Here is an 81,184-nt window from a genome sequence, read left to right as displayed (position 1 = left end):
AGCAACGATTTCCAAGTTGTCTGATACTTCAGCAATGCGACGGAATGCTAAACGGCCGATACGACCAAAACCATTAATACCTACTTTTGTAGTCATATTAATATTCCTCCTAAAAGGTAAATTTATACTAAAGGACATTAATAAGATTAATTATCCTTAACACTTTTGAATTATAGCAGTAAAAATATGTAGTTGCAAGCATATTCAACTTATAAACACTTAAATTGAAATTATTGATTAAAATCGTTTCCAAATTACGCTTTCATTTCACTCAAAAACCGAGTACAATAATTACAATGCTGCAACTATTTATAAAATTTTAATAGAATTAAAAAAAGGTTGCAACCGCAGTTACAACCTCAACTATAAATGCGCCAACTGGGAGTCGAACCCAGATTACAAGAACCGGAATCTTGTGTGCGATCCATTACACTATCGGCGCATTACTTATATTATATTATCTTATTAATACTAAAATTGCAACTGTAATTTTCATATGAGAGGAATCTATCATGAAATTTTCTCAAAATTTAAATCAAAATCAAGTTCAAAAACTTGCAATGACTCAACAAATGCAACAATCAATTCGGCTTTTGAAGGCTACTACTGATGAATTACACTCATATTTAAAACAAAAAGAATTAGAAAATCCATTTATTGAAGTTTCAACATTTGCTCCTTCAAGCGATACTCAAGTGGATTTTACTCAATTTGCTGCAAATATGCATCAACAATCTTTAGACGATTATTTGCTTGATCAGGTTCACTTAACAATGCGCGATACTCCAATTCGGACAATGGTAATTTATTTAATTGAAAATTTAGATGATAATGGATACTTAAATCTTAATTTTAATGATTTATATGAAAAACAAAAATTTGACAAAGTATTGGTTGAAGATGCTTTAACGCTACTCCAACAACTTGATCCCCCTGGAATTGGTGCACGCAATTTACAGGAATGCTTACTATTACAAACAGAATCAGACGATTTTGCTCCAGTATTGGCATATCCGATTTTAAAAAATGATTTCGCTGATTTTACTGAGAAAAAATGGGATAAAATTGCTAAAAAATATCATACTACAACTGCAGAAATCGAAAAGATTCTTATTTATGTACGGACTCTTTCACCTGCTCCAGGAGCGATGTATCAAAATAATGAAACTGAATATCTTTATCCTGACTTGATTGTTAAAGTAACTGAAGGAACTATTGAACTTAAATCGACTAAATATGCCCAACCACAAGTTACTTTCAAACAAAATTATTTTAATAGTTTTGCTAATAATCAAAGTGGTGAGTTACAAAAATTTTTAAAAGATAAAAAAGCTGAGTATACTCAAATTACAACTCAAGTTCATCAACGTACTAACACAATTTTTAAGGTTGGAAAAGCAATTGTTGAGCAACAACTTGAGTTTTTCACCAATGAAAATCATCCACTTAAACCATTACTTTTGCGCGATATTGCTCAAAAACTTCAACTGCATGAATCTACAGTTAGTCGTGCAGTTAATGGTAAATATTTAAAAACAGATTTTGGTATTTATGAATTAAAATCATTCTTTACAAGTGCTGTGCATTATGCAGAAGATCAAAATTTAAGTGCCAATGATGTGCAAACTCAAATTCAAACATTGATTAATAATGAAAATAAAAAACAACCTTTATCTGATCAAAAAATTGTTGATTTATTGAAAGCAAAAGAAATTAAACTATCTCGGCGAACCGTTGCGAAATATCGTACTAAACTTGGAATCCCCTCATCTTCTAAGCGCAAAATATTATAAAAAAGAATGCAATCAACTGACTGCATTCTTTTTCATTTTATTCTTTTGAATTTTTCTTAGCTTTTTTAGACATTTCCCGTAATCCAGGAATCATTAACATTACTACAAAACTTAGTAAATACATAACTGATAAAAAGCCCATTACAATTCCAATTGAAAATTTCGTCATTAAAAATCCAATTACAAGTGTTGAAAAACTTCCGATTGCCTTTCCCACATTCATAATAAAGTTATTGGCTGTTGCTGAAATATCAGTTGGATATAGGTAATTCATAATGGCACCATAGCCACCATACATTCCATTGGCAAAAAATCCCACAATGGCACCTAAAATAACAAGTTCAACCATGTTTCTTGCTTGGATTAAAGCATAAATTACAAATGCAGCTCCAATCAAGAAAATTCCAAATGATTTACGTGGTCCTAAATGATCTAAAATATTTCCAAAAACAAACATTCCAATACACATACCAACAATGGTTGAAATCATCCATAGTGACGATCCTTGGACTGTAATTCCTAGTTGTTTTTGCACAATTGTTGGTAACCAGTTCATTAAACCATAGTAGCCACCAGTTTGAACAATTAACATGAAAATCAATCCTAAAGTTTGAGCTGCCATCCGGCCATTTTCAAATAAGCGACTAAATGAAACTTTAGGTTTATCTTCTTTAGCTTGATTTTTTAAGAAAGCATCACTTTCTTTTAGTCCTTTTCGAATGAAGAACGCTAAAATAACAGGGAAAACTCCAATTAAGAAAAGCACATGCCATCCAAATCGTGGTAAGATAATTGCTGATAAAATTGCAGCTAAAATCCCACCTAACTGACCACCAATACTTGCAATTGCAGTCATCCGACCATATTGTTTTTCAGAGAAGTGTTCAGCGATTAACGCCATTCCAACTCCATATTCGCCTCCTTCACCAAATCCAACAATGAATCGTAAAATGTAGATCCAATAAATATTATTGGCAAAGTACATTAAAGCGGTCGCACCGGCAAAAATAAAAATCGTATATGAGAAAATTTTGACCCGACCATACTTATCACTTAAAATCCCAAAAACTAATCCACCAAGTAACATTCCTAGATTAGTAATGGTATTAATAAAGCCAGCTTCAGTAGTTGAAATTCCTAAGCTGACAATAATTGATGATAAAGCAAAAGACATGAAATTAAAATCCATGTTTTCAAAAGAAAAACCAGTCGCAGTAGAAGCAATTACCCGTTTTTGCTTTTTACTTAGACTGGTTTGGTTTGAATTTTCCATAACTATAATTCCTCCAAAATTAATGCTCACGGGCATCGTTTATTTTGACCTATGTCTTTAACTATTTTACTCGAATACTAAATTAAATCAAATTAAAATTTTCTAATTAAGCATCAAAAAAGGTTGTGATAAATACCACAACCTTTTTTGATCAACTTTATATTCCCTGAAATAAATTTAAACTTCCCCAATGTGATTACTCTTCACATACTTCTTCTTTCTCAGCAGCTTCTTCTTGTTTTTCTTCAATTTTTTCTTCAGCAGTTTCATTTTTCATAATCCAGTTGTATTTCCGTTTCAAAACTAATAGCAAAATACATGCTACAGTATAAAAACCACCGGCAATATAATATGCAGTTGCGTAACCTGATGGACTCTTTAATAGCACTGTTGAAGTGAAAATTCCAACAATAATTCCCATAGCAGCATTAACAATTGTAATTAATGAACTAAATGCAGGTCGTAAGTTTTTAGGCACTAATGCCATTTGCAATGACTGTTGAATTGGCATTGAAGCATTTGCTAGTCCTGAACGTAAGAACAAAATAATTCCAATTGCAAGTGCTACTCCTGAACCAAACATATTTCCCCGTGCCATTAAAAACATTAATGGAACACATGATAATGTCATTACTGAAATAGATACAATTGAACCCAGTTTTCTTTCAAGCCATGGGGCAAAAGTATATCCAATTAACATCGCAAATGTTTGTAATGTAATAATCGTTGAAACTGTTCCCCGTTGAATATGTAAATAATTATTCAAGTAAATTGAAAAGTATGGTGTAATCAAATAAGCACCAAACCGAATTAATGCAAGAAAAACTACAAATAATACAATGTCTTTTTTAGCAAGTAACTTAAAGTTAACTGCTTTTTTAGCTTGTCTTTCTTCTAATTCTGCTTCCGTTTCAATATAATCACTTGGACGTTCTTTTAAAAACAATGAACATACAAACGCAAGTGCAGTAAAAGCAACGGCAATGTAAATTACTAACTTATATGATGTAATGTAGGCACTTAAAGTGTCACCTGTCATTTTCGCTTGATCTCCTGATAAAACAGAAGCTTTACTATAACTAACATGCATTAAATTACTGAAAACCCAAACAACCACTTTACCCCCAAAGAAGGTTACAATTGCTTGCGTTACTAAGTTAGTAACCATTACTGCTGACATCATAAACGTTCTAATTTTACGTGGAACATAAACAGAATACATCAACGGATACATAAAATCATAAATCCCTATTCCAGCCATTAAAATCGCATATGAAATCGCAATTAATTCTGTGTTGTTGCTATAAATCATGGCAAAAAGCGTTGCAATTGTTAAAATTGGTGCAACAATTAAAACTTTTTTATAACCTGTTTTATGAATATAAATCAACATAATTGCCATTAATACTGAACCAATCGCAGTATAAATATTTAATCTTGTAACAACATTTGGTGCAACCAAATCTAAATATGATGTCAAAGTATCATTAGTAATCCCCGTTACAGCCCCTAAAAGGCCATAAATTATAATATATACAAAACAATTTCGCTTATATCTTTTCTCCCAGTGTAACGATGGATCGTTCAAAGCAGGCATACCAGACATAGCAACATCTCCTTAATTTTTATTTAACTAAAACGTTAAAATTATTATACCACCCTTTTTAATTAATTTCTAATATTTTTTAAATGAATTTGTAATTTTATTATCACATTATTAATCAACACCTCACAATCATAAAGATTAACAACAACCGTATCTTCATTTGACCTTTTTTGACCAACGCGTTAGAATATAATCAACTTAAGTTATGTGATAAACTTAATTCAGTAATTTTAATATTAAGGAGGACGAATTCAATGAATTTAGTTCCAACAGTTATTGAACAATCTGCACAAGGCGAGCGTGCATATGACATTTACTCACGTTTATTAAAAGATCGCATTATTATGGTATCAGGTGAAATTAATGATGATATGGCAAATGCCATTATCGCTCAATTACTTTTCCTTGATGCTCAAGATTCAGAAAAAGATATTTACATGTACATTAACTCTCCTGGTGGCTCAGTTTCTGCTGGGTTAGCTATTTATGACACTATGAACTTTGTTAATGCTGACGTGCAAACAATTGTTATGGGAATGGCTGCATCAATGGCTTCAATTTTGGCAACTGCCGGTACAAAAGGTAAACGTTTTGCATTACCTCACTCTGAAATTATGATTCACCAACCTCTTGGTGGTGCTCAAGGTCAATCAACTGAAATTCAAATTGCTGCTGAACACATCTTAAAGACACGTGAATTGATTAATGAAATTTTAGCTGATCACACTGGTCAGTCAATTGAAAAAATTAACCAAGACACTGATCGTGATAACTTTATGACTGCTCAACAAGCACTTGATTATGGTTTAATTGACAAGATCATGGTTAATAAGAAAAAAGAAAAATAAAATTTATTAAATAAATAGGGCTGTGACTAATGTCACAGCCCTATTTATATTATTTAGCAGTTAGCTTTTCTGCCATTTCGTTAATCTTTCTTAATCGGTGATTGATTCCTGATTTAGAAATTGGTCCACCTGGAACTAACTCACCTAATTCTTTTAAACTTAACTCTGGATGAGCAACTCGAACCCGCGCAACTTCCTGTAATTTTTCAGGTAGTTTATCTAATCCAATTTGTTCATCTAGAAATTTAATATTTTCAATTTGCTTATTAGCAGCATCAGCAACTTTATTCAAATTTGCTGTTTCGCAATTTACAATTCGATTTACAGAATTGCGCATATCTCTAACAATCCGGATATCTTCGAATTTTAGCATGGAATTAGTTGCTCCAATTAATGAAAGAAAATCAGCAATTTTTTCTGCTTCTTTTAGATACGTAATGTACCCACTTCTACGTTCAGTTTTCCTTGCATTCAAGCGATAGCGATTCATCATTTCACAAATTGTATCATTGTGTTCTTCATATAAAGAATAAATTTCTAAATGATAACGTCCCGTTTCAGGATTGTTAACTGATCCAGTCGCTAAAAATGCTCCACGTAAATATGAACGTACTTTTAAATCATTATCTAAAAATTGCAACGGAACAGTCTGTTCAATTTGAAGTCCATTTAAAATATCTAAGTCATTTAAAACATGTTCGCTATCGTGTCGCAATTTTACAATGTACAAATTATTTTTCTTTAACTTCATCTTCCGGCGTACAATCAATTCACTTTCCACGTGATAAAATTGCTTAAGCAACTTATAAATTCGCCGTGCAGTTGCCGGATTTTCCGTTTGAACCGAGAGCACAAAATGATGATTTTCAATACTCAATGAGCCATTCATGCGAATGAGTGCCATTAACTCCGCTTTACCATTCCCTTCTTCATGAACTTCTAGCATTGTTAATTCTTTTTTTACATCACTTGCATAGGACAACTCAACTCATCCTTTCTTTAGTTAATCCATGATTGAGGTCGTCCTAATAATTGCATTAATTCTAAAACAACTTGATTACCATCATGAAATACACCGTGATTTTTTAATTCTAAAAAGTTATCTGAAATTACCCGGCATCCTTCTTCACGTAATCCCTTAAAATCATGCTTAACTTGTTCTAGGTATTCATCATACTTTTGACGATCCATATAATCATCTGGTACCGATTCAGTATTAACAAGTACAGTATTAATGAATTTTTGGTGTAAATGTTCATGTAATACCCGTACGTGTTGCGCATCTGTGAAGTGTTCAGTTTCACCTTTTTGCGTCATAATATTACAAATATAGACAACTTCAGCATTACTTTTTAAAACTGCTTCACCTACATTGCTAATCATTAAGTTAGGTAAAATACTAGTAAATAAACTTCCTGGTCCCAATACAATTTGATCAGCATTTAAAATTGCATCAATTACCTCTGGAACTGCCTTTGGTTTAGTATCATCAATTGCTGTTACCCAAACGTTTTTGATTGTCTTACCTGCTGCTGAAATTTCTGATTCACCTGCAAGGGTAGTCCCATCGTCAAAACGCGCATTTAACGTTAATGGTGTATTAGATGCCGGATACACATGACCGTCAACTTTCATCATTTCTGAAAGCTGTTGAACGGCTTCAAAAATATCATCATGATCCATTTCTGAAAGTGCCGCAATAATTAAATTTCCAATTGCATGTCCTGAAAAAAATTGGTCATTACTTTTAAATCGATACTGAAAAATTTCTTTATAAATTGAAGGCAATTCGGACAATGCAACCATGGCATTTCGAATATCTCCTGGAGGAACTACGTTAATATAATCACGAATTACCCCAGAAGAGCCTCCATCGTCAGCTACTGTTACTACAGCTGTAATATCTACATTTTGCTTTTTTAGCCCCTTTAAAATTACGGGAAGACCCGTTCCGCCACCAATCATTACAATCTTTGGTCGTATTCTACTCATGAGCGGTTTACAGTCTCCTTTCTGCGATTAATATCACGATGAGAGATTGAAACTTGATATCTTTCCTTTAAATAATTTCCGATGCGCTGAGTAAGTGCAACAGAACGATGTTGCCCACCAGTACAGCCAATTGCAATTACTACGCTCGTTTTTCCCTCTTTGATATAACCAGGAATTACTGTTTTTAAAAGCGCCTTAAAGTTAGTAAAAAATTCTTCTGTTTTATCCGAATCCATTACATAATCATACACGGGCTTATCAAGCCCCGTTTTACTCCTTAATTCAGGCACATAATATGGATTTGGTAAAAAACGTACATCCATAACAATATCAGCATCAATTGGTAAACCATACTTAAATCCAAATGACATTACATCGATATGAAATGGATAATCACTGTCAGTTTCAAATATGTGAAAAATTTCTTCTCGTAATTGTCGTGGAGACAACTTGCTTGTATCCACAACCATTTGTGCTTGCGTTTTAATTCCTGCTAACAATTCGCGCTCACGTCGAATACCATCTAAAGGACGACTCTCACGTGATAACGGATGAGCACGCCGGGTTTCTTTATACCGTGCAACTAATTCTTCATCTGAAGCATCTAAAAATAAAATGCGAGTATTGATTTCATGATGTGCTTGTAATTCAGGCAAAATCTCATTAATTTCATCGTAAAAATTACGTGCACGTAAATCTACTACCAAAGCAACTTTATGAATTTTACCAGCTTCAGTTACTAATTCCCATAGTTTTGGAAGCAATTTAGGAGGCATGTTATCTACACAAAAGTAGCCTAAATCTTCAAAACTTTGCATTGCCACGGTTTTCCCCGCACCACTCATTCCAGTAACAATTACTAATTCATTTGGTTCACTCATTGTGATTTCCTCCCTCAATGTACATTACAATCCAAAAATTTTCATCACTTACAGTCTATTATCGCATTTTTTTAACGTTTATTTAAGATTTGTTTTAAATATTTTCCAGTATAACTGTGATCATTTTGAGCCACTTCTTCTGGAGTTCCAGTCACTACAATTGTTCCGCCCCCTTCGCCACCTTCTGGACCTAAATCAATTAAATGATCTGCATTTTTAATTACATCTAGATTATGTTCAATCACTAAAACAGTATTTCCTTTATCCACAAGCCGTTGTAAAACTTTCAACAACCGGTTGATATCATCTGAATGCAAGCCCGTAGTAGGTTCATCTAAGATATACAATGTCTTTCCTGTAGCCTTTTTATGCAATTCAGATGCCAATTTCATCCGCTGAGCTTCACCACCAGAAAGGGTCGTAGCTGATTGCCCTAAATGAACGTAACCTAAGCCAACATCTGAGATAGTTTGCAATTTTCGTTTGATTTTAGGAATAGCATCAAAGAAATCTAAGGCTTCATCCACAGTCATATTCAATACTTCAGCAATATTTTTACCTTTATACTCTACTTCCAAAGTTTCAGAATTAAATCTTGAACCATGACACACTTCACAATCAACGTAAATATCTGGTAAAAAATTCATTTCAATTTTTATGATCCCGTCACCTTTACAAGTTTCACAACGACCACCTTTAACATTGAAACTGAATCTTCCCTTATTGTATCCCCGCATTTTCGCTTGATTGGTTTGGGCAAATAACCCTCGAATATCATCAAATACACCTGTATAAGTGGCAGGATTACTTCGTGGAGTTCTTCCAATTGGAGATTGATCAATATTAATCACCTTGTCTAAATGATCTACTCCAGTAATTTTACGATATTTTCCTGGTTTATCAGTTGTATTATGATTAATTTTTTGTGCCAAAACACGTTCTAAAATTTGGTTAACTAAAGTTGATTTTCCTGAACCAGAAACACCCGTAACAGCAATAAATTCACCAAGCGGAAACTCTACGTCAATATCTTTTAAATTATTTTCACAAGCGCCATATAACTTAAGCATTTGTCCATTACCTTGACGGCGTTTATCTGGAACTGGAATGAATTTCTTTCCTGATAAATATTGGCCAGTTAATGATAATTTTTTCCGCATTACTTGTTTAGGCGTACCTGCTGCCATGACTTTTCCACCATTTGCACCTGCACCTGGTCCAATGTCAATTAAATAATCAGCAGCTTTCATCGTATCCTCATCATGTTCTACCACAATTAAAGTATTTCCTAAATCACGCATGGCTTTTAATGATGCAATTAAGCGATCATTATCACGTTGGTGTAATCCAATTGAAGGTTCATCTAAAACGTAAATTACCCCTGACAAGTTAGAGCCAATTTGGGTGGCTAACCTAATTCGTTGAGCCTCACCCCCAGATAAGGTGCGGGCCGAACGACTTAAAGTCAAATAGTCTAAACCTACATTTTTCAAAAAGGTTAAGCGATCATGTAATTCTTTTAAAATTGGACGCGCAATTTGTTCTTTTTGTTCACTAAACTGTTGTTTATCAAAAAATGTCAGTGCTTTTTCAACTGGTAAGTCAGAAACTTCACCAATGTGCAAGCCATCAATTTTAACTGCCAATGCTTGAGGATTTAACCGGTACCCATGACATGCCTTACACTGTTGACTAGTCATATATTGACGTAAAATATTTTGATTAAACATACTATTTGAATCATGATAGCGCCGATCAATGTTTGCAATGATTCCCTCGTATTCCATATCCACATCACGCACTTTGCCAAAATCATTTTTAAAGTGAAAATGAAATGTCCGTGAATCACCATTTAACAACGCTTTTTGTTGTTCTTGAGGTAATTTTTCAAAAGAAGTATCCATGTCAATTCCTGCAAACTTGCAGTATTGTTCTAACAATGAATAATAGTATTTTGAACTACTTGGTCCCCAGGGCACAATTGCACCTTGAGCAAGGGTTTTACTTTTATCAGGGACAACTAAATCAGCATCAACTTCAATTTTTTCACCTAAACCATCACACTCTGGACATGCTCCAAATGGGGCGTTGAATGAAAATAACCGTGGTTCAAGTTCTTTAATTGAAAAACCACAGTAGGGACATGCCAAATGTTCTGAAAATTGCAACACTTGATCGCCAATTACATCAATTGCAACATATCCATTAGTTAATTTTAAAGCCGCTTCCACAGAATCGAATAACCGGGAGCGAATGCCTTCCTTAATAATAATTCGATCAATCACAACCGAAATAGTATGTTTTTTATTTTTATCTAACTCAAATTCTTCATCAATTTCATGAATTTGACCATCAACCATCACCCGCACAAAACCTTCACTTTGAATTTTCTTAAAGACATTTTTATGTTGTCCTTTTTTCTCTTGAATAACTGGTGCTAAAACTTGAATCTTAGATCTTTCTGGCAAATTCATAATTTGATCAACAATTTGTTCAGATGATTGGCTGGTAATTTGGTGACCATCATTAGGACAAATCGGAGTTCCTACACGTGCCCACAAAAGGCGTAAATAATCCGTAATTTCAGTTACAGTTCCAACTGTTGAACGCGGATTTTTGGAAGTTGTTTTTTGATTAATTGAAATTGCCGGAGATAATCCATCAATTGAATCTACATCTGGCTTTTCCATTTGTCCTAAAAATTGGCGTGCATATGAAGATAAGCTTTCAACATATCTTCTTTGACCTTCTGCATACAATGTGTCAAATGCCAATGAGCTTTTTCCCGAACCTGACAATCCCGTAATTACTACAAGTTTATTTTTGGGAATAGTAACATCAATATCTTTCAAATTATGCGCTCTTGCGCCTCGAATGATAATTTTATCTTGTGCCAAACTATTACTCCTTATCTAGCTTATTTGAGCTTCTAATTCTAAAATCGTATCACGCAATGAGGCTGCCTCTTCAAAGTTTAAGTCTTTTGCAGCTTGTTGCATTTGTTGTTTCAATCTTTCAATCATTTCTTGTTGCTCTGCCTTATTCATCTTACTGAACTCTACATCAGTATCAACAGAATCATCATCTTTTTCATTATTCATTACTGAAATTTGTGCCCGCACATCTTTTTTGACAGTCTTTGGTACAATATGATGCTTTTTATTATATGCTTCTTGAATTGAACGCCGCCGTTTAGTTTCATCAATTGCGGCTTGCATTGAATCAGTGATCTCATCAGCATACATAATTACATGTCCATTGACATTACGTGCAGCACGACCAATCGTTTGAATTAACGACCGTTCGTTACGTAAAAAGCCTTCTTTATCAGCATCTAAAATTGCAACTAACGATACTTCCGGAACATCAATTCCTTCACGTAATAAATTAATTCCAATCAACACATCAAATTTACCTAAACGTAAATCACGGATGATCTTGGTTCTTTCCAAGGTTTTAATGTCTGAGTGAAGATACTTAACCCGAATTCCTAATTCTTTAAAATAATCAGTTAAATCTTCTGCCATTTTTTTAGTCAGGGTGGTTACAAAAACGCGTTCATCATTTTCTACGCGTTGATTGATTTCGCCAACTAAATCATCCATTTGTCCCATTACCGGACGAACTTCAATTTGAGGATCAAGTAATCCAGTTGGACGAATGATTTGTTCAACTACATGATTAGTTTGTTCCTTTTCATATGGTCCTGGGGTAGCCGACATATAAATAATTTGATGAACATGGTTTTCAAATTCTGCTAATTTTAATGGTCGGTTATCTAATGCACTTGGTAATCTAAAACCATAGTCAACTAACATTTGTTTACGTGAAATGTCCGCATTATACATTCCGCGCACTTGAGGCATTGTAACGTGAGATTCATCCACAACAATTAAAAAATCTTTAGGGAAGAAATCTAACAATGTGTATGGCGGTTCACCTGGCTTACGTCCATCCATGTGTCTTGAATAATTTTCAATTCCTGAAGTGTAACCCATCTCTTTTAACATTTCAATGTCATAAGTTGTCCGTTGCTTTAAGCGTTGTTCTTCTAGCAATTTGCCTTCATCATGCAATTCTTTTGCGCGTGCATCTAATTCGGCTTCAATTCCATTAATCGCATGTTCTAATTGATCTTCATTTGTCATAAAGTGAGTTGCAGGGAAAATTGCAACGTGATTGCGATCACCAAAAACTTCACCTGTAAGGGGATCAATTTCGCGAATGCGATCAATTTCATCACCAAAAAATTCAACTCTTAAAGCCCGATCATCGTGAGAAGCAGGGAAAATTTCAACCACATCTCCACGAACCCGAAAACGTCCCCGTTGAAAATCAATATCATTGCGTTCATATTGAATATCAACAAGATCTTTTAACAATTGGTCCCGATCTATTTCTTGCCCTACTCGTAACGAAATCGTATGTTTTTGATACTCAAACGGACTCCCTAAACCAAAAATAGATGAAACAGATGCAACCACGATTACGTCATTTCGTTCTAATAATGCACTTGTTGCTGAGTGGCGTAATTTATCAATTTCATCATTAATACTTGAGTCTTTTTCAATGTACGTATCACTTGAAGGAACATAAGCTTCAGGCTGATAAAAATCATAATAACTGACAAAATATTCAACTGCATTATGAGGAAAGAATTCCTTTAACTCACCATACAATTGGCCTGCAAGAGTTTTATTATGCGCCAATACAAGCGTTGGTTTATTGTTATTTTTAATCACATTTGCAATTGTGAATGTTTTTCCGGTTCCTGTAGCTCCAAGTAAAATTTGAGATTTTTCTCCCTTTTTTAATCCCGCTGTTAACTCCTTAATTGCTTTAGGTTGATCACCAGTAGGTTCATATGGAGCAACTAAATCAAATTTTTGATCCGCTTGTCTTTCAATCACAGTTTCAAACTCCCTTCTTCAAAATCTCAGTACTAGATATTTTATCACATCGAACGTATTTTCGCATAATCAGTTGTTTACTTTTGTAAATAAATTTTCAACAATTTATTTTAAAACAAGCCCATCAACTAAGATTCAAAATTTCAAATTAATTATTTGTCATTTTATTCTTAGTTGATGGGCTTTAATTTAACTATTATTAGCCTTTAACAAAGGCCATTACAGTATCTTCAAATTGTTGCCGTTTTGCAAAAGCTTCATCTTGAGTATTTGCTTGAGTCCCAATATAAAACTTAATTTTTGGTTCTGTTCCTGAAGGGCGAACTGCAATCCAAGTACCATCTTCTAAAATATATTTTAATACATTAGATTGTGGTAAGTTAATTTGTTCTACTGAACCATCTGCATGTGTTTTAGTTGATTTTTCAAAGTCTTCAAGTGCCACAACTTTGTAACCAGCAAATTCTGTAGGTGATTCTTCTCTAAATTTAGTCATTAAATTTTTGATTTCTTGGGCACCCTCAACTCCATCAAAAGTTAATGATAATGTTTTTTCAGCAAAGTAACCATATTTTTCAAATAATTCTTGTAAGCCGTCATATAAATTCATGCCTTGTTTCTTATAAAAGGCTGCTACTTCGGCTAACATTACAAGTGATTGAATGGCATCTTTATCACGGACAAATGGACGAATTAAGTAGCCATAACTTTCTTCAAACCCAAACATAAATGTATGATCACCAGTATCTTCAAAGTTTTTGATTTGTTCAGCAATAAACTTGAAACCAGTTAATACATTAATCATTTCAACATTGAAGTCTGCTGCGACTTTAGTTGCAAATTCACTTGAAACAATTGATTTTACCGCAGCTGCATTTTGAGGTAAAGTGCCAGCATTTTGATGTGCAGTTAAAATGTAATTTAACATAATTGCTGCAATTTGGTTACCCGTCAATAGTTTGTATTCGCCATCTGGTTGTCGGACAGCTGCTCCTAAACGGTCAGCATCTGGATCAACCCCAATCAATAAATCAGCGCCTTCTTTTTTACCTAATTCAATTGCCAAATCAAAGGCTGCTGGATCTTCTGGATTAGGTTTATCAATAGTTGAAAAGTCTGGATCTGGCATTGTTTGTTGTGGAACCATTGTAAAGTTTTCAAAACCAACTTGTTTCAATGCTTTTTCTCCAAGCATTGCACCAGTCCCATGAAGCGGAGTAAAGATCAATTTCATGGTCTTACCTTCTTGTGCGACTAGTTCGCGGTTAATTGTTACTTGGTTGACTTCAGCTAAATATGCTTGATCAATTTCGTCACCAATAATAGTCATAATGCCATCTCCAATCAAGGCATCTTGATTGGCAACTTCGATAGCAAAAATATCTTTTACTTGCCGAATATATTTTGTAATCATATCTGATTCTTTTGGTGGCATTTGAGCTCCATCTTCGCCATAAATTTTGTAACCATTATATTGTTTAGGATTATGACTAGCAGTAATCATAATGCCAGCATATGTATGTAAGTGGCGCACTGTAAATGATAGTTCTGGTGTAGGACGTAAACTTTCAAAAACAAAAGTTGGAATTCCATGAGCACCTAAAACGCGGGCAGCATCAAATGCAAATTCTTGTGAATAATGTCTAGAATCATAGCTAATTGCTACTCCGCGTTTTCTAGTTTCTTCATCAAGAGTTTCCATAAAAAGTGCTAATCCTTCAGTTGCTTGGCGCACTGTATAAATATTCATGCGATTAATTCCTGCACCTAAAACGCCCCGCATTCCTGCAGTTCCAAATTCTAGTGGTGTATAAAATGCATCTTCTAATTCTTCTTTATTATCTTTTAATTGTTCAAGATTTGCTTTTAAATCTGGTACTAAGTCTGAGTAGTTAACCCAAGTTTGATAATTTTCTTCCCAACTCATATTATCACCTTCCAAAACTAAATTTTATTTATTCGATAACTGATATTTTTAGAGTTCATTTTTAATTTTACTATAAAAGCGTTTTTATCGAAACAATATTAACGTTTTCTTATGGATTAATCGCCTTTTCATCTAAATAATAAGGTTGTTGTGTTTTTTTTCGACGAACAACCCACAAAATTAATGCAGTAAAAAAGAAAATAAATGATAGCCATTGCGAAATTCGTAATGGTCCAAGCATTAAACTATCTGTTCGCATGCCCTCAATAAAGAATCTTCCAAATGAATACCACATTATATAAGTGAGAAAAATTTCTCCACGCTTAAATAAATGTTTACGGTGTCGTAATGCTAATAATAATATAAAACCTAAAATGTCCCAAACCGACTCATATAAAAAGGTAGGTTGATAATAGGTTCCATTAATGCACATTTGCTGCACGATAAAATTAGGCAAATGCAAAGTATCTTGTAAAAATGACAAAGTTGTAAGTGCACCATGAGCCTCTTGATTAATAAAATTACCCCATCGTCCAATTCCTTGGGCCATAATTACAGTAGGTGCAATAATATCTAAAAACTCCCAAGCAGAAATTTGCCGTTTTTTACAAAAAATCACTAAAACAATTGCTGCTCCAATTAATCCACCATAAATTGCAATTCCTCCATCCCAAATTCGATAAATCATATCAGGATGAACTGAATAATATGGCCATTGAAAAACAACATAGTAAATTCGTGCACAAATAATTGCAATGGGCAATCCCCAAAGAAGATAATCATAGATGTTTTCTTCATCTAATCCACGTCGATTTCCTTCACGAATCGACAACACTACCGCTAAAAATACACCAGTAGCAATAATTATTCCATACCAATGAACCATAATTGGTCCGAAATTAAATGCAATCGGATCGATTGCTCCTTTTAAAGTTAACACATTGGTCCTTCTTCCGCTTATTGATCTTCTGATGAATGTTCTTGAATCAAGTTATTCAAATTCTCATCAAATTTTTTAGTGGCATCATACCCCATTGTCTTAGCACGATAGTTCATTGCTGCAGCCTCTACAATAATCGCCATATTCCTACCAACTTTAACTGGAATTGTAATCTTAGGAATCGTTACTCCTAAAATTTCTTGGCGTTCTTCACCGCTACCTAACCGATCAAACTGCTTATCTTTACTCCAGTTTTCCAAATGCACAATTAGTGAAATATGGGCACGTGAACGGACTGCTCCGGCGCCATATAAATTCATTACATCAATAATCCCAACACCACGAATCTCAAGTAAGTGCGTTAAAATTTGTGGAGGTTCACCGTAAATTGTCATTTCATCTTGTTTATAAACTTCAACCCGATCATCAGCAATTAACCGGTGTCCACGCTTGATTAAATCAAGTGCGGTTTCAGATTTACCAACTCCTGAATCACCAGTAATCAGTACACCTAAGCCATAAATATCAACTAAAACGCCGTGCAATGATTGCCGTGTTGCTAATCTTCCTTGTAAATAATAGGTAATTTTAGATGCAATTCGTGAAGTTGGCGATTTAGTCCTTAAAATTGGAATATTTTTTTCACTAGCTGCTTTCGCCATCCCTTCTGGAATTGGCAAATCACGTGCCACCACTAAACAAGGAGTTTGGGGAGTACATAGTCGTGCCATTACCTTTTCTTGATTTTCTTTTGATAATCGTTTTGAAAAGGAAATTTCTGTCATCCCAAAAATTTGCACCCGTTCGTTGGGATAATAATCAAAATATCCTGTCAACTCTAAACCGGGACGCGAAATATCATCTGTTTTAATTCGATGTTTTTCTAAAAATTCTTCTCCTGAATATACAGTTAGATCACAAGCATCAACTAACTGCTTAACAGTTACACTTCTCACTTCTATTCCTCATTTCTGAAAGCCCTTTTATAAATCTATTGTACCATTTATTATCTTCAAAATTAGCTATTTTGAAAAATAATCTGAAACAATCATGTTAACAATACTAATAATTACCGCTACAATAACAGCACTGCCAAAGTTACTAAAGTAAAAATTAGGTGAAAGTGCCCATGAAGCAAGTTGTAACATGAATGCATTAATACAAATATAAAACAAGCCGAAGGTTAAAATAGTGATCGGCAGTGAAAACAAGACAATAATTGGCTTAACAAACCGATTCAACAGACCTGTAACTACCGCTGCCACAAATGCCATTAAAATACTTGAAACATGAAACATTTGCGGAAAAAAACCAGCGATTGCAATAAAAATTAATGCATCCAGAATCGCTCTTTTCCAAAAACCCATTTAAATTCCCTTCTTATTTTTTTATATCTTTTTCTTTAACGTCTCGAATTACCTTACGTCCATTTGAATTTGACGAATGTGTTCTAGTTTGATTTTCAAAAAGTGAGCTAAAACTATCTTTTTTTTCATTTGGATTAACTGGCAATGCAAGTGCCAAAATTAAATAAATTCCAAAAGGTAAAAGAAGTGCCCGGGCGAAAAATGAACAAATTAAAGTAAAAACTAAATAACCAATGCGCACATATTTAGGATTAATTCCAAAATAATCAGCAAAACCACCACAAACGCCAAATAAAATTCGATGTGTATTTGAACGATAAAGCTTCTTTTTCAATTAGTTTCCTCCAAATCAATATTTACTTCTAAATAACACAATCCCTAACTCATGTGGAGAATCATTATAAATTGCTCCTTCAGTAATTTTCAAGTCACCTGTAAAAGTTTGCACTTTCAAATGAACATATGCTGAATTTAATTGAAGTGCAGCATAAAATTGATTTTCATCTGAAACTAAACGTCCATTACAATTTAAAATGATGTCTCCTGGTTCTAAATTCATTTTAGCAGCTGGAGTATCAGGACGAATTGCAACGACGCGAATTCCAGTATTAACTTCGCTATACCATTGTTTTGCTTGCTCATCAATGATTTTTCGCCGCACAGCTAACCAAATAGCACAAATTAATGGAAATAACCAAAAAACAATTCCTAATTTTGGTAAAAGTAAATTTAATCCTGCACTAACTGCTGTTACAATTACTAGCATTATATTTTGTTTCCGGTAAATTTTCAAAACATCTGCTGATTTTTGTTTTAAAAATTGACCAACACTTGCTACTAAAAATGGCAAGATAAAAAAACTAAAGTGAGCATCTCCGAGATGCAAAACAGGTAAAAAGTTAAGGTAATGAGTTAATTCGCCTGGAATTAAAATTACAAGTGGCAAAACAGTCATTTCCCGCCAATAATATTGGGCAATGCGATTACCTCTTTTGCCTTCTTTAACTTGAGGCGTAAACCAAATTTGGTCATTTTTGCTAACTAAGCGTTGTTTTACAAAGTAATTAATCGCAGTCAGCAATAAAATTCCTGACAAGATTCGTGGTGAATGCAAATTTAATATTCCTAAAACATAAAGGGGAATCGTACTTAAGTCGACATACTTTATAAAACAAAGCGCTATAATCGCTAGCAGTTCATAAATGCCAATCATCTGACGTGGTAAAAATAGTCCTAGAACAATTGAAATAATTGACATCAAAATCCCGTATCCTAAGGCTTTTTTTACAAAATGACGTGGTTCATACCAGTCTTTATTAATTGCAATGCGAAAGTTTTTCCGCTCACTTTTAATCCGCATTGTATGCAATAAAACACTGGTAAGCACTCCAACCCATAAAAGTGGTTGAATCAAAAATAGTCCAACCAATTTTAAAATTTCCATCATATGGTCCTTTCTATTTTATTGTGGATTTTCTTGTTGTAATTTCCATTGTAAATAAGCATTGATAAAACCATCCAAATCGCCGTCCATCACACTTTGAACATTTCCAGTTTCATAGTTTGTGCGGTGATCTTTAACCATTGAATATGGATGAAAGACATAAGATCTAATTTGAGATCCCCATCCAATATCCATTTGTTCACCTTGAATAGCTTTCTTTTGTCGTTCCTTTTCTTCTAATTCAAGTTGGTATAATTTAGCTTTTAACATGCTTTCAGCAGTTGCTTTATTTTGAAATTGTGACCGTTGTGCTTGACTTGAAACCACAATTCCAGTTGGAATATGAATTAATCGAACCGCTGATGAGGTCTTATTAATATGTTGTCCACCGGCACCACTAGCACGAAAAACTTCCATTTTAACATCTTCTGGGCGAAGTTCAACCTCAACAGTGTCATCTAATTCGGGCATGACATTAACAGAAGCAAATGAAGTATGTCGTCTCCCCGCAGCATCAAATGGTGAAATGCGCACTAACCGATGAACACCTTTTTCACTTCTTAAATAACCATATGCGTTGGTTCCTTCAATCATCAAGGTCACACTCTTAATTCCGGCTTCTTCACCTACTTGAAAATCAGCAACTTCAACCTTAAACCCATGCTGTTGTGCCCAGCGAGTATACATTCTCATCAACATTGAACCCCAGTCTTGTGATTCTGTGCCACCTGCACCAGGATGAATTTCAACAATTGCATTATTACGATCATACTCACCATTTAATAACATCGAAAGTTGATAACTTTCCATTTGACGATTAGTTTTTGCTAATTTTTCTTCAAGTTCAGTCTGTAATTCTTGGTCCGTTTCATCTTCTTGAACAAGTTCAAACAAAACTTCTAATTCTTCACTTGCATTTACCAATTGATTAAAATTATCATATTTATTTTTTAAAGCATTATTTTCATTAATTAACTTTTGTGCTTTTTTGCCATCATCCCAAAATGAAGCTTGTGCCATAGTGGCTTCATTTTGAGCAATTTGTTCTTCAAGACTATCTAAGTCAAAGAGACCTCCTAAAATCTGAGATTTGAGTGTTAATTGTTTCTATTTGATTGCGATAATCAGCTAATTCCATTTAACATGCTCCTTTACTTTTAATATCTATATTATACATGAATACCGTTTATAAAAAACAAAAGGTCGCATTTTTTACGACCTTTTGTAATAAATTTAATTAACGCCGAATATTTTGCCGAATTTCTGCTTTCAAGAACAATTTTGTTACATCTGCTTCAATATCAGCAATCATTCGCTCAAACATTTGATAACCATCTGATTGATATTCAACCAATGGATTCAATTGACCATAGCCACGCAATCCAATTGATTGTCGTAATTGATCCATTTCATCAATGTGAGTTGTCCAGTGATCATCAACAACACGCAAAATAACAACTTTTTCAAATTCAAGCATTTGGGCTGGATCACTCAATTGACTTTGTTTTTCTTGATAATTTTCTTCAGCACGTTGCATCAAGTATTCATTGATTTCTTCAGGCTTTTTCCCTGCTAAATCATTAGCGGAAATTGTACCTTCTTTTACCATATTAGCTTCAGCAAATTCTGCTAATGCTTCAAGATCCCATTCAGAACGATCACCTTGAGTATGCACTTCAACAACGTGTTTAACTGTACGTTTAACCATTGCCATAATGATTGGTTTCAACGTTTTTTCTTCAAGAATTACTTGTTGACGTTGTTTATAAATAACTTCACGTTGAGCACGCATTACATCATCATATTGTAAAACTTGTTTCCGTGTATCATAGTTATTTCCTTCAACTCGTTTTTGAGCTGATTCAACTTGCTTAGTAATCATTTTTGATTGAATCACAGCATCATCGTCAGCAATCTTCATTCCTTGCAAAAGATCTTTAATCTTTTCAGAACCAAAACGCAACATCAAGTCATCTTCAAGTGACAAATAGAATTGGGATAAACCTGGATCACCTTGACGACCAGAACGTCCTCTTAATTGGTTATCGATTCGCCGTGATTCGTGTCGTTCAGTACCAATTACCGCAAGTCCACCTAAGTCCCGTACGCCAGGTCCTAATTTAATATCAGTTCCCCGTCCGGCCATGTTAGTAGCAATTGTCACTGCACCTTTTTGACCAGCATTAGCAACAATTTCAGCTTCTTTAGCGTGATTTTTAGCATTCAAAACAGCATGTGGAATGCCCCGTTGATCTAATAATTGAGAAAGATATTCAGAAGTTTCAACGGCAACGGTTCCGACTAAAACTGGTTGTCCAGCTTTGTGGCGACGTTCGATATCATCAGCAACGGCATTAAATTTACTCTTCAATGTTGGGTAAAGTAAATCAGCCCGATCATCACGAATTACTGGTTTATTAGTAGGAATTGCCGTAACTTGCATATTATAAATTTCCCGGAATTCCTCTTCTTCTGTTTTCGCTGTCCCAGTCATCCCCGCTAACTTCTTGTACATTCGAAAGAAGTTTTGATAAGTGATGTTAGCCAATGTCTTAGTTTCTTCTTCGATTTTAACTTTTTCTTTAGCTTCAATTGCTTGATGCAATCCATCAGAATAACGCCGACCATCCATGATCCGTCCAGTAAATTGATCAACGATTAAAACTTCGCCATCTTGAACTACATAATCTTTGTCACGAATCATAATATAATTAGCCCGTAAAGCATTATCTAAATGATGATTTAAAGCGGTATTATCTGGATCAAATAAGTTTGTTAAACCAAAGTATTTTTCAGCTTTTTGAATTCCTTCTTCAGTCAATGAAACTGTCTTTGATTCTAAATCAACGTTAAAGTCATCATCCTCTTTTAAGGTTTTAGCAAACCGATCTGTACGAACATATAATGAAGTTGAGCCGGTTGCTTGTCCTGAAATAATCAATGGGGTTCGAGCTTCATCAATTAAAATTGAGTCAACCTCATCAACAATTACATAATTTAATGGACGTTGAACCATATCTTCTTTATAAACAACCATGTTATCACGCAAATAATCGAATCCTAACTCACTATTAGTTGAGTAAGTAATATCTGCATTATAAGCTTCGCGTTTTTCTTCTGGTGACATTGTTGAAACATTTAAACCAACCGTTAAACCAAGCCATTTATAAAGTTCACCCATTTCAGTTGCGTCACGTTCTGATAAGTATTCGTTAACTGTAACTACGTGTACACCATCGCCTGAAAGTGCATTTAAATAAACTGGCATTGTGGCTGTTAAGGTTTTTCCTTCACCAGTTTTCATTTCAGCAATATTCCCTTGATGTAAAACAATTCCACCTAAAATTTGAACGTGGTATGGATATAATCCTAAAACTCGTTTTGCAGCTTCCCGTGCAACCGCAAAGGCTTCTGGAAGCATATCATCTAAACTTTCTCCATTTTGATAACGTTTTTGAAATTCTGGCGTTTTAGCCTTTAATTCTTCATCTGTTAAATTTTCCATTTCATCTGCATGTGCCTCTACTTGATTTGCTATTTTATCAAGGCGTTTAATTTCGCGTTTATCACTTTCAACCCATTTTTTAAGAATATTAACCATATCTGATTCCCTTCTAAAGTTCCATTTGGTTAATTGAAAAATATACCAAGTTTAATCATATCATTTTTCCTATAATTTTTAAACATAATCTCTCGTGTTTTTTTTAAGGTGTTACAAAAACATCAAAGATGCCAAAAAGAAAAGGTTGCAACAAAAGTTGCAACCTTTTTTGCCCACAATATTATACCAGTTTTATTTTAAATTATTCTTCATTAATATCAATTAAACCAAAGCGGCCATCACGCCGACGATATACAATGTTAATATCATTAGTTTCTGAATCTTTGTAAATAAAGAAATTATGACCTAACATTTCCATTTGCAAAATAGCTTCTTCACTATCCATTGGTTTAACTGCAATGTTCTTAGTTCTTACGATTTCAATTTTCTTTTCATCAAGATCATCTTCTGGATCAGCAACAAAGTCTGCATGTTCATAACCTTTTTCACGTGACTTCCGATTAATTTTAGTTTTATGTTTTCTGATTTGACGAATCAATTTATCAGTTACTAAATCAATGCTGCCATACATATCTGGTGAAGTTTCTTCTGCTCTTAAAACTAAGTATGGAAGAGGAATAGTAACTTCAACCTTTGCTGTTTTATCTGGATAAGTTTTTAAATTGGCATGTGCTGTTGCCACTACATTTTTATCCAAGTATTTATTTAATTTTGATAATTTCTTATTAATGTAATCCCGAATAGCCGAAGTTACTTCAATATTTTCTCCACGTACGTTAATCTTTAACATAGTAAAACTCTCCTTTCGCAACTGAGTATTGCTACTCAAAGGAGGCGCTTTCCTCCTCACTTATTATTATAATAAAAAAGGATACATTAAACAAATATATCAACGCTACATGCCTTAAAAAATATATAAATTTAAATTGATCTTAATAATTAACGTCCTAATGTCATTGAGCAAACTTGATTTACATTAGCTTTTAAAAAGATTTCTTGGGCATGGTATAAAGTTTGTCCTGTAGTATAAATATCGTCAATTAACAAAATATTTTTCTGTTTCACTTCAAATTTTGTACTAAGTTTAAATGGCTGCTTGGTTTGTAATCGTTCTTCACGCTTTTTATGCGATTGTCTAATTCGTTTATGCATATCTTGCATTTTTAAACATTCACATAATGGCAAGTTTTCGACTAAACCTTTAACTTGATTAAACATTCGCGTGTGAGCAGTCTCTTGGTCAACAGGAATGGGGACATAGATCCACTTTTTAGCAGAATACCTTTTTTGAATAGCCTCTTCAAATTCAGCTTGAAAAATTTTTCTTAAATGGTAGTTTCCCATGAACTTATACTGTTTGAAAAATTCCTTCATTGCTTGATTTTGGTAAACATACAAGGCCTTATTATGAAGTAATTTTTTCTTTTTTCGCTGCCATCTTTGACAATCTGCACATAAGTTAGCTTGAATTTTACCACAGCCTAAACAAGTAGGTCCTTCAATTTTAACAAATCGTTTTTGGCAATCTTCACAAATAAATTGTTCTTGAATTTTAGCAACTGAAAATAGCCATTCTAAATCGACTTTATAATTTAAGTTTCGGTTGCATAACAAACACTTCTCATTCATTTAATAAATCACGCGCCTTTTGATTTAATCGTTTAATTTGAGCAGCTGCTTCTTTAACATTCCAATTGTAATGATGAACGACAAAATAAACTTCTCCTTTAGGGTATTTTTTATCACGTCCAACTCGACCTGCAATTTGAACTAATGAAGAGCATGAAAAATTATGATCTTCCGCTCCAATGACTGTTAAATTTAAGTTACTAAAAGTTACTCCTCGTTCTAAAATCGTTGTCGTTACTAAATAATGTAAGTCAAAAGAACGAAATTGTTGTATTTTGACACTTCTTTGTGGATCATTTGCATGAACAGATTCACCTTTTATTTTGGCAGATAAAATTTTACGCATAGTCTTTAAGACTGGTTGTAAGTATTTTATTTGAGGAACAAAAATCAAGACTCTCCTTTGTTCCTCAATCCATTTTTGAATGAGTTTCACTAATTTTTGAGGTAATTTTTCCTGTGCTAAATTTTCATATAAATTTTCTTCTAAAATAAACTGAACCTCTGCTAACAAGTGTTTGTGAAAACGTAATGGTAAATAACTTGCTGATAACTGATGAGTTTGAACTTTTCTTAAAGTTTTTCCATCAGGAGTTGCTGATAAATAAATTTTACTAGCATCTTTTTTTGCACGCACGCTTCGCCGCTAATTGCAAAGTTTCATTTTTTACAAAAGGAAATGAATCAATCTCATCAATGATTAAAATGTCAAAAGCATGGTAGAAATTCAATAATTGATGAGTTGTACAAATCGTTAGTTGACTGTAAAAATATTTTTGGGAACTTTCTCCATGCAAAAGCGCAATCTTAATTTGCGTAAATGCACTTTGTAAACGGGGATATAATTCGTTACATACATCAATTCGTGGAGTAGCAATCGCAATTCTTTTTTTCAACTTTAAATTGGCTGCTAACATCTCAAATAATATCTCCGTTTTACCAGCACCTGTAACTGCCCATACTAAATGATCTTGCTTTTGAGCAACCTTTTGCATTAATTCAGTGGAACAGCTTTTTTGATAAGCATTCAAGCAACCTTTCCAAGTTAAAATTTTATTTGGAACATCAAAAGCATTGGGCTCATCCACGTGATACAAAAAATCTTTACTAGTGAGTCTGCCAAGTTGAATACAATTTGCACAGTAATATGCTTTATTAGGCAATTTTACGTTTTTTTTGAGATTTTTAAAATGGCAGCGATGACAAATAGCATACTTTCCTTTTAATGATATTGCTTTTTGTCCAGTTAAATTTAATTGTATAATAGTACTATTCGGTACTTGTTTTGCGGTAAACAACCGCCCATATAAATTTGAAACATCCATTATACTTCCCTCCACTATTTATATACGCATTTTATTGCTTTTTTTGAAGGGAATTACAAGGAGGATTTATGAAAGAAAATTATCTAACAATTAAAAAAGACGGTTCTTATACCGAAGTTATCAAAAAATCCGAATTCATTTGCTCAATTAAGCGAACTAACAGTGAACAAGAAGCAAATGATTTCATTGAAGAAATTTCTCGTAAACATAGTAAAGCGACCCATAACTGTTATGCTTATCTTTTAGGAATGCGTGATGAAATCCAACGTGCAAGTGATAACGGTGAACCTTCAGGAACCGCTGGCGTACCAATTTTAAATGCACTAAAGCAAAATAAAATTCACAATATTACTGCAGTCGTTACCCGATATTTTGGTGGAATAAAATTAGGAACTGGTGGATTGATTCGGGCTTATAATGGAACAACTGCAAATGCAATCAAACAAATTGGGATTGTTAATCATGTTGTAATGAATCAAGTTTCTTTTAATTTAAGTTATGCTGATTTTGAAAAAGCCAAATACTTTTTAGAACAACACCAAATTCCAATTGATAATGTTAGTTATGCAGAAAATGTAGTTGTTTCAATTCTTCTATCCAAAAATAATATCAATGAATTTCACCAACAGTTCAAAGAATACTTTAATAAACCAATTGAACTGCGCATTGGTAAAGAAAGTTATGCAGATGTTGAAGTAAAGTAAAATAAAACAGGTCATGTTAGCATGACCTGTTTTATTTATTTTTTATTTTCTTGATTATGATTTTCAGCAACCATTAAAACCACTTTTTTAATTAAATTCAATAAAGGTTGTTTACCTGATCCCACTAATCCAATTACCTCAACAAAAATCTCTAATCCAAAAAGAGTGGCAATTGTTAGTAAAACGGATCCTAAAATATTTGAAAGTGGATAAAGTAATGAAATAAATGAGAAAATCAAAGCAATGCCATAAATCACTAATACTGTTTGCCGATGAGTTAATCCCATTTGCAATAAGCGATGGTGTAAATGATGCTTATCAGGTTTCATAATCGGCTTTTTATTAACTGCCCGCCGAATAATTGCATAAACTGTATCAGTGATTGGAACCCCTAAAATAATCACTGGAATAATAATTGAAATAAAAGTCGCATTTTTCAAACCAAACAATGCAAATACCGAAATCATAAAACCAATAAATAATGAGCCGGTATCGCCTAAATAAATTGTAGCAGGATAAAAGTTATATGGTAAAAATCCAATTAATGCTGCCACCAAGGTAAACATCATAATTGAAATAAATGTATTTGTAACATTTAAAAAGAAGTATCCAGTTAGTGCACTTGTTGTCAGCGCAATAATTGCTATTCCAGTTGCTAATCCATCCAACCCATCAATTAAGTTAATTGCATTCGTGATTGCTAAAATCCAAATTAACGTTATTGGTAAACTTAAAATTCCTAAATTAACGGTTCCAATAAAAGGAAGCGTCAGTGTAGTCATTCGCACATGCGCGGCATAATATACAATTAAGGCTGCCGCAGTAATCCCAATTAATTTTTGATATGGTTTCAACTCATAAATATCGTCAATTACTCCCGTAGCAATAATTATACATTGTGCCACAAATAGTGCAATTAGTTGCTTCATCGGATACTGACTTCTTAAAAGTACGAAATTTGTAAAATTAAAAGCAATAAAAATTGCTAAACCGCCCATTGTCGGCATTATTCTTTTATTTATTCGCCGTGCATTGGGCTTATCAACCGCCCCGATTTTAAAAGCCAAATACCTAACAAAAGGTACTAACAATGCAGAGATTAAAATTGTTGCGAATAAAGACGCAAAAATTTTATACATAAATTGTCCTCTTTCTGTGCGCATTAATGATAATGCCATCATACTAATTGCTATCATATCATATTTAACTAAAAAATGGGATTGTTTGCCAAAAATGCCAATGAATTTTCAGTCTTTTTTCATTATTATGTTACATATGATAATCTTATATCATGAAAAATATTGAGGAAGTGAATTGAAATGCACAATTTTGATACATTGTTATTTGATATTGATAATACTATCCTAGACTTTGATTCCGATGAAGACCAAGCACTCCAAAAATTATTCTCCTTAACTCCCATTGAATTAACCCCTGCAATCAAAGAAGATTACTCAAAATTTAATCAGCAACTTTGGCAACAATTAGAACGAGGAGAAATCAGTCGGGATGAACTATTTGCTAAACGTTTTAATACCTTTTTTATGGATCAATTTAATTTAGATGTTCATGAATTAAATCTTACTGAAAAATATATTTCCTTTTTAAGTGAAGGACATGATCCCATCGAACATGCTCCTCAATTGATCACTAATCTAGTTCAACAAAACATTCGTTTAGAAGTTGCTACTAATGGTGTTGCTCAAACTCAAATTAAACGGCTTACAGATTCTAATTTGATTACAAAATTTGATCAACTTTTCATTTCTGAACAAATTGGAGCTTCTAAACCACAAGTAGCCTTTTTTGACTACGTTGAAAATCATCTTGATAACTATAACAAAGCACATACATTAATGATTGGTGATTCACTAACATCTGACATTCAAGGTGGAATTAATGCAGGAATTAAGACTATTTGGTTTAATCCACATCATTTAACTAACTCAACTAGTTTTTCTCCCACATATGAAATTGATGATCTTCTTCAAATTGAAGAAATCATTTAAAACAAGGTGTGACAAAAGCACTTAAACAAACGTGCATAAGCTAGAAATGCGCATGGATGTGAAGTCATCCAAAGCGTTTCAGACTCATGTTTAGTTTGTTGCTTTTGGAACCCAATTGCGACAAAAACTAAACGAACATCAAAAAAGACTGTAACGCAAGTTACAGTCTTTTTAATTTGATTCGATTTGATTACATCATACCGCCCATGCCAGCGTCTGGTTGTGGAGCAGCATCTTTCTTTTCTTCAGGTTTATCAGCAACAACTGCTTCTGTTGTTAATAATAATGCTGATACTGAAGCAGCATTTTGAAGTGCTGAACGTGTAACTTTAGTTGGGTCAACAATTCCTGCTTTAACCATGTCTTCCCACTTGTCAGCATAAGCATTGTAACCTATGCCTGCTTTTTGTTCTTTAAGTTTTTCAACAATTACAGAACCTTCTAAACCAGCATTTTCAGCAATTTGACGAACTGGTTCTTCTAAAGCACGTTTTACAATGTTGATTCCTGTTTGGATATCACCATCAGCTTCTAATGCAGCAACATCGCCAATTACATTTACTAATGCAGTACCACCACCAGGAACAAAGCCTTCTTCAACGGCAGCACGTGTAGCATTCAAGGCATCTTCAATCCGATATTTTTGTTCTTTTAATTCTGTCTCAGTTGCAGCACCAACTTTGATTACTGCAACTCCACCAGCTAATTTAGCTAAACGTTCTTGCATCTTTTCTTTGTCAAAGTCTGAAGTTGCATCTGCAATTTGACTCTTAATTTGAGCAACCCGTTCTTCAATCTTGCTCTTGTCGCCAGCACCTTCAACAATTGTTGTATTTTCCTTTGTAACAGTTACCTTAGCAGCTGAACCTAATTGATCAATAGTTGTATCTTTCAACTGTAAGCCAAGGTCATCTGTAATTACAGTTGCACCAGTTAAGATTGCGATATCTTGCAACATTTCTTTACGACGATCACCAAAGCCAGGAGCCTTAACAGCAACTACGTTAAATGTTCCCCGGATCTTGTTTAATACCAATGTTGGTAATGCCTCACCATCAATATCGTCAGCAATGATCAATAATGGACGACCTTGTTGAACGATTGATTGCAATAATGGTAATACTTCTTGAATGTTTGAGATCTTCTTGTCTGTAATCAAGATGTATGGATTATCTAAGTCAGCTTCCATTTTATCTTCATCAGTTACCATGTATTGTGATAAGTAACCACGATCAAATTGCATACCTTCTACAACATCTAATGAAGTATCAATTCCTTTTGATTCTTCAACTGTGATTACACCATCGTTACCAACTTTTTCCATCGCATCAGCAATAAATTTACCAACTTCTTCATTGGCTGCTGAAATCGCTGCAATTTGTTGGATATCACTCTTTGATTCAACCTTGTGTGACATCTTGTGTAAAGCTTTAACAGCTGTCTTTGTAGCTTCTTCAATTCCTTTACGAATGCCTACAGGGTTAGCACCTGCAGTTACATTTTTCATACCTTCATTTACAATTGCTTGAGTTAATACTGTCGCTGTAGTTGTTCCATCACCAGCAATATCATTTGTTTTTGAAGCAACTTCTGCAACTAATTTAGCACCCATATTTTCAAAATGATCTTCCAATTCAATTGCCTTTGCAATTGTTACCCCATCATTTGTGATCGTAGGAGCACCAAATGATTGTTCTAACACAACATTACGACCCTTAGGACCGATTGTTGATTTTACTGTATTAGCTAATTTATCTACACCTGCAAGCATTTTCGCACGTGCATCTTCTGAAAACTTGATTTCTTTTGCCATAAAATATCACCTCAAAAAAGTTATTTTTTTATTATTCTACAATTGCCATGATGTCACTACCACGTACAATTAAATAATCTTCCCCATCATATTTAACTTCTGTACCAGCATATTTATCGAATAAGACTTTATCGTCAACTTTTACACTAGGAACAGCCTTTGTACCATTATCCAATGTTTTACCATCGCCAACAGCAACAACTACACCTGTTTGAGGCTTTTCTTTAGCATTACTTGCTAAAACAATCCCTCCGACTGTTTCTTCTTTTTCTTTTTCAACTTTTAAGACTACACGGTCTCCTAATGGTTTAAGCACAATAAATCCCTCCATTTTTAGCACTCGATTAATTTAAGTGCTAATTGATTACAATTATTACTATACTCACCTTGTCCAAAAAATGCAAGCATTTTTTATCACTCTAACTTCTCGAGTGCTAATCAAATTTCGAAAATTACTAAAAACATGCTACAATATTGATAAATTAGTGTATGAAAGAGGCTGTTAGAATGGCAATTGAGAAAAATTCACTCTCAATTTTAATTGGATACCTAGCGTATTTACTTGTTCAAATAATTACCCAGAAACTTTTCTGGTCATCCAAATTTCTCTATTTAATTTTAACCATCATTGGCTTACTTGGAGCCGGGTTACTTTTATGGGTAAATCAAAAATTTAGTTATACTAATATAATTGAACAACCTAAATCAAAGCAAAATTTCAAAAAAATTCTTCTTTGGGGATTAGGCGGAATTGGATTAGTTTTTATTGGTCAAATTCTTTGCATGCTCATTACTCACTTAGTATTTAAGCAAAACATGATCTCACAAAATACTACCCAATTAATTACTATTTTTAAAAATTCACCGATTTATCTCCTAAATATCGTGGTGGCAGCACCAATTATTGAAGAATTAATTTTTAGAAAAGTTTTTTTTGGCAATCTAACCTACTATTTCAAGCCAATCATTGCTGCGATCTTTTCAAGTATTTTATTTGCCCTTGCACATCATGATGGTCATTTTTTAATTTATTTTGTAATGGGATGTATTTTAGAATGGATCTATGCAAAAGCACACGATTTAAAAGCACCTATGATTGCACATGGTGGAATGAACTTGATTATTTTACTTTTCTTTGGTTTAAGATAATTTACATGAAAGGAGCATAATTATGTTGTTATTACAAGCCCAAAATGTTAGTCGTCATTTTGGCGCCGATGTTTTATTCGAAAATGTTAACCTTGATATTCAAGACCATTCACGAATTGCCTTAGTCGGACGGAATGGAGCTGGCAAATCAACCTTAATCAAAATGATTATGGGCGATCAAGAACCAAGTGAAGGCCAAATTATTAAGAAAAAAGGACTATCGATTGGTTACCTTGCTCAAAATACTGGTTTAGAGTCTCAAAACTCAATTTATAATGAAATGGAAAGTGTTTTTCAACCATTAATTCAAATGGAAAACCAAATTCATAAACTCGAAAATCAGATTTCTGCAACTAATATTGATCACTCTACTAATAATTACCAACAATTATTAAAACAATATGATCAGTTAATGCATGATTTTCAAGAAAAAAATGGTTATGGATATCAAAATGAAATTAAAGCTGTTTTGCGTGGATTAGGATTTGAAGAAACTGACTTTAAGCGCTCAATTGCTTCACTTTCAGGTGGGCAAAAAACACGGTTAGCACTTGCTAAACTATTACTTGAAAAACGGGATTTATTGATTTTAGACGAACCGACTAATCACTTAGATATTGACACTTTAACATGGCTTGAAAGTTATATTCAAAATTATACTGGAGCTTTACTGGTTGTTTCTCATGATCGGTATTTCCTTGATCGTGTTGTCAATGAAGTTGTTGAAATTAGTCACCAACATTCAAGTCACTATACTGGAAATTACACTGATTATATTAAAGAAAAGGAGGTCCGCTTAAAATCACAGTGGAAATCCTACCAAAAACAACAAGCTGAAATCGCCCACTTAGAAGAATTTGTTAACAAAAATTTAGTCCGTGCTTCTACTACTAAACGAGCTCAAAGTAAACGTAAACAACTTGAAAAAATGAAACGATTAAGTCGCCCAGAAGAAGATGAGAAAGGTCCTCGTTTTCAATTTACAAGTCAACAAGAAAGTGGGGATGTCGTTTTAAAAGTTGAAGATGCAGCAATTGGATATGATCACCAAGTCCTTGCAGAACCAATTAATTTTGAACTTCGTAAACATAAAGTTTTAGCAATTGTAGGCCCTAATGGAGTTGGAAAATCTACCCTTTTAAAGAGTATCTTAGGTAAACTTCCTTTGATTAAAGGAACTGCGCATTTAGGAACAAACGTTCAAGTTGGCTATTATGATCAAGAACAACAAAACCTTCATCCTAATAAAACGGTTTTAAATGAAGTTTGGGATGATCATCCAACTACTTTAGAAAAGGACATTCGTTCCATTTTAGGAAGTTTCTTATTTCAAGGTGATGCGGTTCAAAAAATGGTTCACAGTTTATCTGGCGGAGAAAAGGCACGTTTATTATTAACTAAACTTGCAATGCAACATGATAATTTCTTAATCTTAGACGAACCCACTAACCATTTAGATATTGAAAGCAAAGAAGTCCTAGAAAATGCCTTGCTAAACTTTAATGGCACTATTCTATTTGTTTCACATGATCGGTACTTTATTAATAAAGTTGCGACTAAAATTATTGAAATTTCCCCTACTGGTAGTACTGAATACCTTGGAAATTATGACTATTATCTTACCAAAAAAGAAGAACAAGAAATGCTTGCTCAAGCTCAGCAAGAAGAAAATAATCTTTCTCAAGAAACTTCAACTATTTCAAATGGTAAGTTAAATTATCAACAAAGTAAGGAACAACAACGTAAATTACGCAAACTTCAACGTGAAGCTGATAAATTAGAAGAACTTATTTCTACTCTTGAAGAACAAAAAAAAAGCATTGAACATCAAATGACTCAACCTGATGTTTTTAATGATTTAACTAAAATGCAACAACTTCAAGCACAATTAACCGAAACGACAAATCAATTGAGCAAAAATGAAGAGGCATGGGAAAATAAACTTCTTGAGTTAGAAGAGTTTGAATAAAAAAGAGGTATTCAATCTTTTTAAGGATTGAATGCCTCTTTTTTGTGAATTAATCTTTAATCCATTCAAATTCTAAACTTGGATTTGCATTTAAACTTAAATCTGCAAACACGTGATGTTTATATGCTACATAACCGGCAGCCCCGATCATTGCTGCATTATCACCACAAAGTTTAAGGGGAGCTTTTAATAATTGCACATTTGGAAATTGCTTTAGTTCTTGATCTAATCGTTCACGTAATCCCCGATTAGCCGCAACTCCACCTGCTAAAATTAACTGTTTAGCTGGATATTTTTCAAGTGCCTTAACTGTTTTTTCAGCTAAAACATCCACTACACTAGCTTCAAAGCTACTTGCTAAATCTTTTTTGTCAAGAGTTTCGCCTATCTGATCAGCATGGTGAACAGTATTGATAAATGCACTTTTTAGTCCACTAAAACTAAAATCAAAATTATCTTCATTTTCCATTGCACGTGGGAAATGAAAAATATCTTTTCCTTGATGAGCTAATTCATCAATTTCTTTTCCAGCAGGATAATTAATTCCTAAAACCCGTCCCACTTTATCAAATGCTTCTCCAGCAGCGTCATCACGCGTTTCGCCAATAATTTCAAACTGATTTTCAGCTGGCATATAAACTAATTCAGTATGTCCACCCGAAACTAGTAAAGCAAGTGCTGGAAACTTAATTTCATCAACAAAACGAGCAGCGTAAATATGGCCTGCCATGTGATTTACCGGAATTAAAGGTAAATTATGGGCAAAAGCAACTGCTTTAGCTGCTGTTACCCCAATTAAAAGTGAGCCCACTAATCCAGGGCCATAAGTAACTGCTACTGCCGTTAAATCGTCATAAGTTACATGGGCATCTTTTAAAGCATCCTCAATGCAATAAGTAATTACTTCAATATGATGCCGACTAGCTACTTCGGGAACTACTCCTCCAAAACGTTGATGACTTTTAATTTGAGTTGCAACTACATTTGATAAAATTTTATAACCATCTTCAATTACAGCCACACTGGTTTCATCACAACTAGTTTCAAATGCTAAAATCAAAATTCGTTTTTCTTCCATTTACTTCTCACCTTTAAATGTATATCCATATTGATACGCATCTTCATTAGTATCAGCAAAATACCGATGTTTTACGCGTTCTTCTTTAAAACCTAAATCTTTATAAAATTTTTGTCCTTCTAAGTTACTTTGACGTACATCAAGTACAATTCGTTTTCGATGAAGTTTTTTGGCAATCCCAATGATAATTTGCAACATTTTTTTAGCAATCCCTCTTTTTTGAAAACGAGGCATAATTGCAATATCAGTAATGCGTGCTTCTGAATGAGAGTAATCGCATGCAATATAAGCAACTACTCGATCTTCATAACGAACTAATAAAACTAAATTTTGAGATGTTTTTTTCAACTGTTTCTCAAATGTTTCATAATCGATCGGAGTTTTACCATTATAAACTGCTCGTTCAACTGCTAATAATTCCGGAATCGTTGAAACAACCGCCCGACAAAATAAATAATTTTGTCCATTTAACTCGATATTTTGATTTTCAAACCCAAACGGATCTGCATCTGCACTGTTTCCAAGAATATGCTGGATTTTTGATTTAAACTTTTTCAACATAGTTTCCATGATGATTTTTCTCCTCCGGATGTTTTTCCATCCATTGTAATTCTGCTTGTGTTAATCGACGATATTGCGGAACAAATGTATCCGCATCACTTGGCTCTTCCTTTTGTCCTAAACGTCCTAAAATAACGGCCTGAGGCATTTGATAATTTAAATCAGCAAATTCAAATTGTGAGTCTAATTTTGCTTGTGCACTTTGTTCAAATTCTGCTTTGCGAATTCCAACAAAAATCACTGGTTTATTTTCAGAAACTAAATTATCTACTAATTTTTCAAAACTAATGTGTTGATCTTCAATTCGATTAACCAATGTGCCCTTATCCCATACATAACCACCCGCAAACACATTTCCATTACGAGCATCAAAATATGGTACAATTAAAATTTTTTTCCGGGGATAAATGTTAGCAGCAACTAATTTTAAACTTGATACTCCTACTAATTCTTTATTTAACGTACTTGCTAAAGTTTTTGCTGCTGTCACTCCAATACGTAATCCAGTATAAGATCCAGGTCCTTGTGCAACCACAAGCCGATCAATTTGTGCTGGCGTTAAGTTACTTTCTTTTAAAAGTTCAGCAACAATTGGCATCAACGTTACGCTATGATTATATGAAACATTGGTTGTTTTTGTTACTAATAAGTTATCATCATCTAAAACTGCAACACTTAGTGGCCGATTAGATGTATCAATTGCTAATACTTTCATTTTTTATTTTTCCTCATTAATTAAAAATCATAAACATAATAACACACTTAAAAAAATTGACAACTATTATAAGCTAATTAATTTATTTTACTTGAATAAAAGGTGCGACAAAAACATTTAAACAAGCGTGACAAAGAAATAAGACTGCAACTTGAGTCACAGTCTCTTGAAATTTTACAAAATTATTTAATTGCTTGCCATTGCACATCTGCAATACAACTAATTTTGTCACTAACTTTAATTTCATGATGCGTTTTTTGCTCATCTTCAAGTAGCTGTGTATTACTATCAACTACTTCACCATAACGCACTTCATTTTTATACATTACATTCAAATGCTTAACTTCGTGGGTTATTAAGAAATCTTTAGGTAAAGTATCTAACATCCATTCAAAATAATGAATATTATTAACATGTTGATTACTATCAATATCTGTAAAACGTACCCGATACTTTTTATTAAAATCAATGCGTTTAATTTGAGTAGGGGTTTCTAGTCGTTCTAATTTAGTTGTATAATCTCCTTCATATGGACCCACAATTTCTTCTTTGATGCGTACAATTTTACGTTTACTTTTATCCATCAAAGAAAAAACTGTATGCATATGCACGATTTCTTCATCATTTTCATCTTGCATGTAAAAATCACGATAACAAAAATAACGGTTGTATGACTTAGCAACTGTTGTTATCTTGATTTTTTCATGATCGACTGGTAAACGTTTTATGTCGATAATATTTTGAGTTACAATCCATCCATAACCCATTTCATCTAGTTTTTCAGTTGAAATTCCTAGTTTCCTACTTTGATCAGTAGATACTAACATACATAAATCAACTAAATTGCCAATATTTAAATGCCCCGTTACATTGGTTTCATAATAAACAACTTCATGTTCCTCCGTATATGCTTTTCCTGGCATCATTTTCAACCCCTTATATTAATCAATTCCGTGAAATTCATTATACACTATTTGTTTTTTTAAATTGTTATTTTTGGCTACTTGCTTGATTGCAGCGTTTGGTTTCATGCCTTGATTGTCAATTAAATTTTGAACTTGTTGTTTTATTGGTAAATGACTTTCTGGATTGGAAGTTTGAGGATGTTCATTTCCTTCAATCACTAAAACGAACTCACCTCGTACTTCATCTTGTTCGCACCATTCAATTGCATCTTGAAGCGTTCCACGTAAATATTCTTCATACCTTTTAGTTAGTTCCCGACATAAAGTAATTTTGCGTTGTTCCCCAAAAATTAGTGCCATATTCTTTAACGTTTTAAGTAAACGATGGGGGGCCTCATAAAAAATTAACGTCATCGTTTGCTGATTAAGTTTTTCTAATTCTTTTTTTTGCTCAGCGTTTTTTCGTGGCAAAAATCCATAAAAAATAAACGGTTGTGGCAAAATTCCTGAAGCGATTAATGCTGTTAAAGCGGCATTTGGCCCTGGCAAAGCAATTACACGAAGATTATTTTCAATGCATGCCTCAACTAATTCATGTCCTGGATCACTAATTGAAGGCATCCCTGCATCACTAACTTGCGCAATATCACTTCCATTTTTCATTAAAGTAATTAATTCTGGGATGCGCTCCTGTGTATTATGTTGATGAAAACTAATTTGCTTTGTATGAATTTCAAAATGATTCAACAATTTTTGAGTATTCCGAGTATCTTCAGAAGCGATGTAATCAACTTGACTTAATACTTCAATTGCTCGCGGAGTCATATCACTTAAATTTCCAATTGGAGTTGGAACCAAATATAAAGCACCAACATCATTATTTTGATTTTTAAAGCTACTTGTTCTTTGGATTGCCATCAATTTTTCTCCACTTTTCTCCATAAATTATTTCTTGGCAAAAAATACATTCATCATCTTCACGACGTGAACCAAAAAATTGAGTACATACGTGAAAACCTTCGCGATAAAGATTTTCTAAATTTTGGCGTGAACGTGAAAGTCCTTGATTATTTTTAGAAGACTTTTTGGTATTTTCTAATTCAGCTAAACGAGTACGTAAATGATGATTTTCAATTTCTAATTCTGCATTTTTTTCAATGATTTGCGTCATTTCTTTACGCATTGATGAAAGCATTTCACTCATATTTCTAGCTTGTGCTTCCATCGATTCAAAACTATCGTATAATTCTCCTTTATCCATTTTTTATCAATCCTTATCTGTTATGGTAGACATCACACAATTTTAACGTTAGGGTTTCAAGGATATTTTGAAATGAAACGTTAACGCTTAATTGTTTCCAACAATTTAAAACTAATTCAATTGCTTGAGTAACTTGCACAGTAGTCAATTGAGTAAGTAGTGAAACTAATTGATCTTGATATGCTATAAATGCAATTTCTTCATCTTGCTGATATTTAATTAACATTATATCGCGACAAAGTAAAACAATGAGTTCTAATAAACGTTCTTGGCTTTTTTTATCCGTTGCATAATTCATTAAACGCGTTTGAACAAAGACAAATGAGCGCCAATCATTTTCAAGAATTGCGTGCATCCAATTCCAAACTTCAGTAACTTCTTTCCGAAAGCGTTCATCATTACCAAGTTCCTTTAATTCAGCTAAAGAAGCGTTTAAATTAACTAAAATTGAAGCCATACTTGGATCAATTTGTGCAGCGATTAATTCATCCAAACGCGCTTGACGATTAGTAGCTAACTCAACAACTTGGCAGCGTGAAATAATCGTTGGTAAAATTTGATTAGCATGACTTGAAAGTAAAAATGCAGTTACATTTCCAGGAGGGTCTTCAATAAACTTCAATAGACTATTGGCTGCACTAGTTGTCATTTTTTCCACATCTTTAATAATAAAGATTTTACGATTACTTTCTAACCCACTTTTAGAAAATTCCATTTTCAAATAACGAATTTGATCAACTTTAATTGAGTTTCCATCTGGAAAAATTTGAACAACATCTGGATGTTCATTTGCCGCAATGCGTTTACACTCCAAGCATTGTAAACATGGTTGGCTATTAGGTTGAGGATTTTTACAAAAAACAGCTTGAGCAATCCATATGGCTAATTGTAGTTTTCCACTTCCAGATGCGCCACTAAATAAATAGGCATGTGCGAGTTGATTATTTTGAACTAACTTTGCAAAGTGTTGACTCAACTTCGCTTGCATTGCTGTAATTTGCTTCATGCGTCTCTCTCCTTAAAAATGTGTAAACTGTTCAATATTTAGTACAAAGACAGTTGCTCCTCCAATTTTAACTTGGCGTGGATAATTATTACGCACTCCTTCAACGTGAGTATCAATTCCTACAGGCGGAGTAATATATTTTTGTCTTTTTTTGCATACATGTTGAATGATCTTAAGTACCTCATCAACTCTTTGATCGTCAATCCCAATCAAAAAAGTTGAATTCCCTGAACGTAAAAAACTTCCACTTGAAGCTAATTTGGTTGCTTGAATATTATGTTCAATAAAATCGTTACTAAGTTTATCACTGTCCTTATCTTGAACGATTGCAATCACTAATTTCATAATTTACTCCTTTAAATTTAAAAAATCTACTAAAATATCAAGAACATTACTTGTTACTTGTTCAATTGATTGACTTGCATCAATAACTTTAATTCTTTGTGAGTTTTGTTTTGCCAATGTTAAGTATTCTTCATGAACCCGTTTATAAAATTCAATTTTTTCTTGATCTAACCGATTAATTTCATCTGTACGATTCTTTTGAATTCGTTGCAATCCAATTTCAGGTTCAATTTCAAAATAAAATGTTAAATCTGGAACTAAATTTTCAGTTGCAAAAGCATTAATTTGTGCAATTGCTTCTACTCCAATTTGCCGGCCTGCTCCTTGATACGCAAGTGAACTATCAACATAACGATCACTCAACACGATTTTTCCTGCATTTAACGCTGGGAAAACTGTTTCAACCATATGTTGACGCCGTGCGGCTGCATATAATAAGGCTTCTGTTCGAACATCCATTTGAGTATTTTTTTGATCTAAAATAATATTACGAATTGCTTCTGAGATTTGATTACCACCTGGTTCGCGGGTAAATACAAATTGTTTTTTTTGTTGATCACTTAAAAAATTTATGATGTTGCGTATAACTGTAGTTTTCCCAGAACCATCTAATCCTTCAAAAGTGATAAAATTCCCTTTCACTTCAAACACCCTCAATTTTTCTTTAAATATAATTGTACTTTAAAAATGATTCTTTCAGCAACACATTTTTAATTTAGTTCTAAACAAAGTATGCCAAAAAATTTTTTATCATAGTAAAAAAGACTGCAACTTGCATTACAGCCTTTTTGATATTATTTATTTTGACGTACAATAACAGATTCTTGAATTTTTGCTTTAATTTTTCTAAGCTTTGCTTCTTTAAATAAGAATTCAAATTTAGCTTGCGCTAATTGCTCATTAATTAAGTAATCTTCGGTTGACATCGTTGTTAGTAAATCATCATTGTTACGTAAATTATTTAACTCATCTTTAGATAATTCAATATCATTTAACAATTTTTTATCATATTGTGTTTTTAAAGATTCTTTTTTCTTTCTTCTCTTAAAAAAATCAAAAAACATTACAGTTCTGTCCGCCCTTCAATTGCTTTAAACAACGTCATTTCATCCGCATATTCAATATCACTACCAACTGCTAACCCGTGTGCCAAACGCGTTGCTTTAACTCCGGCTGGTTTAATTAAACGAGCAATATATGTTGCAGTTGCTTCACCTTCTGGAGTTGCATTAGTAGCTAAAATTACTTCTTTAATTGCTTCATTTTTTTGAAGTCGAGTAAATAAACTGCGAATATTAATATCTTCAGGTCCCTTGCCTTCAATTGGAGATAACACTCCATGTAATACGTGATACAACCCATGATACTCATTCATTTTTTCAAGTGCCATTACATCTTTAGGTTGTTCAACGACAATTACTTGGCTTTGATCACGTGATTTATCACGACAAATCATACAAGGATCTGTTTCAGTAATATTACCGCAAATGCTACAATAATGTAAATCTTTTTTTGCAGAAGTTAAGGCTTTTGAAAACTCATCAACGTCTTTTTTATCCATATCAAGCGTATAAAATGCAAGACGTGTGGCGGTTTTGCTACCGATTCCAGGTAATTTCATATAGCTATCAATTAACTTTGCAATTGGTTCTGGATACTGCATTTTATCACTTCCTTAGTCTTCTTTTACATTTACAATTTCTTTTCCAAATAATTTTTGTGCTTCACTAACAATCTTAGGAGTTGATTGTGATTGATCCTTAGTTTCTTTATTTGAGTGTGCTTGGTTAAGTTGATGCTTCGCTAAATAATCTTTTCTAATTTTAATCCACTGTTCATTTGGCAAAAAGATCAAACTTAATTGTTGACTTGAATGACTTAATCCATTTTCTAATGCATCTTGTAATTCCTGATCTTCAATTGCTTTTTGACACAAGTATGGATATTCAAATCCAATTACTACTCCATGTTCACTAGCAGCAACTGGCTTGCTTACATTCATAATTGCACGTTGGGGAACTGTTAAGGTACTAATTAATTCTTCCCAAACTTGTTGGAAACGATTCAAATCTTTTCGCGTTGCATTATTTAAAACTTCATTGACTTTATCGTAGTTAACTTTAACCTGAGTAACCTTCTTTTTATTCTCTGTAGGTACTGGCTTTCGTTTTACTGGCTGAGCTTGAGCAGTTGCATTTAAATTATTCAATTGACGTTGTAATTGTTGAATTTTTTGACTTAAACTTTCAATTTGAGCTTGAGCTGGAGTAATTCCTTCTTTTGGCTCATCATTTAATTTACTTTCTTGAGGCTTAATCTGTGAAAGTTTAACAGTAAGCACTTCTAAATAAACTGTTGTATGGCTTGTAAAACGCATATTTTCTTGCTGTTCATTTAAAATATTGATCATTTGATACAAAACTTCTGGTTTAATTTTTTGTGCAAATGTTTCAAACTCATCGTCAAGCATTCCCAGTTCATTTTCTGCTAACATTTGAGGAGATTGCTGATAAAGTAATAAATCTCGACAATATTCAATCAAATCTTCAATAATTCTCGTAGCATTTTTGCCGTTATGAATTAATTGATGCATGATTTCAAGTGCTTGAGGTGTATTTTGATCCGTCACTTCTTTTAAATACTTTAATAAGTCTGCCTTAGTAACACTTCCTGTAACTAATAATGCATTTTCTAAAGTAACATTATTTTCTCCAAATGAAATAACTTGATCTAAAATGCTTAATGCATCCCGCATTCCACCCTCTGCAGATTTAGCAACTACTTTTAAAGCTTGATCTTCATAATCAATTCCTTTTTTGTCTAAAATATATTCCATTCGCTTTAGAATCGCAGCTGACGTAATTCTTTTAAAATCAAATCGCTGTGTTCTTGAAATAATTGTTGCTGGAATTTTATGCGGCTCGGTAGTCGCTAAAATAAAGACTACATTAGCAGGGGGTTCCTCTAATGTCTTCAATAATGCATTAAATGCACCCGTTGATAACATATGAACTTCATCAATAATATATACTTTATAATCTGCTTGTGTAGGAGCGTACTTAACCTTATCACGGATATCCCGAATTTCTTCAACCCCGTTATTTGAAGCCGCGTCAATTTCCAATATATCATTTAAACTACCAGCTGTAATGGCTTTGCATATTTCACATTGATTACATGGTTCGCCGTTTTCTTGATGATGACAATTAATTGCCTTAGCAAAAATTTTGGCTGTGGATGTTTTTCCTGTTCCACGTGGCCCTGTAAACAAATAAGCATGGGAGGTTTGATTCGTTGAAACCGCATTTTTTAAAGTTTTCGTAATCATTTCTTGACCAACAACATCTTCAAATCTTTGTGGTCGCCATGTTCGATACAAAGCTTGGTATCCCATGATAAAGTCCTCCCTGTCATTTTTCTAAAAAAAATCTCCCGATCTCAAAGACCGAGAGTTTAACATTCATATAAACTTAAGACACATACCAAACAAAACTTAGTGCTGCTTCCTTCCGGACCTGACACGCTTCGTTAAGTTGATATTGTCTTAAGGCCTTGCGGCAATATTTATGATACCGCAAAACAAATAAAAAATCCAGTCTTTTTCAATTATTTTTTCGAATATCACTGAAAAAGTCTTGTAAAAGCGTTAAACACTCATTTTTTAAAATATTCTTTTGGACATCAACTTGATGATTTAATCGCGGATCATTGAGTAAATCTGCTAAAGTTCCTGCCATTCCAGCCTTACTGTCAGCTGCTCCATAATAAACTTCACTAATTCGTGAGTTTAAAATCGCACCTGCACACATTGGACAAGGCTCAAGAGTAACAAATAAAGCACATTGCTCTAATCGCCAACTATTGACTTGTTGATTGGCCATTTTAATTGCACGTATTTCAGCATGGTCAATTGCCAAATTAGATTTTTCTCTAAAATTATATCCCCGTCCAATGATTTGGTGATCTTTAACGATTACACAACCAATGGGAACTTCACCTAAAGCAGCTGCTTTTTGCGCTTCGTTTAAAGCTGCTTGCATATATTTTCGCGCTTCTTGTTCATTATATTGCATTATTCAACCTTTTGACTTTGTAAAATTTGATATCCCTTTTTTCTTAAAATCAACTGACAATTACCAAAAACGGCCTGCATTTTCTTTTCAGCTGAAGGAGCACCTTGTTTCTTTTGAATGACAATCGTTAAGAAACCGCCAGTTTTTAAATGGTCATATGCCCCACTTAGAATTGAATGCACGACTTCTTTGCCTGCTCGAATTGGAGGATTAGAAATAATCATTTCATAATCTGTTTTCTTCACTTGGTCATATACATTTGACGTAAAGATACTAACATTATCAATGTGATTTTGATATGCATTTTGGCGGGCTAAATCAAGGGCCAACTCATTGACATCAATCATGTCAATATATAATTTAGGATTAGCCTTAGCAATGGCTAATCCAATTGGACCATAGCCACATCCGACATCTAAAATTGCTCCTTTTAAATTAGCAAGTTGATTGGTTCTCATTAATGCCTCTAACAAAGAGCGTGAACCAAAGTCTATGGTTCTTTTTGAAAAAACACCATTATCAGTTGTAAAATGCAACTGATTTCCCATTAATTCAAAATCCCATCGGCGTTGTTGATGATTAATTTCTGGATTTTCTGAATAATAATAATTTGTCAAAATGCTCTCCTACTTTCTACTTGTTTATGATACGAATTTTTTAAACTAAAAGCAAACCCTTTAATTATGCCTATTGAGCTTAAATACAATATATACACTTGACGATTTATTGAGTAACTATATATTGTATTTCTTTTCAAAAGTGTGTATACTTTCATCACGTACAGAAATTTTATTCGAGAAAGAAGTAAGTATCATGGAATTAGTTTTATATACTAAAGATAACTGTATTCAATGCAAAATGACTAAACGTTTTTTAGAACAAAATCATATTGATTTCGAAGAACGCAACATTTCAAATCAACCTGAATATATTGATTACTTAAAATCACAAGGTTTTCAAAGCGTACCAGTTTTAGAAAATAATTCAAAACCAATTATTAATGGATTTCGTCCAGATAAATTAAAACAATTAATCGTCACAAATTAATTTTAAGAAAGTGGGGAATTGTCTTGGGGCTTAAAAGTATCGATATCAGTAACGTTACTTATTATGATTTAAATAATCAAATTAACATTCCAGTTAATAATAAAATCCCGTTACATAAAGATAAAGAGGCATTGCAAGCTTTTTTAACCGAAAATGTAGCACCTAATATGAAACACTTTTCTTCTTTAGAAGAGCGCTTTACTTATCTTATTGAGCATAATTATATCGAAGAAGAATTTGTTAAAAAATATAATTTCGCCTTCATTAAAAAATTATATGCCTATCTTAATGAGCAACACTTTGAATTTCAATCTTTCATGGCTGCATATAAATTCTTTAATCAATATGCTTTAAAAACCAATGATGGTGAATATTACCTTGAAAGTTATGAAGATAAAATCGCAATGAATGCCTTATATATGGCAAATGGGGATGAACAATTAGCCTTAAATTTAGCTGATGAATTAATTCATCAACGTTATCAACCAGCTACCCCAACTTTTTTAAATGTTGGTCGTAAACGCCGCGGAGAATTTGTTTCTTGCTTCTTGCTTCAACCTACTGACGATATGAATTCAATTGGACGATGCATTAATTCTGCACTTCAACTTTCAAAAATTGGTGGGGGAGTTGGAATTACTTTAAACAATTTACGCAGTGCTGGTGCTCCAATTAAAGGAATTGAAAATGCTGCTTCTGGAGTTGTTCCAGTAATGAAACTTCTAGAAGACAGTTTTTCATATTCTAATCAATTGGGGCAACGTCAAGGAGCTGGAGTAGTTTATTTAAGTGTCTTTCATCCTGACATTATTGAATTTTTAGCAACTAAACGTGAAAATGCTGATGAAAAGGTTCGTATGAAGACTCTTTCACTTGGTGTAATTGTTCCTGATAAATTTTATGAGTTAGTTCAAAATAATGCTGACATGTATCTTTTTGAACCATATGATGTTGAAAAAGAATATGGCATTCCCTTTTCATATGTTGATATTACAAAAGAATATGACAATTTAGTTAATAATGAACACATTCATAAAACTAAATTAAAAGCACGTGATCTTGAAGAAGAAATTAGTAAATTACAACAAGAATCAGGCTATCCTTATATTGTTAACATTGATACGATGAATCAGACTAATCCTGTTCACGGCAAAATTATTATGAGTAATCTTTGTTCTGAAATTGCTCAAATTCAACGTCCATCTAAAATTAATGACTTACAAGAATATGAAGAACTTGGAAGTGACATTAGTTGTAATTTAGGCTCGACTAATATTGTTAATTTAATGGCTTCACCTGATTTTGGAAAATCAATTGAAACTATGATGCGTGCCTTAACTTTTGTATCAGATCAAGGGAATGCAAAGGTAGTGCCTTCTATTTATGAAGGTAACAATTTATCTCATTCAGTTGGATTAGGAGCCATGGGATTACATGCTTATCTTGCTAAAAATCATATCGAATATGGCTCACCAGAATCAATTGAATTTACTAGCGTTTACTTCATGTTACTTAACTATTGGACATTGGTTGCTTCAAATAAAATTGCCAAAGAACGCCAAGAAACTTTCTATGAATTTGAAAAAAGTGATTATGCTAATGGAAGCTATTTTGATCAATATCTTAATGAAGATTTTGCACCAAAATCTAAGCGGGTTAAGGAACTTTTTGCCAATATTCTGATCCCTACTAAGGAAGATTGGGAAAAACTCAAACAAGCTGTTATGAAAGATGGCTTATACAATGCTTATCGCATGGCAGTAGCTCCAACTGGTTCAATCTCATACGTTGGAAATACTACTGCTTCTCTTCAACCAATTATTCAAAAAGTAGAGGAACGCCAAGAAGGTAAAATTGGTAAAGTTTATTATCCTGCCGCTTACCTTTCAACTGATACAATGCCATATTATAAATCTGCCTATGATTTAGATATGCGTAAAATGATCGATGTTTATGCTGCTGCACAAAAGCATGTTGACCAAGCGATTTCAATTACACTTTATTTTAAATCAACAATTGATGATGGATTGTATCCATGGAAAAATGGGCGCACAAACAAAATGACTACGCGCGATTTATCAATTATCCGTAACTATGCTTGGCATAAAGGAATTAAAAGTTTGTACTATGTTCGTACATATACTGATGACGGTTCAGAAGCTTTCAGTGTTAATGAATGCGAAAGCTGTTCAATTTAACTAGTGGGAGAAGATATAATGATTAATATTTTATACATTTCAATTGAAGGAAATACTCGTTCCTTCATTGAAAAAATTCAAAATTATGCTGAAGAAATGCATGCTAAAAACCACTCAATGCCACTCGTGAATGCACGTGAAATTGATGATGCTACCCCTTTTGAAAATGAAACTCAAAGTTATTTTGCCTTTGTTCCTACTTATCTTGACGGAGGTAATGGAATTGACAATGGCGTTAAAGAATTAATGACCAATGCTTTAGGCGAATACATTGATTATGATAATAACGCCGCTTTGTGTTTAGGTATTATTGGATCGGGAAATCGCAATTTCAACCAACAATTTTGCTTAACTGCAAGAAGATATGCTAAACAGTTTAACGTTCCTTTTTTAGACAACTATGAGTTACGAGGAACTACTCAAGATGTAGCACGAATTTATCAAACGTTAACTGATTGTTTAAGCTAAATAATGTGAGGAGAATTTTTATGAGTGAAAATTATAAAGCAATTAACTGGAATGCACTTGATGATCAAATTGATAAAGCAACTTGGGAAAAATTAACAGAGCAATTTTGGCTAGATACAAGAATCCCAGTTTCAAATGACTTAAAAGACTGGCATCAATTAGATGATGATCATAAGTATTTGGTGGGGCATGTTTTCGGTGGTTTGACTTTATTAGATACAGTTCAATCACAAGATGGAATGGCTTCTTTAAAACGCCATCCTCGTACCCAACATGAAATTGCCGTTTTAAATAATATTCAATTCATGGAATCAGTTCATGCTAAAAGTTATTCTACAATTTTTTCAACTTTAAATACACCTGATGAAATTCGCGAAATTTTTGAATGGAGTGATTCAGAAGAATTTCTTCAAAATAAAGCTAAGTGGATTAGTAATATTTATAATGACACTGCTGAAGATCCATTAAAACAAAAGGTTGCAAATGTCTTTTTAGAAACTTGCTTATTTTATTCTGGTTTTTATACTCCCCTTTACTATTTGGGACATAATCAATTAGCCAATACCGCTGAAATCATAAAATTAATCCTTAGAGATGAATCTGTGCATGGTACATATATTGGATATAAATTCCAACTAGGACTTAAAGAACGTTCTGAAAACGAACAACAACGGATGAAAGATTGGTTATATGATTTCTTAATGCAACTTTATGAAAATGAAGAAAAATATACACATCTTTTATATGATCCTGTTGGCTGGAGTGAAGATGTTTTAACCTTTGTTCGCTATAATGCTAATAAAGCATTGATGAATTTAGGTCAAGATCCGCTCTTCCCTGATACTGCAGAAGACGTTGAACCAACTGTTATCAACGGAATTTCAACTACTACTTCTAATCATGATTTCTTCTCTCAAGTTGGAAATGGATATCGTTTAGGTGAAGTTGAAGCTATGACTAATGAAGATTATGAAAAATGGGCAAATCAGGATCCTGAAAAATAAAAGTGAGGAAAAAATATGAGTACATCAACTATTGAAAAAGCACGCAACATTATGCAATTTAAAAAACAGAATTTAAAGCAAGGCATTATTGAAATTGATCATTTATATCTTGATTTTTCAAATAAAAATCAAAATGAGTGCTTCATTCAAAATTATGCTAAGCAAATTTTACATAACCAAATTTGGTTTACTGGTGTTAAATTTAAATTAACCGGGAAAAATGAGATGCGCACATTCATTTTTGATAATTATCCTGAAATCGCTCATCAAATTGCAAGTTTAGATCCACTTGCAATTGACCACTATTTAAATTCAAATTTTTCAAATGAAACTTTAATTCACTCTTCTTGGCTTAAAACAGCTAATCCTAATTTAGCTGTTCAGCTATATAAAGTTTCCATGGGTAATGTTACTGAGCCATTTATTAAATAAGATTAACCCCTACTGAATATTCAGTAGGGGTTAATCTTATTTTTGTAAAAATTTTGGTACTAATAAATTCTTTGGTAATTCGTCAGTATCGTGTTTTCTATTAACAACCATTACTAGTTGAAGCATTGTAATTGCAATTGAACTGCGTTTACGGTATGTTGTGTATTTTGAATCCCAAAGATTAGCATACTTATTTTTAAATGCACGTAAACCTTGAAATCCATATACACGATAACCATATTCATAAATATAGTGTGCCACTCTTTCTTCAATAAAACTAAATTTAGAAAGTCCTACATTTGATAATGGTGCCATTCCTAAATCAAAATACTTATATCCATTTTCTTGACCATATTTAAAAAGTTCAATAAAAATTTTATCCATAATTCCAGATGGCGCATCTTTACTATGCCGCATTAAATCAATTGAAAGAGTATCTTTTTGCATTGGCATTAAAGTTGCAAAAGACACGATTTTGTCATCTTTATCCTTAACGACTGCTACTGGAGTCATTTGAATATATTCTTCATCAAAAAATCCTAATGAAAATCCTTTTTCAACTCGATTTCCTAACCAACTATCAGAAACTTTTTTTAATTCGGCCATTAGTTCAGCTGAAAATGGTGGTTCCAACATTTCAAAAGTATAACCTTCACGTTCGAATTTATTCATTAAGGCGCGTTGTGCACGCTTCTTTTTCCCGGTTAAAGTAAACTCATCTAGTTTTACAAAACCTTCTTCACCTGTTTTAATAAAATCAAATCCATATTCATGCAAAAGCATTGTTAATTTAGAATTAATTTCATAAAAAACAAGCTTGTATCCATATTTATCAGATAATGTCACTAACTCTTTAATTGCTTCATTTAAATACTGTTGGTTTCCGACTGGTTCTCCCATTACAATAATTTTATCAGCCATAACTTGATACATAATAAAGAGTTGATCTTCATCGTTATGTTGGTAAATATAAATCATTTTATCTTTTAAATATGCTAAATGACTAACTTCATTGCCACCATATTTTTCGATCAATTGAGTTACCCTTTTTTCTGGAAATTGGTCTTTTATGAATGGATCTTTTCCATTAGTGAAATATTTATTACTAATCAGTAAAATAACTCCTGCAATAACCATTCCTACTAACCCATATAACCAGACTTGTTGATCAGGAAAAAAGAATCCTGATGGAATTTTATGATGACTACTTGGTCGATTTAATATGCCCACTAGCATATACAATACAAAAGCGCCACCAAAGATTAACATGTTTAAAAAGGCACTTTCAAATGAAGTTGGCATTTTTTCACGATATAACTCCTTGCGAGCTAATACAACACAAATCATTACAAAAACTAAAAAGACAGCTAATGTAGGCGTATATTCCTTCCATAAAGTATTTACAACGCCAATTCCTAAAACAACTAAAGCAGGAACATATGCTTTCCGTTGTTTTAGTTGGATTGCCCGAGCCATCCCTAGTAATAAAAAGGCAAATAACACATTAGTCATTTGATTTAAAAAGAAAAAAGTATATGGCATTAGCTTCATCAAAAACGAATTTGAAAAAGTGAAATTAGGCAATGCTGACTCTAGTAGCATAAATATTCCGGAAAAATACATAAATAATGTCACTAAACTATGAGCCACTTTACGCACAATCATTTCAGGAATACCGTCAAAATTATCATTAATTTGTTGTCCCATATCATGAACAAAGAAGACACCACCTAAACAAAATGGTACCAAGTAATAGAACAATCGGAAAAATAAGATCCAAACAATGGCAATTTCACTTGAAACTCCTAATTTAGTCAATTCCAAAATCATGAATACGTCAAAAGAGCCTAAGCCGCCTGGAACCATTGAAATGATTCCTAAAATTTCTGCAATTATGTACAATGGAATCACATCAAGCAAATGAATGTGAACATTCATTAATGCACCGATGATTACAAAGAAAAAAGCGGCACAGCCCCATTCAACCGTAGAGCCTAAAATTAATGCAGCCTCACGTTTCCAAGTTAAATCCTTAAAAAAATTATTATTTTTAAACTTAGTTACAATAAATAGAATTGGAAAATATGCTCCTCCACCTAGTAGCCAAATTGAATATTTATGAAATCCTCCTTCAGAAGGTAAAGTGAACATCATTATTAATGAAATCCAACAAAAAATTGAAAGTCCTGCCAGTAAGAACAATGCAATTTTAGAAATTGCGTACAAGATTTGCTTTTTACTAGCTCCTTTTTTATAAAAATTCGCACGTAAAGCTGCACCTAATACACCACCAAATCCAGCAATATTAGTTACTGTATTAGTAATCCATCCACTCCGTGCAATATATCCTTTAGAAAAGTCCCCTGGCAAAAATTTTACAATCACAAAATCATAAATTAACATCGGTAAAACCGCAATTAAACCACAAACAAGCATCGCCATAATAACCATTGGTGATTGATCTGATAAAGCTTCACCAACTTGATGCCAGTTCAATTGATGAAAAATTCTTCCAAGTTCAGTAAATACAAACACTAATACTGAAAAAATGAAAATCATTTTCAACAATGTTGAATGTTTATCGTAAAATTTTTTAATATGCGTAAACATTTTATGCATTAACATTCATCCCTCCTCAATTTTGAATGGCTTGCAAAAATTAAATGCTACACTAATAATATAATATTATTTGTTGTGATTAAAGAAAAAGACAAAAAAATAAGCCGTGATCTTCATCACAGCTTACTTTAACTAAGAATAGCTTATTTAAGAGTAATCTTAGCGCCAACTTCTTCAAGTTTAGCTTTCATTTCTTCAGCTTCGTCCTTAGCAACGCCTTCTTTAATTACTGAAGGAGCACCATCAACTAAGCCTTTAGCGTCTTTCAAACCAAGACCTGTAATATCCTTAACAGCCTTGATTACTTTAACTTTAGCTGAACCAGCGTCTGTTAATTCAACATCAAATTCTGATTTTTCAGCAGCACCGTCTGCAGCAGCACCTGCAGCAGCAACTGGAGCAGCAGCTGAAACACCAAATTCATCTTCGATAGCTTTTACTAAGTCGTTTAATTCAAGAATGCTAGCTTCTTTTAAGTCAGCAATGATCTTTTCTGTATCTAATGCCATTGTATATTCCTCCGAAATTATAAAGTATAAATTTATTGATTATATTTTATAGTAACTAAATTATTCTGCTTCTTCTTTACTATCAGCAACAGCCTTAACTGCATATGCAAAGTTGCGCACTGGTGCTTGTAATACAGATAGTAACATTGAAAGTAATCCATCGCGGTCTGGAAGTTTTGATAAAGCGATGATTTCATCTAATGATGCTACTTTACCTTCGATCATACCACCTTTAACTTCAAGAGCTTCATGATCTTCAGCAAATTTAACTAAAATACGAGCAGGTGCTGTAACATCTTCATTTGAAAAGGCAACAGCTGTAGGACCTACAAATACATCGTCCATACCTTCGATACCAGCTTTAGCAGTAGCACGTCTTAAGTATGTGTTCTTGATAACTTGCATTTCTACGCCTGCTTCACGCAATTGTTTACGTAATTCTGTAACTTCTTCAACTGTTAAACCACGGTAGTCAACAACTACGTTAGAAACAGCATTTTGAAGTTTCTCAGCAACTTCATCAACAATTGCAGCTTTCTTTGCAATAATTTCTTTACTCATACTTTCACCTCCTAGTTGCAGGATCAGAGTTTAAAAAAACTCTATGTCCACACTAAGACATAGAGAAAGAACGTATTCTCCTCGGCAGGATATTAAGGCAAAGCCACCTGAGTCTTAGGCAGAACTATAATCAACTCTTTAAAGTTTAACATATCCCAGTAAGCTGGTCAATATATTAAAGTGAACTTACATCAATTGTAACGCTTGGTCCAAATGTTGAAGCAACTGATAAGTGCTTGATGTAAGTACCTTTAACGGCTGCTGGACGAGCTTTAGCAATTACGTCGTAGATTGCTTCAAAGTTACCTACTAAAGCATCTACAGTAAATGATACTTTACCTACAGGAATGTGAACGTTACCGTCACGATCAGTTCTGTATGTTACTTGACCTGACTTAGCATCTGTAACAGCCTTCTTAACATCCATTGTAACTGTACCAGTCTTTGGGTTTGGCATTAAGCCTTTAGGTCCAAGAACACGACCTAAACGACCAACTTGTGCCATCATGTCAGGTGTTGCAATTGCAACATCAAAGTCTAACCAACCGTCTTGAATGCGTTGAACTAAATCGTCGTCACCCACAACATCTGCACCAGCATCCTTAGCTTCCTGAGCTTTAGGACCCTTAGCAAATACGATAACTTTTTGGTCTTTACCTGTACCGTTTGGTAATACCATTGCGCCACGTAATTGTTGGTCAGCTTGTTTTGTATCAAGGTTTAAGTTAAATGCAGCTTCAATTGTTGCATCAAAGTTTGCAAAGTCAATTTTCTTAACTAATTCAAGAGCTTCCTTTGCTGTGTAGCTCTTGCCAGCTTCGATTTGCTTTGCGGCTTCTAAATATTTCTTGCTTTTCTTTTTAGCCATTAGTGAATTCCTCCTTGCAAAATGTGGTCATCGGATAAACCTCCCACTTGACATCCTTGCTTTCACAAAGTGTCCGACTGGGAAGCAGAGTTGTTATTAATTAGTCTTCAACAACAAAGCCCATGCTTCGTGCAGTACCTTCAATCATGCGCATAGCAGCTTCAACGTCTGCAGCGTTTAGATCTTGCATTTTTGTCTCTGCGATTTCCTTAACTTGTGCTTTTGTAACTGTTGCAACTTTATTTGTGTTAGGTTCGCCAGAGCCTTTTTCTACACCAGCAGCCTTCTTAAGTAATACTGAAGCAGGTGGTGTTTTTGTAATGAAGTCAAATGAACGATCTTCATATACACTAATCACAACAGGAATAATCATTCCAGCTTGATCAGCTGTACGTGCGTTGAATTCCTTTGTGAATCCCATAATGTTAATACCTGCTTGTCCTAATGCAGGACCTACAGGAGGAGCTGGAGTTGCTTTTCCAGCAGGAATTTGTAATTTAACAACGTTTACTACGTTTTTTGCCACGGTAAAAACCTCCTCTTCCGTGTTGTGGTTCGGATGGCCAGCTAAATTTGACCTCCCACTAAGTATGTCTAAAACATACTTTTATAATATATCATAAAAAAAGTTCTAATGCAATTGCATCAGAACTTTTTTTGAATTAAACAATTACAGTTACCGCAGCAGCTCCAATAATTAAAGCTAATCCAATAATTGTTACCCATAACTCTTTGGTTGTTTTCTTTTGCCCTAAGAACCAAATTCCAGTTAATGTAGCTAGTACAACTGAAGTTTGCGATAAAATAAATCCAGTTGCTAACCCATTCATATTTGGTTGTGCTGAAATTAAATATGTTAACGCTGCAAATGCAAAGAAGAATCCAGAGATAATTTGCTTATAAGTAACTGCTTGTGCAAATGGAGTTGGATCATTTGATTTGAAAGTTTCAATTAATCCATAAACTACACCGACAATTACCATACCAATTGATTGCGGTAAGAAAGCCTCTTTTCCACTAATACTTGCAGCTTGTGGTGCAGCTGAATATGCCCAATAACCAATTTCACCAATTAGTAAAACAATCACCGCTTTTTTCAAGGCACCACTTGATTCTTCTGTTTTTTTCTCACTCCAAACAGTCATCCATGCTCCTAAAATAATGACTGCTAAAGCTAAGAACCCTACAATTTTATCTGTTGCTGTAGGCCAATCACCTAAAGCAACTACACCCCAAATTGAGGCACCTAAAAGTTGGAATGCAGTTGTAACTGGCATTGCACGGGATGAACCTACCAATGTAAATGAATAAAATGTAATGATCTGTGCAATTGCCCAACCAATTCCAGATAAAATTGCTAGTAATAAGTTTTTCCCATCTGGAAATCCTAAATTTTCAACTTGATTAAAAATAATTGCAAAAATTAATGTTCCAATTGTAGAACCTAAAATTTGATTAACTGGTTTTCCACCAAATTTTGATGCAATTGTCGGATAAATACCCCATCCAATTAACGGACCTAATCCAATAATAATTGCCATTGTGTTCAAATTAATCACCTCAAATTAAAATACAACGCCACTTTCAAGTAAAATATTTGAATATGGCGTCATTTCACCTGTACGAATAAATGCTTTACAGTCTTTTAAATCTTGTTTCATTTCTGAATGTGGAATAAATGTAATTGGCATTTCTGGCAAACGTTTTTGAATTGCTGCTAACATTTCGGGATTATGAGTTTTAATTTCTTCAGCAAGAAAAATGCGTTGAACTTCTAATTCTTCTAAAACATTATTTAAAACATCCATAAAACTTGGAATTTGCTTAGTTACTGCTAAATCAATTTTTTCAGTTTCATTTGGAACTGGCATTCCCGCATCGCCAATTGCTAATTTATCAAAATGCCCCATTTGAGCAATTACACGTGAAATATCTGAATTAATTACTGGTGTTTTTTTCATAATAACCACTCCTTAGTTTAATTCTTTTAAGTATGGAATTGATGGTTGTGCTCCATATCTTTGAACTGTTAATGCTGAAGCTTGATTACTAAACTTAATTGCATCCTCAAGATTACTAAAATCGGTTTTAAGTTTGCTACTCAATGCCCCAATAAAAGTATCTCCCGCCGCAGTGGTATCAACTGCTTTTACTTTACAAGCAGGAACAATCCCATGTTTATGATCATAACTATAAAATGTTCCTTTACTTCCAATTGTAATTAAAACAATTTGGATTCCTAAATCATGTAATTGATCTGCCGCTTTAATCATATCGTCTTCATTTTCAATTTTTATTCCTGTTAAAATTTGCGTTTCAGTTTCATTTGGAATAATCATATCAGTAACTTTCAAAAGTTCTTGAGGAACTTCTTTAACTGCTGGTGCAGGATTTAAAATTGTTTTAATTTCTTCTTGCTTAGCAATTTTAAATGCTTCAATCGTTGTTTCAATTGGAGTTTCAAATTGTGCAACAACAAAGTCACTTTGTTGAATTAAATCTTCATGAGTTTTAATATGTTGTGGAGTTAATAACATATTAGCACCACCTAAAACAAAGATCCGATTTTCACTATTATCAGTTACAATAACATATGCTTGACCAGTTGAAGTATTTTTTAGCGTTTCAATTCCCGCTAAATTGATTTTTTCTTCTGAAAGTAATTCAAGCATTACTTTGCCTGCATCGTCATCACCAATTGCACCAATAAAGTTAGTTTTAGCACCTAATCTTTGTGCGGCAACGGCTTGATTAGCACCCTTACCACCACCTGCAGAAAATGACTCATCAATATGCAATGTCTCTCCTGCTTTGGCCATCCGCTTAGCCCGAATGCTTCGATCTAAATTAATACTTCCAATAACAGTTACATTATTCATCTTAATCACCCTATCATATTTAATATACTCCATTCGGTAATTCAAATATATCACGTGAATTAAGCGTTTTCAATAATAGAAATAAAATTTATTACTATAATCTATCCCATGAGAAAATTTTTAATTTCCAAATCAACTTGTTCATTTTCATGTAATTTACTGTGGGCTGCTTTTTTCCCATGAACAATATATTCATGGTACTGTTTAGTTACATCCTTAACTAAATAGCGTAATGATCGTGCTGAATTAACTGAAACTTGTCCATCTGAATCAGTTCCATTTTGCATGTTTCCAGCAATGTTTAAAAATTTAATATCCAAAGGTAATCCCATATTATGTGCTTTTAACCATTGATATAAAGGAGCTTTTTTGATTGGACCTTCTTTAGTTAAAGGATGATCTTCAATGTATGGTGTTTTTTTACCAACAATTTTATCATTGAAAGGTGCACCAAGCGTGACAACCTTATCGACTTTAGCATTTTGAGTAGTATATCCATATTGACTTAAATATTTAAGAACAGATATACATCCCATTGAATGTGCAACTAAGTTAACATTAGTAATGTGGTAACGTTGCTTTAAAATATTTAAAATTTTCCAAATCCACTTTACTTGATGATCAACGACATCACGATTTTCCATAAAAATCACTTGAATTAATGAAACTGGATTCCCTAAAATCAATACTCTTCCTGAATGAGTGACTAGAATTAAACATTTGCCACTTCCCCACTTTCTTTTTTGAAATCGCCGAATCATTCTCCCAAATGAAAAAAAGTTACCTGCATAACCATGAATAAAAAGTGTAGGTTTTGTGATTTGCATTTTAATCACCTCAATTTGATGATAGCACAATTGGAAAGAAAGATACGTTCAAACCCTATTCATCTAAATAAAAAAATTGTGACATAAGCCACAACTAAATTTTTATATTCAAATAATTAACTAACCGATTGAGTCAACTTCATCAAAACCAACTTCAACGTTAGTTTCATGACCCATCATTAAAATATTACCCTTAATCTTATTATCATCGACTTCAGTTACTTTAATAACTTGTCCTTTAAATGGACCACTAATAATTGAAACTGAATCCCCTACATTAATCTTAGATTGATTTGCATGGGTACTCATTCCTAAAGTATTTAAAATATTTTGAATTTCAGAATCTAATAATGGCGCTGGTTTACTTCCTGAACCATGTGAACCAACAAATCCGGTTACGCCTGGAGTATTCCGCACAACATACCAAGATTCATCTGTCATTACCATTTCTACTAAAACATATCCAGGAAATGTTTTTAACTTTTCAACTTTGTCTTTTCCTGTTTTAGTTGTCTCAACTTTTTCTTCTTCAGGAACAACCACCCGAAAAATATAATTTTCCATTCCCATTGATTGAGCACGGGATTCTAAATTTTCTTTAACCTTGTTTTCATATCCTGAGTATGTATGTAACACATACCATTTTTTCTCCATTGTGTCTGCCATGTTCATATTCCTTCCAATAACTTAAATTACAAAATAAAAAAACTTCGCAATGCGAAGTTTTCTCAACTACCAACTTTATTATATCAAATTTTAATTTAACTGACTAGATAAAGTTAATTAAACCTTGAGCAATACCATCTACAACCGCAAAAAATGCAATTAAAGCCAAAGACATTACTACAACTGTAGTAGTATCTTTCCGCGTTTCCTTACCTGTTTCCCAAGTTGTATCCTTCATTGTTTGGACAACTTCTTTAATAAATCTCACCGATCTCACTCCTTTATTTTGTTTCCCGATGAACTGTGTGTTCATTGCAATACTTACAAAACTTTTTAACTTCGAGTCGTTCTGTTCGGTTCGGATTTTCAGTAATTGTATAGTTTCGCGAACCACATTTTGAACATGCTAGTGCAATTTTTCTTTTTGAAACCATATCTTTCTCCTTAAAAAATTCATTTTAACTATACAATCATTCACATGCAATTGTCAAATCAACTTGATAAATCATCTCTTAATTTTGCCAGTTGTTCAAGTTGATGATCACTCCATGGAATTTTTCTTACAGATGCTTGAATTTGATATTTTTGTGTTGCTTGATTAACTTGCCGACGTGCATGCTTAATATCTTGATATAATTCCCATGCAGGTTTTCGTAAACCTCCCTGTGAAAACACTGTCCATTGTTCTGCTTGATCACTAGTTGCTACCGTTACTTGAGCTAACGGGCTCAATAATTGACCCACTAACATTTCAATATAACTATCTGCCGTTTGGCCTTCGTCTGTCCACACAATTTTCAAATTATACTGATCATAACTTTGTGCTAATCCAGGAATATACATTGCATCAAAAACAACGATAATTTCCATATCAATTTGTTTATGATAATTTGATAAAATTTTTAATAATTGATCGCGCGCATCTTCAAGTCGATCTGCTTTCTTTAATTTATCTAACTGCGGCCAATTGCCAATCATATTATATGCATCAACAATTAAAATCCGTTTCTTCATAGTTAAACTCCCCTTGAAGTAAAGGCTTGATACATTAATAAACTTGCAGCTACACTAGCATTTAAACTTTGAACATGCCCTACCATTGGAATAGTTAGCATCCCATCACACTCTTTTTTCAATAGTGGAGAAATGCCTTTGCCTTCATTACCAATTACGATTGCAGTTGGTCCTTGGGCACTCCATTTCCGAAAATCTTGTCCCTTCATATCAGTTCCAAAGATCCATAAGCCCCGTTTTTTTAGTTCTTTTACTGTTTGAACTAAGTTAGTCACCCGAGCTACTGGAACATACTCAATTGCACCCGTTGAAGTTTTCGCAACAGTTGAAGTTAACTGAACTGCTCGTCTTTTAGGAATAATTACTCCATGAATGCCAACTGCATCAGCCGTTCTTAAAATTGATCCTAAATTGTGTGGATCTTCAATTCCATCTAAAATCAAGAAAAGCGGATCTGCATGCTTTTGTGCAGCTCTTTTAAAAAGATCATCAATTGTTGCATATTCAAATGCAGCTACCATTAAAACTACTCCTTGGTGATTTTGATTATGACTTAGTTGATCTAATTTACTTTTAGGAACAACTGAAATAATAATTCCTTTGCGTTTAGCAAGTGTCACAATTTCACCAATTGCATCAGCGGTTAAGTTACTTTGCACAAAAACTTTATTAATAGTTTGATTTGATCTAAGTGCCGCCATTGCAGGATGACGTCCAATAATCATTTCTTGATCATTTGGTTGTGCCATTCATATTTTCCTCCTCCGCTGTTTTAATGCACCATTGAGCTAACTCATCTAATCTTTTAGTTTGTTCACTTAAATATAAGTAGCCAAATAATGCTTCAAATCCAGTTGAAATTCGATAAGTCATTACAGAAGTATTTTTAGCTGACGTATGACTTTTAGCATTTCTTCCGCGTTTAAAATATTCTTGCTCACTTTCACTTAACAAATCTTGTGCCACCATTTTTTCAGCTAAAAAAGCCTGTGCCTTAGCTGAAACATAGCGTGTTGCTAAATGATGTAATTTAGTAGGTTTAGTGATTCCTTTTTGTAAAAGGTGTTGTCGTACATATACTTCATAAATTGCATCACCAATATATGCTAATGCAATTCCATTCATCTGATTATAATCTGCAATTGCCATTATTCTCTTCTCCATCTTGTTCCTTGAGCGGTATCTTCAAGAATGATCCCTTTAACTTTTAACTCATCACGAATTTCATCGCTTAAACTATAGTTTTTATCTTTACGAGCTTGATTTCGTTTGGCGATCATTTGCTCAATTTCTTCATCTAACAACTCTGCTTTAGGCATTTTTATTCCTAAGACTGCCACTATCTTTTCAAACTCAGTCAGCATATATTGAATTGTTGCTTTACTTACATCTTCTTTTTCGGAATAAACATTCATCATTTTCGCCATTTCGTAAATTGAAGTCATCGCATTTTGCACGTTAAAATCATCATCCATTGCAGTAATAAAATCTGCAATCAATTCATCAAATAATTGATTTTGGTTAGCATCTTTTCTTGAATGGGCAGTTTGTAAACGATATTGTAAATTGCGATATGCAGTAGTTATTTTTTCTAAATTAGTTTTTGCTTCTGCTAAGTTTTCTTCTGTATATTGAACTGGACGCCGATAATGCGTTGTAACCATGAAGAAACGCACAACTTGAGGATCAACTTCTTTAAGTAAATCATGAACTGTAATGAAGTTTCCAAGTGACTTACTCATTTTTTCATTATCTTTGCCAATTGTAACAAATCCATTGTGCATCCAATAATTTGAAAATTTTTGGTGTGTTTTTGATTCACTTTGAGCAATTTCATTTTCATGGTGAGGAAATTCTAAATCAACACCACCGGCATGAATATCAATTGTATCAGCTAAATACTTCGTTGCCATTACTGAACATTCAATATGCCATCCTGGACGTCCCTTTCCCCATGGAGAATCCCATGAAATTTCACCTGCTTTAGCTTTTTTCCACAATGCAAAATCGAGCGGATCAGCTTTCTTTTCTTGCTCTTCTACGGTGATTCGCTCACTTGCTCCTTGTTCTAAATCATCAATTGATTGACCTGACAATTCACCATAATTTTTAAATTTACGTGTTTTAAAATAAACGTCTCCATCAACTACATAGGCATCATCTTTGTCAATTAAATTTTGGACAAAGGCAATAATATCCTCCATATTATCCATAACTCTAGGATTTAAAATTGCTCGTTTAATATTTAAGGCATCCGTATCTTCATAAAAAGCATTAATGAATTTTTGAGTTAGTTCATGAACATCCATTCCAGTTTCTTGACTTGCCTTAATAATTTTATCGTCTACATCTGTAAAGTTAGAAACGTATTTAACGTCATAACCCCGATATTCTAAATAACGTCGCACTGTATCAAATGCTACTGCACTGCGCGCATTTCCAATATGAATGTAGTTGTATACGGTTGGGCCACAAACATACATTAACACTTTTCCTGGATGGATTGGTTTAAATTCTTCTTTTTGATTTGTTAGTGTATTATAAATTTGCATTCTTTTCTCCTAAATTCAATCAAATCTCATTATATAAAGAGAGGCTGTAATTTGTTGCAGCCTCTCTTTATCCATAAAAACTCCATTGTAAGTTTCAATGCTTACACTATATTAGTTTTTATTGACCAATTTCTTCTAATGTTTGATTTAAATGTTGCAAAGCTTTTTTGCGTCCAAGTAACTCAATTGATGGTGCCAAGTCAGGACCATGCATTGCACGCGTAGTAGCAATTCGAATTGGCATGTATAATGCTCGTCCTTTGATTTTAGTTTCTTTTTGAATTGCTTTAATCGTTGCTTGAATCTCATTTGCATCAAAAATAGGTAATTCTTGTACTTTCTTTGCAAATGCCTTTAAAACAACTGGTGCAGTTTCAGCTGATAATTCTTCTTTAGCTGCATTATCTAACTTATCAGGTTCATTGAAGAAAACATCTGCCATTTCTACAATTTGATGAGTGTATGACATTTGTTGTTTGTATAAGTTAATTAATTGACGTGCCCATTCAATTTTTGTGGCACTTGGATCAGCTTCAACTTTATTAGCTCTAATTAATTGTTTTAATGCTGAATCCGTAATCAAATCATCATTAGCAGCTTTAATGTATTGGTTATTAATCCATTCTAATTTCTTTTCATCAAATGCAGCTGGTGATTTACTCAAACGATTTGGATCAAACATTTTAATAAATTCACGTTTATTGAAAATTTCTGATTCACCAACTGGAGACCAGCCAAGTAAAGTAATAAAGTTAAACATTGCTTCTGGTAAATATCCAAGTGAACGATATTGTTCGATGAATTGTAAGATCGTTTCATCACGTTTACTTAACTTCTTGCCAGTTTCTGCATTAATAATCAATGACATATGTCCAAAAGTAGGTGCTTCCCAACCAAATGCTTCATATACTGCTAATTGCTTAGGAGTATTAGCAACATGATCATCACCACGTAAAACATGTGAAATTTCCATCATATGATCATCAACAACAACTGCAAAATTATATGTTGGCATTCCATCACGTTTTTGAATAACAAAATCGCCACCAATTGTATCTGAATTAAAGCTTACATGCCCTTTAACCATATCATCCCATTCATAGACTTTATCATGGGGAAGTCGAATTCGAATTACCGGCTTAATTCCTTTTTCACGCGCTTGTGCTTGCTTAGCTTTAATTTCATCAGCAGACATTCCTTCATATTCATAAACGTAACGTGGAGCTTCACCACGTGCTTTTTGTTCTTCACGTTGAGTTGCTAGTTCTTCTTCTGTCATGTATGATTCATAAGCTAAATCTTTATCAAGCAATTCTTGAATTAAAGGTTGGTAAATGTCTTTTCGTTCTGATTGCCGATATGGGCCAAACTTTCCTGGCTTATCAGGACCTTCATCCCAATCAATCCCAAGCCATTTTAAGTTTTCCATTTGACTTTTTTCACCATCAGCAACATTTCGTTTTGTATCTGTATCTTCAATTCGTAAGATAAATTTTCCCTTATTGTGTCGTGCAAATAAGTAGTTAAATAATGCTGTCCGTGCATTCCCAATGTGCAAATGTCCCGTTGGGCTTGGTGCATAACGCACTCTGACTTTATTTTTAGCCATAATTCCGCCTCTTCCTAAATTAATTTTATCTAAATCCATCTTTTGTGTACTACCGTTTAATTTTACACTTAAATCAGTAAAAAATAAATAATTCTTAACTAATTAATTTTTTTCATTTAATTCGCGTTTGGAATGAGCCAACTTTGCAAAAATCATCCTTCCGGCATCAGTTTGAATTGCACTTGTTACTTCTACTTCAACTGATTTATTCATAAAGAATTTTCCATCTTCTACTACGATCATAGTACCATCATCTAAGTAGGCAACTCCTTGTTGGCGCTCTGTTCCATTTTTGATAATTGTAACTTGCAGTTTTTCACCAGGAATTACCCGTGGTTTCAATGACTTAGCGAGTTGATTAATGTTTAAAACGCGAACATTTTGAAATTCGCTAACTTTATTAAGGTTATAATCATTTGTAATTACTTCTGCATCCATTAACTTAGCTAATTTTATTAGCTTGCTGTCAACTTCTTGAATATCATCAAAATCACCATCATACATTTCAATTGGAACGACTTTTTCTTCACGTAATTTATTTAAAATATCTAATCCTCGTCTTCCCCGGACGCGTTTAATACTATCACCTGAATCAGCAATATACTGTAATTCATACAACACAAAATTAGGAACAACTAAAGTTCCTTCCAAAAAACCCGTTTTAGCCAAATCATAAATCCGACCATCAATTAAAATATTGGTATCAAGTAATTTATAATGATAAAAATTTTGGCCTGCTTTGCGTTCAAGAATAGTACCATCTTTGTCTTTTTTCTTATGATTGAAAAGGCCTTTAAATTCACGTGTCCGTGATCTTCCAACTACAAACCCTAAATATCCAAAAACTAATAAAAGTGCAATTGGTAAAAAGGTATTTACAAAAATAGAATTTGACCGGGTTAACGGAGTAGTGATTAAAAATCCTAAAACTAAAGCTAAAATAATTGCAATTACTTCTGTAACTAAACTTTCGGTCTTTTGTCGCAATAATAATTTCTCAATTTCTTGAATCAATCGATCAAGTGGATCTGCAATTAAAAATGATAAAATTGTAAATCCAATCAATCCAATTAACATATCAACTACTGCATTTGCAAGCCATGGATTTTGAATATGTAACACCGTCCATAACGGCGGTAAAAATGAATAGCCTGCGCCAATTCCGAGAACCATTAATGCGATTCTAATTAATTTTTTTCGCATTTAAACACTTCTTTTCTAGTTAAAAACATATTTTAAAGTTTCTGCTAGCGTCTGTACACCTACAACTTGAATATTTGCAGGTGCTTGCCAGCCACCAAGATTGTTTTTAGGAATAAACACCCGTCTAAATCCTAATTTTGCAGCTTCTGCTACCCGTTGCTCAATTCGATTAACCCGTCTAATTTCGCCAGTTAATCCCAATTCACCGATAAAACAATCAGTCGGAGCAGTTTCTACATCACGATAACTTGAAACAATACTGATCGCAATTGATAAATCAATCGCTGGTTCATCAAGTTTCACTCCTCCCGCTGCTTTTAAATAAGCATCTTGGTTTTGTAGAAGTAAGCCTGCTCTTTTCTCGAGAACTGCCATAATCAATGCCACGCGATTGTGATCTAGTCCTGTAGTTGTACGCTTAGCATTTCCAAAAGCAGTTGGGGTTACTAATGCTTGAATTTCAACTAAAATTGGACGCGTTCCTTCAAGTGAAACAACAACTGAAGATCCCGTTGCTCCCTTTAAACGTTCCTCTAAAAAAACTTCAGATGGATTCTCTACTTCTGCTAATCCACCTTGTTTCATTTCAAAAATTCCAATTTCATTTGTTGAACCAAACCGATTTTTTACAGCACGTAAAATTCGATATGTTCGATGTTGGTCACCTTCAAAATATAAAACAGTATCCACCATATGTTCTAATATTTTTGGCCCCGCAATTGCTCCGCCTTTAGTGACATGTCCAACAACAAAAACTGTGATTCCATTGGTTTTAGCAATCTTCATTAAATCAGATGTTACTTCTCTAATTTGAGCAACACTGCCCACTGCTGATGTCATTTCAGGTTCCTGCATTGTCTGCACTGAATCAATAATGACATAATCAGGTTGCAATTCTTCAATATTTTGTTTGATTTGATCCATATTAGTTTCTGGATACAAGTAGAAATTATCACTGCCAACTCCTAACCGATTGGCACGTAATTTGATTTGAACTGCACTTTCTTCCCCTGAAACGTATAAAACTTTTTGCTTTTTAGCTAATTGTCCTGAAACTTGTAATAATAAAGTTGATTTTCCAATTCCGGGATCACCACCAATTAATACTAAAGATCCTAAAACAATTCCGCCACCTAAAACCCGGTTAAATTCTTCATAATCAGTTTTAACTCGCGGAGTTTCAGAAGTAGAAACTTGACTAATTAATTGTGGTTTAACTTCAATTCCGCCAAAAGTTGTTCGTGGTTTAGTTTTAAGTGTATTCGTTTGTTCTTTAACTTCTTCCACTAACGTATTCCATGCACCACAATTGGGACACCGTCCTAAATATCGCGGTGAAACATAGCCACACTCTTGACAAACATACTGTGTTTTTGCTTTTACCATTTAACTTTCCTCTATTTCCCTGACGATCCAAAACCGCCTGTTCGTTTAGTTGTGGGCTTTTCTTCTTGATCAGCTGTTAAAAATGGCATAAAAATTCCTTGACCTATTCGTTCACCCTTTTTAATCGTATAGTCACGAATACCAAAATTAACTAGTTGGAAAAAGATTTCTCCCTCATTATTTTCATTATTATAGTAGTCTGCATCAACAATTCCTACTCCATTTGGCAAAATTAATCCGCGTTTTAATGGAGCACTGGAACGATTGGCTAACATCAAAAATTCATCATCCTGCATAAATGCCTTGATTCCTGTAGGCACAAGATATGGTTTTAAAACTTTAGTTGCATTTTCATAATCATTATTTGTAAGTTCTTTTTTTTCACGAAGGATATTAAAAATTTTCACAAAGTTTAATTTCCAAATGCTTGGTAACACAAAATCTTCACGTGCACAAAAGTCATATCCTGCAGCATTGGTTGTTGCCCTTTGTGGCAATTGAATATCTTCATTTTTAAAGCGTGAAACAATTTCAAATCCACGTTTCATATTCAACCTTCTCTCAAAAACAATCTTATTTAATAATCATACCATTAAAGGCAACTTTTGAATAACTTTATTTCTTACAATATGCTAAAATTTAGATATGTAGAAATGTTATCTTTTTTTCGAAAAAAATAAAATTAATTCGTTATTATTCATTTCTACAATTCTTTAAAGGAGGAATCGTAATGGATCAAAATCAATTAAAAAAACTGGTTGGCGAAAAATCAGTTGAATTTGTTGAAGACAACATGATCCTTGGATTAGGAACAGGATCAACTGTACGCCATATGGTAGAGGCTTTAGGCCAACGCGTAAAAAATGAAGGACTACATATTACAGGGGTAACTACTTCTAATCGGACCGCAAAACAAGCCGAAAGTTTAGGAATTTCCTTAAAATCAGTCGATGAAGTTGATCACATCGATCTTACAATTGATGGTGCCGATGAAATTAGTTCTGATTTTCAAGGAATTAAAGGTGGAGGAGCAGCTTTACTTTTTGAAAAAATCGTTGCGATTAACTCTGATAAAGTTATGTGGATCGTTGATGAAAGTAAACTTTCACCAAAATTAGGTTCATTTCCTTTACCAGTTGAAGTGATTCCTTATGGCAGTCAAAAAATCTTTGAACGTTTTGATAAAAGAGGATTGAATCCACGTTTCAGAAGAGATCCACAAACAAAAAAATTAGTTTTAACTGATTCTAATAATTATATTATCGACTTATACTTACATGAAATTGATGAACCTCATACACTTGCTAATTACTTAATTAATCAAGTTGGAGTGGTTGAACATGGGCTCTTTTTAGACATGGTTGACACTGTAATTGTTGGTCGCCAAGATGGTCCTGAAATAATTAAAGCTACACGTTAAGGAGTGTTTTTATGAGTAAAGACATTAGTTTAGAACAATTAAAAAATTTCCAATCAAATCTTGATAAGCATCCCGGTCATGCAGTTAATGAACGCGCAGTTTCTAAAAATGGAATTTTAAAAGTTAGTACCGATATCCAAGCTGAAGTCAAGATGGATCCTGTTTTTTCAATTGACTTAGACACTGGAAAAGTTGCAGATCAAAAACGGTCTGGCCGTTGTTGGATGTTTGCAGCATTAAATACAATGCGTCATCATATGCAAAACAAGTTGAATATGAAAGATGATTTTGAACTATCCCAAAACTATACTTTCTTTTGGGATAAGTTAGAAAAATCAAATTATTTTTATGAAAATGTGTTGAAAACCGCTGAATTACCAACATCTGATCGTAAGGTTTCTTGGTTAATGCAAACACCCCAACAAGATGGTGGTCAATGGGATATGATCGTTGCGTTAATTCAAAAGTATGGTATTGTTCCTCAAGCTGTAATGCCAGATACTTTTAATTCATCAAATTCAGCTGAAATCAACAAACAATTAAATTTGAAATTACGCAAAGATGCAGTAGAATTACGCGAGTTAGTTGCTGCTAAAGAAAGTGACGAAAAAATTAATAAGACTAAAGAACGGATGCTTAATGAAGTTTACCGGATGTTAGCTTATAGTTTTGGAGAACCTCCTACAAAATTTGATTTTGAATATCGTGACAAAAATGATGAATATCACATTATTCAAGATATTACACCTCAAGACTTCTTTAAAAAGTATGTTGGCTGGAACTTAGATGATTATATTTCAATTATTAATGCTCCGACTGCCGACAAACCATTTAACCACATATATACAGTTGAAATGTTAGGAAATGTAGTTGGTGGACGTGAAGTTCGACATTTAAATGTAGATATGGATACATTCCGCAAAATTACAATTGAACAATTAAAACACGGGGAAAGTGTTTGGTTTGGTTCTGATGTTGGTCAAGAATCTGACCGTAAAAAAGGAATCATGGATACTGAATTATATCGTCAAGATGAACTTTTTGACATTGATTTTTCAATGTCAAAAGCAGAACGCTTAGATTATGGTGAAAGTTTAATGACTCACGCAATGGTATTAACTGGCGTGGATCTTGTCGACGATCACCCAACTAAGTGGAAAGTTGAAAACTCATGGGGCGATAAAGTTGGTACTAAAGGTTACTTTGTAATGAGCGATAGTTGGATGGAAGAATTTTGTTACCAAATCGTTGTCAATAAAAAGTATCTTCCAAAAGAACTCCAAAAAGTTTTAACTGAAAAACCAGCAGTACTTAAACCTTGGGATCCAATGGGAAGTTTAGCATAATTTTAAATACTAAATAAAGGTTGCACACACGTGCAACCTTTATTTTTTGCTTGATAAAACCTTTTTATCTAAAACGTCTAAGGTTTGTTCATTTAGAGTATAAATAATTGGCTGGCCATTATAAACTTCTACTCCATCAATGCCTTCATCACTAATTTTTTCTAAGTATTTAAGTAATGCACGCAAAGAGCTTCCATGAGCAACAATTAATTGATTCTTACCTGCTTTTAACTTCGGTGCAATTTGATCTTCCCAATATGGCAAAATTCGATTAGACGCCATTTCCAAACTTTCAGATAAAGGCAACAAATCATGGGCAATCGAATTATAACGCCGATCATCATCAAATTTTTCTAATTGAGGGGGAACTGAATAATAGGACCGCCGCCATAGTGCAACTTGTTTTTTACCATATTTTTGCCGAGTATAGTCTTTGTTTAACCCTCTCAAAGCACCATAATGTCGTTCATTTAAACGCCATGTTTTATGTTCTGGAATCCATAATTGATCAATTTCTTCTAAAACAATGTTTGCTGTTTTTATGACCCGCACTAAAACTGATGTATGCACATCACTAAATTGAATATTTTCATTTTTTAAAAGTCGTCCCGCAGTATGGGCTTGCGCTTCGCCTAAAGCCGTTAAGGGCACATCTGACCAGCCTGTATATTCATTTTTTTGATTAGCAATGCTTTGTCCGTGCCGTAGCAAAACTAACTTGACCAATTAGTTCACCTTCTTTTCAATTTAACCATCGCTTATCATAAATTAAAATTAACTCTAAAGTCAAATATTTTAGTTTAATCTAATCGCAAAATCTGGCTTGAAATAACTAGTCTCACCATATTGAACTACTTGTCCAAAAGTAGGAGCATGAATATATTTTCCATTACCACATGCAATCGCTACGTGATAACTATTTTTTAAGTTTCCCCAAAAATATAAATCTCCTGCTTTGGCTTTATTAATTGGAATAACTGTGCCACATTTTTCTTGCTCCCAAGTAGTTCGTGGCAAAATTTTTCCTTGTTCTTTAAAAACATATTGAACCAATCCAGAGCAATCGAATCCTTTAGGACTAGCTCCGCCCCATACATACGGAACACCTAAATATTTTTGTGCATACATAACTGCTTCATTTTGAAAGTTTATACTAGTTAAGGGTTCTTCAGTTAAATGATTGTTTTTTTGAACTTTTTCAGTATTATAAGTAATTTCTGTAGTTGGTTCCTCATTAAAATCGACTGTCCAATAAAATGAATTTGCCTCACTAATACTACTCATCAACATAATTGATGCTCCAAAAGTAATAATTTCAATTATTTTTTTCATCTTCTAAATTCCTTTCTATTCCCCCTCACATATAAATTCGCAAATTATTCATAATTTTTGGAATATTTTTTTGGTATAATGCTAAAAAGAACTTATTGTTTATTTTAAGGTTTTACATATATAATAAGGGAGTATGTGAATTCGAATTTAAGGAGTTATCCATGGAAAATAAAAATCAAGAAGACTTCGATTTTAATAATCTGCCTTCAAGAAGTGAACGGTATAAAAAACAAAATCGAAAAAGTCATAGTTTGCGTAAAAAAGTTTGTTCAATTTTATTGATTCTACTACTACTTGTATTTTATGGTATTGGTGCTTTTGCTATGAATCTTTTGAATAGTGCCAAAACTACACTCTCCAAAGCTTATATGCCATCAAGTACAACTAGTGGCGGATCTAAGATTTTAAAACAAAAAAAACCTTTCTCAATTCTTTTGTTAGGAACTGATACAGGTGATTTAGGACGAACCGATAAAGGTCGGACTGACACAATGATCGTAATGACTGTTAATCCTAAAACTGAAAAAATTACAATGACAAGTATTCCTCGAGATGCCTGTGTAACTATTTCTGGATCTGACAATCAATATGATAAGATCAATTCAGCTTATACATATGGTGGAATTAAATTAGCTGTTAAAACGGTTAAAAAGACCCTTAACATTCCAATTAACTTTTATATGTTAGTAAATATGGGGGGACTTACAAAAGTAGTGGATGATTTGGGCGGAGTTACAGTGACTCCTCCATTAACTTTCTCATATGATGGAGTATCAGTTACAAAAGGCAAAAAGGTAACTTTAAATGGTACTCAGGCACTTTCATATGCACGGATGCGTGATGATGATCCTGAAGGTGATTATGGTCGCCAAAAACGACAAAAACAAATCATCTCTGCTATTATCAAAAAAGCAATGTCAGTTTCTTCATTAACTAAATACAATAAAACCCTTAAGTCAATTCAAGATAACTTAAAAACTAACTTATCTTATGATGACTTAATGTTAATCGAAACATATTACAAAAATGCTGGAAAAAATATTAAGTCTTATGTTCTTCAAGGGGAAGATGCTACATTAGGAGGGCTTTCTTATCAAGTAATTCCTGCTTCTGAAAAAGAAAAAGCATCAAACCGAATTCGAAAACAATTGGGCTTAAAAGATTCCACATATGATTTTGAAAAAGACTCGCCATTCTATAGTTCAAGTTCAAATGGAACCGGAACATCTTACGGAACTACAGATAGTTACGGTTACGGCTATGGTAATGATACTACCAGCAATTATGGCAATTCATATGGTAATACTTATGGAAGTAACCAAGGAACTGGTACAACTGGCCAAGGCACTGGTGCTGGAACTGGGACCGAAACGACAGGTCAAGGTCAGTATACTACTGGCACTCAAGGTGGTTATGGATATTAAATAAAAAAATCGCGATATTGTTATCGCGATTTTTTTATTACTTATAATCTCGTAAATCTAATAACAAACTCCCATATACTAAGCCAGCCCCAAAACCTGTTAGTAAAACTTTAGCAGGTCGATTACCATGCGCAAGTTCTTCACTTAATCCTAGTGGAATTCCAACTGAAGAAGTATTACCTGCATAATCTACATTTACTGCAAATTTATCTAACGGAATGCTTAATCCTGCTGAGATTTTTTCAATTAACCGCAAGTTAGCTTGGTGAGGAATCACTAAATCAATATCATCTGGTGATAAGTGATTATCCTTTAAAAACTCTTTCATATGGTCAATTACTGTTGTAGTAACAAAGTTAAATACAGCAGGTCCATCTTGATAAAATGCCTTAGCTTGAGGATGGTTTTCAGCCTTAATGTCAGAAATTGGCATTATTCTTCCACTATTAACTGCATCCATATTCCCTTGTGTATGCATCTTTTCAGCAATTAACGTATCAGTTGTATTTTCCTTTTTTTCTAATAAAACGCCAGCAGCCCCATCTCCAAAAAAGACAGTTGAAGTGCGATCTGTGAAATCCATCATTTTCGAATTATTTTCTACACTAATGACTAATGCTTTATTATACTGTGGACTATGCAAAAACTTATCGGCAGTACTATATGCAAAAATAAAGCCTGCACATGCAGCTGATAAATCATATGCAAATGCGTTTGAAGCACCAATATTCTTTTGCACTAAAGCTGCAGTTGATGGTGTTAATGCATCTGGTGAAATCGTTGAGACAATGATCAAATCAATTTCGTTTGGATTTACTTTAGATTGCTTTAAAAGTTTTGTAGCAACTTTTGATGCCATTTCTGAAGAATCTTCATCAATTGCATAGTGTCTTGTCTTAATTCCTGTATGCGCTTGGATCCATTCATCGGAAGTATCCATAATTTGACTTAATTCAGCATTACTTACTACACGTGGTGGCAAGTAACTTGCACTTGCTGTCAATTTAATTCCTTCTGACATTTAATTCACCTCAGTCATATAATTTCCAAAGTTTAAAATACCATTATTTTTTGTTTTAATAAAGAATTATACTCTGACAATTGAAAAATAAAAAGACCGTGAAATTTATCACGGTCTTCATCTTTCAATCACTCAGATGCGGGTAAATGGATTCGAACCATCACGAGCAAAAATGCTCACCAGATCCTTAGTCTGACGCGTCTGCCAATTCCGCCATACCCGCAACAACATAAATGATTATAACAAACATAAAAAATTCATGCAACTATTTTTCAAAATTATTTTCAATCATTTTAAGCGATCCATGACATTGAGAACAACAATATTTATTAACATTAATTCTTCTTTGGCGTGGATACTCCTTAAAACAGCGTTGACATTGATACACCACTTTAATTTTAGAGTTTAGCGTTGCAGGAGAATATCTTGAACCGCCCACTTTTTGTAGCAATTCTTTAAAATCTTTATTTTGATGTTTATAGCCCTGATGACGCAAATGTAAGTGGTAGTGACATAATTCATGCCGAATTACTCCTACCAATATTTTTTCAGAATAATTCTTTGCAATTTTAGGATTAATTTCAATTGCATGACTTGCTAGTAAATATCTTCCCCCCGTAGTTCTTAAACGTGAATTAAACCGGGATTTATGGTTAAATTTAAGTCCAAAATCTGTAATTGAAATTTTCTCAACAATTTTTTGAAGTTGTGAATTATCCATTTTGGTCTGCTTTCTTTTGTGGATTAATCATTGTCAATTGAATTCGTGAACGTTTTTGATCAACTTCATCCACCCAAACATCCACAATATCCCCAATTGATACTACATCTTGTGGATTTTTCACATAATGATTACTCAATTTTGAAATGTGTACTAATCCATCTTGCTTTACTCCAATATCTACAAATACTCCAAAATCAACTACATTACGCACAGTTCCTTGAAGTTGCATTCCAGCTTTAAGATCTTCAAGATGCAATGTATCAGCACGTAATAATGGTGCTGTCATAGTATCACGAAAATCACGCCCGGGTTGTTTCAAACTATCCACAATATCTTGAACCGTTTCTTCCCCCACATCATTTTGCTGTGCAAAATTGTGGATATCAAAGTGGCTTAATTTTTGGGCTAACTGAGCACTTCCAATTTCAGCTTTACTCGCTTGATTTGCAGTCAAAATTTGCTGTGCAACTTGGTAACTTTCCGGGTGAATATCAGTATTATCAAATGAGTTTTCTCCATTAACAATCCGTAAAAATCCAGCTGATTGTTCAAAGGCTTTGTTACCTAATCGTGAAACTTCTTTTAATTGATTTCTCGATTCAAACTTACCATTTTCTTCCCGAAACTTAACAATATTTTTAGCAATGGTTTTATTCAAGCCTGAAATATGTTCCAGCAACTGTGGACTAGCAGTGTTTAAGTTAACTCCTACTTGGTTTACTCCCGTTTCAATCACTTGAGATAATTTTTCATCCAGTTCCTTTTGCGGTAAATCATGTTGATATTGTCCAACTCCAATTGATTTGGGATCAATTTTAATTAATTCCGCCAATGGATCTTGTAATCTGCGGGCAATACTTACTGCCGAACGTTCTTCGACATTAAAATCTGGAAATTCATCACGTGCAATTTGACTTGCTGAATAAACTGAGGCTCCAGCTTCATTTACAATTACAAAGTACACTTTAGTGGAAATTTCACTTAAAACTTCAGCTACAAAACTTTCAGATTCACGACTTGCCGTTCCATTTCCAATCGCAATCATTTCAACTGCATATTTGTTGATTAATTTTTTCAGCGTTTCCTTTGCATCTTTACGTAACTGTGGATTAATTTTTTGTCCCTTGTTTTTTTCATGTGGATAAATTACTGCCTTAGCTAAAAATTTCCCAGTCGGATCAATGACCGCTAACTTACATCCTGTTCGGAAAGCTGGATCTAATCCTAAAACAACTTTACCTTTTAATGGAGCTTGCATTAAAAGATGATACAAGTTATCCCCAAAAATATTGATGGCTTTTTCAACTGCCATTTCCGTTAAATTTCGTCGAATTTCACGTTCAATTGAAGGTTTAATAAAACGTTTATAAGCATCTGTATATGCATTGGCAATAAAGTCAGCTGCTTGACCTTGTTTGGAGCCAATAAAACGTGAATGCAAATATCTTAAAATAAATTCTTCATCAACGTCAACCTTAACCTTTAAGATTTTTTCTTTTTCACCACGATCAATTGCTAAAACTTGATACGATTCCATTTGATTAATTTTATCTTCAAAAGAGTAATAAGTTTGATAAACACCCTTCACATCTTTTTCTTCATCTTTTACATCCGTGACAATTTTGCCATACTTAGTGGTATTTTTACGGATCCAATCACGTAACTGCACATTTTCACTAAAAGCTTCTGCAATAATTTCATGTGCACCATTTAAAGCACCCTGTGCATTATTAATCTCTTTTTCAGTATTAATATACTGACATGCTTCTTGTTCATAATCATCATGAAACGCTAAAATATAACGTGCTAAGTTTTCTAAACCAGCTGCCTTGGCAATTTGTGCCTTAGTTTGCCGTTTTTGCTTATATGGTAAATATAAGTCCTCTAAGACTTGCATTGAGTCAGCTGATTCAATTTTACGTTTTAATTCAGCCGTCATTTTCCCTTGTTCTTCAATGGTTTTAATAATATCAGCCCTACGCTTCTCAATTTTAGCTATTTGTGAATAAGTCTTTTGAATTTCACGAATTTGAACTTCATCTAAACTTCCAGTTTTTTCCTTACGATAACGTGCAATAAACGGAACCGTATTACCTTCATCTAGCATTTGTAACACATTTTCAACTTGAAATGGTTTATATGATAATTGTGCTTGTGTTAATTTTAAATTTTTTTCATCCATATTAAAATTCCTCTTTAATAAAGTAAAAGGCTGCGCTATGCACAACCTCTTGATTTGTTATCCTAAACGTAATCCCCGAATAATCTTTTGAACATTTGTATTGATTTTATCCATTGCTTTTTCTTGAACTTCTTCGGCTTGATCAAACTTTTTACGATCAACTTGGTGATTCGTATAATCAATACTTGCATTCATTTCTTCGCAACCAGTTACAAAGTCACGATAATGAGAAACCAATAACTTATGCACTCCAATTAATTGGGCAGGAGCTTGAGCCTTTTTTAATTTTTCTAAATTCTCTTGATACTGCTTAACACCTTTAGCAAAGCTTTCTTGAGTTGCTTCATAGTCTTCTGCTTCAATTTCTTCATTGTCATTTAAAGCACTACGAAAAATGTTAAAGTACGGATCCATTTTGGCACTACTTTTTTGCGTACTATCTAAAACTGCATTAATAACACTTAAATATTGATTAATATTAACTCTTCTCATTTAATTTATCCTACCTTATTTCCAAAATTCATCATAAACATTAATTGGCATATGTCTTTTATGTTCTGTTTTCAAGTACCAATTTTCAATCTTTTGGGCATTTTGTGGTTCAATTTCCTTGCCTTCTAAATAGTCATCAATATCATCATAGGTAACACCTAAGGCAACTTCATCAGGAAGAGCGGGACGTTGATCTTCTAAATCAGCAGTTGGTGTTTTTTCATATAGATGCTTAGGAGCATTCAAAAATGCTAGCATTTGCTTTCCTTGACGTTTATCTAATCGCCATAGTGGAGTAATATCAGCTCCACCATCACCATATTTAGTATAAAATCCCGTAATTGCTTCAGCTGCATGGTCAGTTCCAACAACTGCTCCACGCATTGCCCCTGCAATTGCATATTGAGCAATCATGCGTTGCCGTGCTTTAATATTACCCTTGTTAAAATCACTAATTTCAAGATGATTAGCTTCGACTGCTTGGGTCATTTGATCAGCAGCATCCTTAATATTTACTCGCATTACTTGATCTGCTTGCATAAATTCAATTGCATCCATTGCATCTTGTTCATCAGCTTGATTACCATATGGTAAACGAACCGCAACAAATTGATAGGTAGAATCACCTGTTTCAGTTCTTAATTCACTAATTGCCATTTGACTCAATTTTCCTGCAAGGGTTGAATCTTGTCCCCCAGAAATTCCTAATACTAACGTTTTTAAGAATGAATTCTTTTTTAAATATGCTTTTAAAAATTCAACTGATCTACGAATTTCTTTTTGCGGATCAATTTGTGGTTTTACCCTTAATTCTTTAATAATCTTTGCTTGTAATTCACGCATAAATACCACTCCTGCTCAAGCTAAATGTCGTTTGGCATTGGCTTTTTATTATTTTTTTCTCTAATTTTTTGAATAATTTCCATCTTATTGTCATAACACTTCTTAGATAAATCAACCGGATAATCTTGTGGATTTAATAATCGCTTGTATTCTTCCCATAAACTATCCAATTTATCATGTGAATATTTTTTAATTTCATCTAATGATGGTTTTTGATAAACTAATTGACCATCTTTAAAAATATCAACTAAAAGTGGTTGGGCATCAAAATTAGTTACTTGTTTATTAATATAGGTATACTGTGGATGAAACATTAATAAAGATTTACATTTTTGTGGTTGTTCATTGTATAATGCAACGTAATCTCCTTCTGATTTACCTGAATCTTTACGGGTAATACGCCAAACCTGTTTTTTCCCTGGTGTTGAAACTTTGCTAACATTACTTGAAATTTTAATAGTATCTTCCATTTCACCATCTTCATTTTCAATTGCCACCATTTTGTATACAGCACCTAAAGCTGGTTGATCATATGCTGTAATCAATTTAGTCCCTACACCCCAAACGTCAATTTTAGCGTGTTGCATCTTTAAGTTCATAATGGTTTTTTCATCTAAGTCATTTGACGCATAAATTTTCGCATCTGTAAAGCCAGCTGCATCCAGTTGTTTACGTACACATTTAGAAATATAGGCCATATCGCCTGAATCAATTCTAACACCTAAAAAGTTAATTTGATCGCCCATTTCTTTAGCCACTTTAATTGCATTAGGGACACCTGAACGTAAAGTATCATATGTATCAACTAAAAATACACAATCTTTGTGCGTTTGTGCATAGGCTTTAAATGCTTTATAGTCATCTTGATAGGCTTGAACCAATGCATGAGCATGCGTCCCACTTGCAGGAATTCCAAAAATTTTTCCTGCACGTAAGTTACTGGTTGCATCAAAGCCACCAATATATGCTGCACGTGTTCCCCAAATTGCAGCATCCATTTCTTGAGCACGACGTGTTCCAAATTCAAGAAGAGCGTCATCATCAACCACTGCACGAATTCGTGCAGCCTTAGTTGCTACAAGGGTTTGATAATTAATAATATTTAAAATTGCAGTTTCAATTAACTGACAATCTGCTAATGGTCCTTCAATTTGCATTAAAGGTTCGTTATTAAAAACAACTTCGCCTTCAACCATTGAACGCACATTAACCTTAATCTTAAAATTACGCAAATATTCAATGAAATCATCTGCATAGCCCATTTCATTTTTCAAATACTCTAAATCTGATTCTGAAAAATGCAAATTTTGTAAGTATTCAATAATTCTCTCTAATCCCGCAAAAATAGCATATCCATTATCAAATGGGAGTTTCCTAAAGTATACCTCGAAAATTGCATTTCGATCAGCAATACCATTACGCCAATATGTTTCCATCATACTTAATTCATACGCATCCGTATGAAGTGCTAAACTATCGTCTGCATATTTATGTGTCATTGTAATCCTCTTTTAAGATAATCTCTAATTATATAGTTGTTACTATTTTATCACTTTTTCCTCATTTATTCACATCTATGTACAAGAATGTTTTATAATAAAGTAAATTACACAAAAGGTTGTTGATAATGTGCAAAATACTCATAAAGTTAATATTTTAGGAATTGATTTCCTTAATATTACCCAAAAACAACTTGTAGCACGACTAATTCAAGATGATCTTCATCATCAAAATCGTTTTGTAGTCACTGCTAATCCTGAAATCGTACTGGCGGCTCGTAAAAATCCTCAATATCAAACTATCATCAACCAAGCTGACTATGTAACAGCTGATGGAATTGGGATTATTAAAGGCGCTAAAATTTTAAAAAAACCCCTTCCAGAGCGAGTTACGGGTTATGATACAATGCTTGAATTACTTCAATATGCTAATCAAGCGCATAAAAAAGTATATTTTTTAGGTGCCAAGGAAGCAGTCATTCAATCTATGATTCCACAAATTCAAAAAAAATATCCTAACTTAATTATTGCTGGGTATCATCATGGATATTTTAAAAATGCACAACCAATTATTGATGAAATCAAACATGTTCAACCTGATTTTATTTTTGTTGCTTTAGGATTTCCCCGACAAGATTTCTTTATTGCAGCTCATCGTCAAAGTGTTGATGCTATTTGGATGGGAGTAGGTGGTAGTTTTGATGTTTTATCTGGAAATATTAAACGTGCTCCTCAGTTTTGGATCGATCATCATATTGAATGGCTCTATCGGTTAATTCAAGAACCCCAACGTTTTAAAAGAATGCTAGCTTTGCCTAAATATCTTGCATTAGTATATTTACAAAAAATAAAGAAGAACTTAGTGAATTAATTCACTAAGTTCTTCTTTATTTTTCAAGGTAAAATTCGAATCTTTCGCCTGCATATTCAGTTCTAACATATTCAAAAGGCTCATCTGTTTCAAGTTGAGTCACTTGTCTTAATTTTAAAATTGGTGCTCCACGCTTAATTTTTAAGAAATCCGCAATTTTTTCAGAAGCACTTGAAGCCGAAACGATTTGTTGAGCATGTCCAATATGAAGGCCATGCTTAGCTAATGTTTGATAAAGTGATTTAGTTACTTGTGAACGTTGATAATCCTTTACCAAATCATATGGCAAAGTGGCAACTTCAAAACAAATGGGCACTTCATCAGCATACCGAATTCGTTCCATTCGCAAAACATTTTGACCTTCTTGTAACCTTAAATGTTCGCGCTCACTAAGTGAAGGACTGGTAACTTGATATGAAACCGTGCGACTTGAAGGACGCTTCCCTTGATTTTTCATAATCTCAGTAAAACTTGTAATTCCAGACATTCTTTCTTGCACTTTTTTGCGAGCAACAAATGTCCCTGCTCCTACACGGCGTTCCAAAATTCCTTCATCAACAAGCGTTTGAACTGCTTGTCGCAGTGTCATTCGACTAACACCAAATTGTTCTGCTAATTCCCGTTCAGCAGGAATGCGGTCGCCGATTTGCCATTTTCCTTCTTGAATTGCCTCTTTAATACTATTATGTATTTTAATGTAAATTGGAGATCCCATACTTTGCATTCCTTTATTTATAAATTAGTACTAGTATACCACTATTATATTTTAAATAGATAGCAACCGCACTAAAAAATAAAACTAAAACAAAAAGACTATGACCTAGGTCATAGTCTCTTATATCAGTTGGGGTAGCTGGATTCGAACCAGCGCATCACGGTACCAAAAACCGTTGCCTTACCGCTTGGCTATACCCCAATATGATGGAGGGGAGTGGATTCGAACCACCGAACCCGAAGGAGCGGATTTACAGTCCGCCGCGTTTAGCCAGACTTCGCTACCCCTCCATATTAATTAAGTAGCGAACACTTAACGCATCCGACTTAATTATAATACCTTGTTTAATCCAAAAATGCAAGTACTTTTTTGAAAAAAATTTATTTTAATGTGATAAATTCATCATTTTATTGATTTTAGGAGTAATTATGAGCAATAAAAAGCCAAAAATAATGGTAATTGCACCAATTATTCCAAAATATGCAATTTCATTTTGCTGAGTATAAAATTTTATAATTTGTGAATTGATCGCCTGTCCAACCGCATCACTTAAAAACCACATACTCATCATTTGTGAGCGATATGCTTTAGGAGCTAATTGGGTAGTTGTTGATAATCCAATTGGTGAGATTAACATTTCACCAATAATTACCAAAGCCCAGCTCATAATTAACCATAGTGGTGATACCCGCGTACTTGTTCCATATAACAATCCTGGAAGCATCATCCATAAAAATGAAATTCCGGCAAAAAACAAACCAATTGAAAATTTCATTGGTGATGATGGTTGCTTATTTTTCATTTTGCTCCACAACCATGTAAAGCATGGAACATATAACATAATAAATAATGGATTCATGCTTTGAAACCAACTTGCTGGAAAAGTATGCCCTAAAATCGTCAATTTCGTTTGCTCTTCAGCAAAAATTGCTAACACCACTGAACCTTGTTCTTCAATCGTCCAAAATAAAATTGCAGCTAAAAACATTGGAATATAAGATAAGACTCGTTGACGTTCAATTGAATTAACTTTATGACTACTTAGCATCAAAATAAAGTAATAAATTGGAATTAAAATTGCCATTACTGATAATACTGTAATAATATTATTAATATTTAAAATATTAAATTCATTCATTACTAAAAAAACTAACGCAATTCCTATGATCCAAATAATAACTTTACGAACTAAACTTTTCACTTCTTCTGGTTCAAGCGGATCGCTTGGAAATAAACTATCATTTGATAAATACTTTTTGCCATCAATTGTATATTGAATTAATCCCAGAAGCATTCCAAATGCTGCGATTGAAAAGCCTACGTGAAAGTTATACTTTTGTCCCAAATATCCAACTACAATCGGCGCAATAAAGGCTCCCATATTAATTCCAAAGACAAAAATATTAAAACCTGTATCCCGACGATAATCATTTTCATCATATAAATCACCCACCATCTCAGAAACATTTGGCTTTAACATTCCAGTTCCAAAAGTAATTAATGCAATTGAAATAAAGAGTGCAAGCCTTCCAAATGGGGTGGCTAATACAATATGTCCTAGCATAATTAAAATTCCACCAACAAGCACGGTCTTGCGACTTCCCCAAATTCGATCACTAATAAAGCCGCCTAATACACTTGTTAAATATACTAAAGCACCATAAATCGACATAATGGATGCTGCTGTACTTTTGCTAAATCCTAGTCCTCCATTTGCAACCGAATAAAACATATAGAATAGTAAAATGGCACGCATACCATAATAACTAAATCGTTCCCACATTTCTGTGAAAAAAAGAGTTGCTAATCCACGAGGATGTCCTAAAAAAGTTTTCGATGAATCTATATTAGACATAGATATTCTCTCATTTCTACAAATTAAAATTTTCTAATAAACTTTTTGCATAACATGTCTAAGTATAGCGATATTTATGATGAAATGTCAATATATAGTAATTAAAAACATCTAATAAAATTTTAAATTATCTTACTCTATTAAAACTCAATAAAAAAAAAAAGGCTGTGATAAACTCACAGTCTTTAAACGAACAATAACCAGATTACTGCCAGTTGCAGGATTCGAACCTGTGACCGCCGGTTTACGATACCGATGCTCTACCAACTGAGCTAAACTGGCATAAAGATGACCCGTACGGGATTTGAACCCATGTTACCGCCGTGAAAGGGCGGTGTCTTAACCACTTGACCAACGGGTCATATAAACTATGCTGATCACTTTCCGTGAAAACTCATTAGTCTATGAAATCAACTCCGGCAGGCGGACTCGAACCGTCGACACCCTGATTAACAGTCAGATGCTCTACCAACTGAGCTATGCCGGAATAACAGCACGGCGACTTCCTACCCTTGCAAGAGGCGTTCCTCTAA

The 81,184-nt window shown here is 33.6% G+C and carries 82 protein-coding genes, 7 tRNA genes, 1 other RNA gene and 1 other annotated feature; of the genes, 15 read left to right on the top strand and 75 right to left on the bottom strand.

The genetic code is table 11. The features are described from left to right. Positions 1 to 96, bottom strand: a 96-nt coding sequence (locus ACWCL1_RS07270) for a glyceraldehyde 3-phosphate dehydrogenase NAD-binding domain-containing protein (protein WP_454546244.1), incomplete at its 3' end; no start/stop codon positions are given. 274 nt (positions 97 to 370) lie between these two features. After that, positions 371 to 442, bottom strand: a tRNA-Arg gene (locus ACWCL1_RS07265). A 70-nt stretch (positions 443 to 512) separates the two neighbouring features. Between ACWCL1_RS07265 and rpoN the strand changes: the two genes are divergently transcribed. Next, positions 513 to 1,793, top strand: a complete 1,281-nt coding sequence (gene rpoN / locus ACWCL1_RS07260) for an RNA polymerase factor sigma-54 (protein ID WP_454546241.1) — start codon at positions 513 to 515, stop codon at positions 1,791 to 1,793. A gap of 37 nt (positions 1,794 to 1,830) precedes the next feature. Here rpoN and ACWCL1_RS07255 read toward each other — a convergent pair whose 3' ends face one another. Continuing rightward, on the bottom strand, positions 1,831 to 3,066 hold the full coding sequence (locus ACWCL1_RS07255) for an MFS transporter (RefSeq protein ID WP_454546240.1): 1,236 nt from the start codon (positions 3,064 to 3,066) through the stop codon (positions 1,831 to 1,833). Between the two features lie 196 nt (positions 3,067 to 3,262). Then, the gene (locus ACWCL1_RS07250; RefSeq protein ID WP_454546239.1) at positions 3,263 to 4,672 is read right to left on the bottom strand and encodes an MFS transporter; all 1,410 of its coding nucleotides are present in this window, start codon (positions 4,670 to 4,672) and stop codon (positions 3,263 to 3,265) included. A 254-nt stretch (positions 4,673 to 4,926) separates the two neighbouring features. Here ACWCL1_RS07250 and clpP point away from each other — a divergent pair, with 254 nt between their 5' ends. Beyond that, complete coding sequence (gene clpP, locus ACWCL1_RS07245; protein WP_454546238.1) at positions 4,927 to 5,520, top strand: ATP-dependent Clp endopeptidase proteolytic subunit ClpP; 594 nt, start codon at positions 4,927 to 4,929, stop codon at positions 5,518 to 5,520. A 49-nt stretch (positions 5,521 to 5,569) separates the two neighbouring features. Here clpP and whiA read toward each other — a convergent pair whose 3' ends face one another. The 17 genes from whiA to ACWCL1_RS07160 form a co-directional block, all read right to left on the bottom strand. Continuing rightward, positions 5,570 to 6,502: a DNA-binding protein WhiA gene (gene whiA / locus ACWCL1_RS07240; protein ID WP_454546237.1), complete on the bottom strand. Its 933-nt coding sequence runs from the start codon at positions 6,500 to 6,502 to the stop codon at positions 5,570 to 5,572. A 17-nt stretch (positions 6,503 to 6,519) separates the two neighbouring features. Beyond that, positions 6,520 to 7,512, bottom strand: coding sequence for a gluconeogenesis factor YvcK family protein (locus tag ACWCL1_RS07235; protein ID WP_454546236.1), 993 nt, complete (start codon positions 7,510 to 7,512; stop codon positions 6,520 to 6,522). Next, positions 7,509 to 8,393, bottom strand: coding sequence for an RNase adapter RapZ (rapZ, locus tag ACWCL1_RS07230; RefSeq protein WP_454546235.1), 885 nt, complete (start codon positions 8,391 to 8,393; stop codon positions 7,509 to 7,511). The genes ACWCL1_RS07235 and rapZ overlap by 4 nt, the downstream gene beginning before the upstream one ends. A 71-nt stretch (positions 8,394 to 8,464) precedes the next feature. Then, positions 8,465 to 11,290, bottom strand: coding sequence for an excinuclease ABC subunit UvrA (gene uvrA / locus ACWCL1_RS07225; RefSeq protein WP_454546234.1), 2,826 nt, complete (start codon positions 11,288 to 11,290; stop codon positions 8,465 to 8,467). 15 nt (positions 11,291 to 11,305) lie between these two features. Next, entirely contained in the window at positions 11,306 to 13,303 is a 1,998-nt protein-coding gene (gene uvrB, locus ACWCL1_RS07220) for an excinuclease ABC subunit UvrB (protein WP_454546233.1), read from the bottom strand. Between the two features lie 199 nt (positions 13,304 to 13,502). Beyond that, positions 13,503 to 15,230 carry a phospho-sugar mutase gene (locus ACWCL1_RS07215; protein WP_454546232.1) on the bottom strand — a complete coding sequence of 576 codons (1,728 nt, stop codon included), beginning with the start codon at positions 15,228 to 15,230 and terminating at the stop codon, positions 13,503 to 13,505. A 109-nt stretch (positions 15,231 to 15,339) separates the two neighbouring features. Further along, complete coding sequence (gene lgt / locus ACWCL1_RS07210; RefSeq protein ID WP_454546231.1) at positions 15,340 to 16,170, bottom strand: prolipoprotein diacylglyceryl transferase; 831 nt, start codon at positions 16,168 to 16,170, stop codon at positions 15,340 to 15,342. A gap of 17 nt (positions 16,171 to 16,187) precedes the next feature. Then, positions 16,188 to 17,126, bottom strand: coding sequence for an HPr(Ser) kinase/phosphatase (gene hprK / locus ACWCL1_RS07205; RefSeq protein ID WP_454546230.1), 939 nt, complete (start codon positions 17,124 to 17,126; stop codon positions 16,188 to 16,190). Positions 17,127 to 17,192: 66 nt separating this feature from the next. Continuing rightward, the gene (locus ACWCL1_RS07200; protein WP_454546229.1) at positions 17,193 to 17,537 is read right to left on the bottom strand and encodes a phage holin family protein; all 345 of its coding nucleotides are present in this window, start codon (positions 17,535 to 17,537) and stop codon (positions 17,193 to 17,195) included. Between the two features lie 13 nt (positions 17,538 to 17,550). Beyond that, a complete protein-coding gene (locus tag ACWCL1_RS07195; protein WP_454546228.1) occupies positions 17,551 to 17,871 on the bottom strand; it encodes a PspC domain-containing protein in 321 nt (106 codons plus the stop codon). A gap of 15 nt (positions 17,872 to 17,886) precedes the next feature. Next, on the bottom strand, positions 17,887 to 18,981 hold the full coding sequence (locus ACWCL1_RS07190) for a PDZ domain-containing protein (protein WP_454546227.1): 1,095 nt from the start codon (positions 18,979 to 18,981) through the stop codon (positions 17,887 to 17,889). 18 nt (positions 18,982 to 18,999) lie between these two features. Continuing rightward, positions 19,000 to 20,119, bottom strand: a protein-coding gene (prfB, locus tag ACWCL1_RS07185) for a peptide chain release factor 2 (protein ID WP_454546226.1) whose coding sequence is annotated in 2 segments (ribosomal slippage) — positions 19,000 to 20,046 and positions 20,048 to 20,119 — 1,119 coding nt in all. Because the reading frame shifts where the segments join, the coding sequence is not laid out codon by codon here. 99 nt (positions 20,120 to 20,218) lie between these two features. After that, positions 20,219 to 22,582 (bottom strand): preprotein translocase subunit SecA, encoded by a 2,364-nt coding sequence (secA, locus tag ACWCL1_RS07180; RefSeq protein ID WP_454546225.1) that lies wholly within the window; start codon positions 22,580 to 22,582, stop codon positions 20,219 to 20,221. A 202-nt stretch (positions 22,583 to 22,784) separates the two neighbouring features. Next, entirely contained in the window at positions 22,785 to 23,333 is a 549-nt protein-coding gene (gene hpf, locus ACWCL1_RS07175; protein ID WP_454546224.1) for a ribosome hibernation-promoting factor, HPF/YfiA family, read from the bottom strand. A gap of 149 nt (positions 23,334 to 23,482) precedes the next feature. Beyond that, positions 23,483 to 24,172, bottom strand: a complete 690-nt coding sequence (locus ACWCL1_RS07170) for a ComF family protein (protein WP_454546223.1) — start codon at positions 24,170 to 24,172, stop codon at positions 23,483 to 23,485. Further along, positions 24,165 to 24,809, bottom strand: a complete 645-nt coding sequence (locus tag ACWCL1_RS07165; RefSeq protein ID WP_454546222.1) for a helicase-related protein — start codon at positions 24,807 to 24,809, stop codon at positions 24,165 to 24,167. Before ACWCL1_RS07165 ends, ACWCL1_RS07170 begins: the two co-directional genes overlap by 8 nt. Next, a complete protein-coding gene (locus ACWCL1_RS07160; protein WP_454546221.1) occupies positions 24,787 to 25,497 on the bottom strand; it encodes a DEAD/DEAH box helicase family protein in 711 nt (236 codons plus the stop codon). Before ACWCL1_RS07160 ends, ACWCL1_RS07165 begins: the two co-directional genes overlap by 23 nt. A 68-nt stretch (positions 25,498 to 25,565) precedes the next feature. On the opposite strand from ACWCL1_RS07160, the gene ACWCL1_RS07155 reads away from it, so the two are divergent. Further along, on the top strand, positions 25,566 to 26,201 hold the full coding sequence (locus ACWCL1_RS07155; protein ID WP_454546220.1) for a YigZ family protein: 636 nt from the start codon (positions 25,566 to 25,568) through the stop codon (positions 26,199 to 26,201). A 35-nt stretch (positions 26,202 to 26,236) separates the two neighbouring features. On the opposite strand, the gene ACWCL1_RS07150 is transcribed toward ACWCL1_RS07155, so the two are convergent. After that, the gene (locus ACWCL1_RS07150; RefSeq protein ID WP_454546219.1) at positions 26,237 to 27,340 is read right to left on the bottom strand and encodes a glycosyltransferase family 4 protein; all 1,104 of its coding nucleotides are present in this window, start codon (positions 27,338 to 27,340) and stop codon (positions 26,237 to 26,239) included. 180 nt (positions 27,341 to 27,520) lie between these two features. Here ACWCL1_RS07150 and ACWCL1_RS07145 point away from each other — a divergent pair, with 180 nt between their 5' ends. Next, positions 27,521 to 28,210, top strand: coding sequence for a YjjG family noncanonical pyrimidine nucleotidase (locus ACWCL1_RS07145; protein ID WP_454546218.1), 690 nt, complete (start codon positions 27,521 to 27,523; stop codon positions 28,208 to 28,210). Positions 28,211 to 28,400: 190 nt separating this feature from the next. Here the strand turns inward: ACWCL1_RS07145 and groL are convergent, their stop codons facing one another. Beyond that, positions 28,401 to 30,023 (bottom strand): chaperonin GroEL, encoded by a 1,623-nt coding sequence (gene groL, locus ACWCL1_RS07140; RefSeq protein WP_454546217.1) that lies wholly within the window; start codon positions 30,021 to 30,023, stop codon positions 28,401 to 28,403. 31 nt (positions 30,024 to 30,054) lie between these two features. After that, complete coding sequence (gene groES, locus ACWCL1_RS07135) at positions 30,055 to 30,339, bottom strand: co-chaperone GroES (protein WP_454546216.1); 285 nt, start codon at positions 30,337 to 30,339, stop codon at positions 30,055 to 30,057. Between the two features lie 191 nt (positions 30,340 to 30,530). Here groES and ACWCL1_RS07130 point away from each other — a divergent pair, with 191 nt between their 5' ends. Together ACWCL1_RS07130 and ACWCL1_RS07125 are read left to right on the top strand one after the other, a co-directional pair. Then, positions 30,531 to 31,172 (top strand): CPBP family intramembrane glutamic endopeptidase, encoded by a 642-nt coding sequence (locus ACWCL1_RS07130; RefSeq protein WP_454546215.1) that lies wholly within the window; start codon positions 30,531 to 30,533, stop codon positions 31,170 to 31,172. 22 nt (positions 31,173 to 31,194) lie between these two features. Continuing rightward, on the top strand, positions 31,195 to 33,141 hold the full coding sequence (locus ACWCL1_RS07125) for an ABC-F family ATP-binding cassette domain-containing protein (protein ID WP_454546214.1): 1,947 nt from the start codon (positions 31,195 to 31,197) through the stop codon (positions 33,139 to 33,141). A 49-nt stretch (positions 33,142 to 33,190) separates the two neighbouring features. Here the strand turns inward: ACWCL1_RS07125 and tsaD are convergent, their stop codons facing one another. The 15 genes from tsaD to ACWCL1_RS07050 form a co-directional block, all read right to left on the bottom strand. After that, on the bottom strand, positions 33,191 to 34,219 hold the full coding sequence (tsaD, locus tag ACWCL1_RS07120; RefSeq protein WP_454546213.1) for a tRNA (adenosine(37)-N6)-threonylcarbamoyltransferase complex transferase subunit TsaD: 1,029 nt from the start codon (positions 34,217 to 34,219) through the stop codon (positions 33,191 to 33,193). Next, on the bottom strand, positions 34,220 to 34,789 hold the full coding sequence (rimI, locus tag ACWCL1_RS07115) for a ribosomal protein S18-alanine N-acetyltransferase (RefSeq protein ID WP_454546212.1): 570 nt from the start codon (positions 34,787 to 34,789) through the stop codon (positions 34,220 to 34,222). Further along, positions 34,764 to 35,495 carry a tRNA (adenosine(37)-N6)-threonylcarbamoyltransferase complex dimerization subunit type 1 TsaB gene (gene tsaB, locus ACWCL1_RS07110; protein WP_454546211.1) on the bottom strand — a complete coding sequence of 244 codons (732 nt, stop codon included), beginning with the start codon at positions 35,493 to 35,495 and terminating at the stop codon, positions 34,764 to 34,766. The genes rimI and tsaB overlap by 26 nt, the downstream gene beginning before the upstream one ends. 182 nt (positions 35,496 to 35,677) lie before the next feature. Continuing rightward, entirely contained in the window at positions 35,678 to 36,418 is a 741-nt protein-coding gene (locus ACWCL1_RS07105) for an acyl-[acyl-carrier-protein] thioesterase (RefSeq protein ID WP_454546243.1), read from the bottom strand. Between the two features lie 18 nt (positions 36,419 to 36,436). Next, positions 36,437 to 37,318, bottom strand: a complete 882-nt coding sequence (rsmI, locus tag ACWCL1_RS07100) for a 16S rRNA (cytidine(1402)-2'-O)-methyltransferase (RefSeq protein WP_454546210.1) — start codon at positions 37,316 to 37,318, stop codon at positions 36,437 to 36,439. Continuing rightward, positions 37,296 to 37,661, bottom strand: coding sequence for a DNA replication initiation control protein YabA (locus ACWCL1_RS07095; RefSeq protein WP_454546209.1), 366 nt, complete (start codon positions 37,659 to 37,661; stop codon positions 37,296 to 37,298). The genes rsmI and ACWCL1_RS07095 overlap by 23 nt, the downstream gene beginning before the upstream one ends. 13 nt (positions 37,662 to 37,674) lie before the next feature. Next, positions 37,675 to 38,667 (bottom strand): DNA polymerase III subunit delta', encoded by a 993-nt coding sequence (gene holB / locus ACWCL1_RS07090; protein ID WP_454546208.1) that lies wholly within the window; start codon positions 38,665 to 38,667, stop codon positions 37,675 to 37,677. Between the two features lie 12 nt (positions 38,668 to 38,679). After that, on the bottom strand, positions 38,680 to 39,012 hold the full coding sequence (locus tag ACWCL1_RS07085; RefSeq protein WP_454546207.1) for a cyclic-di-AMP receptor: 333 nt from the start codon (positions 39,010 to 39,012) through the stop codon (positions 38,680 to 38,682). A 3-nt stretch (positions 39,013 to 39,015) separates the two neighbouring features. After that, a complete protein-coding gene (gene tmk / locus ACWCL1_RS07080; protein ID WP_454546206.1) occupies positions 39,016 to 39,654 on the bottom strand; it encodes a dTMP kinase in 639 nt (212 codons plus the stop codon). 152 nt (positions 39,655 to 39,806) lie between these two features. Next, complete coding sequence (locus ACWCL1_RS07075) at positions 39,807 to 40,076, bottom strand: YaaL family protein (RefSeq protein WP_454546205.1); 270 nt, start codon at positions 40,074 to 40,076, stop codon at positions 39,807 to 39,809. Further along, the gene (gene recR / locus ACWCL1_RS07070; RefSeq protein WP_454546204.1) at positions 40,076 to 40,675 is read right to left on the bottom strand and encodes a recombination mediator RecR; all 600 of its coding nucleotides are present in this window, start codon (positions 40,673 to 40,675) and stop codon (positions 40,076 to 40,078) included. The genes ACWCL1_RS07075 and recR overlap by 1 nt, the downstream gene beginning before the upstream one ends. Before the next feature lie 12 nt (positions 40,676 to 40,687). Beyond that, a complete protein-coding gene (dnaX, locus tag ACWCL1_RS07065) occupies positions 40,688 to 42,406 on the bottom strand; it encodes a DNA polymerase III subunit gamma/tau (protein WP_454546203.1) in 1,719 nt (572 codons plus the stop codon). 70 nt (positions 42,407 to 42,476) lie between these two features. Then, an RNA gene (gene ffs / locus ACWCL1_RS07060) (signal recognition particle sRNA small type) lies at positions 42,477 to 42,563 on the bottom strand. Positions 42,564 to 42,614: 51 nt separating this feature from the next. After that, positions 42,615 to 43,085: a tRNA adenosine(34) deaminase TadA gene (tadA, locus tag ACWCL1_RS07055; protein WP_454546202.1), complete on the bottom strand. Its 471-nt coding sequence runs from the start codon at positions 43,083 to 43,085 to the stop codon at positions 42,615 to 42,617. Beyond that, a complete protein-coding gene (locus tag ACWCL1_RS07050) occupies positions 43,085 to 43,702 on the bottom strand; it encodes a class I SAM-dependent methyltransferase (protein WP_454546201.1) in 618 nt (205 codons plus the stop codon). The genes tadA and ACWCL1_RS07050 overlap by 1 nt, the downstream gene beginning before the upstream one ends. Before the next feature lie 196 nt (positions 43,703 to 43,898). On the opposite strand from ACWCL1_RS07050, the gene nrdH reads away from it, so the two are divergent. From nrdH to ACWCL1_RS07025, 5 genes are read left to right on the top strand one after another with little or no spacing between them, the layout of a single operon-like run. Continuing rightward, positions 43,899 to 44,132 (top strand): glutaredoxin-like protein NrdH, encoded by a 234-nt coding sequence (gene nrdH / locus ACWCL1_RS07045; RefSeq protein ID WP_454546200.1) that lies wholly within the window; start codon positions 43,899 to 43,901, stop codon positions 44,130 to 44,132. A gap of 23 nt (positions 44,133 to 44,155) precedes the next feature. Further along, the gene (nrdE, locus tag ACWCL1_RS07040; protein WP_454546199.1) at positions 44,156 to 46,330 is read left to right on the top strand and encodes a class 1b ribonucleoside-diphosphate reductase subunit alpha; all 2,175 of its coding nucleotides are present in this window, start codon (positions 44,156 to 44,158) and stop codon (positions 46,328 to 46,330) included. Positions 46,331 to 46,348: 18 nt separating this feature from the next. Beyond that, positions 46,349 to 46,798, top strand: coding sequence for a class Ib ribonucleoside-diphosphate reductase assembly flavoprotein NrdI (gene nrdI / locus ACWCL1_RS07035; RefSeq protein ID WP_454546198.1), 450 nt, complete (start codon positions 46,349 to 46,351; stop codon positions 46,796 to 46,798). 20 nt (positions 46,799 to 46,818) lie between these two features. After that, positions 46,819 to 47,802, top strand: a complete 984-nt coding sequence (gene nrdF, locus ACWCL1_RS07030) for a class 1b ribonucleoside-diphosphate reductase subunit beta (RefSeq protein ID WP_454546197.1) — start codon at positions 46,819 to 46,821, stop codon at positions 47,800 to 47,802. Positions 47,803 to 47,817: 15 nt separating this feature from the next. Then, positions 47,818 to 48,234 (top strand): hypothetical protein, encoded by a 417-nt coding sequence (locus tag ACWCL1_RS07025; protein ID WP_454546196.1) that lies wholly within the window; start codon positions 47,818 to 47,820, stop codon positions 48,232 to 48,234. 36 nt (positions 48,235 to 48,270) lie between these two features. On the opposite strand, the gene mprF is transcribed toward ACWCL1_RS07025, so the two are convergent. The 20 genes from mprF to ACWCL1_RS06925 all read right to left on the bottom strand — a co-directional run bounded on the left by mprF (position 48,271) and on the right by ACWCL1_RS06925 (position 65,475). Beyond that, positions 48,271 to 50,853 carry a bifunctional lysylphosphatidylglycerol flippase/synthetase MprF gene (gene mprF, locus ACWCL1_RS07020; RefSeq protein WP_454546195.1) on the bottom strand — a complete coding sequence of 861 codons (2,583 nt, stop codon included), beginning with the start codon at positions 50,851 to 50,853 and terminating at the stop codon, positions 48,271 to 48,273. 143 nt (positions 50,854 to 50,996) lie between these two features. Further along, positions 50,997 to 51,362: a 50S ribosomal protein L7/L12 gene (rplL, locus tag ACWCL1_RS07015; protein WP_454546194.1), complete on the bottom strand. Its 366-nt coding sequence runs from the start codon at positions 51,360 to 51,362 to the stop codon at positions 50,997 to 50,999. A 60-nt stretch (positions 51,363 to 51,422) separates the two neighbouring features. Beyond that, positions 51,423 to 51,923, bottom strand: a complete 501-nt coding sequence (gene rplJ, locus ACWCL1_RS07010; RefSeq protein ID WP_454546193.1) for a 50S ribosomal protein L10 — start codon at positions 51,921 to 51,923, stop codon at positions 51,423 to 51,425. Positions 51,924 to 51,946: 23 nt separating this feature from the next. Next, positions 51,947 to 52,060, bottom strand: a sequence feature (ribosomal protein L10 leader region). A 38-nt stretch (positions 52,061 to 52,098) separates the two neighbouring features. Next, positions 52,099 to 52,791, bottom strand: a complete 693-nt coding sequence (gene rplA, locus ACWCL1_RS07005; protein ID WP_454546192.1) for a 50S ribosomal protein L1 — start codon at positions 52,789 to 52,791, stop codon at positions 52,099 to 52,101. A 100-nt stretch (positions 52,792 to 52,891) separates the two neighbouring features. After that, positions 52,892 to 53,317, bottom strand: coding sequence for a 50S ribosomal protein L11 (rplK, locus tag ACWCL1_RS07000; RefSeq protein ID WP_454546191.1), 426 nt, complete (start codon positions 53,315 to 53,317; stop codon positions 52,892 to 52,894). Positions 53,318 to 53,453: 136 nt separating this feature from the next. Then, positions 53,454 to 54,341, bottom strand: a complete 888-nt coding sequence (rbsU, locus tag ACWCL1_RS06995; RefSeq protein ID WP_454546190.1) for a ribose/proton symporter RbsU — start codon at positions 54,339 to 54,341, stop codon at positions 53,454 to 53,456. 15 nt (positions 54,342 to 54,356) lie between these two features. Beyond that, positions 54,357 to 54,752, bottom strand: a complete 396-nt coding sequence (gene rbsD, locus ACWCL1_RS06990; RefSeq protein ID WP_454546189.1) for a D-ribose pyranase — start codon at positions 54,750 to 54,752, stop codon at positions 54,357 to 54,359. Between the two features lie 12 nt (positions 54,753 to 54,764). Further along, positions 54,765 to 55,670, bottom strand: coding sequence for a ribokinase (gene rbsK, locus ACWCL1_RS06985; protein ID WP_454546188.1), 906 nt, complete (start codon positions 55,668 to 55,670; stop codon positions 54,765 to 54,767). Between the two features lie 101 nt (positions 55,671 to 55,771). Next, positions 55,772 to 56,497 carry an alpha/beta fold hydrolase gene (locus tag ACWCL1_RS06980; protein WP_454546187.1) on the bottom strand — a complete coding sequence of 242 codons (726 nt, stop codon included), beginning with the start codon at positions 56,495 to 56,497 and terminating at the stop codon, positions 55,772 to 55,774. Positions 56,498 to 56,617: 120 nt separating this feature from the next. Next, a complete protein-coding gene (gene nusG / locus ACWCL1_RS06975) occupies positions 56,618 to 57,163 on the bottom strand; it encodes a transcription termination/antitermination protein NusG (RefSeq protein WP_454546186.1) in 546 nt (181 codons plus the stop codon). A 103-nt stretch (positions 57,164 to 57,266) separates the two neighbouring features. Further along, positions 57,267 to 57,431 (bottom strand): preprotein translocase subunit SecE, encoded by a 165-nt coding sequence (gene secE, locus ACWCL1_RS06970; RefSeq protein WP_454546185.1) that lies wholly within the window; start codon positions 57,429 to 57,431, stop codon positions 57,267 to 57,269. Between the two features lie 13 nt (positions 57,432 to 57,444). Then, a complete protein-coding gene (gene rpmG, locus ACWCL1_RS06965; protein WP_454546184.1) occupies positions 57,445 to 57,597 on the bottom strand; it encodes a 50S ribosomal protein L33 in 153 nt (50 codons plus the stop codon). Positions 57,598 to 57,655: 58 nt separating this feature from the next. Then, entirely contained in the window at positions 57,656 to 58,177 is a 522-nt protein-coding gene (locus tag ACWCL1_RS06960; protein WP_454546183.1) for an NYN domain-containing protein, read from the bottom strand. A gap of 2 nt (positions 58,178 to 58,179) precedes the next feature. Continuing rightward, entirely contained in the window at positions 58,180 to 58,926 is a 747-nt protein-coding gene (gene rlmB, locus ACWCL1_RS06955) for a 23S rRNA (guanosine(2251)-2'-O)-methyltransferase RlmB (protein WP_454546182.1), read from the bottom strand. After that, positions 58,910 to 59,326 (bottom strand): Mini-ribonuclease 3, encoded by a 417-nt coding sequence (locus tag ACWCL1_RS06950; RefSeq protein WP_454546181.1) that lies wholly within the window; start codon positions 59,324 to 59,326, stop codon positions 58,910 to 58,912. Before ACWCL1_RS06950 ends, rlmB begins: the two co-directional genes overlap by 17 nt. Continuing rightward, entirely contained in the window at positions 59,326 to 60,729 is a 1,404-nt protein-coding gene (gene cysS / locus ACWCL1_RS06945; RefSeq protein WP_454546180.1) for a cysteine--tRNA ligase, read from the bottom strand. The genes ACWCL1_RS06950 and cysS overlap by 1 nt, the downstream gene beginning before the upstream one ends. Before the next feature lie 118 nt (positions 60,730 to 60,847). Beyond that, positions 60,848 to 62,338, bottom strand: coding sequence for a glutamate--tRNA ligase (gene gltX, locus ACWCL1_RS06940; protein WP_454546179.1), 1,491 nt, complete (start codon positions 62,336 to 62,338; stop codon positions 60,848 to 60,850). 102 nt (positions 62,339 to 62,440) lie between these two features. Next, entirely contained in the window at positions 62,441 to 63,541 is a 1,101-nt protein-coding gene (locus tag ACWCL1_RS06935; protein ID WP_454546178.1) for a PIN domain-containing protein, read from the bottom strand. Between the two features lie 15 nt (positions 63,542 to 63,556). Next, on the bottom strand, positions 63,557 to 64,927 hold the full coding sequence (gene radA, locus ACWCL1_RS06930) for a DNA repair protein RadA (protein ID WP_454546177.1): 1,371 nt from the start codon (positions 64,925 to 64,927) through the stop codon (positions 63,557 to 63,559). A gap of 11 nt (positions 64,928 to 64,938) precedes the next feature. Continuing rightward, positions 64,939 to 65,475 (bottom strand): dUTP diphosphatase, encoded by a 537-nt coding sequence (locus tag ACWCL1_RS06925; RefSeq protein ID WP_454546176.1) that lies wholly within the window; start codon positions 65,473 to 65,475, stop codon positions 64,939 to 64,941. Between the two features lie 182 nt (positions 65,476 to 65,657). On the opposite strand from ACWCL1_RS06925, the gene rpiA reads away from it, so the two are divergent. Together rpiA and ACWCL1_RS06915 are read left to right on the top strand one after the other, a co-directional pair. Continuing rightward, positions 65,658 to 66,347, top strand: a complete 690-nt coding sequence (gene rpiA / locus ACWCL1_RS06920; RefSeq protein ID WP_454546175.1) for a ribose-5-phosphate isomerase RpiA — start codon at positions 65,658 to 65,660, stop codon at positions 66,345 to 66,347. Between the two features lie 11 nt (positions 66,348 to 66,358). Continuing rightward, positions 66,359 to 67,693, top strand: a complete 1,335-nt coding sequence (locus ACWCL1_RS06915; protein ID WP_454546174.1) for a C1 family peptidase — start codon at positions 66,359 to 66,361, stop codon at positions 67,691 to 67,693. A gap of 39 nt (positions 67,694 to 67,732) precedes the next feature. On the opposite strand, the gene ACWCL1_RS06910 is transcribed toward ACWCL1_RS06915, so the two are convergent. Then, the gene (locus ACWCL1_RS06910) at positions 67,733 to 68,419 is read right to left on the bottom strand and encodes a 2,3-bisphosphoglycerate-dependent phosphoglycerate mutase (RefSeq protein WP_454546173.1); all 687 of its coding nucleotides are present in this window, start codon (positions 68,417 to 68,419) and stop codon (positions 67,733 to 67,735) included. 69 nt (positions 68,420 to 68,488) lie between these two features. Continuing rightward, positions 68,489 to 69,025, bottom strand: a complete 537-nt coding sequence (locus tag ACWCL1_RS06905; RefSeq protein ID WP_454546172.1) for a C40 family peptidase — start codon at positions 69,023 to 69,025, stop codon at positions 68,489 to 68,491. Positions 69,026 to 69,186: 161 nt separating this feature from the next. Here ACWCL1_RS06905 and ACWCL1_RS06900 point away from each other — a divergent pair, with 161 nt between their 5' ends. Beyond that, on the top strand, positions 69,187 to 70,449 hold the full coding sequence (locus ACWCL1_RS06900) for an LCP family glycopolymer transferase (RefSeq protein WP_454546171.1): 1,263 nt from the start codon (positions 69,187 to 69,189) through the stop codon (positions 70,447 to 70,449). Positions 70,450 to 70,486: 37 nt separating this feature from the next. Here the strand turns inward: ACWCL1_RS06900 and ACWCL1_RS06895 are convergent, their stop codons facing one another. From ACWCL1_RS06895 to ACWCL1_RS06865, 7 genes are all read right to left on the bottom strand, one after another. Continuing rightward, positions 70,487 to 71,470, bottom strand: coding sequence for a beta-ketoacyl-ACP synthase III (locus tag ACWCL1_RS06895; RefSeq protein WP_454546170.1), 984 nt, complete (start codon positions 71,468 to 71,470; stop codon positions 70,487 to 70,489). 137 nt (positions 71,471 to 71,607) lie between these two features. Continuing rightward, positions 71,608 to 71,693, bottom strand: a tRNA-Leu gene (locus ACWCL1_RS06890). A gap of 42 nt (positions 71,694 to 71,735) precedes the next feature. Beyond that, the gene (locus tag ACWCL1_RS06885; RefSeq protein ID WP_454546169.1) at positions 71,736 to 72,191 is read right to left on the bottom strand and encodes a SprT family protein; all 456 of its coding nucleotides are present in this window, start codon (positions 72,189 to 72,191) and stop codon (positions 71,736 to 71,738) included. Further along, entirely contained in the window at positions 72,184 to 74,376 is a 2,193-nt protein-coding gene (locus tag ACWCL1_RS06880) for a Tex family protein (RefSeq protein WP_454546168.1), read from the bottom strand. The genes ACWCL1_RS06885 and ACWCL1_RS06880 overlap by 8 nt, the downstream gene beginning before the upstream one ends. Before the next feature lie 57 nt (positions 74,377 to 74,433). After that, the gene (locus ACWCL1_RS06875) at positions 74,434 to 74,868 is read right to left on the bottom strand and encodes a hypothetical protein (protein ID WP_454546167.1); all 435 of its coding nucleotides are present in this window, start codon (positions 74,866 to 74,868) and stop codon (positions 74,434 to 74,436) included. A gap of 15 nt (positions 74,869 to 74,883) precedes the next feature. Beyond that, positions 74,884 to 75,711 (bottom strand): ammonia-dependent NAD(+) synthetase, encoded by an 828-nt coding sequence (nadE, locus tag ACWCL1_RS06870; protein WP_454546166.1) that lies wholly within the window; start codon positions 75,709 to 75,711, stop codon positions 74,884 to 74,886. A gap of 20 nt (positions 75,712 to 75,731) precedes the next feature. Beyond that, the gene (locus tag ACWCL1_RS06865; RefSeq protein WP_454546165.1) at positions 75,732 to 77,210 is read right to left on the bottom strand and encodes a nicotinate phosphoribosyltransferase; all 1,479 of its coding nucleotides are present in this window, start codon (positions 77,208 to 77,210) and stop codon (positions 75,732 to 75,734) included. 130 nt (positions 77,211 to 77,340) lie between these two features. Between ACWCL1_RS06865 and ACWCL1_RS06860 the strand changes: the two genes are divergently transcribed. Next, complete coding sequence (locus ACWCL1_RS06860; RefSeq protein ID WP_454546164.1) at positions 77,341 to 78,081, top strand: WecB/TagA/CpsF family glycosyltransferase; 741 nt, start codon at positions 77,341 to 77,343, stop codon at positions 78,079 to 78,081. Positions 78,082 to 78,097: 16 nt separating this feature from the next. Here the strand turns inward: ACWCL1_RS06860 and ACWCL1_RS06855 are convergent, their stop codons facing one another. The 7 genes from ACWCL1_RS06855 to ACWCL1_RS06825 form a co-directional block, all read right to left on the bottom strand. Beyond that, on the bottom strand, positions 78,098 to 78,796 hold the full coding sequence (locus ACWCL1_RS06855) for a GntR family transcriptional regulator (RefSeq protein WP_454546163.1): 699 nt from the start codon (positions 78,794 to 78,796) through the stop codon (positions 78,098 to 78,100). A gap of 129 nt (positions 78,797 to 78,925) precedes the next feature. Next, positions 78,926 to 78,997 (bottom strand) — tRNA-Gln (locus ACWCL1_RS06850). Positions 78,998 to 79,003: 6 nt separating this feature from the next. Continuing rightward, positions 79,004 to 79,086 (bottom strand) — tRNA-Tyr (locus ACWCL1_RS06845). Positions 79,087 to 79,181: 95 nt separating this feature from the next. Further along, positions 79,182 to 80,642 carry a peptide MFS transporter gene (locus tag ACWCL1_RS06840; protein WP_454546242.1) on the bottom strand — a complete coding sequence of 487 codons (1,461 nt, stop codon included), beginning with the start codon at positions 80,640 to 80,642 and terminating at the stop codon, positions 79,182 to 79,184. Between the two features lie 218 nt (positions 80,643 to 80,860). Then, a tRNA-Thr gene (locus ACWCL1_RS06835) sits at positions 80,861 to 80,933 on the bottom strand. A gap of 7 nt (positions 80,934 to 80,940) precedes the next feature. Beyond that, positions 80,941 to 81,012: transfer RNA gene (locus tag ACWCL1_RS06830), tRNA-Glu, on the bottom strand. Between the two features lie 53 nt (positions 81,013 to 81,065). Further along, a tRNA-Asn gene (locus tag ACWCL1_RS06825) sits at positions 81,066 to 81,138 on the bottom strand. Between the last annotated feature and the right edge of the window lie 46 nt (positions 81,139 to 81,184).

The organism is Ligilactobacillus sp. LYQ135 (assembly GCF_053711055.1).
The sequence above is the reverse complement of the archived record's forward strand: the minus strand, read 5'-3'. Positions and strand labels throughout refer to the sequence as shown.

Coding starts and splice junctions, on each gene's coding strand:
- nrdF (WP_454546197.1), top strand. CDS start 46,819: ATGAGTGAAAATTATAAAGCAATTAACTGGAATGCACTTGATGATCAA.
- ACWCL1_RS06855 (WP_454546163.1), bottom strand. CDS start 78,796: ATGGGATCTCCAATTTACATTAAAATACATAATAGTATTAAAGAGGCA.
- ACWCL1_RS07025 (WP_454546196.1), top strand. CDS start 47,818: ATGAGTACATCAACTATTGAAAAAGCACGCAACATTATGCAATTTAAA.
- ACWCL1_RS06950 (WP_454546181.1), bottom strand. CDS start 59,326: ATGGCAATTGCAGATTATAATCAGATGAATGGAATTGCATTAGCATAT.
- ACWCL1_RS06900 (WP_454546171.1), top strand. CDS start 69,187: ATGGAAAATAAAAATCAAGAAGACTTCGATTTTAATAATCTGCCTTCA.
- ACWCL1_RS06905 (WP_454546172.1), bottom strand. CDS start 69,025: ATGAAAAAAATAATTGAAATTATTACTTTTGGAGCATCAATTATGTTG.
- rbsD (WP_454546189.1), bottom strand. CDS start 54,752: ATGAAAAAAACACCAGTAATTAATTCAGATATTTCACGTGTAATTGCT.
- rpiA (WP_454546175.1), top strand. CDS start 65,658: ATGGATCAAAATCAATTAAAAAAACTGGTTGGCGAAAAATCAGTTGAA.
- rbsK (WP_454546188.1), bottom strand. CDS start 55,670: ATGAATAATGTAACTGTTATTGGAAGTATTAATTTAGATCGAAGCATT.
- ACWCL1_RS07200 (WP_454546229.1), bottom strand. CDS start 17,537: ATGGGTTTTTGGAAAAGAGCGATTCTGGATGCATTAATTTTTATTGCA.
- clpP (WP_454546238.1), top strand. CDS start 4,927: ATGAATTTAGTTCCAACAGTTATTGAACAATCTGCACAAGGCGAGCGT.
- tadA (WP_454546202.1), bottom strand. CDS start 43,085: ATGCAATATAATGAACAAGAAGCGCGAAAATATATGCAAGCAGCTTTA.
- nrdI (WP_454546198.1), top strand. CDS start 46,349: ATGATTAATATTTTATACATTTCAATTGAAGGAAATACTCGTTCCTTC.
- rplJ (WP_454546193.1), bottom strand. CDS start 51,923: ATGAGTAAAGAAATTATTGCAAAGAAAGCTGCAATTGTTGATGAAGTT.
- ACWCL1_RS07170 (WP_454546223.1), bottom strand. CDS start 24,172: ATGAATGAGAAGTGTTTGTTATGCAACCGAAACTTAAATTATAAAGTC.
- ACWCL1_RS06980 (WP_454546187.1), bottom strand. CDS start 56,497: ATGCAAATCACAAAACCTACACTTTTTATTCATGGTTATGCAGGTAAC.
- ACWCL1_RS07235 (WP_454546236.1), bottom strand. CDS start 7,512: ATGAGTAGAATACGACCAAAGATTGTAATGATTGGTGGCGGAACGGGT.
- rpmG (WP_454546184.1), bottom strand. CDS start 57,597: ATGGTTTCAAAAAGAAAAATTGCACTAGCATGTTCAAAATGTGGTTCG.
- ACWCL1_RS07215 (WP_454546232.1), bottom strand. CDS start 15,230: ATGAGTTGGGAAGAAAATTATCAAACTTGGGTTAACTACTCAGACTTA.
- ACWCL1_RS06960 (WP_454546183.1), bottom strand. CDS start 58,177: ATGAAGAAACGGATTTTAATTGTTGATGCATATAATATGATTGGCAAT.
- ACWCL1_RS07130 (WP_454546215.1), top strand. CDS start 30,531: ATGGCAATTGAGAAAAATTCACTCTCAATTTTAATTGGATACCTAGCG.
- dnaX (WP_454546203.1), bottom strand. CDS start 42,406: ATGGGATACCAAGCTTTGTATCGAACATGGCGACCACAAAGATTTGAA.
- gltX (WP_454546179.1), bottom strand. CDS start 62,338: ATGGCTAAAAATAAAGTCAGAGTGCGTTATGCACCAAGCCCAACGGGA.
- mprF (WP_454546195.1), bottom strand. CDS start 50,853: ATGCATAAAATGTTTACGCATATTAAAAAATTTTACGATAAACATTCA.
- ACWCL1_RS07075 (WP_454546205.1), bottom strand. CDS start 40,076: ATGTTTTTTGATTTTTTTAAGAGAAGAAAGAAAAAAGAATCTTTAAAA.
- ACWCL1_RS06935 (WP_454546178.1), bottom strand. CDS start 63,541: ATGCGAAAAAAATTAATTAGAATCGCATTAATGGTTCTCGGAATTGGC.
- tsaB (WP_454546211.1), bottom strand. CDS start 35,495: ATGAAAGTATTAGCAATTGATACATCTAATCGGCCACTAAGTGTTGCA.
- nadE (WP_454546166.1), bottom strand. CDS start 75,711: ATGCGTGAATTACAAGCAAAGATTATTAAAGAATTAAGGGTAAAACCA.
- nrdH (WP_454546200.1), top strand. CDS start 43,899: ATGGAATTAGTTTTATATACTAAAGATAACTGTATTCAATGCAAAATG.
- ACWCL1_RS06925 (WP_454546176.1), bottom strand. CDS start 65,475: ATGAAACGTGGATTTGAAATTGTTTCACGCTTTAAAAATGAAGATATT.
- tsaD (WP_454546213.1), bottom strand. CDS start 34,219: ATGGAAGAAAAACGAATTTTGATTTTAGCATTTGAAACTAGTTGTGAT.
- rplA (WP_454546192.1), bottom strand. CDS start 52,791: ATGGCTAAAAAGAAAAGCAAGAAATATTTAGAAGCCGCAAAGCAAATC.
- nusG (WP_454546186.1), bottom strand. CDS start 57,163: ATGGCAGACACAATGGAGAAAAAATGGTATGTGTTACATACATACTCA.
- ACWCL1_RS07105 (WP_454546243.1), bottom strand. CDS start 36,418: ATGCCAGGAAAAGCATATACGGAGGAACATGAAGTTGTTTATTATGAA.
- hpf (WP_454546224.1), bottom strand. CDS start 23,333: ATGTTAAAGATTAACGTACGTGGAGAAAATATTGAAGTAACTTCGGCT.
- ACWCL1_RS07190 (WP_454546227.1), bottom strand. CDS start 18,981: ATGGAAATTTTAAAATTGGTTGGACTATTTTTGATTCAACCACTTTTA.
- ACWCL1_RS07250 (WP_454546239.1), bottom strand. CDS start 4,672: ATGTCTGGTATGCCTGCTTTGAACGATCCATCGTTACACTGGGAGAAA.
- ACWCL1_RS07155 (WP_454546220.1), top strand. CDS start 25,566: ATGAAAGAAAATTATCTAACAATTAAAAAAGACGGTTCTTATACCGAA.
- ACWCL1_RS07150 (WP_454546219.1), bottom strand. CDS start 27,340: ATGTATAAAATTTTTGCGTCTTTATTCGCAACAATTTTAATCTCTGCA.
- ACWCL1_RS06865 (WP_454546165.1), bottom strand. CDS start 77,210: ATGACACATAAATATGCAGACGATAGTTTAGCACTTCATACGGATGCG.
- rplL (WP_454546194.1), bottom strand. CDS start 51,362: ATGGCATTAGATACAGAAAAGATCATTGCTGACTTAAAAGAAGCTAGC.
- ACWCL1_RS07160 (WP_454546221.1), bottom strand. CDS start 25,497: ATGGATGTTTCAAATTTATATGGGCGGTTGTTTACCGCAAAACAAGTA.
- ACWCL1_RS06915 (WP_454546174.1), top strand. CDS start 66,359: ATGAGTAAAGACATTAGTTTAGAACAATTAAAAAATTTCCAATCAAAT.
- secA (WP_454546225.1), bottom strand. CDS start 22,582: ATGGTTAATATTCTTAAAAAATGGGTTGAAAGTGATAAACGCGAAATT.
- ACWCL1_RS07145 (WP_454546218.1), top strand. CDS start 27,521: ATGCACAATTTTGATACATTGTTATTTGATATTGATAATACTATCCTA.
- ACWCL1_RS06885 (WP_454546169.1), bottom strand. CDS start 72,191: ATGGATAATTCACAACTTCAAAAAATTGTTGAGAAAATTTCAATTACA.
- holB (WP_454546208.1), bottom strand. CDS start 38,667: ATGAAGCAAATTACAGCAATGCAAGCGAAGTTGAGTCAACACTTTGCA.
- ACWCL1_RS06895 (WP_454546170.1), bottom strand. CDS start 71,470: ATGTCAGAAGGAATTAAATTGACAGCAAGTGCAAGTTACTTGCCACCA.
- rsmI (WP_454546210.1), bottom strand. CDS start 37,318: ATGGCAATCCAAAGAACAAGTAGCTTTAAAAATCAAAATAATGATGTT.
- rimI (WP_454546212.1), bottom strand. CDS start 34,789: ATGGAAACTATGTTGAAAAAGTTTAAATCAAAAATCCAGCATATTCTT.
- rapZ (WP_454546235.1), bottom strand. CDS start 8,393: ATGAGTGAACCAAATGAATTAGTAATTGTTACTGGAATGAGTGGTGCG.
- ACWCL1_RS07255 (WP_454546240.1), bottom strand. CDS start 3,066: ATGGAAAATTCAAACCAAACCAGTCTAAGTAAAAAGCAAAAACGGGTA.
- ACWCL1_RS07125 (WP_454546214.1), top strand. CDS start 31,195: ATGTTGTTATTACAAGCCCAAAATGTTAGTCGTCATTTTGGCGCCGAT.
- groL (WP_454546217.1), bottom strand. CDS start 30,023: ATGGCAAAAGAAATCAAGTTTTCAGAAGATGCACGTGCGAAAATGCTT.
- ACWCL1_RS06875 (WP_454546167.1), bottom strand. CDS start 74,868: ATGAGAAGAGTTAATATTAATCAATATTTAAGTGTTATTAATGCAGTT.
- ACWCL1_RS07095 (WP_454546209.1), bottom strand. CDS start 37,661: ATGGATAAAGGAGAATTATACGATAGTTTTGAATCGATGGAAGCACAA.
- rlmB (WP_454546182.1), bottom strand. CDS start 58,926: ATGGCACAACCAAATGATCAAGAAATGATTATTGGACGTCATCCTGCA.
- ACWCL1_RS06880 (WP_454546168.1), bottom strand. CDS start 74,376: ATGGATGAAAAAAATTTAAAATTAACACAAGCACAATTATCATATAAA.
- ACWCL1_RS07085 (WP_454546207.1), bottom strand. CDS start 39,012: ATGAAATTAGTGATTGCAATCGTTCAAGATAAGGACAGTGATAAACTT.
- recR (WP_454546204.1), bottom strand. CDS start 40,675: ATGCAGTATCCAGAACCAATTGCAAAGTTAATTGATAGCTATATGAAA.
- radA (WP_454546177.1), bottom strand. CDS start 64,927: ATGGTAAAAGCAAAAACACAGTATGTTTGTCAAGAGTGTGGCTATGTT.
- rpoN (WP_454546241.1), top strand. CDS start 513: ATGAAATTTTCTCAAAATTTAAATCAAAATCAAGTTCAAAAACTTGCA.
- cysS (WP_454546180.1), bottom strand. CDS start 60,729: ATGCAAATTTATAATACACTAACAAATCAAAAAGAAGAATTTAAACCA.